Below are 115,343 nucleotides of genomic sequence, written 5' to 3' on the forward strand. Positions count from 1 at the left end.
TCTGTTTCCTGCTCATTAAGCTGTAATGGCTTCATCAGGTGATCGGTGACAGGGAAGTCAGGGTCTGCTTTTTTTTCTTCAGCAGTAGGGTTGATCATCTGCATTCCGCTGTTGTAAAGACTGACAATCCCATGCATATCATCCATCAGCCCGTTATGCATCCATGGAGCGGTGTAATCAAGATCTCTAAGGGAAGGGGTTTTGAATTTTCCCACATCTTCGGATCTTCCGGTAACATGATACAGGCCAAGATCTTCATATTCACGCTTATAGTAGGTAAGACCTATATTATGAAAAGATTCATCGGTCAGGTATTTTCCGTAGTGACAGTTCATGCATCTCGCCTTTGTACGGAACAGGTGCATGCCATAGATCTCTTTATCGCTCATCGCCTTGTAATCTCCATTGGATAAACTTGTCCAGTTTGCTGGGCTGGCTTCTGATCGTTTTCTGGAAAGTGGCAAGAGCTCTGGCAATCTTATCAAATGTAATCTTATCGGATTGATATGCCTCTTTAAAAAGCTGTCTGTACTCTTTAAACTTTGACAGCTTTCCGGCAAGCTTCTCCGGTTTCATATTCATTTCATTATGAGCGGATATCGGTCCTTTCAGCTGTTCTTCCAGTGTTTTGGCCCTTCCGTCCCAGAAATAGGATTTCCTTTCTGCAATATTGAAAAGAGACTGGGTGTTTCTTTTTCCCTGTAAATGGTCATTACCTAAAGCTATTTCCTGGCCGTCAGCCCAGCCCAATTCAGGATTATGACAGCTGCTGCAGGAGATCTGGCTGGATGATGACAGTTTGGGGTCAAAAAACAGCTTTTTCCCAAGTATGACCTCCGGAAGTTCCTGGGTTTCATAATAGTTGGAATCCCATTCTATAGCTTCAAACTCTTTCCATTTAACCTCCGCATCTACAGAGGGCTTAGGCCAGTATTGTAAAGGTTTTTTATATTGCTCAGCGACCTCTCCGTAATCTACATGATATTGTCTGAGGGTATGCTGCATACAGAAGATGGAAACACCTCCGAGAAACAGAACCAGTTTAAGATCTGAAAACTTCATATAATGGGTTTAAAAAATACTTCCTATAGTAGCTGCAAATAATACATTGCTGCCATTATTAAAATTGCTGTACATCATTTTACCTCCTGCAAAAGCATTTTTTACAACAGGAAGGCTGAAATGAAACTTAATGTCAAGTTTAGCCTGCCAGAAATCCGAGGACTGAAAAGCGTAATTTTCCTGAAGCATAGCATTGACAGATGGCTTTCCTGAGTTGTTGAAAAGAGCATCTTTATGATAGACATTCGTTGCTGAAAGTCCTAACAACACAGACAGGGCCTGGCTGGATGTGAAAGTTTTTATCCATTGATAATCTACACCATAGGTGAGCTTACCTAATTCTATTCTTGATAGCGGACTGCTGTATTTCTCCTTTTCCTGAGCCCATCCAAAGAATGGGACCAAAGAAGATTTTACCTCCTCATTACCTGTCTGCAAAAGTCCTTTAAAAATAACATTGTTTACTTTGTGACTGTATTTTTCTGCACTGCCTATCTGTATATAGTTTCTGGAATTTTCATTCAGAAACAGATTTTCGGTTCCTTTTCTTTCCCTGCTGTTTCCCTCGGCAGAGATTCCCCAGACTATTTTCCCGGCATCAAAAAACTTCCCTAATGATACATTGAACTGCCGTTCATCAATGTTGGAAGCATTAAGATCAGAATACTCTGTCAGAAACTTATCCATATTAAACTTTTTCAGGCCAATATTCAGGTACCAGCTCCTGTTGTCAGCATCAAAGATCTGTATTCCTCCACCATAGGACCAGCCTTCATAATAAGTCTGGCGAAGCTTTCCGGACAGAAGATCATTGTAATTTCCCAGTCCGCTCATGTTATAGATCATAGGGTAACCCTGATTGCTTACAAAGCTCAGATAATGTTTCTGGGTATATTTTTCCGCATCAAGATAAACACCGATCTTAAATTTCTGAAATATCGTTTTATGGGCTCCCAGCGCTAGAGAAAAATCCGCTGTTGTGTTCTTTGGCCGGGGATCTGCATCCCTGTAGCTCAATGTTGCCCTGTAGCTTCCCGTAATACCAATAGTATATGAGTTGAGCTTTCTGGAATATCCTCCTGAAAAGCTATAGCTTTCAAATTTCATATCGCCACCTACGCTGTCAGCTGCTACGTAAGGATAAATGAGATCATAATCCGTATTTTCGTTCCATACCACCTGCTTGCTTTTCCCCTGAGTATAGGATGCATGGCCCCAAACCGTTGTTTGGTCATTAAGGATCTGTAAGGTGCGGGCTTCCGCTCCCCAAAGGTTTTTTCCTGTTCCTTTTTGCTTTAGCTGGTTAGGAGTATCAGAACTTTCGGTAAATACGCTGAAAGTGGTGATATTGTATTTTCTGGCGCCCATATGGCTGGCGGGATTTACATTGATGCTGTTTTTCAGCAGTCTTTCATAGCTGTATTCCTCATGTATCTTTTCTATGATCGTATCATTGACCTGAGCCTGAAAGCCAGCTCCAAACAAGGAGGTAAACAGGATGGATATGGAAAGAAAATATTTCATTTTAGTTAAATAAAGATGGTTTTACACCATGTTCGAAATCTGCTGTGGAGTTGTTGGTATCCTTAAAAATATTTTTACCTTCCATTGATTGTCCTATGACTTTTCTGCGTACGGCTTTTCCGAAACGGTTCTGATCTCCGTCGAATGAAGCCACAGAAGTCCATCCCATATCCAGGGAAGGAGATGTTACCAGCCATTGGTAAGAATCCTGCACACTTAAGTTGACAGCGTCAATGATCCATTCATTCGGAATCTTTACAGCGGTACCGTCCATAGGATAAACATCACCTCCAAAAGTAAGGTTATAGGTATAGGTATATGAATTCTGGGCGATCAGTGCCTCGTTGGTCATTCCCTGTGGTATACGGGCCAGAGCATAGGCATAATATCCCTGCGTATGGATCACCATTTTTTCGAAAACATTTACCATTTTTGGAACGGCAGGATTGTCGATATCATCAGAATCTTCCTTGAAGATCTGGAAATTAGCTGTAGAAAGGTTAATGGATGAAGGATTGAAGTCTTTATGATTGATGGCATCTTCAGCGATGACAATAGACTCTCCCGGATGCACAGGATACGTAGTTCCTGTTCCCGGAATTCTTATAATCGCTCCGGCAGATAGGGTAGTTCCCATGATATTCGGGCTGTAATCCTGTTTTTCGTTAGTCATAAAGCTCGACTGGATCAGCAGCATGCCATCAGCATAGAGGGTCTGGTCTGTGTTATTGGTGATCTTAAAATACTGATCCCCGAAATACATGGCACCTTGCGGAGTTTTTGTTCCGGTAAAGAAAACTTCTTCCAGAATAAGGTCACTTCCGCTACCTGCTTTCAGTGCCATATCTATGGTTTTGCTTGTCTCGTTGCCATTGATCACCATTCCGTTTTGTACTCCGGCTACTTTCGCTTCTATTGATCCGGAATTGTCTGAGTAGGCAATGTTTCCTTCGGCAATAATGTGATAGGTTCCTGAAGGAAGGACAACCTGTAAGATATTTGTATTTTTAAGCTCTTTGGTCACCGTAAATCCGGTGTTAAGCTCTTTAAAGCTTACAGTAAGCTGCTTATATTCTTGAACCTGGATGTTTTCCGGAACCACTTTAAGTTCCAGCTTTAATGAGGTCTGTGCTTCCGGAGCTTCATTGGAGTCCGAAGAGCATGACGTAATACCGATTACAGCACACAATACTAATAGTGTTCTTAATACATGTTTTAACATAACTTTATTGAATTGAAATTGTTTATAAATTGAAGTTGATTTCCATTCCGAAATAAGGATCATAAGCTCCTTTTCTGTTGATCGTAAATCCATTGTTCCTGTAAGGAGCGTAATAACTGAAAAGTCTGCTTGCAAACATAGAAACGACAATAGCTTTATTTCTGAAGCTTTTGGTCACTTTCAGGTTGACGTTCATTTCCACCGGTCTTCTGGTTGCATTGTACAGATCTTCATTCTGAGCAATGATCAGGCTCTCAAGAATGGTTCCCTGAGCTGTATCAGGGTCGAAAGGGAAAATATGACCATTCTGGTCCACATAATGGCTTGGCACCCCATTCATCGGAAGCAGCTTTCGCATAGAATACCATGAAAACTGAAACGATGAAGAAAACACAAGATCCAGCTTAGGAATGTAAGTATCCATCATGAGATTGGTATTCAGAACTTCATTGACGGATTTGGGCTCCATGCCTTCATACAGTCCGAGATAGGGATAAGGCTTTCCGTTGATCAGTAAATCTTTTCCTCTGTACACCGGCAGGCTATTGCCATATTTTGTACGGAACCAGGCTCCGTTTAGGGTAAATCTTGTATTGATCCTGGGGATTCTGTTGGATGAATATTGAAACTCTACCCCTTCTTTGTCTACTTTACTGCCATTTCGCTGTGTGGCATACATGAAATTTTCATTGATAGTCTGATACGGAAGTGTATTAATATCCGGTGGGGAAGTAATGGCATCATGATTAATACCTGATATATCATACTTTTTATACTGATACACGGCATATTCATTCATAGTGCGGAAAGCATTACGCATATTTTCCTTAAACACCGTGATTGACAACTGATGTGCCCCCACACTGAAATCCAGCCTTGCTTCAAACTTTTCATTTACCGCAGGCTCTATCTCAGGATTTTGAGGATTGTATATCATGGTTTTATAATTGATCCTTCTGTAATCCGGATTGTTGTGAAAATAATTCAGCTGCTGAACATCTTTGTAAATGAGCTCGGGATATAGCAGGTTAAGATCCGGGAACAGGCTTTGTCTACCGTATCCCAATGTGAAAGCCAGCTGAGCTTTTTTATTCATCCAGTCAAATGAAGGAAACTCCCATTGAAAATTGGCTCGGGGATCTGCATAGATCTTTCCGTTCATCCTGAAATGAGAAGGCAGGTTCATCATTGAATTTCCTCTTACTCCCAATGCCAGGGTCAATGTATGATTTCCGGCATCTAGCTTACTGATCGACTCCAGGAATAAGGCAGATGTGATATAAGCCGGTACATCACGATATGCACGGGGCCTGAAAGTCGCTTTCGGGTCAATTGGCCTGTAGATGTCGAATTGCTGTCCTTTTCCCCAGTTCTTGCTCATCTGCCAGTCGAATCCTGCATTGAGCTCGTTTTTAACAGATTTAAAATCAATCCGGAAGTTGTTGACCATTTTGACAAATATATCAAGAGGTTTTCCGTCTGCCGTATAATCTGAAATATATCTGGGCTCAGGATAATAGCCGTCATATTCTCCTTCGGTTGTGGATAGAGGAAAAGCTGTTGCGTTTTCCAGCTGGATAAATTTAGTCTGCTTTATTTTATCAAATCTCTGATTGAAAGTGGTCTGTATTTCTGTGGATCTGTAAAAGGACGGATTGTTTTTCGTATATGTGAACAGATTGGAAAGGCTCAAAAGATGATTGTTAACCTCATAAGAGTTCAGCTCAGACAGATCTATATCAGGGTCAGACTTTGAACCGTCCAGAGAACCTGTATAGCTCATGTTGGTCTGCCATCTGGAAGTTCCGGTGTCATGTCTTTTCTCTTTTACTATGGCCAGGTTTGCGGTAATTCTTTTATAATTTTCAAACCGGTCTCTTGGATCGGCCTTTGCATTGAGGTAATCCAGCCCTGTATTGATCTTCAGGTCTTTATCTTTATTTTCAAAACCTTTACTGATCGCAAAAAGCTTGCTGTAACCGTCTGCTTTAAATCTTGCTTTCCATTTGGTATATCCTGATTTATTGGTGATCTTTACAATTCCTGAAGTCAGATTCCCATACCTTACAGAAGGTATTCCACGCAGGATTTCCACCCGTTCGATCTGGTCTGTTGAAATACTCCGCATATCTACACCACTTGTCAGATTGAGTCTTCTTTTCAATCCGTTACTGGTTTTATCCAGAAAATCATAAGTGTACTGAAGATTCGCATTGGAGTTCAGTGGAGCACCGTCAACCAGGAATGTAGTACCCATGGAAGAGGTATTATAATCATTGCTGGGCCTGCCTGTCTCCCGAAGGCTTATTCTGTTGACCTGATTCAGTACAGGATCCGATGATCTTCCACCCGGCAGAAGCTCCATAAGATCTGAAAAGCTTGATGGCTGTAAGTGCTGCATGGCACGCTGGCTGATGATGGAGGAAGATGTAAGCCCTTTTCCTTCTTTAGCGGTAATGACAACTTCTTCGATATTGTTTATTTTCTCAGAAAGGATGAGTGTGAATGTTTCATCCTTTGTTATGGATATTGTATTGGAATATCCAGGATTACCATCCTTACGGATGTCCACTTTGTATTTTCCCGGAGCAATAATGATAACAGCAATTCCTTTATCATTGCTGAAAGCAGAGTATTTATTTTCTCCGGAAGAAATTTTGATATCAGCATTTTTCACGGGATTCAAACCGGTATCTTTTACATCGAAGGTGATCATCAGAGACCGATCCTGTGATGGGGCTGCTATGGCTGTAAAAAGAAAAAGGAAAATTAAAAATCGGAACCTCAAAGAGGACAGGGAATCATTATGGATCATCTCACATTATTCTTCCGGCAAAATTACGAGGCTTAAAACAAGTTTTCTAATTTTATTTAGAATAATTTAAAATAGTTGATAAATATCATTTACTTTGTTTTTGAAATATCCTGCCTGAAAAACCAAATTAAAAGTTTGAAATATTCTGTTAAACAGTAAGTTGTGGTTATTTTTGAATGCTAATTTCCCATCTTGTATTTGATTTGTTTTTTTAGAGTTATTTTAAATGCCACTAATGCACGAATCCTTTTTGTTTGTGCATTAGTAGCAAAACAATTAAATATTAAAGCTGTTTAAACTTTTCCAATGAAAACCAAAAAAGCTAAAAAAAGATTAAACACTTAAGTTGCTTTTAAGTCACAAGCTTTCTGCACAATAAGTACACCTGAGCTTTATGAAAATCTTTGATTTTCTTCTTATTTAAACTTTTTATACAGTATCATTTTAAACTAACTTCAGTGGACTTAAGTGTTTAGAATAAAAGTTTTTTCAAGTCAAAAAATAGCTATGATTCTTATAAGATAAAAAGTTTAAACAGATTCATTACATGAAAAATGAATTACTGTATCTCAATCTGGAAAAATAATTATTAGCTGGCACAGTCATTTATATCAAAAAAGCACTCCATTGCTGAAGTGCCAAAAATTAATCTGAAATGATATTATAGAAGATGAGCTTGGGGATTATAATTTTACTTTTTTGTTAATGACTTTTCCACTGCCAAGGGTAATTTGTACCACATAGACCCCGGATTCTAAATTTCGTGATTCAAACTGTGGATTATTAATTTCCTGTTGAATAACTAAAGCACCTGAAATGTTGTAAATACTGATATTTTTAATATCATGATGAGCCTTCACTTTGATCTGCTTGTTTTGGGTGAAGATCTCTGCAGTGCTTTCTGATGTCTGATTAGAGATCACCTTATTGAACTGGAGATTATAAAACGGAGTGACCACTTCAAATGTATAATTCCTGCTGTCCAGATCCTGCAGGCTGATACCTCCGTTTTCCTGATACTGTTCTTTGGAAATGGTTCTTACCAGAGCTTTATTTTCATCAAAGATATGTATGGCGGAAAGCTCTTCCTGATCTATTTTTAACTTTAAGATGGCATTGTTTTCAGCTTGTACGATTTCATTTTCTGAAACCGCTTCAGGCGTTGTTTTAATGTACGGAAGCATTTTGTTTTCGTTATTTTCCGACACTTTTAAAAGATAAACTCCGTCTTTTAAAGAGGATAAGCTGCGTTCGTTGGCTGATCTGGCTGTCGTTTTTTCTTTATTGAAATCGGTAATTTCAATCAGCTGCATATTGCCCAACTCCGGTTTTATCTGGGAAGAAAGTAAAGGTACTTCTGATGGGGGAGTTGCTGCTGACTGCTTACCAAAAACAGATCCTGCTATCGCCCATTGATTAAGAAGTCCTCCGCTTCTCAATGTATTAAACTTTGCATTGGAGGCTAATGTAAAAGGTACAATTCCACCCACATGGCCTAATGGTCCCCAGTAAAAAGAATCCAGTTTGTATTTGTTCAGATCCCACCACGGATAATACCCCCTTTGAACATCAATTGTTTTAGAAGTATTCTCCGGCGGAATGGCCAGGTCTACTGTAGAATGTCCCAATGTCATCGGTGTTTTATTGTACCAGTCGTATACATCCTTCGGTTTTAGACATTGTCTGAATTTATGATTTTGATTATTAGTCACTTCATTGATAAAGGTATTTGTAAAAAGTTTTCGCCATATTACAGGCCCCCACAATAACCCTCCGTTGTCCTGAACAACATGATAATTGTATTTGTCCAGATATTCTGCAGATATAACTTCTGAAATATCATTAGTATATGTTTGATATCCGGCATTATTACAGCTGTGAAGAACATTTGCTAAAAATGAGCTAAACGGGTAAATATCTTTTTCTAAAACACCTTTCTGTAAGGTTGTCCCTGACATATCATAAGGTCCATCTCCCATATAAGCATATTTAAACCTGATATTATTGGGATTTGAGATGCTTAATCTTTTTAAAGTGGACATGGCGGCATGAGCGCCCTGGGAATAACCGGCTAAAAAGTATTCATCATAACGTTTAACATTCAGCTGTGACAGTACTTTATTCGCCGCTGTGATGAAATCTATGGTGGCTCCCGCTTCTGTGGCATAGTCTACATAAGGGTGGGTTCCTTCTCCTGTCCCCATTCCTACATAATCAGGAGCCATTAAAATATAGCCATTCAGTACATAGGAAAGTTCAACCACGAATCCTGCAGTCAACGCACCTTTGAAATTGGAAGGAACATTATGCCTGCTGTCTGTGGTCCCGTGATCAGACACTACTGTTGACAGCTTAAACCCAACATTAGGATACATGAGAAGTCCGGTAGCCTTTACAAGAACATTTTTCTCATTTTTAGTGTAGTAGGTAATTTTGTACCCCTTTAAACCGACATTGAAACTATTGAGATAGCTTACAAAGTCAGGAGCATTCTGCTCTCCAAGATTGTTGGCGATAAAATTGATAACTCCCTGTGGTGTTAAATCCAGTTTCTGTTCGGCACTTACCAGATCTCCTGCCTGCTGGGCAAAATAGAATGGAGCCGCAAGTCCTAATAAAAAAGTTGTGATTTTTCTCATATTGATGTATTTTTGTTGGTATTAAAGTAATAACTTTGATAAATTAATAAAAATATTGAGACATCAATAACTATTCAATGAATATCAATTCTCCGGAATGTGAGTAAAATAAAGAGCCTGATCTACGGATCAGGCTCTTTTAATATTTTTTAATATGCTTTGTCTTGAGTTAAAAGGCGTTAATTCCTGTAATATCTAAACCGGTGATTAACAAATGAACATCATGAGTTCCTTCATAGGTGATTACCGACTCCAGATTGGCAGCGTGTCTCATCATCGGGAATTCTCCCATGATTCCCATACCTCCTAGGATTTGTCTTGATTCTCTGGCAATGTCAATAGCCATTTTCACATTATTACGCTTAGCCATTGAGATTTGGGCAGGAGTTGCTTTATGTTCGTTTTTAAGGTTTCCAAGCTGAAGACATAATAACTGAGCTTTTGTGATCTCTGTTAAGAATTCAGCTAATTTTTTTTGTTGAAGCTGATAAGAACCGATAGGCTTACCAAACTGTCTTCTCTCTTTAGAATACTGAACAGCAGTGCAGTAACAGTCAATAGCAGCGCCAATCACTCCCCAGGAGATTCCATATCTTGCAGAATTCAGACAGGAAAGGGGACCTTTCAATCCGGTTACGCCCGGCAGTAAGTTCTCTTTCGGAACTTTCACGTCATTGAATACCAGTTCTCCTGTTTTGGAAGCTCTTAAGCTCCATTTATTGTGAGTTTCCGGAGTGGTGAATCCTTCCATTCCTCTTTCAACGATCAATCCCTGCACTTTTCCTTCCTCATTCTTTGCCCATACTACAGCGATATCGCAAAGAGGGGAGTTGGTGATCCACATTTTAGCTCCATTCAGAAGATAGTGGTCTCCCATATCTTTAAAATAGGTTTCCATGGAGCTCGGATCAGAGCCGTGGTTAGGCTCTGTCAATCCAAAAGATCCTATCATTTCTCCGGCAGCAAGCTTTGGAAGATATTTCTTCTTCTGTTCTTCAGAACCGAACTCATTAATTGGGAACATCACCAGAGAGCTCTGTACTGAAGCCGCGGAACGTACTGCAGAATCTCCTCTTTCCAGCTCCTGCATGATCAAACCATATGAGATCTGGTCTAATCCTGAACCTCCGTATTCAACCGGGATATATGGACCCAATGCTCCGATTTTCCCCAGCTCTCTCATAAGACCGGGAAGATCTGTATGGTTTTGAGCTGCCTGATCAATCTGCGGCATTACAAAACTTTCAACCCAGTCTCTTACAGATTGGCGGATCAGTTTGTGTTCTTCGGTAAGTAAAGCATCAATTCCATAATAGTCAGGAATGCTTGTAAGAGGATAATATGACATGATTTTTTGATTTTGTTAAAAGTAACATTTTTCGTGGTGTTCTGAAAATTTTTTTGAAAACTTATGTAGATATTGGTTTTCAGGCAGATAATGCTGTTTTTCTTTGTTTATAAAATAAATCAGGTATTTTTAAGACTCCTCATCATTGGATATAGGATACTGATTGGTAGAGTTGTGAACCTTGGTTTTAAATTTATACAAATATGGGGCCTTATTGGCTGAGCCGTCGTAAAACTTCTCCAGCCTGTCCAGAATATTCAGGCTTAAAATTTTTCGCTGAAAGTTATTCCTTCTGAATTTCTGGCCTAAAATAGTTTCATATAAAGCCTGAAGATCTTTCATTGTGAATTTTTCAGGGAGCAGATTGCTGGCTGCCACTTCAGTGTTGATATTCATTCTGAGGTATTCGAGGCCGGTTTCTATGATCCTGTCATGATCAAAAGCCATCTTGGGCAGCTTGCTTACTTCGAACCATTCACAGCTTTCATTGAAAGCATCAGGGAAAGTATCCGCTATTGAAAAATCGATAAGGCTGCAATAGCCTACCGTTATAAATCTCTGAAAAATCCAGTGATCTTTGGGAACCTCTATACCTTTGTTTTTAAGAAGGATCTGGTGAACGTTATTTTCTGTGCGGTCAATTCTTCCAAATGTGTGAAACTGTTTTAAAAACAGATCTTTAAGATGGGTTCTTTCATACAAAACCCTGGCTGCAGCCTCACGAAGGTCTTCATCATTAAAAACAAAACCACCCGGAAGTGACCACAGATCCAGATCGTGATACTTTAAAAGGAGCACTTTCAGGATATTATTGTGAAAACCGAATATGGTGCAGTCTACAGAGATATGGGCTACGAAATCTTTGGTATCGATAAGTTCCTGAAGAGTTTCTTTGCTTTTTGTGTCTTTGATTTTCATGGCAGTAAAAATAAAACTATTTTCTATATTTTCCTTTTGAGACGTTAAAATATAACAAACTAATCACAAAAAGAAGAATTACAGAGGTTAAAATATATAATGGATAAAAGTCTAACAATTGTTTTTCGAAGAGTACAGCCATGATAATGGAGCTGACAGAACTCCCCAGTGATGAAAAAATAACGATGAGAGAAGTGAACAGGTTTACTTTTTCTTTATCGACCTGTGCGATCATTCTTGAATTGATAACAGGGTAGAGCGGGGAAAGGAAAAGCCCTATGACCGGAAATAAAAAAAGAATCAGTTTTGGACTTTCAGAATCAAAATACTGTACGCTGATGATAATCATTAACAGGGTAATGATTAAAGACATACAGGTAATATAATATCCGGATAATGAAAACCTTCTGATGATATTGGCTGTTATTGTTCTCCCTGCATAAGAAAAAAGCGAGAGAAAAGAAGTGGCCTGAAGCGCAAAAAAAGAGTTGACTTTCAGGTGATTTTTATAAAAAGACGGAAGCCAGGAATTGAATCCCTGCTCTACAAAGACAATGAAAAAGACTACCGCGAGGAATAAGGCAACAACAGGAGTTGTAAAGCCTGACAATTCAGAGTAAATGCTTTTGTTTTCCAGAGGTTTGGTCTCTGATATTTTGGCTTTTGAGAGGAGTAGGATAGTTATGGCAGATAAAACAGCGATCAATAAAAAACCAAATTTCCAGAATTCTGAATACTGACTGGAGATCAGCCAGCCAAATCCTGTATTCACCACAAAGATTCCTATCATAAAAGAAGCTTCAACACTGTTCATGGTCTTCGCCAGCGATTTTTCATCTGAAATATTATTCCTGATAATTCCAAAAACACAGATCTTTCCTATGGCAAAACAGGCTCCAATGATAGCAAACCATAATTTATAAAACCAGAAAACTTCAACAAACGGAAGAAGACATGAACAGGCTCCAACAATAGCTAAAGCTAGGATCAAAGCTTTTTTTGCCCCGGTTTTATTAATGAAGCTTACCGCAAAAAGAGAAATAAAGGCGATGGGAAGGTCCTTAAAAGATTCCAGGAATCCGAGCTCTCCATAGGTAATATTGGCATCCGCAAGCTGCAGGATAATAAGACCCATACAGTTCAGAACCATTGAAAAAATAAGGAAGGTTAATTTTAGCGGAAGCGAAATATGAGAAAGCTTGGATGTCATTTTGGGAGCGTACTTTATTGAATTTTTTTGATTTTTTATGAAATATTGATGCGAATATATGGCTTCTAACCCTCAAAAATAAAAGAAAAATTAAAATATTTGTGAATGGAATGTTAATTAATTGAAAAAAAATATATTTTTATTGTCTCAATTTGAGAATTAAACAAAACTATAATATATGAATGTAAGAATATCAAGAAGCTTAGGAGCAGTCGCCGTCCTCTATTTTACGGCGAGCTTCAGTGCCCAGACCCAGCAGAAGGACACACTTTCCAAAGAGAATAAAATAGACGAGATCGTAGTGATCGGTTATGGTACTCAGAAAAAAAGTAATGTGACTGGTGCTATCGCAAGTATTAAAGCCAGTGATATAGAAAACATTCCGGCAGGGAAGCCGGAGCAGGTATTGCAGGGAAGAGCTGCGGGGGTTTCTGTAGTAACCAATTCCGGACAGCCTGGTGCTCCGGCAACGGTACGTGTGCGTGGAATTACCAGTTTTGGAGCAGGAAGTAACAGTCCTCTGTGGGTTGTGGATGGTATCGTTGTAGATAATATCGGATGGCTGAACCAGTCTGATATAGAAAGTATAGAAGTACTGAAGGATGGGGCCTCCGCCGCCATCTATGGGGTTTCCGCTGCAAAAGGGGTAATTCTTGTGACGACAAAAAAGGGGAAAAGAGGAAAGCTGACTCTTTCTTATAATGGATTTTATGGTATTTCAAATGCCTCTAAGAAATTGGATCTTTTAGACGCTACCCAATATGCCAAAATTATTAATGAAGGTTTTGTGAATGATGGAGGAACTCCCAGGTTTTCCAACCCTGAGTCACTTGGAAAAGGAACAAACTGGCAGGATGCTATTTTCGGGACAGGTGAAAAATCCTCTCATGAAGTAAGCATTACGGGAGGTAATGAAAAGTCAACATACTATACATCGTTCGGATATTTTGATCAGACGGGTATTGTAATGAGTGATATCTCTTATTACAAAAGGATCAATGCCCGATTCAACTCTACCCATAAGGTAACCGATTATCTGACTTTAGGGCAAACCTTTGCTTATACCCATATAAAATCCCAGGGAATCAGTGCCAACGAAGAATTCGGTGGTCCGTTAGCTTCAGCTGTTAACCTGGATCCTACAACGCCAGTGGTGGTTACAGATTGGTCTATGGTAGATCCAAACGGCTACACCAACCCCTATATCATTCGGGATCCTAATGGTAATCCATACGGAATTTCTCGTTATGTAAACCAGGAAATGACCAATCCGCAGGCATTCCGTCACATACAGCAAGGAAATTATAGCTGGTCGGATGATTTTGTAGGAAATGTTTTTGCCGAACTTAAGTTTCTGAAAAATTTCACATTCAAAACAAGTCTGAACGGTAAGAGATCATATTGGGGCAGCCGTACCTTTACCCCGAAATATTATTTAAGTCCCAATTATAACAATACAAGCTTTAACAGCCTGAATAAGGTAGACGAAAATAAGTTCGAATGGAGTATGGAAAATACTTTAACTTATCAGAATAAGATCGGAGACCACAATATCAATGTGATGATAGGACAGGGAGTTTACCGGTACAATATAGCAGGAGGAACCAGTCTGACGTATAGCAATTTGCCTATTGAACATTGGCAGGATGCCTCTTTCAACTTTAATATTCCTCAGGATGATATTACGGCAACAGGCTGGGATGGTATCCAGACCCGTAAAGCGTCCTATTTCGGTAGAATTATTTACGATTATGCCGATAAGTATTTATTTACCGGAACGATTCGTAGAGATGGCTCTTCAAAATTTGCCACGAATCAGCATTGGGGGACTTTCCCATCCATGTCTTTAGGATGGAATGTTCACAAAGAAAATTTCTGGCCGGAAAATAAGGTGATCAATAACCTGAAACTGAGAGGAGGTTATGGTGTTTTAGGAAATGATGAGATGGATAATTTCAGATTTGCAAGCTTCATGGTTTCCGGTAGCAACTACACCAATTCCGGAAATAATATCATCATAGGATATGCGCCAAGTACATTGGAAAATCCAAACCTGAAATGGGAGCAAACCAGCCAGCTGAATATTGCTGCAGATTTAAAGTTATTCAACAATTTCACCTTTACAGCAGACTGGTATAAAAAGAAAACATCTGATATTCTGAGGCAAATTAATATTCCCGGCTATGTGGGAGTACCTAATTTACCTTGGTCAAACGTAGGGGATATGGAAAACTCCGGTTTGGAGCTTGAGCTGGGTTATAAAAAGAATTGGGAAGATTTCGGCATATCAGTGAACGGAAATTTTGCAACAATTAAAAACAAGGTTTTGCGATTAGAAGACGATATTGAATACTTTAATCTTGCTTCTTTCCAAACTATGGGAGCGGTATCAAGGGTAGTGGTTGGGCAGCCTTACGGATCATTTTACGGACAAACTTATAGTGGAGTTTTCCAGAATCAGGCACAGATTGACAGCTATGTAAATGCTAATGGAGACAAATTATTACCTGATGCAAGACCGGGAGATTTCATCTGGCAGGACAATAACGGGGATGGAAAAATTGATGACAATGATAAAGTAAACTTAGGAAGCTCTATTCCGAAATATACTTTTGGACTGACAGTGAATATGAATTATAAGAATTTCGATTTGATGATGTTTGCACAAGGGCAGGCAGGTAACAAGATTTTCCAGGGTTTAAGAAGATTGGATATGCTTGATGCCAATTATCAGACGAGAGTGCTGGACCGCTGGACAGGGGAAGGCTCTACCAACGAGAGTCCAAGAATTACACGTAATGACCCGAACCATAACTATTCCTGGATGTCAAACTACTATCTTCAGAAAGGAGATTATGTACGTTTGAAAATCGTCCAGTTAGGGTACACGATTCCTCAGGACGTTACAAAACGTTTTGGAATGAGCAAAGTAAGATTGTATATCACCGGAGAAAACCTGCTTACTTTCACAAAATATACTGGCTATGATCCGGAAATTGCAGGAAGAAATAATTCTGAACAGGATATTATCGGTGTAGACAGAGCTTACTACCCTCAAGCCAGAACATTCCTGATAGGTGCCAATATTCAATTTTAATTACCAACAACATGAAAAATAAGAATTTTATATATAAAGGACTTGCGATCACATTTCTGACAGGTCTAAGCTTTAGTAACATTGCCTGTGGCGATTCATATCTGGATGATGTAAAGAATTCAGGATCTTTTAAAACGGATTTATATTTCCAAAATGAGCAGCAATCTTTTAGTGCTTTGGTTTCTGTATATGATATATTAAGAAAATATTCCGGCGGATTCGAGAATTCAGTTACTTTTTTTAATGCAGGATCAGATGATTTTTATTCCGGAGGCGGAAACTCTAATGATGGAGCAGGTATTCAGGGAATGAATAATTATATGATTAATCCCAATACCATGCCTGCCAGCTACTGGAGGGATTATTATCAGGGAATAGCAAGAGCTACTCTTTTAATAGAGAAAGTCCCCGATGCTTCCATGAGTGAGGATCTTAAAAAAAGATATATTGCGGAGGCAAAAGTTCTTCGGTCTCTATATTATTTCGAGCTTGTAAGAATGTTTGGAAATATCCCACTGATACTTAAATCTATAAAATTTGATGACGATTACTGGAATATCCCTCAGGCTAAGCCAAGTGAAATTTATGAGCAGATAGAGAGTGATATGAATGCGGCAATTCCAGATTTAATGTTTACAGCAAGCGGAAATGACAGAGGAAGAATTACTCAGGGAACAGCCAGGGCCATATTGGGAAAAATTTATCTGTATGATAAAAAAATGACTGAAGCAGCGGCACAGTTTGCTGAAGTAAACGGGACACCCGGAGGAACCAGCCAATATGGATATAAGCTCGTAGAAAATTATGCAGATTTATTTAAAGTTGGACCTGAAAAAGAGGATCCGTACAAATTTTCAACGGAATCTATTCTGGAAGTAATGCATACCAATAAAGGAAACTCCGACTGGGGATTCTGGGGGCAGGGAAAAGATGAAGGGAACTCCATCAATGTAATGGTGGGACCCCGTTCTTACTCTTTGAAAGATATTCCTAATAATGATGCACCGGATGTATATTCAGGCTGGGCATTCAATACCGTTACAGAGGATCTGTTTAATTTCATGCAGGGTGATCCAAGATTGAACGTAACCATATTCAATGCAAAGCAATTGGTGGCAGATGGTAAAATTACCTATGGACCTGCGTTTGCAGATACCGGTTACTTCTTAAACAAATATATGCCTACGAATGATCTGAAAAGTTCACTTCCCGGACCTGCAGAACTGAATTTCAGACAGAATTATATTGCTATAAGATTAGCTGACACTTACCTGATGGAAGCCGAAGCCTTGGGGGCAGCAGGAGGAAGAGCTCAGGCGCTGCTGGACGCAGTAAGAGCAAGAGTGGGTTTACCTTCAGTTCCTGTTTCCTTACAGGCCATTAAAGATGAAAGAAGAAGAGAGCTTGCAGGTGAAGGACACCGTTGGTTTGACCTTGTGAGATGGGGAGATGCTCCTTCGAAGCTTGCATCTAAAGGATTTAAGAGTGGTAAAAATGAAATTCTGCCAATTCCGTTCAACGAATTGCCGAATACAGCTATGCATCAAAATCCAGGCTACTAAATATGAAGTTTCACAACTTATATAGTTTCTTTAAAGGTACTGCACTGCTATGCGGTGTAGTACTTTTTCCTTTATCGTGCACATCAGTTGCCTCCAATGAAGGAAATGAGGTTAGATATTGGCTTACAAAAGGTGACGAAAGCGTAGCATTACAGTTGCAGGCCCCTGCTAAATTTGTAAATACTTCCAACAGCTTTCAACATATTGAAATTGATGATTCCCAGATGTTTCAATATGTTGATGGTTTCGGATATACATTGACGGGAGGGAGTGTAGAAGTGATCAACAGATTGTCTCCTTCAAAAAGAAAAGCTTTGCTTAATGAGCTTTTCGGAAGCGGTAAAAACTCGATTTCCATAAGCTATTTAAGGCTAAGTATTGGCGCTTCTGATCTTGATGGGGACGTTTTTTCATATGATGACCTTCCTGAAGGACAGACGGATGCCTCCCTTTCCAAATTCAGTCTGGAGAGAGATAAAGATCTGATCGCCATGCTGAAAGAGATCCTGAAAATCAACCCTGATATTAAAATTATCGCTGCCCCATGGTCGGCTCCGGTTTGGATGAAAGACAACGGGAAATCAAAAGGCGGAAGCATGAAACCTGAATTCTATGAAACGTATGCCAACTATTTTATGAAGTACATTCAGGGGATGAAAAATGAAGGGATAACCATTGATGCCGTTACTCCTCAGAATGAACCTTTACATCCGGGAAATAATCCGAGTCTTTATATGTCGTCTGCCCAGCAGGGAGAATTTATCAAGAACCATTTAGGCCCTGTTTTTAAGGCAAGCCATATCAAGACAAAGATTGTCGTATATGATCATAACTGTAACAAACCTGAATATGCTATTGATATTTTAAAAGACCCAAAAGCCAATCAGTATGTGGACGGATCTGCTTTCCATCTTTATGAAGGAGATATATCAGCATTAAGTACGGTCCACAATGCATTCCCGGACAAAAACCTATACTTTACGGAACAATGGACAGGCTCAAAAGGAACTTTTAACGAAGATCTGAACTGGCATATGAAAAATGTAATCATCGGTTCCATGCGAAATTGGAGCAAAACCGCTTTGGAATGGAATCTTGCCAATGATCCGGAGTATGGTCCGCATACAGATGGCGGATGTACGGAGTGTAAAGGGGCTATCACCGTTTCTGATAGTGAAAATTTCACAAGAAATGTCTCCTATTATATCATTGCGCATGCTTCAAAGTTTGTTCCTGCAGGCTCTCAGCGAATTGCCTCTACACAGACAGAAAATCTTTCAACAGCTGCTTTTAAGACTCCATCCGGGAAAATAGTGCTGATTGTTCAGAATGAGGATAAAGCAGATGAGAATTTTAATATTAAATTTGCCGGAAAAACCGCTACAGTAATGATTTCCGGACGTTCGGCAGCTACTTATATTTTTTAATTGGATACTATGAAAAAAGTGTATTTCTTATTGGCATTTTCAGCATTTGGGATGAGTGCCTACGGACAGAAAACAGTAGATCAGAAGGTGGCGGAATTGCTGTCTAAGATGACACTGGAAGAAAAAGTAGGGCAGATGGTCCAGTACAGTGGCTTTGAATATGCTACAGGTCCGCAGCATTCCAATTCGGCAGCGGTTTTGGAAGAAATAAAAAAAGGAAAGGTAGGCTCTATGCTGAATGTGGCCGGATCAGAAGAAACCAGGGCGTTTCAAAAGCTGGCGATGCAGTCGAGGCTGAAAATCCCTTTACTCTTTGGGCAGGATGTTATTCACGGTTACCGTACAACTTTTCCTGTGAATCTGGGACAGGCAGCAAGCTGGGATCTGGGAATGATAGAAAAATCAGAAAGGATCGCTGCTACCGAAGCCTCTGCTTACGGTATTCACTGGACTTTTGCCCCGATGGTGGATATTGCCAGAGACCCGAGATGGGGAAGAGTGATGGAAGGTTCCGGCGAAGATACCTATCTGGGAACAAAAATAGGCTTAGCCAGAATTAAAGGCTTCCAGGGCAAAGGATTGGGAAATCTGGATGCTGTGATGGCCTGTGCCAAGCACTTTGCGGCTTATGGAGCTGCTGTCGGGGGAAGAGATTATAACTCTGTTGATATGAGTCTCAGGCAGCTGAATGAAACTTATCTTCCTCCTTTCAAAGCAGCCGCAGAAGCAGGAGTAGCTACTTTTATGAACTCTTTCAATGATATCAACGGAATCCCGGCTACAGCCAATCAATATATCCAAAGAAACCTTTTAAAAGGAAAATGGAACTATAAAGGCTTTGTCGTTTCAGACTGGGGCAGTATCGGGGAAATGACTCCTCACGGTTATGCCAAAGATGCCGGCGAAGCTGCTGAAAAAGCAATTCTGGGAGGAAGCGATATGGATATGGAAAGCCGTGTGTATATTACTGAGCTTCCCAAACTTGTTAAAGAAGGCAAGGTAGATGTAAAACTGGTAAATGATGCGGCAGGAAGAATTTTAACCAAGAAATTCGAAATGGGTCTTTTTGATGATCCTTACAGGTTCAGCAATGAGAAAAGGCAAAAAGAGCAGACGGATAATCTTGAACATAGAAAATTCGGAAGAGAATTCGGCTCAAAAAGTATTGTTCTTCTTAAAAACCAGGGAAACCTGCTGCCCCTTTCAAAAAATGTGAAAACAGTTGCGCTGATCGGACCTTTCGGAAAAGAAACCGTAGCGAATCACGGATTCTGGTCTGTAGCATTTAAAGATGATAGTCAAAGAATCGTTTCACAGTTTGACGGGATAAAAAGTCAGCTCGATAAAAACTCGACATTATTATATGCTAAAGGCTGCAATGTGGATGATCAGGACAAAAGCATGTTTGCAGAAGCCGTGGAAACCGCAAAAAAGGCAGATATAGTAATTATGACACTGGGAGAAGGACATGCGATGAGTGGTGAAGCAAAAAGCAGAAGCCATATTGGCTTTTCCGGTGTTCAGGAAGATCTGCTGAAAGAAATTGCAAAGACGGGAAAGCCTGTTATTCTGATGATCAATGCAGGAAGACCTCTGATCTTCAACTGGGCGGCAGATCATATTCCGGCCATCCTGTACACATGGTGGCTGGGAACTGAGGCTGGAAATTCTATTGCAGACGTCCTGTTTGGAACAGTGAACCCGGGAGGAAAGCTTCCGATGACCTTCCCAAGAACTGAAGGGCAGATTCCGGTTTATTACAATCATTATAACACAGGAAGACCTGCGAAAAATAATACGGACAGAAATTATGTTTCAGCTTATATTGATCTTGACAATGATCCGAAATTTCCATTCGGATACGGTTTAAGCTATACTGACTTTACCTATTCCGATATGGTTTTAAGCTCAGCAAACCTTGTAGGGAATCAGACGCTGAACATCAGTGTTACCGTTTCCAATACAGGAAAATATGATGGTGAAGAGGTAGTACAGCTTTATATCAGAGATCTTTTCGGAAAAGTGGTAAGACCGGTAAAAGAGCTGAAGGGTTTTCAGAAAATATTCCTCAAAAAAGGAGAAAGTAAAAAAGTTGAGTTCAGGCTGGCCCCTGAAGATCTTAAATTTTTTGATGACGAGCTGAATTTTGACTGGGAAGGCGGAGAATTTGATATTATGGTAGGAACTGACTCTCAAAACGTACAGACCAAAAGAATCAACTGGACCAGGTAAACTAAATAGGACCAGCTTAGACAAAATAAAAAACTGATTATCATAGTAACAATATGAAATTTAAACTCCGAAATACCATTCAGATTTGTACAGCTGCAATATTGATGCTGCCTGTAGTAAACTGTACCTCAACTAAAACAGATACCGGCAAAAAGCTGGTCTGGAGTGATGAATTTAACGGAAATGGACTTCCGGATTCATTAAAATGGAATTACGATGTAGGCGGCGACGGCTATGGAAATAATGAAGCTCAGTTCTATACAAAAAACAGGCTTGAAAACGCCAGAATGGAAAACGGAAACCTTGTTATTGAGGCCAGAAAAGAAAACTGGGAAAAGAACCAGTATACTTCCGCAAGACTTTTAACCAAAGGAAAATTCTCTTTTCAGTATGGAACCATAGAAGTGAGAGCAAAGCTGCCTAAAGGCCGCGGAACCTGGCCGGCCATCTGGATGATGAGTGAAAAGATGAAAAAATGGCCGGATGACGGTGAACTGGATATTATGGAACATGTCGGTTTTAATCAGGGATACGTACATGCTTCAGTCCATACCAAAAAATATAACCATATCCAGGGAACGCAGAAAACAGATACCTTGATTGTAAAGGATGCAAGTGAAAAATTTCATGTATATAAAGCTGAGTGGACACCGGAAAAAATAGATGTTTATATGGATGACCAAAAATTTTTCACTTATGAAAATAAAGAAAAAACCTATGAAGCATGGCCTTTTGATCAGCCTTATTTTATCATTTTAAACTTGGCGGTCGGTGGTTTCTGGGGCGGAAAGGAGGGGATAGATGATCGTATTTTTCCACAAAAATATTATATAGACTATGTAAGGGTCTATCAGAATAAATAATGAAAAAGAGGGCCGTTTTGCCCAAAAAAGAAAAAACATGAGAAAACTAATCGTAAGTTGTTTGGTAATAGGTGTTGTCATTAATGTCAATGCCCAGAATTATTGGAAAAAGAATGCAGGGAAAACAGCTAAAGTGATCCTTACCAACTCTAAGGCGGAAGAAAAGATGGCAGACAAAGGATCTGTAAGGTTTGAACAGTTTGGACAGCCTAAAGAAACGGACGCTTGTATTTTTGTAGCTCCGGCTTTTAAATATCAGAAACTGATAGGCATTGGAGGGGCTATTACAGACGCGTCAGCAGAAACTTTTTATAAAATGCCTAAGAATAAGCAAAAAGAAATCCTTGATGCTTATTTTGGTAAAAACGGATTGGGATACACCGTAGTTCGTACGAATATGAATTCCTGTGATTTTTCCAGCGATTCTTACACCTATGTGGAAGACAATGATACTTCTCTGAAGACTTTTAATGTTGCCCATGATGAAAAATATAAGATCCCGCTGATAAAGGAAGCGCAGAAAGCAATAGGAAATAGTTTTACATTTTATTTCTCACCATGGAGTCCGCCGGCCTGGATGAAATCAAATAAAAGCCTGTACAAGGGGGGAAGACTGGAAAATCAGTATTACCAAACGTGGGCGGATTATTATATCAGATTCATCAAAGAATACGAAAAAAGAGGAATCAATGTCTGGGGGCTAACCGTCCAGAATGAGCCTATGGCTACACAGAGCTGGGAGTCCTGTATCTACACCGCTGAAGAAGAAGGGGATTTCCTGAAGAACAATCTCGGGCCGACCCTCTGGAAAAACGGCTATAAAGATAAAAAAGTAATGATCTGGGATCACAACAGGGATCTGATCTATCAGAGAGCAACAACAACATTAAGCGATCCTGAAACCTCAAAGTATGCTCATGGAATTGGGTATCACTGGTATGAAACATGGAACAATAAAACCCAGCTTTTCGACAATCTGGAAGAGACCCACAGAGCTTTTCCTGATAAATTCCTGGCTTTCACAGAAGGCTGTAAAGAGCAGTTTAAAATGGATAAAATTTATGATGTAAGCCTTGGAGAGCTGTATGGTAAAAATATGCTGAATGATTTCAACAAAGGGAACGCTTTATGGACAGACTGGAATATTCTGCTGGATGAAACCGGAGGTCCCAATCATAAAGGAAATTTCTGCTTTGCCCCGATTATTGCAGATACCAAAACAGGAGAAGTATTCTATACCTATGAATACTATTACATCGGTCATGTTTCAAAATATATCAAACCGAATGCCCAGAGAATAGGAAGCTCTTCCAACAGGGCAGCTCTGACCTCCTCTGCTTTTATGAATGAAAACGGGCAGCTGGTAACAGTAATCATGAATGATTCGGATAATGATATCGAAACCAATCTATGGATCGAAGGAATGGCAGCAAAATTAACAGCACCTGCACATTCTATACAAACCGTAATTCTTTAATTTTCATATTAATATATTTTTTTACAAAACCGGCGGCCTCGAAGAGGTCGCCGGTTTATCTTTATAGCATATTTTAAATACTGTTATTCAGCATCATATTTACTGATCACTTTCTGAGTCACTCCGGAACTGCTGAAACCACCATCATGGAATAGGTTCTGCATGGTTACTTTTTTGGTAAGATCAGAGAATAATGTTACACAATAGTTCGCACAGTCAAGGGCTGTAGCGTTTCCTAGCGGAGACATATCTTCAGCATATCCAAGGAAACCTCCGAAGCCTTTCACGCCACTACCTGCCGTAGTAGGAGTTGGTGATTGGGAAACTGTATTGACACGTACTTTTCTCTCTCCCCAGTAATTTCCGAAAGTTCTTGCGATACTTTCCAGATACGCTTTATTATCAGACATATCATTGTAATCAGGGAAAGTTCTCTGAGCTGCAATATAAGTAAGGGCAAGAATGCTTCCCCATTCGTTCATACAGTCTTTTTCCCAGGCTACACGCATTACTTTGTGGAAAGATACGGCAGAAACGTCCCATCCTTTTTCCAACCAGTCGTAATTCATTTCCGTATAGTGTTTTCCTTTTCTTACATTTACGGACATCCCGATAGAGTGAAGGATAAAGTCAATTTTACCAAATTTTGCGACAGCGGCATCAAAAAGTTTTTCAAGATCTTCCACGGAAGTGGCATCAGCACCTATTACATCGGAACCTGTCTTTTCAGCTAGAGCATTCAGCTCTCCCATTCTCATTGCGATAGGAGCATTCGACAAGATAAATTCAGCACCTTCTTCATGACATCTTTCAGCAACTTTCCATGCGATAGATTGTTCATTAAGGGCTCCAAAAATAATTCCCTTTTTGCCTTTAAGTAAACCGTATGACATAATTTTTTAATGTTTATTATAATTACAAATGTAGCAATAATTGTGGTTATGACATAATAAAAAATGGAGCCTTATCAATTTAAGACTCCATTTTCTTGAAAATATTTATATGACTGAAATACTAATTGGTTTTCTTATTCCATTCCGCCTTTACATCTTCTGCCGCATCTTTGGTTTTTTCCCATGCCTCATCCGCTTTATCCTTAATGTCTTCCCAGGCGTCTGATACATTAGCTTTTACCCTGTCAAGCCAGTCTTCCTGGTTCGCTTCCTGATCATTACTGCGCTTTTCATTGATATAATCCTTGGCTCTGTCTGCCAATTCATTGATTTTCCATTTTGCCTTGTCTGCTGCATTCTGTAAAGAGTTTTCTGCGTTATTTACTGCATTTTCCGCTTTGTTATAATCTGAATTGTTCATAATATTATAAATTTGGATTTGTAACAGTAAATAAACAATAACCATTCCTAAAACCGGACTGTTCTGTTAAACTTTTCATAATCTTTTGTTATACTTCTCTAAATCAATCTTACCTTTATCCTAATATTCTAAAAATTAATAATTATGGAAAGAATACGCTGCGGATGGTGCGAAAAAGATGATCTGTACAGGAAATATCATGATGAAGAATGGGGCAGACCTGTTTATGATGATGAAACGATATTTGAATTTCTGATCCTTGAAAGCTTTCAGGCCGGGCTAAGCTGGTATACGATTCTGTCTAAAAGAGAAAACTTCAGAAAAGCCTTCGATCATTTTGATTATAAAAAAATGGCGGTTTATTCTGATCAGAAAATAGAGGAACTTATGAATGATGCGGGGATTATCAGGAACAGGCTCAAAATATTGGCAGCAGTCACCAATGCACAGAAGTTCATGGAAGTGCAGAATGAGTTTGGCAGTTTCTCCGAATATATTTGGGGATTTATTAATGGAAAGCCTGTTGACAATCGGCCAAAAGCTTTATCAGAGGTCCCTGCTACAACAGAAATTTCTGATATTATTTCCAAAGACCTTAAAAAAAGAGGCTTCAAATTTATGGGATCTACCGTAGTATATGCTCATATGCAGGCTACAGGTATGGTCAATGATCACCTTGAAAATTGTTTTATCAGGTCGTGATGAATTGTAATGCATCATATTATTCAACAGGAACGGGCTCTATCCTGCCTGGTTTCAGTCAAAACCTGTAAAAAAGCCTTTGGAAATAATTTCCAAAGGCTTGTATTTATAAATAGCTTAGACTTTAATCTGTGAGTTATTGAATAATTCTGTCAAGTACCCAGGTGATCAGATTCTTTTCAGAAGCATGGTGGTCTGCAGAGAATTCTCCACGTCTTCTGTTGGCGATCACATTATTTACGGTGATGGCTTTGTGTCCTAACAGCTTTGAAAGCGCATATATGGCTGAAGTTTCCATTTCAAAGTTGGTGATTCCAAGATCATTTAATGTTTCAAGGAATTGATCATCTACCGCCTTTAGACGGAGCTGTCTTCCCTGCGGAGCATAGAATCCCGGGAATGTAGCGGTATTTCCGTGGTATTTGGCATCCTTATAATACTCACCCATTTCTTCTGCCCAGTCTGAGAAGTAAAGCATAGGCTTGATTCTTTCGTAAGGGAATTTTGCCAGGAAATTTTTAGAGAATTCATTTTCAAAGTTGTAATCCTGATAGAAATGCATCAGCCCGTCTAATCCTACAACGTTTTGGGTTACCAGCATATTGTCAACCTGTACATCAGGGTTCACGCTTCCGCAGGTTCCCATACGGAAAAGTTCAAGTGCCTTGTGCTCCGTTTTAAACTCTTTGTTTTTAAGATCGATGTTGACCAAAGCATCCAGTTCGTTCATGACAATATCGATATTTTCTGTTCCTATACCGGTTGACATTACTGTGATTCTTTCACCACGAAGCGTTCCTGTATGCGTATAGAATTCTCTTTTGTTTTTTTTGATTTCTACCGTGTCAAAATATTTCGAAACTTTTGCTACTCTGTCCGGGTCACCCACAAGGATGATTTTGTCAGCAATATCTTCAGGTAAAAGATTCAGGTGGTATACACTTCCGTCTTCATTCAGAACAAGTTCTGAGGCAGCAAGTTTGTTTAGCATAATATGTATATTTTTTGTTTTTTAATTAATAAAAATGGCGTCCTGATAAGGAGAGCCCATAAGCTCGTAGAGAGTGTTGTATTCTTCAACGATTCTTTTTTGCCCCTGTACGACTTCATATACTGTAATGATCGTTTTCTCAATATTTGTAGGATCCTTTCTCTGTGAAGTGATCTCATAAAAATGATTATCTTTTTTAAGGATAGAAACCAGTTCTTCTTTAGTCGAATTGTTTGAGGACATCATCCCGGGGAAATCCATAACGATATCTTTAAGTTCAGGATAGGTTTTATAGGGCTTTATTATTCCGTTGGAATAGACATAAACATTGGGAACAGCCTTATCTTTCTCAAGGCGGACCAGATAATAATCATTGCCCTTCTTCTCTGCGTATACGGCCATTTCCTGTTTTTTCTCCTGTTGATTTTCAGGCTGCTTTTTTTTCTGCGAAAATGCAGTCAGAGAAAGGAAACTTGCTGCAAAAGCAAATAATAGCTTTGTTTTCATAATATTATTTTAGTTTTGATGTTGTTGATTTTAAATAAAATGATCCTCTCCCAATAACCCTCACCATTATTTTGCCGGAAACTCAGAATATACCGGCCTTTAAGAATAATGAATTTTGATTTCGGGGTTTAAAATTAGTAAAAAATACTTTATCTTAAATATAAACATTATTTAATCTGCTATTAAAACTGAGATAACATCAGATGAATAGCTTTGCGGCTAAAAATTCATGAGATCGTACCCACTGCTTGTTGTCATCCTCCTGATAGGATTTGCAGTAATGTCTTTCAATCCGGTTTATAAAGGAAAGGAAAGCGAAAATACATTTGTCAATAAAGGTTTATCTGATTTTAAGGGAAAGCTTGAACAGCTGAAATCAGATGTCCGTCAGTTTTCAGAAGACCGGATTTCTGTTGAAGAATTACGGAAATCATTGAGCAGTACGAGAAACTCATTTAAAGAAATTGAATTTTATATTGCCTACCATTATCCTGAATTTACCAAAACACATCTGAATGCAGCCCCTTTATTTCATATAGAAGCTGCAGGAACGTCAGCATATACTTTGCCACCGGAAGGATTGCAGGTGCTGGATGAGCTTATCTTCTCAGATGAAGCCGCGGATGAAAAAGAAAAGATCAAAACGATCACAGACTTTCTATACAACAGCTATTCAGGTTTCTACCTGAGTGCAATAAAAAACGGATTAAGCAAAGGAAACAATAAGACATTACCTTTGCGTATAGAACTGATCAGGATCTATTCATTAGGAGTAACAGGATTTGATACTCCCGGTTCTTTAAATATTTCTGAAGAAACAAGCCATGCCCTTTCAGGGATACAAAAATACATCAATGATGATCCCTATTTTAAAAATTATAATGTACAAAAGGCCAATCAGACGTTAACTGAAGCGATAAGCTATCTTTCAGAGAATACCGATTTTGAAACTTTTGACAGGATAGAATTTTATAAAAAATACATACAGCCATTGTATGAGGAATTCGGAAAATGGGACGGAAGACCAGACGACCTGAAAGAATTTTCCGGCTGGAATGTTGGCAACAGGAATTTTTTCAGCAGTGATTTTTTAGATCCTTATTTTTATACTCTGCTGAAATCTTCAGAGGATAGTCCTGAGCTGCGTAATCTTGGAAAATCGATCTTCTATGACCAGAATGTAAGTGGTAACGGAAAAATGAGCTGTGCCACCTGCCACCTTCAGGAAAATGCCTTTACGGATCTTAAAGCAAAATCACAAAGCAATGTGGAAGGAAAAACAGTGCTGAGAAACGCTCCGTCACTTTATAATGCCGTGTTTGCCAAAAGATTTTTCTATGATCTTCGTGCTTTCTATCTTGAACAGCAGGCAGAGCATGTGATCTATAACGAAGAGGAGTTCAATACAAGCTATGAAAGCATTATTCAGAAGCTGAAAACAAAACCCGAATATAAAAAAGCTTTCCGCAGCGCTTTCAAAGATGGCAATATCAATAAGGAGAACTTTTCAAAAGCCTTAAGTTCCTATGTCGCTTCATTATATTCTTTTGACAGTGATTTTGACCGTTTTATGCGGAATGAAAAAGAGGTTTCTGATGAGGTGAAAAAAGGATTCAACCTGTTTATGGGAAAAGCCAATTGTGCTACCTGCCATTTTGCCCCTCATTTCTCAGGATTGGTCCCTCCGTTCTTTAATGAAAACGAATCAGAAGTTTTAGGAGTAACGACAAAACCCGTTAAACAGCCGCCTGTTGAATTGGATCATGACCTTGGGCGCGGAAACAGTCCTGTAAAAAAAGAAAAGTCCTGGATCTATGACTATTCCTTCAAGACCGTTACTGTGAGAAATATTGCGCTTACAAAGCCTTATTTTCATAACGGGGCATTCAATACGCTGGAAGAAGTGATGGATTTTTACAATGAAGGCGGAGGAGAAGGACTGGGGTTGAAAATGAAAAATCAAACGTTAGCACCGGATAAGCTGAACCTTACTGAAACTGAGATCAAACAGATTATAGCCTTCCTGAATGCCCTTACTGATGTGAGTAAAGCGAAATAAAGCGGAGTTCGGGATGCAGGGTACAATAAGCAGATTGAATAGTCAGTTATTAAAATCAATTGTATTTACTTGCTTATTATTATAAACCTTCCGCATCCCGAAACCTCAATTTTACCCCATATCTTAACAAAAAATTAATCCCCTTAACATTAGGTTTTAAATTTATTAATATTCACTAATTTATATTTAAAGTCCTATTAACAGAAGAGGAGCTCTAAAAAAATAGTTTTGCATCGTCTAATAAATCAAATTTAAAATGAAGAAAAAACTACTAACAATCGGAGCTTTGGCTTTGCTTGCCGGAACAGGCTTCCAGGCGCAGACTTTAATATTCGATAAAGGAGCATCCTGGAGCTATAAAGACAATAACCAGGCTCAGCCGGCAGGATGGAATGCCAAAACTTATGATATTTCATCATGGACGGTAGGAAACGCACCGTTGGGATATGGAGATCCGGTAACGACAACGATCAATTCAGGCCTTACTACCGCTTATTTTGCTAAAGATTTTACCGTAGATCTTTCAACACTGTCAGATAATATGGAGTTCGGTGTGATGAGAGATGACGGTATTGTAGTTTACCTTAACGGGGAAGAAGTGGTAAGAGATAATATGCCTGCAGGTACTATTACCTTCAATACTTTTTCCAGTACAACCATTGATGGTGCAGCGGAGAATGTTTATAATATTTTTTCTATTCCTAAATCAAAATTTGTAAACGGAACCAACAGGCTTTCCATTGAATTGCATAACAGAAGTGTTTCCAGCTCAGACCTTAGAATTGACGCTTATCTGAAAACAACGTCCACGACGACGAATCCGGTAGTTTGCAACGGAACGCATATCAGCTGCTTTACTTCCATTGTTCCTACCGCACAGACCAATAAACTGATCATTCCTGCTGAACATAAATATCAGCTTATTTTAAAAGAAGGTGATAGCTATACAGAAGGAGGAGGATTTGTAGGAGGACAGAATGACTTTACAGCGTATGTTGCCAAAGCGGGAAGCAGCACGAACGGATACCTTTCTGTAAACCACGAAACAAACCCCGGAGGGGTTACAATGGCTGAGATCAACTATAATGGCTCAACAAAACTTTGGGAACTGACAAGATCCAGAGCGGTAAGCTTCTCAGACCCTAGCCTGGTACAGACGATCAGAAACTGTTCAGGAGGAGTTACCCCTTGGGGAACTGTAGTGACTGCTGAAGAATCTGTTACTTCTAATGACGTAAATGCAGACGGATACAAAGATTATGGCTGGCTCGTGGAAATAGACCCTGCTACAGCTCAGGTTATTTCTAAAAACCCTGATGGTTCCAAAGGTAAGCTTTGGCAGATGGGAATTATGAACCATGAGAATGTAGTGGTCAATAATGCAGGAACTATTGCTTACTATGGGGAAGACGGAGGTACCCATATGGTATATAAATATGTAATGGATACTCCAAACGATCTTTCTTCAGGAAATCTTTATGTATTAAAGCTGGATCAGGGGCTTACTTCAGCAGGAGATCCGGTAGGAACTACAGCGACATGGATCCAGGTTCCGAATAAAACAAAAGCAGACCAAAATAATACGGCATCGCTTGCCCTGTCATTGGGAGGTACTAAATTTAATGGAGTAGAAGATGTGGATATCAGTCCATTGGATGGCAGAATCTATTTTACTGCAAAAGGATTAGACAGGGTATACCGTCTGCAGGATAACGGGACAACAGCCTCTCAGGTAGAAACATTTGTAGGAGGTGCTTCTACGGTATATTCTTTCAATACAGCACAGGGAATGAAGTCTGAAGCCTGGGGAGATGGTAATGATAACCTTACTTTCGATGAACTGGGTAACCTTTGGGTCCTTCAGGACGGAGGTAAGAACTATATCTGGGTCATTGCGCCGGATCACACGCAGGCTAACCCTAAAGTAAGACTGTTTGCTTCCATGCCCGCAGGATCAGAACCTACAGGACTTACATTTACTCCGGATCATAAATTTGGTTTCTTCTCGATTCAGCACCCGAATTCAACGATCTCTACAGATGTTGATGCAACCGGAAATACGATTAACTACAAAGGGAAATCAGCAACCATTGTGATTGCGCTTAAAAATAACCTAGGAATCGAAGGTTCCTTAGGAACGATTGAAAATCAGGCTGCTGAAAATACAGTAACCGTAGCGCCAAACCCAACTTCCGGAATCGTTAAGATCAATTCTGTAAAAGGATTAAAGGATATTGCTGTAACGGCTTACAGTGTAGACGGAAAGATCGTTTACACAAAGAAATTCAGCGGTACCAGCAAATCTCTTGATCTTGATTTCACACAACAGCTCGAAGGTTCCCGTGTTTTAATTCTGAATATTGAAGCAGAAGGAGGTTTCCAGAAGACTGTAAAACTTTTAAAGAAGTAAATTATTAATAAATTCCTGTCTGCCGGTAGTTCTGCTATCGGCAGACATTTTCTGCTTATGAAAAAGCTTTTCCTACTTATTTCCGTTTTGACGCTTTCGCTGGCAAAGGCCCAGATCGATCCGGTGAAATATCCTACTTTTACTAATATTGAAGATGCCCTGAGCAGCCAGAAGACTGTTTACAGCATAAGCTTCAGAGAAAAAGGAATGTTTAACCTTCCTCCCCAGATTGTAAAACTGGATTCAGTATTTTTCCTGAATATTATGGCGAATAAGCTTGAAAAAATGGATCAGGAATTATTTGCATTAAAGGAGCTGGAAATATTGAATGTAAATGAAAACAGCATTAAGTATATTCCTGATGAAATAAGCAAGCTTAAAAAGCTGACGACCTTTTCCATGAACCTGAACAGCCTGACAAGTATTAATCCTAACATCGCGAAGCTTCAAAACTTAAAGGTGGTTCATTTTGATGCCAATAACCTGAATAGCTTTCCTGAGGCTTTAATGGAAATCCCTACGTTAGAAGAAATCAACCTTCAGGGAAACCAGATCAGCTTTATTGCAGACCGGCTTGATCAGATCAGAAATCTGAAGTTTTTAAACCTTTCCGATAACCAGATCAATGATTTAGGGAACTTATCTTTTCCTAAAAACTTAAAATATCTCGAATTACAGCAGAATGCTATTGTGAAGCTTCCGGAGAATCTGTTTAAAGCTCAGAATCTTGAATTTCTGAATGTAAGCGGAAACAATATCAAGGAAATATCATCCAGAATAAAAGGATTGAAAAATATAGTCAGTATGAATCTGGCCAACAATTATCTGAAAGATATTCCTGTAGAGATCAGACAGCTGAAAAACCTTAAAACTTTGATCCTTACAGGGAATCCTATAGAAAAAAATAAAATTGAAAATTTAAAGGCCTTACTGCCGGAAACCCAGATCTATTTCTAGATCTATCCGCCAACACGTTTGGTCTTATATCCCATTTCTTTAAGGATATTCATTATTTTATCACGGTTATCCCCTTGAATGATAATCGTTCCATCCTTTTCAGAACCGCCTATACCTAAGGTGGTTTTTATTTTCTTTGAGATTTTTTTCAGCTCTTCCTCACTGCCTTCCCAGCCTTCAACAATCGTTACAGGCTTACCGTTTCTTCCTTTTTTCTCAAATTTGCATACCAGAGGCTCCTTTTGCTTGAATTCTTCTTCAGGCATTTCAAAATCCTGCTCTTCATGATCAGGAAAAAGATTCTTCAATTGATCTCGTAAATCCATACCGCAAAATTAAAAAGATTTATGAATTGGCGGAGGCAAAAGTTGTAAAATTTATCATTTGGGAGTCTCTCGCAGATAGCGCAGATGCCGCAGATTTTTATTTAACCTGTGATGCGTATGCTGAATCAGCGAAACCTGAATAAATATAAATCAAATTACAAGATTGGTAAACTTGCATAAAGCTATCTGCTCGATCTATAATAATTTGCGGGAGAACGAATTATACGTACAGAATTTTACCATACAAAAAGATAGAAAGCTGATTAAGGAAAAAGACACAAAATTCAAGACCTCAAATTCTTCTATTCATAGGAAATTAGGTAAATTTGTATAACAAAAGTTTTACAAAATGTCAAAAAAAGCAATACTGGCAATCCTTGACGGATGGGGACTGGGAACAAACCCGAATGTTTCCGCAATAGATAAAGCAAATACACCATTTATAGACAGCTGTTACAAAAAATTTCCACATACGACACTTGAAGCAAGTGGCCTGGCGGTCGGTCTTCCGGCAGGACAGATGGGAAATTCTGAAGTAGGACATATGAATCTTGGAGCCGGAAGAGTGGTTTACCAGAATCTGGTGAAGCTCAATATGGCGGTTGAGAACGGAACTTTAGGACAGGAGAAAGTCATTCAGGATGCTTTTGAATATGCTAAAAAAGAAAATAAAAAAATACACTTCATCGGATTGGTTTCCAATGGAGGAGTGCACTCCCATATCAATCACTTGAAAGGATTGTTGACTGCTGCGAAAGAGTTTGGCTTAAATGAGAATGTTTTCGTTCACGCCTTTACTGATGGCAGAGACTGTGATCCGCATTCAGGGCTTGGGTTCATTGATGAGCTTCAGAAACATATGGAAGCCACTACAGGAAAGCTGGCAACCGTTGTAGGAAGATATTATGCGATGGACAGAGATAAAAGATGGGAGCGTGTAAAGCTGGCTTATGATGCCCTTGTAGAAGGAGTGGGAGAGCAGAGTACAAACGCTTTGGCATCTATTCAGGCTTCTTATGATAATAATGTAACTGATGAATTCCTGAAGCCTATTATTTTAATGAATACGACCGCGACAGGTAATGTAGTGCCGGTAGCCAAAATTATTGATAATGATGTGGTGATCTGTTTCAATTTCCGTACAGACAGAGGACGGGAAATTACAGAAGTGCTTTCACAGAAGGATTTTCCGGAATATGCTATGAAAAGGCTGAATCTTTATTATATTACGCTGACCAACTACGACAAAACCTTCCAGAATGTTCAGGTTGTTTTTGATGAAAATGTATTGACGGAAACAATGGGTGAGGTTCTTGAGAAAAACGGTAAAACCCAGATCAGAATTGCCGAAACTGAAAAATATCCCCACGTTACCTTTTTCTTCTCAGGAGGAAGAGAGCTGGAATTTAACGGAGAGAAAAGATTGCTGTGCCCAAGCCCGAAGGATGTTCCTACTTATGATCTTAAGCCGGAAATGTCAGCATATGATATCACCAATGCTATCGTACCGGAATTGGAACAGGGAACCGCTGATTTCGTTTGTTTAAATTTTGCCAATACGGATATGGTAGGACATACAGGAGTTTTTGAAGCGGCGGTAAAGGCGGCAGAAACTGTAGATCAGTGTATTGAGAAAGTGGCTACAACCGCTTATGAAAACGGATATGCTGTTTTCATCCTTGCTGACCACGGAAACTCCGATGTGATGATCAATGCAGACGGTACTCCTAATACCCAGCACTCTACCAATCTGGTTCCTTTTATTGTAATGGATAAAGACCATACATGGAACTTAAAACCGGGAAAACTGGGCGATGTAGCTCCTACAATCCTGAAAGTAATGGGAATCGAAATACCAGATGCAATGACAGGAGATGTTTTAGTTAACTAAAATTCAATAATAATGTTAAAAAAATGCCGTTATAATGATATATCGGCATTTTTTTATGATTTATGTCAGATAAGGTATGACTTGCATACTTTATTATGCGATAAATAATAAATAAATCATATCTTTGCTAATTAAAAACTGAATAGTAAAATGTATCAAAAGCTTGTTAGGAAAGAAGTAATGGGAATATTGGAAAAGGAAGTTGGTTCTTTTCTTGAGAAATTTTTAACGCCAATTGAAAAAATATGGCAGCCTTCTGACATGCTTCCGGATCCTTCAAGCGATGAATTTAAACATGATTTAGAAGAAATTCAGACTTTTGCCCGTGAGATGCCTTATGATCTGTTTGTAACGCTGATCGGGGACTGTATCACGGAAGAAGCTCTTCCTTCTTATGAATCCTGGCTGATGGGAGTAGAAGGAATCAATCAGGAAGAAAAAGTAGGCTGGGCCAACTGGGTGAGAGCCTGGACTGCAGAAGAAAACAGACACGGAGACCTGTTGAACAAATACCTTTACCTGTGCGGAAGAGTGAATATGAGAGAAGTTGAGATCACTACTCAATATCTGATCAATGACGGTTTCGACCTCGGAACCAGCATGGACCCGTACAGAAACTTTATCTATACAAGTTTCCAGGAAACGGCAACCAATATCTCCCACAGAAGAGTAGGCACATTGGCTAAGCAGTCCGGAAACGGAAAGCTGGCTAAAATGTGTGGTGTGATCGCGGCAGATGAAGCAAGACACGCTAAAGCCTACAAGCATTTTGTAGCTAAGATCCTTGAAATAGATCCTTCGGAAATGATTCTTGCATTTGAAGATATGATGCGTAAGAAGATTGTAATGCCGGCTCACCTGATGAGACAATCAGGACAGAAGGCCGGAGAGCTTTGGGGACATTTCTCAGATGCTGCACAGAGATGTATGGTATACACAGGACAGGATTACATTAATATTATGAAAGACTTACTGGATGAATGGAAAATTGAGCATGTAAAAGGTCTTACAGAAAAAGCAGAGAAAGCCCAGGAGTACCTGATGAAGCTTCCTGCAAGACTTCAGAAGATCACAGACCGGGTTTCCACTCCGGATCTTCAGTTCCAGTTCAGCTGGGTTAAGAGCTAGCAGCCCATATTATTATTTTAAATTATAAAAGTATTGAGTGCCTTTCTTTTTGGCACTCTTTTTATTTCTTATCTTTGCAAAGCTAAAAAAAGAACAAAATGTTAAATAATAAAAAAATTGCTGTTGACTTTGACGGAACCATTGTTGATGATGCTTATCCGGCAATTGGGAAACCGAAAATTTTTGCTTTCGAAACATTGAAAAGACTTCAGGCTGAGGGCTATAGACTTATCCTCTGGACATACAGACACGGAAAAACATTGGACGAAGCGGTAGAATTCTGCAAACAGAACGGGATAGAATTTTATGCGGTGAATTCAAGTTTCGAAGGAGAAGTTTTTGATGCGGAAACTCAGTCCAGAAAATTAGATGCAGACTGGTTCATTGACGACAGAAACTTAGGTGGTTTCCCGGGATGGGGTGAAATCTACAATATTATTCAGGAAAGAATAGAATTCCGTGTAGAAGGAAAAGAAGTTCTGGCCTATTCAAAACTTAAAAAAGAAAAGAAAAAAGGACTTTTCTGGTAAAAAAATAATATAACAATTTAACAGTGTACCAATTTATCAATTTAATATTGTTACACTGATACATTAATACATTGGTAAATTAGTACAATGATTCAATTAAAAACGATAGACGAATTACGTCTGATGAAGGAGAGTGCCCGATTGGTTTCCAAAACATTGGGAATGCTGGCCAAAGAAATAAAACCGGGGATTACCACGTTATATTTAGATAAGCTGGCTCATGATTTTATCAAAGATCATGGTGCTGAGCCTGCATTCTTAGGCTATGGAGGATTCCCTAACTCTCTGTGTATTTCACCGAATGAGCAGGTAGTTCACGGTTTTCCGAATAATGAAGTCGTAAAAGAAGGAGACGTTCTTTCTGTAGACTGTGGCGTTATTCTGAATGGTTTCGTAGGAGACCATGCCTATACTTTTGAAATCGGGGAAGTGAAGCCTGAGGTAAAAAAATTATTACAGGTTACCAAAGAATCTCTTTATAAAGGGATCGAGCAATGTATCAGAGGAAAAAGAATCGGAGATATTTCCCATGCGATCCAGGCACATTGTGAAAAAGAAGGCTATGGAGTGGTAAGAGAACTTGTAGGACATGGTTTGGGAAGACAAATGCATGAAGATCCGCAGGTACCAAACTACGGAAGACAGGGAAGCGGAAAAGTGATCAAGGACGGTCTGGCCATTGCTATCGAACCGATGATCAACCTTGGAACTGAAAAGGTAAAGTTCCATAATGACGGATGGACGGTAACTACTTTGGACAACATGCCATCAGCTCACTTTGAGCATGATGTAGCGGTGATCAATGGTAAGCCGGTATTGCTTTCGACATTTGAATATGTATATGAAGCTTTAGGTATTGTAAGTGACGAAGAAAAGCAGTTCCAACTGGATTTTTAATGAAAAAGTTCACTAAGCTTTTACTGAATAAAATTCCACGCCCTATGCTGATCAAAATGAGCATCTGGGCAAGACCGCTTATCTATCAGCTTTTCAAAGGGGATCAGTTTTACGATCCTATTGATGGGAGATCATACCGTAAGTTTCTTCCATACGGATACGGAAAGCAAAGAGAAAATGCTCTTTCTCCGGGAACACTGAGCCTGGAGAGACACCGCCAGATGTGGCTGTATCTTCAGAATGAAACTGATTTTTTTATTAAAAATTATAAAGTTCTGCATATTGCTCCCGAGCAGGAATTCTTAAGAAAATTCAAAAGGATGAGCAATCTGAACTATATTTCAGCGGACCTTTATTCTCCGATTGTGGACGTAAAGGCTGATATTCTGGATTTACCTTTTCAGGATGAAACTTTTGATATCATTTTCTGTAACCATGTTCTGGAACATATCGAAGATGACGCTAAGGCAATGAGTGAGCTATACAGGGTAATGAAACCGGGAGGCTGGGGAATCCTTCAGGTTCCGTTGAAAAATTCATTGGAAAAGACCTACGAAGATTTTACCATCACAGATCCGAAAGAACGCCAGAAACATTTCGGACAATACGATCATGTCCGCTGGTACGGAATGGATTATTTTGAGCGCCTGAAAAAAGCCGGTTTTGAAACAGAAGCGAATTTCTATTCACAGAAGTTTTCAGAAGAAGAAATAAAAAAATATGGGTTGAGGATCAATGAGATCTTACCGTTAGTTTATAAAAAATAACGGGTAAAAGAATCTAAAATGCTTAAAAAACAAAACCGCCTTCATATTGCGAAGGCGGTTTCATTTTAAATATAGATAGAATTTTATGTGCTTTTAGTGTGATGAAGATACCGCTTTTAAGCCTATAACAGAAGCGATAAGGGTTACAATAAAAAATACCCTCCAAAAACTTACAGGATCTTTAAAGAAGATAATTCCCATCAGAGCCGTTCCTACCGCTCCGATTCCGGTCCATACCGCATAAGCCGTACCAATAGGCAAGGTCTGAGTCGCTTTGATGAGCAATAGCATACTTATTGTCATGGTCACGAGGAATCCTGCAAACCAATAATAAGACTCTGTTCCGGAAGTTTCTTTTGCCTTCCCTAAACATGATGCAAACGCAACTTCAAATAATCCGGCAATAATTAAGATAATCCAATTCATTTTTTTAATTTTTTCTTCTGCAAATTTCAGGATTTGAAAGGAGAAAAAATTTTACAATTGTTAAAAAATGATAATTGGGAATAATTTTAGGTAAGGAAGCCGGATGCCGGAAGCTGGAAGTTTTCTGGTCCGAATAAATAATTGACCGGGATTTTACTCATCCTACATTTCAATGAGTTAAGTTTAAACCTGATCTCAATAAAATGCTGATCAGGAATTACAGGTATAATAGTAATTTCCAGCCTCCCTCTATTTTATCTCCGCCCGGATTCGGCTCAGGCTTACCTGCGTAATTCCAAGATAAGAGGCAATATGTCCGAGCTGTACTCTTTTCAAAAGATCCGGATTATATTGTATCAGATCTTTATACCGTTCCAGAGAGGTCTTGAATTGTCTTGAAATAATTAGTTCCTCAGATTTGATCATTTCTGCTTCCGCCAGTTTTCTTCCCCAGTTGGCTATATGAATGTCTTCATTGAAAAGTTTTTTGAGATTTTCTGTTTCCAGCCTGTAAAGATCACAATCTTCAAGAAGCTCAATACTTTCATAGCCTGGCTTATCTTCTACATAGCTCTTCATGGAAAGGATGCACTGGCCTTCACTTCCGAACCAGAATGTAATATCATTTTCTGAAGTGGATGCGTAAGCACGGGCAATACCCTTACGTATAAAATAGAGATAGGGAATCACTTTATCAGATTCCATCAGGCAAAAGCCTTTAGGATGAGAAACTTCAGTGATATACGCTTTTAAGCTGGTTTTAGAAGCTTCCGGCAGGAGGTAGATTTGGTCAAGAATCTGGTCTATATTCATGAAGATGAATTCTAATATTCAAAAGTATCGGTTTTAAGTAATGGAATACAACATTATTGTATCATTTTTTGAATAAACTACCCCGGGGTAGTTTATTCTTCTTTTGTTTAAAGAGTTGGTTGGTACACGTTATCTCTTACCTTCTGCGGTTAATCCAATAACGCAGATCCAATCCTGCAACCAAAAAAATTATACTCATCACTAATGAAACATCATAAAATCTGTTTTTAATTTACCATTAATATTACCCGTCTCTGACTGCTATGAAGCTTGTATAAACTCACCGTTCTCACTCACAACCTGATTCCCCCATTTAGTAATCGCTTCTAAAACAGGAACAAAGCTTTTCCCGAAATCAGTTAAACTATAAACAACTTTTATGGGTGGCTTTTTACCATACACTTTTCTTAGTATCAAGCCGTCTTTTTCCAATTGCTTTAATTGCAGGCTCAATGTCATTTCCGTAATGGATGGCATTTCTTTACGAAGTTCGTTGTATCTCTTTGGCTCATCCTTTAAATGGTAAAGGATAACGGCTTTCCATTTTCCACCTACCAAATCCATAGTAAGGCTTACTGTACAGGGATAAACTTTCCCTTTAAGTTTTACATAATCTCCAATGCACTCTGTTTTCATTTTACACTTTTTTCGACCTATCCATTTCGATAGTTATTGCAAATATAATATCCTCTAAATAGTTTTGCAACTATAATAATTATAGTTATATGGTTTCACTAAATAAAAAAGAAATGGCATCTACTTTGAAAGAACATGAAGCAATACGAAAAAACAAACCGCTCATCACCATTGTCGGTGTTTTGGGTAAACAGGGGCGTAGTGTAGCGCATACGCTGTTAGAAAGCGGACGTTATCGGGTGCGTGGCATTACCCGCCGTGTTAATTCCCCGGAAGCTATTAAGCTGGCAGAACAGGGAGTTGAACTTATAAACTTACCGCTTGATCTCGGACACAAGGAAAAGTTTACAGAGGCATTCCGAGGCTCTGATGGTGTCTTCCTGATGACACCAAACATTGCCCCACCAGCTACCCATGAATTTGAATTAGGCAAACAGTTGGCAGATGCCGTTGTTGAAGCAGGGGTGCGGCATGTCATTTTTAGTAGCTTGGAAAACGTGGATAAAATAACAGGAGGAAAATTCTTCGCTCCCCACTTTACGGACAAAGCCAACGTGGAAGAATATATCCGGACTCTGCCTATCACAAGTTCGTTTATCTGCATGGCTTTCTTCTTCACCAATCTGATTGAATTTTATACACCCAAGTTAAAAGGAGATACACTCATATTTCCGATTTATTTACCCAAAGACTTCCGTGCGCCATTTGTTGATCCACTTACTTCTACCGGGCCTGCTGTTTTGGAAATCTTCTCAAACCCCGACAAATATTCCGGGAAGTCTTTACCGGTAATCGGCGATATTATTTCCCCACAGGAAATGGTGGACACATTTACAAAAGTTACAGGAAAAAAGGCTGTATACAGTTCGGCATATACGCGAGAAGAAATGCTTGACCATTTTCCGGAATTTAGTTCAAATGACGATTTGGTAAGGGAGATTTTGGGAATGGTTGAATATGCTGTTGAATATGGATATTTCAGTAAAGATCGTGACCTCCTATGGAGCAGGCAGATAAATCCCAAAACACTCACCTGGGCACAGTTTCTTCGTACAACGGGCTGGGCAGGTCAAAAACTCTCGTATTGAACGGAAATGAAATAAAACCAAAATGGTTTATCGGAATGATAAACTGACTGTTGAATAGCTTTAAGATAAGATAAAAAACAGGTAGATATTAAATACGATAATTTCAAGTATGAAAATCAAAGATTTTCAAAAAACTCAGGGGTACTTACTATTTTGCAGATTTGTCCTCTAAAAATAACTTAAGTGTTTAATAACTTCTGTGATTCTACGGATAAATATTCTTTAAATTAAAAAAAACTAATAATGCTTTCTCTTCAAAATTACCTTTGCAATGTAGTATAAATTCAAATAACTCTCTTTTTTCTTTTAAAAATTAAGATTAACCGTAAAGACCGATTTTGTTTTACTAACTTTGCAGCTCGTAATATTATTTTTATGCACAAAGCTGGATTTGTAAATATAGTTGGAAAGCCCAATGCCGGAAAATCGACCTTGCTGAACCAATTGATGGGAGAGAAGCTGGCGATCGTAACGCAGAAAGCTCAGACAACCCGTCATAGAATTTTTGGGATTTATAATGAGGAAGATCTTCAGATCGTATTTTCCGATACTCCGGGAGTATTGGATCCTAAATACGGACTGCAGGAGAAAATGATGGATTTTGTAAAGGATTCCCTGCAGGATGCTGATGTATTCCTGTTTATCGTAGATGTTACCGATAAAGCGGAACCATCAGAATTTTTGATCGATAAATTAAATAAAATTCCCGTACCCGTACTTCTGTTACTCAATAAAGTGGACCAGACCGATCAGGCGGGCCTTGAAAAGCTGGTAGAAGACTGGCACAACAGGATTCCAAAGGCGGAAATTCTTCCTATCTCTGCGCTGAATGCCTTCAATACAGAAATTATTTTACCTAAAATAAAATCTTTATTGCCAGAGAATCCTCCTTACTATGATAAGGATCAGTTCACAGACAAGCCGGAAAGATTTTTCGTAAATGAGGCGATTCGTGAAAAAATCCTTCTGAATTACGATAAAGAAATTCCATATTCTGTAGAAGTGGTTACAGAACAGTTTAAAGAAAAAGAGGGAATCATCTTTATAGACTCTATTATTTATGTGGAAAGAGATACTCAGAAGGGAATTATTATCGGTCACAAAGGAGAAGCGATCAAAAAAGTAGGAACTGAAGCCAGACTGGATCTTGAAAAGTTTTTCTCTAAGAAAATTCACCTGAACTTATTTGTAAAAGTGAAAAAAGACTGGAGAAAGAATGACAGGGATCTTAAAAATTTCGGATATCGATAAATTAAAAGTGTCTGTAATCCCGTTGTATTAAAAGATTTTTATTACCTTAGTCTAAATTTTTCAGTAAATGAACTATAATAATTCAAATTCGAGCTCAATACTTAAAGATATTATTTTATTAGCAGTAAGAGTATTTGTTGGTTTCGCAATGCTTTCTCACGGTTTTCCAAAGCTTCAGATGCTGCTGGAAGGCGGTAAAATCGAGTTTTTTGATTTTATGGGAATGGGACCTCAGATCTCTTTGATCTTGACGGTCTTTGCTGAATTTGTTTGTTCGATCTTACTGATATTAGGACTCTTTACAAGGATTTCTTTAGGATTCCTGATTTTTACCATGGTAATTGCCGCTTTTGTAGTACATGGAGCAGATCCTTTTGAGAAAAGAGAAATGAGCCTTATCTATCTTTCCGTTTATCTTTTACTGATGGTGATCGGAGCTGGAAAAGTTTCAGTAGATCATATGATAGAAAGAAGGAGAAGGGCTTCAGAGTGGTAATAAGATAAGTACGATAAAAGTAAAAAATATAGAATAAAAAGGCATCTCCGGAAGTGAGATGCCTTTTCTGTTCTTTACGGTCTGCAAGGATATGAAGCTGGAATGCAGTCCCAAATCGGAGCTCCGCTTTCTGTTCGTCCTACGACACAGGCTCTGTATCCTGAATCACATAATGGGGCACTTCCTCCGATAATCGTTCTCAGATTTCTTTTTGATAATTTTCTTAAATTTTGGTATGATAAAAGTAATAAAAAAACACAATATAACACTAAAAAGTGTCTTATTTTTAAATTTTATAAATCTTTTAAAATTCACTACATTCGTAGAAAATGAATTATATGAAGATAAAACTGACAATTTGCCTTCTGGCATTTCTCAATTTTTATGATGCACAGGAAAATATTACTTATCAAAAACCATCTGCTGAAATCCTGACACTGGCAGATTATCAAAGGCCACCAAGTGTCCTGATGAACAGTAAGAAAGATTGGGTGGTTTTCACCTACCGTTCTACCTATAAAACGCTGGAGGATCTTAATCAGCAGGAAATGAAACTGGGAGGACTGAGAATCAATCCCGTTACCAATATTGCAAGTACTGTTACTTATTTCAATAATCTGAAGATCAGAAAGATTACTGATAAAAATGAAACCCAGGTAAAAAACCTGCCTTCAGAAGTTAAAATTGCTTATCTTTCATTTTCTCCGGACGAAAAGACGCTGGCTTTTACCAATACGACAAGCAAAGGAGTGGAGCTTTGGGTTGTAGATATGGCAACGGCTACAGCAAAGAAGATTACAGAAGATAACCTGAATGCCAACTTAGGGGTGCCTTATACATGGTACAATGATTCCCAGAGGCTGCTGATCAGAACGCTTCCCCAAAACAGACCTGCATTGATAGATTCCGGTAAAGATCTTCCTACGGGGCCGATCGTATCAACAGCTGACGGAAAGGTTTCTCAAAACAGAACCTATCAGGATCTTTTAAAGAATCCTCAGGATGAGAAAAACTTTGAAGTACTCATCGCTTCTGAAATCTATAGCGCAGACCTGAACGGAACCCTTAACAAGGTTAGGGATCAGGATATGTATTCAGGAATAAGTTTTTCTCCTGATGGTAATTACCTGATGGTCTCTGTGATCAAAAAACCGTTTTCATATATTGTCCCTCTGAGCAGATTCCCGATGAGCACTACCGTATATGATATGAAAGGAAATACGGTAAAAGTAGTAAACGAAGTTCCTCTCAATGAAATTATGCCTAAAGGATTCTCATCCGTAAGAACAGGTAAAAGGAATATGATGTGGCGAAGTGATGCTCCGGCAACTTTAGTCTTCGCTGAAGCACTGGATGGGGGAGATCAGTATAAAACAGCGGATTACAGGGATGAGATCTTTACATGGGATGCTCCGTTTACCGCAACCCCAAAATCTTTTTTCAAAACAAAACAGAGATATGACGGCATCAGCTGGACAAATGATCATTACGCTATCGTTTCAGAAGAATGGTATGATACGAGGAATACAAAATCTTTCCTGGTTGATCTGAACAACGGAGAATCAAAGGTGATCGATGACAGAAATTCCCAGGACGTTTACAGCGATCCCGGGGACTTTAATATGATAAAAAATCAGTACGGAAGGTATGTGGTCGACATGAAAGGAGGAAAAACATATCTGATAGGAAAAGGATTTACAAAAGATGGCCAGCATCCGTTCATTGACGAGATGGATGTTAAATCACTGAAGAAGAAAAGACTCTATACTTCGAATCTTAAAAATGGTAAAGAAGAAATTATAGACATTTTGAACCCTTCAAAAGGTGAGATTTTAACGACTCAGCAGTCATCAAGCCAATATCCGAATTATTTTAAAAAGAATATTAAATCCAACAAAGCTGAGGCAGTCACCCACTTTGCCAACCCTTTTGAAAGTATCAGGGATGTTTACAAAGAAGTGATTACTTACAAGAGAAATGACGGCGTTACCTTATCCGGAACTCTTTATCTTCCTGCCAACTACGACAGGAAAGCAAAAAAAGAAAAGCTTCCTTTACTGATCTGGGCATACCCTACAGAATATAAGGATAAAAATACGGCAGGTCAGAATACCAAGAACCCGAATGATTTTACATTCCCGTCTTACGGGTCTTTTATCTACTGGACTACCAAAGGATATGCAGTTCTTGATAATGCGGCTTTCCCCATCATTGGTGAAGGCAAAACAGAGCCGAATGATACTTTCATTCCTCAGCTGGTAGCCAATGCCGCAGCTGCAATTGATGCAGTAGATAATTTAGGCTATATCGACAGAAAGAAAGTGGCAGTAGGAGGGCACTCTTACGGTGCGTTTATGACGGCCAACCTTTTGACCCATTCTAATCTCTTTGCATGTGGTATAGCAAGAAGCGGGGCTTACAACAGAACGCTGACTCCATTTGGATTCCAGACCGAGCAGAGAAATTACTGGGATGTTCCGGAAATCTACAACACAATGTCTCCGTTTATGAATGCTGACAAGATGAAAACACCGCTGCTGCTGATACATGGTGATGCGGACAACAATCCGGGTACATTTACCCTGCAGACGGAAAGGTATTTCCAGGCACTGAAAAATCTGGGTGCACCGGTGAAAATGGTTCTTCTTCCAAAAGAATCTCACGGATACCAGGCTAAAGAAAATATCTTACACCTTTTATGGGAACAAGATCAGTTCCTGGAAAAGTGTCTGAAGAAATAAGAATTAAAGGCTGTTTTATTACAAACAGCCTTTTTATTTGAGTGAAAGCGTATCGCTAAACCGTCATTGTGAACTAAAGATTAAGCAATCAATCTCATCTTATAACCTTAGCACAATCAGTAATGGTTTTAAAGATGTTTCAGAACCTCATCAATACTTTTCAGCTCCATAAAATTCGGATGTTCCAGATTAACATCATGCTGCTCATGGTTCCATGTGACATGATAAGGAATGTGAGCGGCATATCCGCCGGTTTCCAGTACAGGCAGAATATCCGATTTAATAGAATTTCCAAGCATCAGGAAATTTTCAGCCCGGCAGTCGAGATGCTTTAACAGCTTTTTATAATCATTTTCCTTCTTATCGCTCATGATCTCGATATGATGGAAGTAGTCCTGTAATCCGGAGTTTTTCAGTTTACGTTCCTGATCCAGCAAATCACCTTTAGTGGCTACTACTAATCTGTATTTTCCTTTTAAGCTTTCAAGGGTTTCGGTGACTCCGTCCAGGAGCTCAATAGGCTTTTGAAGAAGGTTCTGGCCAAGCTGGATTGATTGGTTAACCAATTCCAGGGAAGCAGTATTATTGGAAACCCTGCTGATGGTTTCAATCATGCATAGCATAAATCCTTTTACTCCATAACCATACAGATGAAGGTTCTGCATCTCTGTTTTAAATAATTCCTGTGATACCGAATGCTGTGGAAGATAATCCTCAAGCAGCATGCAGAATTCTTTCTCTGCCTCCTGAAAATAAGGCTCATTGATCCAAAGGGTGTCATCTGCGTCAAAAGCAATGGTTGTAATATGATTATTCATTTTTGTTTTGTAATTTTCTGCTCACAAAATTCAATATAAAAAATAAAAAAGGAAAGGACATTTGTCCCGGGTCAGCATGTTAAGAACAAATCAGGCTTTTTTGAACTATTTTGAAGCACTTTACAAAGCTCAGGAGCATAGGGAAGATGTTGTACTAAAATCTTTTTCCCGCAACGAAAATATATTGTCACAGGACCGGAAGCTCTCAGGGCTGATGCTTATTAAAGAGGGAATCGCCAAATGTTATTTTACTGAAGAAAACGGTAAGGAATATATCGTTGAATTTCTGGGAAACGGTGAAATCCTCGGAGAAGTGGAGCTGATTAAAGATATCAGATGCCTGTGTGGTGTAAAAGCGGTATCTGAAGTGACTGTTTACGAAACCAATATCCCTTATTTTAAATCTCTGATCAAAAAAGATCTCAGCCTGAATCACTTGTTGCTGGATTCTTTTGCTGAGAGGATTATTAATACTTCCAGCAGAGCATCATACCAACAGCTTTATACGGTAGAACATACTTTAGGACAGTTACTGGATATGCAATCCCGGCAAGGTATCCAGATTTCTAAGGAGGATATGGCGGCCTATTTGGGAATTACGGTAAGGAGCTTAAACAGAATTTTGAAGGATTTGAAATAGCATTTTTCAAAAATTATGATTTGATTACTGTAAGATGCAATACCACAAAGAAAATTTCTTATTATGCTGTTTTTAAAGGACGAGATATCAGGATTTTTAACAAGAATTTTCTGATTAATTTTTTTGCCACGAATGCACGAATAAAAAAAATTCGTGCATTCGTGGCGATTAAATTTTCTTGCAGATCATCATGAGTTTTTGTATCCGGTTTAAAATGCTTAATATATTTTAATATCAGATTTCTATAGAAATTGATGTTTGGCTTGGGTTTATCAGGGGTGTGTTTTTTAAATTATTGAAATTTATATAAAATGGTATAAATATTTAGGGGTTGGTATTTGAATTTATTATTTTTGCATTGAAATAAGTAGAATAGAATATCAATGGGAACATTAAAGTTCAGAAATGCTGAGTTGGCTGATTTAGATAAGATTGTAGCAATATATAACTCAACCATTGCTTCAAGAATGGTAACCGCAGATGTAGAAGAAGTTCCGGTAGCAAGCAAACAGCAATGGTTTAATGAACATAACCCTGAAACACGACCTCTTTGGGTGGTTGAGGATGCAGAAGATCAAACTATTGGCTGGGTAAGCTTCAGCTCTTTTCATGAAAGACCGGCTTACAGCGGAACCGTAGAGGTAAGCATTTATCTGGATGAAAGCTGCAGAGGAAAAGGATATGGTAAAACAATTCTTCAGTACTGCATTGATAATGCCGGAAAATTCGGGGTGAAAAACCTGGTTGCCCTTATCTTCCTTCACAATGAGCCAAGTTTGAAGCTGTTCAGACATTTCGGGTTTGAAGACTGGGGAACACTTCCGGATGTAGCTGTTCTGGACGGTATTGAAAGAAGCCTTAAGATTCTGGGAAAAAGAATCGGTTAAAACATGAAAAATTTTCAAAAAGAAAAATAGTTTTTTTGACTGATCCAGACTTCATATGAATTGTATTTTTAGTCATGATTTTATCTCTCGCTGATTTTGCAGATAAAGCAGATATTGATGGAGAAAATCTGCGTAATCCCTAGGATCTGCGAGAAAATAAAACTACCTGCTACGTTAAATAATGAAGCTGTTTAGTTTAAAATGACACTGTATAAAAAGTTTACATAAGAAGAAAATCAAAGGTTTTCAAAACTTAAGGGTACTTATTATTTATGCACAAAGCTTGTTCCTTAAAACAATCTAAGTGTTTAATCTTTTATGTGTTTGCAGTTTTCATTAAAAAGCTTAAACGGCTTTAATATAAAAAGACTGCTTCCAAATTAGAAGCAGTCTTTATTATCTTTCTTATTTTATGCGTTCTGCTTAATTCTCTTTGCAGACATATTCAGAAATCTTTTTACAAGGAATACGGCTGATACTGTCAATCCTAATCCCAGAGCAATCCACATTCCGAAAGCACCCATTTTTAATGTGACACAGAAAAAATATCCTAAAGGAATGGTAATTACCCAATAGGCAATGAAGGTATAAATAGACGGGATTTTAACGTCCTGTAAACCTCTCAGCATTCCCAGAGCTGTTACCTGAATACCGTCAGAAAGCTGGAATAAGGCCGCGATGATCATCAGTTTTGCAGCCAGGGCAATTACTTCAACTTCTTCTTTCTTTGTAAAGAAAGTAGGCAATATATTTCTGCCTAAGATAAATACCAATCCGCAGATACACATAAAAATAAATGCGATCTTCAGATTGTTGATCCCGACTTTTCTTAATTCAACAAAATTTTGCTCACCCAGTTTTCTGCCGATCATTACTGTGGAGGCAACACTGAAACCTACACACAGGTTAAAGGTGAATGAAGCCATGCTCAATGCAATCTGATGGGAAGCAATATCATGGGCAGAGATCAGCCCGCAGATAAATGCAGCTCCAGCAAAAGCGGTTACTTCAAAGAACATCTGTAAAGCCGTAGGCAATCCCAGCTTTACCATTTTATCAAACATTTTCTTGGAGAAGACCTGGATTTTCAATGAAAAATCTTTGATATAACGTCTTGTTCTTTTCTCTCTAAGCAGTACGAAATAAAGGAAAACGACCATGAAAATTCTGGAGATCAGAGTTGCCAAAGCGGAACCTTTTACTCCCATTGGAGGTATTCCCCAAAGTCCTTTGATGAATACATAGTTTAAAGCGATATTGATGATATTGGCAATGATCGTGGCCTTTGTCACTCCAATGGTGTAGGATAATCCTTCAGAAACTTCACGAAGGGTCTGAAAGGCCATAAACGGAATCATACTGATCACCATGATACTTAAAAAGCTTACTGTATCAGGAATAATTTTAGCCGGCTGACCGGAATGATAGAGTAGTGGCATTGCTAAAAGCAGGATCACCATCAGAATAATTCCTACAGACATATTGATGATAAAACCATGGCTGAAAACAGAATTGATGGTAGCATGATCCTCTTTGGAGTGCGCTTCTGAAACCAATGGCGGTATTGCAAACGAAAATCCGAGTGCTAATACGAATATGGAGAAGAATACTGCGTTTCCCAACGAAACGGATGCCAGCGCATCAGCACCCAGAAGCTTTCCGACAATAATATTATCGAATAAGTTTACTGAGACCTGCCCTACCTGGGTAAGCATCACAGGCAGAGCCAAAGTCAGGCATTCTTTCGTATAGTTTTTGTTTAAAAAGTTCATAATATTTTAAGATTCATATAGTTTATAATTAAAATAGGGCAAAAAAAAAATTTGCAGTGATGAACTGCAAATTTTAATTATAGTGAATAATCGCTAAATTATTTCCTAACAAAACTTGCAACGTCACTTTCGGAAACAGTGTTTCCACCAAGAATGATCAATCTTTCTACAACGTTTCTTAGCTCCCTGATATTTCCGGTCCATGAAAGAGCTTTTAAAGCATCAATCGCTTTATCGTCAAACTTCTTCACTGCAGTACCATGCTCATCAGCAATCATACCTGAGAAATGCTCAACCAATAGCCTGATATCTTCTTTTCTTTCATCCAATGGCGGAACATAGATTTCAATAACAGAAAGTCTGTGGTAAAGGTCTTCTCTGAATTTTCCTTCCTCAATTTCTTTCTGCATATTCTTATTGGTTGCCGCAATTACTCTTACGTCAACTTTTATTTCTTTATCACTTCCTACAGGAGAAACCTTGCTTTCCTGAAGAGCTCTCAATACCTTAGCCTGAGCGATAAGACTCATATCTCCGATTTCGTCAAGGAATATCGTTCCACCGTTGGCCTGCTCAAATTTTCCCTGCTTATCTTTGATCGCTCCGGTAAAAGATCCTTTTACGTGTCCGAAAAGCTCAGATTCGATCAGTTCAGATGGGATCGCGGCACAGTTCACTTCTATCATAGGTCCTCTTGCCCGGTCACTTTGATTGTGAACGGCGTGAGCAACCAGTTCTTTTCCGGCACCGTTAGGCCCTGTGATCAGAACTCTGGCATCAGAAGCAGCCACTTTTTCGATCATGCTCTGGATCTTCTGCAAAGCAGGAGATTCTCCGATCATCTGGTATTTTTTGCTTACTTTTTTCTTTAAGGTTTTGTTTTCGGTCTGAAGATTTTTGTTTTCTTTCTTCAGCGTTTCCTTAGCCAAAGCATTTTTCACGCTGGTGATCAGTCTGTTGATGTCGATAGGCTTGGAAATGAAATCATATGCACCCTCTTTCAGGCAGGAAACAGCAGAATCGATGTCTGCGTGTCCGGAGATCATGATAAAAGTAGTTTCAGGTTTTAGAGCGAGACTTTGCTTTAAAAGCTCGGTTCCTGAAAGTTTAGGCATTTTAATATCAGAGATCACCAATGCGAAATCTTCTTTCTCTACCTGTTTATAACCTTCAAGCCCGTCTTCGGCAATTACAAATTCATAATCGGTGAGTTCATCCGAAAGAATACTGTGAAGTACTCCCGAGATCGCTTTTTCGTCTTCTACTATAAGGATTTTTTGCATAGTTGCAAATTTAAATTTTTTGTTTCAATTATTAGCAAAAACCGTACCTAAAAATTCTATTTTGAATAGTCCCTTCTCCCGAAAATTGCTGATCCAACTCTCACAGAATTAGCACCACACTCAATGGCCACCGGGAAATCATCGCTCATTCCCATTGATAGGGTATTCAGTGCTTTTAGTTGATTAAATTCATCAAAAAGGCTCTTTAAGGTTAAAAACTCTTTTCTGATCTGCGGCTCATCTTCCGTGAACGTAGCCATTCCCATCAATCCGGTAATTTCAATATTCGGAAATTTTCCATCGAGATACTGTTGAAAAAGGTCTTTGGCCTCTGATATTTCAAGTCCGAATTTACTTTCTTCCGAAGCAATCTTTACCTGAAGAAGAACTTTAATGATCCTGTTGTTCTTATCCGCCTCTTTATTGATTTCTGTTAAAAGCCTTTCAGAATCCACACTTTGTATGGTATCTATAAACGAGGCTATATATTTAACCTTATTGGTCTGTAAATGCCCGATCAGGTGCCACTGAATGTCTTCAGGAAGGAGAGGGGCTTTTTCCATCAGTTCCTGAACCTTATTCTCTCCAAATACTTTCTGTCCCAGATCATATACCTCTTGTATCGAAGAAACAGGATGTGTTTTCGAAACGGCAACCAATTGAACCTCCGCCGGAAGCTGATCTTTTATAGCTTTATAATTTTCTTTAATACTCATGGACGCAAATTTCCGAAAATTACCTGACAGTTACCAGTCAAGAATACATTTTACATTGTATTTTTACAATAAAAATTAATTCAGCACCTCATTGATTTTCGGGTATTGGGAGATTTTTCTAAAAACGAATTTGTTGCTTTTCTGAAGCTTCTCAATAAACAGATCCAGCTCATTGATAGAGTCCGTATCTCTAAGATATTGGTCATGAGTAAGAAAAACAAGGTGTCTTGAAGTTTTTTCCAGATCATTAAAGAAAATGCTGTCCACTTTTTTAAGCATGGCTTCATGACTGCCTTTTAAGGTCATTTTTTGGCTAGGTCTCCATTCCAGGTCCCATCCGATTACTTTATAACCTGCTTTTTTAAGGCCATCAGCGGCAGCGGTGGTACTTTTAATATCAGTTGCGTTGATATTGTTGAGCCTCCAGATGTTTCTGCCGGGAGTTCTCGCGATTTTATCAGTAAGCTTCAGGCTGTCTTTCGCAATGTCAAAATCATGTACAACAGCATCCGCATTCTTGTAGAAGTCTGTGTATTTGTTATGGGCATGTAAGAAACTGTGATTCGCCAGTTCGATCAGAGGATTTTTCTTTAAAAGCTCAAAATCTTTTTTTTGCCTGGTGCTCCCGTAGGCATGTTTTCCCACCAAAAAGGCGGTTGCACAAACATTTCTTTTGTCAAGGATCTTTAAGAGATTTTCCGTACCCTGATTGGGACCATCATCAAAAGTAAGGTAGATCACTCTTTTATCCGGATCTACACTTTCATCATCCATCTTGGGGACGGTTTCTGCGGCAGGATGTTCATTGGAATTGATATGATCACTCACATCATTCTTGAAATTACAGCTGTTCAATAAAACCGAAGTTGCACTCACCAATGCAAACATCCCGAGAAAAGTCATATTTTTTGACTTTCCCGCAAAAATTTTTCTCATAAATGTAATGGAATTTAAATTGTTAAAAATCGTTAAAAATAACGCTTAAATGTTAACAAATTATATGCCATTCATTTATAGGTTTTACCTTTTTAAGCTTATTTTAAGGACTTTATTATAAAGACGATTTTTGTTAAATGTATGGATTGTGAAATTATGTTTTTATTTGATTTGATTTTAACATTTATAAATGTCAAAGCGATAGTTTTTCTCTATTTTTATTGAAGTTTTACTATTCTTCATTTATTGGAGAATTATCTGAAAGATTGGATTTGAAATATTGAGTAACAGCTTTTTTGACGATCAATTATTTTTTGCGGATCAAGAATAGAACTTTAAAATGGATGCTTTACTGTGAAAATAATATACTTATGGTAAATGCTGTTTGAAGCTTTCTATCAGAGTCCTGTAATATCTTTTAAGTACAGGGCATTTTTGATGGCGGAAGTTCCCCAGGTATTATTGAAGAAAATAAAGGATTTCTGCTGGGAATGACTGATCTTTTCAGCGAGGTCATCAAGAAAATCCGTGCTGTATTCAGACTTGTAGAGGACAGGTTTTCCGTGAAGCCTGTAGTACATTACTTCAGGATGATTGACGATGACATCTTCAGGAAGATTTCCGGGAAAGCTTACTCCTGAAAAAACAACATCAATGCTTTTTAAAAGGTCAAATATTTCTTTCTGCCACCAGGATCTATCACGGAATTCAATGACATTTAAAAAATTAAAATCAAGATGGTTGACGATACGGTCCAGGTTTTCAGGATTGTTTTTAAAAGAAGGAGGGAACTGGTATAAGAAGCCGGAAAGTTTATCTTTGAGATGACTTTGAATGTGATTACAGAATGCTGCAATTTCCTCTTTTGATTCTGAAAGGCGGCTTTGGTGAGTGATAGATTTTGGGATCTTAATAAAGAACCGGAACAGATCAGGAGTTTCATCATACCACTTTGTGAGCGTCTTAGCGGTAGGATTTCTGTAAAATGTGGAATTGATCTCCACTGTATTAAAGACCTCCGCATATAGAGAAAGAAAATCTTTACCTGGGGCAGTCGCAGGATATAATGACCCTTTCCAGTCGTTATTATAAAATCCTGAACATCCTATGTAAAGATTTTCTTTTTTCATATGCTATTATTTTATATCCAGATCCACCGAATTTAATCTCAGTGAGTTCAGAATCACAGATAAGGAACTGAAGCTCATGGCCGCTGCCGCAATCATTGGTGACAGCAGAATTCCAAAGAACGGATACAATAATCCTGCCGCGATGGGAACTCCCAGTATATTATAGATAAATGCGAAGAACAGGTTCTCTTTGATATTTTTAAGCAGTTTTTCGCTCAATAGCTTAGCTTTTGCAACCCCCAGAATGTCTCCTTTTAGTAAAGTGATCTCTGCGCTTTCAATGGCAACATCCGTTCCTGTTCCCATTGCAATTCCTACATCGGATTGGGCAAGAGCAGGAGAGTCATTGATTCCGTCGCCGGTCATCGCGACAATTTTACCCTCTTGCTGCAATCTTTTTACCTCATTAAGTTTGTCTTCCGGCAAACAGTTGGCTTTGAAATGCCTGATTCCCAGCTCATCGGCCACAGCTTTGGCAGTGTGCTCATTATCTCCGGTCATCATGATCACATCTATGCCTTCATTCATTAACTGTTTTACCGCTTTTTTAGAACTTTCTTTGATTTTATCCGTAAAGCTGATAAAGCCTAATACCTGCTGATCCTGTGCGATATAGGATATCGTATGTGCCTTTGACTGTACTTCTATAGCCTTCTGTTTTAAGTGGTCCGGGATATGGATCTGATGGGATGACAACAGGTTTTCATTTCCCAGATAAACTGTTTTGCCATTAATATTTCCTTTAATTCCTTTTCCGGAAACGTTTTCAAACTGATCTACCTTTTTAGCGGATATATTTTCATCTTTCGCCTTCTTGATGACCGCATTGGAAAGCGGGTGCTCAGAGTTTTGGTTTAATGAAAATGCCAGTTTTACAATCTCCTCTTTATTTCCGTTGTTTACTGTTTCAATATATTCTACAGAGGGTTTTCCTTCCGTCAAGGTTCCTGTTTTATCAGTGATCAGAACATTGACTTTATTCATTTGCTCAAGGGCTTCTGCATTCCTGATCAGAATACCGTTTTTAGCACCTTTTCCTATCCCTACCATCAGAGACATCGGAGTAGCCAGTCCAAGAGCACAAGGACATGCAACGATCAGAACCGCTACAGCATTCACAAATGCAAATAAGCTTCTTTTTCCTTCCGGTCCGAAGAGCTGCCACAGAGCAAAGGTAAGCGCTGCAATAAGGATCACTGCCGGAACAAACACCTTTGAAACCTTATCTGTCAGTTTCTGAATAGGAGCCTTGCTTCTGCTGGCTTCATTCACCATTTTGATGATCTGTGAAAGTAAGGTTTCATCACCTACCTTTTCTGCTTTCATTATAAATACCTGATTGCCGTTGATCGTTCCTGAAGAAACTTTGTCATCTATGGCTTTTTCAACAGGCACAGGCTCACCTGTGATCATACTTTCGTCTACCACAGAATTTCCTTCCACGATCTTTCCGTCAACCGGAATTTTCTCACCGGGTTTTACTTTCAACAGATCTCCGATCTTCACCTGGGAAAGCAGAACTCTTTTTTCTTCACCGTTTACCATAAGGTTCGCTTCATCCGGTGAAAGATTCATCAGTTCCTTAATGGCGTTTCCTGTTTTCTTATGAGCAGCAGCTTCCATGAGCTGCCCTAAAATAACAAGCGTTAAAATAACACAGACGGCTTCAAAATATAGCGGGATCTCATGATGGTGTCCACGGATCTCATGTGGTATAATGTCCGGAAAAATCAATGCTGTGATACTGAAGATAAATGCCGCTGCAACTCCCAGTGCAATCAGGCTGAACATGTTAAGATTCCAGGTTTTAAAAGAAACCCATCCTCTTTTCAACAGGAACCAACCGGAATAGAACATGACAGGAAGTGTCAAAGCCAGTTCAATGAATCCCTGGATCTGATGCGAAAAAGGGAATCTGATAAACATTCCACCCATTGAAAGGATGAAAACAGGAATGGTAAAAGCTAATGAAATAATGAATTGCCTTTTTAATATATTGTAGGTTTCATCTTCATCGTCATCTCCGCTGTCCGGCATTCTTACAAGATCCATTCCGCAGATCGGGCAGTCTCCCGGTTCGTCACGGATGATCTCAGGATGCATCGGGCAGGTGTATTTTGCTGTTTTCTTTTCAGGATATTTTACGAGATCCATTCCGCAAACCGGACATCCTACATTGGAATCATAGGTTTTGTCGCCTTCACAATACATCGGGCAGTAATATCTGCCGGCCATTTCATCTGTAACCTTGGGGGCTTCATGATGATGGGGATGATGAGAATGTTGATGGGCTCCTGCATTTTCGACAAGCTCTTTAGTAATTTCCTCTAAATGCATATGACATACAGGACAGTCCCCTTTTTCATCATATACTTTATCTCCTTCACAGAACATGGGGCAATAATATTTTCCGATACTGTCTTTAAAGTTTTCGGGAAGATTGGTGGCTGAATAGGTTGGCTTGTGATGGGGATCTTTTGCCAGCTTTTCCTCGATCGGGACTAAATACATATTGCAGACAGGGCATCTCTCACCTTGTTTGAAATATACTTTGTCTCCTTCACATTCCATGGGACAATAATAAACGGAAGACGGAGATACACGGTCCTGTGGTTTCAGAAACGCTTTTTCCGGCTTTTCCGGATCTTCAAGCCTGTATTTTCCTATTTCTGCTAAAGCATCGTTTAAAACGGATAACCCGATATCGTGATCGGAAGTGATGGTTGCTGTACTGTTTTCCAGATTGACATCGGCTTTTATTCCCTGAACGCTGTTCAGCTTATCGGATATTTTTTTCTGGCAGCCTGAACAGGTCATTCCAAGTATTTTATACTGTCGTTCCATGATTCTTACATTTATCATACAAATTTCTAAAACGCAAGGCTAAGGTTGTTATAAATTTAAGGATAATAGTTATAGAATTTGGAGCAGGAGTGAGAGAGTGAGCTGGAGAGTATTAAGGTTTGAGAGTGGGAGGGTATTAGCTGAAGGGTTGTGGGGATCAGGGTTTTAGTATATTATTATATATATAAGGGATGAGAGAATGTTTTTGTTTTTTCAGGGATGAGTTTTGTAGAGTATTGATATAATTGAGTAGGAATAAGCATTTCATTCAATAAATATCATCGTTCTCAAATTCCCAGACCGTGACGCTCTCCGATACTAAAACCCTCAAGCCCATTAAAGATCATCCAGTGATTTTCTGTTATGCTCCTTTAGTTTCTTAAACTCAGTAGGGGTAAAGCCGGTTACATTCCGGAACTGGGAAGAGAGGTGCTGGACACTTTTATAACCCAGCTTTCCTGCAATTTCAGTAAGATTGAACTCGTTGTAGAGCAGAAGCTCCTTCACCTTTTCGATTTTTTGAAGAATGAAAAACTGTTCCAGGGTAATATTTTCGTTCTGTGAAAATGTTTTGGAAAGAGCACTGTAATCCTTATGCAGCTTTGAACTTAAAAATTCGGAAAGCAGGAAATCTTCATCAATATCAAGTTCGCTGACTTTTACAATGATCAGGCTTTTTATTTTCTCAATAAGCTGATGAGCAGAATCCATGATTCTTTCAAAACCGGTATCAAGGAGTTTTTTTTCAATAGACCGCATTGTATCTGGGGAAACTTCGGATTCCGTTTCCACTTCTCCGAGAATAACAGAGCTTGTCTTTACATCCGCATCACTGAATATATTTTCAACAGCAGCGATGCACCTGTTGCAGACCATATTCTTTATAAAAATTTTCATAATCCGCTGCTTAACCGATCCTTTACAAATTCGATCTGGGTCTTACCATGAGGAGCCGGATTTCCATCGCTGTCAAGGTTGACCATTACGATCTTGTCAACGGTGATAATGGTCTGATGGGTCATTTTATTCCGGACCTCACATCTTAATGTAATAGATGAGGAGCCAAAATGAGTTGCTTCAATGCCTATTTCTATAATGTCACCCTGTCTGGCTGAGCTTACGAAATTAATTTCAGAGATGAATTTGGTCACTACTTTTGTATTTTCCAGCTGGATAATAGCATATAAAGCGGCTTCTTCATCGATCCACTGTAAAAGTCTTCCGCCGAAAAGAGAGTGGTTGGGATTCAGGTCTTCCGGTTTTACCCATTTTCTTGTATGGTAGTTCATGTTCTTAATAATTTATAGGGCAAATTTAGTGTTAAATGCTGATGTTGTCAAAAGAATAGTATTTATTGATCTGAAGAGAATTATTCATTTTCTCAATCATTTTCTTTTGGATCGCATGGCTTTTGTTTTCCTGATGGACGGGTCTTTTAAAAAGTGTTGATAGTTTTCATTCTCCATAGGAACTATTGCTACTTTTCCTTCTGCATTATGGTGAATCCCAAATCCATATCTCTTGGCTAAAGGGGAAGACCGCAGGCATGCCTGACCTTTGGAAAAGAACTGATTTCTTGCATTTTCTTTTTCACCTTCTGAAATATCATTTTTGAGGGCATAGCCTTCAAAAATAATATCATCTGATGTATATTGATAAGGATTTTTTATCAGTTTCTCATATTGAAGACTGGCCAGTGTTTTTTCTTTCTTTTCAGGTGGTACCTGTGCCTGGGAAACAGGGCAGTCCTCAGCTACTTCAATAAAGGTATTGATGTAATTGGTGGTATGTTGCTTCATAGTAATGCTGGATTTATAAAAAAAATCTGAATCACAAAGATCCAGATTTTTTCGGTATGATGTTATTCCTGATATTCTAAAATTTCCCCGGGCTGGCATTCCAGTGCTTTACAAATAGCTTCAAGAGTACTGAAACGGATTGCTTTTGCTTTGCCGGTCTTTAAAATAGAGAGGTTGGAGAGGGTAAGGTCTACTTTTTCGGAGAGTTCATTCAATGACATTTTTCTTTTGGCCATGACTACGTCCAGATTGATTATAATCGGCATAATTTATATTGTTAATTCGTTTTCAGATTGTATTTCTATCCCTCTTTTAAATACCTGGGCAATAATAAAAATGATTCCTCCGAAAAACAAATATTCAGATCCGGAGCCAATGAAGTCATACAGATTGTCCAGAGCGATTCCTTTTTTAAGAAGGTCTTCGCTATAAGAGCTGACTATTAAAGAAAGAATACCGATTACTAATGCGGAGTAGCTGATCTTTGTGATCAGCTTCATTACACCTGTGCTGAAAGGTGCTGCCAAATTGAGCTTCTGGAAAATTTTGATAACAAGGTAGGCCATGTAAGCCTTATATGCTGCCAAAAAAATAATAAAAGCCATGATCAACTTATATGAATTGATATTGTATTGATAAAGCTCATATAAATTAAGCCCCTCATAGAGATTCTTTGCCCCTTCAGGATTAACAAGAGTAAAAATAAACGAAAAGGTAAGAGCACCCGCTGTAATGCACGAACCAATGAAAATGATCCAGGTTACCACATTCAGTACAGAAAGAATTTTTTGCGTTTTCATATTAATTGTATTTTAATTCGAATACAAATATCAATAAAAATTTATTGAAAAACAATAAATTTTTATCTTTTTTCAGTTAATGTGTTTTTTTGGATTCAACATAATGTGAGAAAATCTTAAAAAAAGCTTTGATTTGAAATTTTTAATTGTATCTTGCATACGTTTATATTTGGAATCAATATTTGTTCATTAATTTATGTTGTTTTTCTTTTATATACCAAATTTTTATTAATTTTTTAATTTTTTTAAAATGAACATTTTTGTTTCAAACATCAATTACGCAACTAAAGAGTATGAGTTGCACGATCTATTCGCAGAATTTGGAGACGTATCATCAGCTAAAATTGTTACAGACAGAGAAACTGGTCGTTCCAGAGGATTCGGTTTTGTAGAAATGGGTGATGATGAAGGAAAGCAGGCTGTTGAAGCTCTTAACCAAAAAGAATTCAACGGAAAGACATTAAACGTATCTGAAGCTAAGCCAAGAGAAGAAAAACCAAGAAGAAGCTTCGATAACAACAGAGGTGGAGGTTATGGAAACAACAATAGAGGCGGAGGCTATGGTAACAACCGTGGCGGAGGCGGAAATCGTTGGTAAAAATATGAAGCGGCTTTTAAGCCGCTTTTTTTATGAAATTTAATTTCCAGTAAATCATATAATTAGTAATTTGCATTGAATGTTGATCATTCTTTGGCATAGTTTTAGAAAATTCTCAATCAATCAAAAAGTAATTATAATGAAAAAACATTTATTAACATTAATGATGGTGTTTGGTGGGTTATTATTGAATGCACAAAACATTTATAATGGTCAGACGCTGGAACAGGACAGAAAATATTGGTCAAGCAATAACAGATATTATCTGATATTCCAAAATGATGGGAATCTGGTTTTGTACAACAGGGCAGGATCTTCAATTTGGGATGCCAAAACTACCAATAGGGGAGTAAAGGCAGTATTTCAGGAAGATGGTAACTTTGTCGTATATACACCAGGAAATGGTGTGGCTTTCAGCTCGAATACTAATGGAAGAAGAGCCAATAAGCTGACGGTTCAGGATGACGGTAATCTTGTGATTTATAATGGTTCCAATCCACTGTGGGCTTCAAAAGATGGAAGCAAAAATAATGACAGATTTGGCCGTGGCGGAGGTTCTGTAAATACAGGACACAAATTCCGCAGAGGTGAGAAGCTTTACTCTGCTGACGGCAATTATTATTTATCATTTCAGGATGACGGCAATCTGGTACTTTCCAACAGAAATGGTAACGCGATCTGGGGTGCAGGTACCGACAATAAAGGAAGCAGAGCAGAATTCCAGAGTGACGGAAACCTGGTCGTATATGATTCTTACAACAAATCTGTATGGAGCTCAAATACATCCCGAAGAGGAGGTACCAAGCTTACGGTACAGAATGACGGAAACCTTGTGATCTACGGAGATTATTCTCCGATCTGGAGTTCCGGAACTCAAAGATAAAGTAAAAGTATTAGATTACAGATAAAGTAAAAGAGGCTCCTTTATGGCAGCCTCTTTTTTATTAGGGATCTTGCCCCGGTCGTTCAGTAAATACCTTAATATTTTTTAAGTGCTTTATATGCTTATATGATCCATTTTATTTTGTCCTTATCAGTATATAGACGTTGTCATAATATATATTAACCTGATCGGTATAAGGATATTTTTCCCATGTGATTTCATTAAAAACAAGTTTGATATGGTATTTTCCCAGATCGGATTCTATCGCCATATCAGGAACTTTTATCGTTCCGGTTTTCCCTTTATTTCTCTCAAATAATCTCATGATCTGTGGTCCGAAATCTATTTCTTCTTCAGCATTTAAGCTTAATCGTAATGATGATCTTTCAGTCAGCTGATCTTTTATTTCAAACAGATCTTTATCCAGTTTCTGAGATTTGTCTGTATAGCGGGGGAAGCTGAGGAGATATTGATAGTTGCGGATTTCTATAGCCTGTTTCTCAGGAATGATTACTATTCTCTCTATCTCTTCCGAACTGCTTTTCATCGTTCTGTTTACATCTATAAACTTGTTCTGAATAGTGTAGCTGATATTGTAAAAGTTTCCGGCTTCAATATTATCCGCTAATTCTAACTGATCTCTTTCGTTTAACAGGCTGTTTAGGAATTCAAGCTGTTTTCTTTCAGCCAGAAACTCAAATTTATCAGCAATTTCGTTACGGATCGTATCGGTAACTTTCTTTTGGAAGTTTAGTTTACCGTTATCGATAAGCTGATGCTGATTCATAACTTTCAGAAGTTCGGTTTTCTGACTTCTCTTTGCAACACTGAAAGCATTAAAATAAGGGAAGATCAGTGCAAAAGTTCCAAATAAAAATAAACTGACCGGAATCATTTTTATGGTTGGCCTTTTGCTGAAAATAAAGTAAACGACAACGCTTAGCAGCCATAAGGCAAGGAGCAGGACGAAATACCGGGGCTCAGTATATCCATATTCTAGGATCCTTGTAAAAATAGCGGTAAAAAGCAAGACCACCAAGGGAATAATCGTGTAATAAAATGCCTTTGAAAATATTTTTACCCATGATTTGGCATTCTCCTCCTTCAATGGATGCACCAGAAGCAATGCCAGAATACCGACGATACTGTATGCTAAAATGAGATATGATACCCAGCCTCTGGGAAGCTGCCAGCTGATCAGGATTTTAATGGAATAAAAATAGAGGATAACAGCATAAATAAGCAGCAAGGGGATTAAGATAAACTGAGTAAAAAACTTTAAGACAACAGGATAAGTTCCATCTTTTTCAAGGTTGCTTAATCCTTTCTCATTAAATAAAAGAAAAATGAAACAGCTTCCGAAAATGGCAAGGACAAAAAATGTATCCGTATAAAGATTGCCATCAAAATTAAAATCAAAAAGTTTATCTACAGCTAAAATAGCCAATTCAACTCCACCGGTTAGAATGCCTGTAAATACAACGGTAAGAAAGGAATTGACGAAAAGATTTTTATTGTACTGCCAAAATCCCAGTTCTTTATTCTTCTCTAAAAACGGAATAAAAGAAACCAATAAATGAATAAGAAGAGCTGTAATTGTAATGATATAAGCATATACTTTTGTAAAATCCCTCTTTTTATCAGGCAGGATAAAATAGAAGCCTATAAGAAATGCAACCCCAAGCAGTTGTAACAGTAATTCTTTCCCGATTCTCTGAGATAGCATTTTCAGTGCAAACATTAGTGAAATTCCCATACAGGCACAAATGGTGAACTTTATATAAGCAATTGGCTGATCTATGTTGTTTTCAATGATACAAATTGCACTGACCGAAGCTAATAAAGCCATTGTCAGAACCAGAGGATAGCGGAACACGGCTTCATTGGCACGGCTTAGAGTTTCGCGGAATTTTGTTTTCATGATTGGGTGTTGGGGTGATTATGTCTAATCTTTTTTCTTTTTTTTCTTTTTCTCCTTGTCTTTTTCCTTACCTTTTCCTTTCTTCTCTTTTTTCGGATTTAAAATATCATCCGCATACTCGAATGTAGGCTCTTCAACTTTCGTTGGCTTTATTTCAATTTTGAGATCGAAATAGCCTTTCAGGTCGTTCTGAGATATTAATTTTTCAATAAATAAAAAGTCCAGGATCTCTTTTCCCGAGTCATTAAAAAATTGATGAGACAGCTCTTTCAGTAAGAATTTTTTATACTCCTCCAAAGGAACAAGTACGGTATATTTGAATATTCTCCCTTCTTTTACAGTAGACAGATACCCCTTTTCCACCAATATTTTCAGATAGGTAGATACCGTATTCTGGTGTGGTTTAGGTTCCGGGTGCTGCTCCATAACGTCCTTCAGATAGAAAGATTCCATTTTCCAAAACAGCTTCATAAAGTTTTCCTCTGCGGCAGTAAGATGATTTATTTTCATAAAGATTTCTAATGTTGAAATTGAATATTGCAATAAAGATAGATAAAAGATACCATAAAAGCTATCCCGGCTCCCATAAATACCTCTTTTACCGTATGTCTTTTTAAGATGATCCGGGTAATTCCTACCAGAATAGCAACTCCCAGCCATATAAGCCCCATTTTCCAGTTTAATGCGAAAAATAATGCGGCTACAAATATATTGAATGCCGTATGCATTGAGCTTTTAATAAAAAAGTTGCTGATCTGAAGGGCAAAAAGGAGTATTAAGATGAACAGCATGACAAGATCAATATATCCGTTTCTTATATAATTAAAGATAAGGTAAAATATTACACAAGCAGCAATGAATATATACAGCGTTTTTCTCTGAACCCGGTTGGATACGTCCATGTTGGTATATCTTCCTGTTTTCACATTCCATACCAGCCAGATGATGATCGGTACAATGATCATTAATAATACAGGAAGGAAATAAAGAAGAGAATCTTTAAGGGTATATTCTCTGATACTCATGTATACAAAAAAAATGATCAGGGAAGTCAGCGGATTGAAAAAATCAGAAATGATTTTTGAGATTTTGTGCAGCAGCGGAGACGGTGTTTCTTCCATATTCAAGTTTAAACACCAAATATAATACTATAAGGCCAAAAAACAAGAAACGTGAGACTATGATAAGGGAGAAGGACTGTAAAAATTGCTGTTCAATGTCAATACTTTTGAACAATAAAAATCATTTTTCCGGATTTTTTAATTTAATGTTAAGCTTTATTAAAGATCTCTAATTTCAGTCATTTTGTTTTTTAGTGCCTGCTATCGTCATAGTAGAGAGGAAAGCGGAAGAATTCTGATCTTATGATCATTTCCCGGGACCGGAAAGGAAAGAGAAAACATCCGGTCTTCAGAAGTTTTTACAGAAAAAACGAAAAGTTATCTATGTATAGAATAAAAACAAAGTTTTTTTCATAATTTTGCTCAACTATTTCATCATAAAAAAGCAAGAGCTAACACATGAAAGAATTTTCTAAAGAGGTATACCTGAAGTGGTATGAAGATATGACAATGTGGAGAAGGTTTGAAGACAAATGCCGTTCTCTTTACCTAAAACAAAAGATCAGAGGATTTTTACATTTGTATAATGGTCAGGAAGCGATCCCTGCCGGATTCACCCATGCAATGGATTTGTCAAAGGACAGTATGATTACTGCCTACAGATGCCACATCCATCCAATGGCGATGGGAGTAGATCCTAAGAGAATCATGGCGGAACTTTGCGGCAAAGCAACAGGAACATCCGGAGGTATGGGTGGTTCTATGCACATTTTCAGCAAAGAACACCGTTTCTATGGAGGACACGGTATCGTTGGAGGACAAATTCCTTTGGGTGCAGGTATTGCTTTCGCTGATAAATATTTTGACAGAAAAGCTGTGAATATCTGTTTCTTCGGAGATGGTGCTGCAAGACAGGGGTCTCTGCATGAAACATTCAACATGGCAATGAACTGGAAACTTCCTGTAGTATTTGTGGTAGAAAACAACCAGTATGCGATGGGAACTTCTGTAAAAAGAACTGCCAACCACGAAGATATCTATAAATTAGGATTAGGATATGAAATGCCTTGCCTTGCTGTAGATGCAATGGACCCTGTGAAAGTGGCAGAAGCTGCTTACGAGGCTATTGAAAGAGCGAGAAGAGGAGACGGGCCAACGTTCATTGAAGCAAGAACTTACCGTTACAGAGGACACTCTATGTCTGATGCTGAGCCTTACAGATCTAAAGAAGAAGTAGCTGTTCATAAGAATGATGACCCAATCGAACTGGTAAAACACAGAATTCTTGAAAACGGATGGGCTACAGAGCAGGAACTGGAAGCTATCGACAACAAGTCCAGAGACTTTGTTGAAGAATGTATCGAATTCATGGAAAACTCCCCGTACCCGGATGCTGAGAAGATCTATGAATATGTGTATGCTCAGGAAGATTATCCATTCTTAGATAAATTAGAAAACTAAACGATAATGAGTTAATTTGAAAATCTGAGAATTTGAAAATGAGATGATCATATGTCCTTTTTTAATTTTCAGATTTTCATATTGCTAAATTTTCAAATTAAAAAAAATTATGGCAGAAGTAATTACGATGCCCCGCCTGTCCGACACTATGACGGAAGGTAAAGTGGCAAAATGGCATAAAAAAGTAGGAGATAAAATAAAGGAAGGAGATATTTTAGCTGAAATTGAAACTGACAAAGCGGTTCAGGATTTCGAATCTGAAGTAGAAGGTACTCTTTTATACGTGGGTGTAGAAGAAGGTGCCGCTGCTGTTGTAGATTCTGTTTTAGCGATTATCGGTAATGAAGGGGAAGATATTTCAGGACTGACAGGCGGAGCAGCAGCTCCCAGTGCCGGCTCTGAAGAAAAAAAATCAGAAGAGCAGCCAAAAGCAGAAACTCAGGCTGCTGCTGAACCGGCTACTGCAGAAGTTCCGGCAGGAGTAGAGGTTATTACTATGCCAAGACTTTCTGATACAATGACAGAAGGTAAAGTAGCCAAATGGCACAAAAATGTAGGTGATACAGTAAAAGAAGGAGACCTTCTTGCTGAAATCGAAACAGATAAAGCGGTACAGGATTTCGAATCCGAATTCAACGGAGTATTATTGAAGCAGGGTGTAGAAGAAGGAGGTGCTGCTCCTGTTGATTCTGTATTGGCAATTATAGGCCCTGCAGGAACAGATGTTTCCGGTGTAGGAGCTCCAAAAGCCGATGCTCCGGTATCAGAAAAGCCGGCTGAACAAAAAGCAGAAGCTAAAAGTGAAGAGAAAGCTGCTCCGGCTGCCAATTCTTCATCTTCTGAAAGAGTTGCGATCTCTCCACTGGCTAAGAAAATGGCTCAGGACAAAGGAGTAGATATCAATAGTGTTCAGGGGTCCGGTGAAAACGGAAGAATCGTTAAAAAAGATATTGAGAACTATCAGCCATCCCAGGCGAAACCAGCTGCTTCAGCTCCGGCTGCTAGTGCTGCCGCTCAGGTTGCTGTAAACTTCGTTCAGGGAGAAGATAGAGAGACACCAAACTCTCAGGTAAGAAATGTGATTGCAAAACGTCTTTCTGAAAGTAAATTCTCTGCCCCTCACTACTATCTGATGGTGGAGATCAACATGGATAAAGCTATTGAAGCGAGAAAAGAGATCAATTCTTTACCGGATACGAAGATTTCATTCAATGATATGATCATTAAAGCAACAGCAATTGCTTTAAGAAAACACCCTCAGGTAAATTCAAGCTGGGCCGGAGATAAGATCATCCACAGAGGAAATATCAATATCGGGGTAGCAGTAGCTATTCCTGACGGATTGGTAGTTCCTGTACTGAAGAATACAGACCAGATGACCTACACCCAAATCTCCGCATCCGTAAAAGATATGGCTTCAAGAGCTAAGAATAAAGGCCTTAAAGCTAACGAAATGGAAGGATCTACATTCTCTATTTCTAACCTTGGAATGTTCGGAATCGAAACGTTTACAAGTATCATCAATCAGCCTAACTCTGCTATCCTTTCAGTAGGAGCAATTATTGAGAAACCAATCGTTAAGAATGGTCAGATCGTAGTGGGTAACACCATGAAACTTTCATTGGCATGTGACCACAGAGTGGTAGATGGTGCTACAGGAGCTGAATTCTTACAGACATTAAGAACCTATTTGGAAAATCCATTAACATTGTTACTGTAATTTCTGATATGAAAATAGTAAAACCTCCCAAATTGGGAGGTTTTTTTTCGTTTTTATATTTGAAAAATTACTTTTTCAGGATTTTGATTTCGTCCTTAAGTTCTTTTAACTGTAATTTCAACTCTTCTATCCTTTCTTCATACTGCTCTATCAGTTTCTCTGAAAGTGAATTGATCGTATTAATGGTTCCTACAAATTGAAAAGCCATTCCACCTTTTTGTTCAGTGTTTTCTTGTTCAAGATTATTTGCTTCATCCGTAAGAAAATTTTCCGGTTTTATTTCGAAAATTTCACTAAGCTTTTCTATATGCGCTGCCCAGGAATGGCTCTCTCCAGTTTCTATTCTGGCATAGGCAGATTGTGAAATATGCAGCCTTTCAGCCATTTCTTCCTGGGAGAATCCTTTAGACTTGCGCAGTCTCTTTATTTTCTCTGCAACGTTGTTGGTCATGTTCCGTTATTTTAAACAAATATATAAATAATTTTGTCAAAAATATTACCCGGATAAAGGGTAGAATTATGCAAAAATAGATTTTGTCTGATCATTTATTTCCCTCATATTTGAAAAAATAATTATATTTAACAACCAAAAAAAAACAAATGCTTATGAGAAAAAATTTAATTCTTAGGCTTGCCCTTGTGGGAACTATTGCCTTTTCGTTGCATTCCTGCCGTACAGAAGATGAAGTTCTTGCTATTGAAGAGCAGGTCCAGTTCCGTGCACCTATAGCCATGTTTCAGAAATTTGATGAAAAAGTACAATCTGATACCAAATTCAGGAATGAAAACAGGCAGCAGGATTTTCAGCGGGCAGCTGAAAGGAACAGCACTCCTTACATCTCTACCGTAAACATTCCTATCTCTGCAGTAAGCTATAAAGTACCTTTTAAGGAAACAATCGCTGCCTTTCTTACTGATGCTGAAAACACTGCTTTCAGCCAGGAGTTTTACAGCAAATTCGGATCTCCTTTCTATGCTGTATCTACCTATACTTACGGAAACAATTCTAAGGCTATCGCTTTCCCGATTCTCAAAGGAGATCAGGTAACGGCTTTTATCCATGGGATTGTTACCCCCGCCAGAGACTATGTGCAGTTTACAGTAGTGCAGAATTCGGAACCCGCCACCCTTCAGGTGCTTGCAAGGCTGCAGTATGCGGTGGATAACCTCTATCCAGCAGGTCCTGTGATGTCCAGGGGGATTGGGACCAATGAAGAGCACATCCGTGTCAATGAAATAGAAGAGATAACGATAGTTAAGATCAGTCATATGGATCAGACCGGCGGCTTTATCCTTCATCATCCTGGTTATGACTGGTGGAAGGATGCTTCGTGGGCAGACCCAAAAAACGGTCCTATGGGAGGAGGTCAGTCTATGTCAGGTGATGGCTCCAAGCATAAGTTTCCGGATTATATGAGTCCAGATGATGATCCGTGTAAAAAGATGAAAGCACAGGTTATTGATTCTGCCTATCAGGCTAAAATAGCCCATCTTAAAACCAAGACCGGAGAGAAAAAAGAAACGGGATATGCACAATATAAAACGGGATCTTATGTAGAGATTCTTCCATCAGCCAGCACTGAGAATTCTGACGGGATGGATCTCAGTCCCAGCATCAGCATGATAGGCTATATGCATACCCACCTCAACGACTATGAAATTACTGAAGATGGAGCCACTGTCCCCAAAAAACCGATCAGGATGTTTTCTCCGTCTGATGTGATCGCCTTTATGCAAATTGCCCAGTACAATGCTGATGAGGGCAGGCCTTTGGAAAATATCTATGCTACGATGATTTCCAGTGAAGGGGATTATATGCTGAAATTTTCCGGCACCAAGTACAATATAAAAACGAATTTTTCCGATGATGAAACATATAGGGAAATGTATAAAGATTATTTTGAAAACAACAAAGACAGAACCAATGAAGTAAATTTTCTTAACTTTATCAAAGATAAGATGGGCGTATATGGCGTAAGCCTGTATAAAGTAAATGCAGATGATGGTACTATTTCCAAAAAAGAAATTTCAAAAACGGACAGTAATACAATAGAGTCAACAGACTGTCCAGAATAAATTAAAATAAAGAAAATGAAAAATATTATCATATTACTACTATTCACTATAGGATTAACAACATTCAAATCCCAGGTTATTAGTCTGGAACAGGCAGCTGCTTATCCCCGACAATCTGATGGAAGAAGTCTACCAGAAGGTATCACTTATATAAAAGATATCAACAATTCCCTTGATATGTACGTAGGCACGTGGAAAGGTTCCTATAATGGAAAAAATTATGAATTTAGGTTTATTAAGAAATTGGCTGTTGGAGATAGAATTAAAAGAGATAAATTAATAGGAAGATTATTGGTAACGGATGATAGCGGAAATGTAATCTATAGTTCCCTGGACAAGCCGGATGATAAGACTTTTTTGTCAGGGTTGAATTTTGTTACATCTAATGTAAAGATGTATTCTTTGAACTATGTTGTAAATGGTGCATGTAATGATTTTGGAACATTATATTTAGCATCAAAACCAAATAATCAGAATGAGTTGTCTCTGATATTTTGGAGGGAACCGGATCTTGTTAATTTAACTAAATGCCCACAGATCAAAACCTATGTTACACTGATCCCTAAAGACACTTCAATCAAACTGATAAAACAATAGAATGTACAAATGCTGTTTCAAAAATGAAACAGCATTTGTATTATCAAATCATCTCTGATAAAACTGGTGGAAGGATGCTTCGTGGGCAGACCCAAAAAATGGTCTTATGGGAGGAGGTCAGTCTATGTCAGGTGATGGCTCTAAGCATAAGTTTCCGGATTATATGAGTCTTGATGATGATCCGTGTAAAAAGATGAAGCCTGTGGTAACCCTTGCAAATAATGTTTATAGAAATGCTAAAGTGCAGCAAAATATGGATGCCGTTCTGAAAGCAAAGACAACAGCTCAGAATGAATGGGCTGTGGCAATAGGCCAAAAAGCGGATGGCACTTATGATGTAACGCCCCCTAAAGAAGGATCAGCTACCAACGGAAGTATACCCACTTCTCAATTGTCTGGCATGGCATTCACATGCCGGAGGTTTTGGTGCGCCGTGTGCCGGTGATTTGTATGGTATGCTTGAGGAAATGCTTACCAATAGCAATTTTAAGTATCGTTTTGTATATGGCAATTACCATGGTACTCCAGAAGTCTATGTATTGATCGTCAATGACAGAAGCTTAGGGATTAATTTTCTGGCCAACTATCCCAGAAGCCAGAATTATGATCCTTCAACACATAGGTTTTTGGAAGGATCTGCTGTAGGGTCAAGTTTTTCTGATATCAATAGCAATTATGAAAGCGGAGCCTATGTCAGTTCTATAGGAGATATCACAGGGCGTAGTGCAGGTTTGGCATACATTTTAGATCAATTCAATGCCGGGATCGGCCTAGGAAAAGTAGATGGGAATGGTGATGTGAAAAAGATAAATGTTACTAAAGAAAATATCGTAATACCGGGAGGAAATGGAAGGATCTACATTCTCTATTTCTAATCTTGGAATGTTCGGAATCGAAACATTTACAAGTATCATCAACCAGCCTAACTCTGCCATCCTTTCAGTAGGAGCGATCATCGAGAAACCAATCGTTAAGAACGGTCAGATCGTAGTGGGTAACACCATGAAACTTTCATTGGCATGTGACCACAGAGTGGTGGACGGTGCCACAGGAGCTGAATTCTTACAGACATTAAGAACCTATTTGGAAAATCCATTAACATTGTTACTGTAATTTCTGATATGAAAATAGTAAAACCTCCCAAACGGGAGGTTTTTTGTTTTTTACGGTGAGCTATGCTGAAGCAGAATTTAGAAAATTGCTCAATAAACTTGATGAATTATTGAAATAGGGCTTATTTTAAAATAAATTTACACTCAATCTGCCTTTCAGTAAAAAGGGATACTTTTATTGACTATTGTATATCAGATAATACAAAAGAATAAGCCCTTCAAAATGGAAGGTTCTATTGTTGCCGGACTTGAAATTTTTTAGAATTATCGTAGCTTTTTTTGCAGGAATTTCAAAATCAAATTAGTATTTTTGAGTCATGATTAAAGCGAGAAATATCCATAAATCTTATGGGAATTTAGAAGTACTGAAAGGAGTTGATATTCATATCAAAACAGGAGAAGTTGTTTCTATTGTAGGAGAATCAGGAGCAGGTAAGTCTACATTGCTGCAGATTCTGGGAACTCTTGACCATCCGACTCAGTCCGGTAAATATGATACTGAAATTGCGATTGCCGGTGAATCATTTATTAATATGAATGATAAGCAGCTGTCAAAATTCAGAAATCAGAATATCGGCTTTGTATTTCAGTTTCATCAGCTGCTTCCGGAGTTTACAGCGCTGGAGAATGTTCTGCTTCCGACAAAAATTGCCGGAGCCAATGAGAGAGAAGCGATCGAGAAGGCATATGCTTTATTTGAAGACCTGAAGATCGAACAGAGGCTGAATCATAAGCCCAATCAGCTTTCCGGTGGAGAAGCTCAGAGGGTTGCCGTAGCAAGAGCTTTAATCAATTCACCGAAAATTATCTTTGCAGATGAGCCAACGGGAAATCTGGATTCAAAAAATGCGGATGATCTTCACAGGTTGTTTTTTGACCTGAGGGATAAGTACAATCAGACCTTTGTGATTGTGACGCATAACCCGAATCTTGCTGAGATCACAGACCGGAAGCTCGTCATGAAAGACGGAATGATTATAGAATAGCAGGACACACACCAAATGATGAAACCTTTTCTTTTCCTTTTTGTATTCTTAATTTCCTGTTCCAAAGCTGGTTGCCAGCAGTTGGATACCTCGGGATTGCCTCAATCAAAAATTTCTGAGGTTAAGAACTATATCAAAGGAAAAGAATATAATCAGGACCTGGCAGTTTTTATTAACTTTAAAATTCCTTCAGGAAAGTACCGTTATTTTATCTATGACCTGAAAGACGATAAAATAGTACATAAAGCTGTTGTTTCTCACGGTTCAGGTTCTGTTATTCCAGGATCGGATGCTTTACAGTTCAGTAATAGGGAAGGATCTTATCAGTCTTCTTTAGGGAAGTATTCGATCGGAGAAAGCTATGTAGGGAAATTTGGAAAGGCGTACCGTTTAAAAGGATTGGATTCTACCAACAGCAATGCGATGCAAAGGGCTATTGTCCTTCATTCTTTTGAATGTGTACCGGATAGGGAATCTCAAACTCCGGCATGCTTAAGTTTAGGCTGTCCTATGCTTTCAGCAAATGCTTTTAAAGAATCTGCTAAATATATTGATCAATCAAAGCAGCCGATCATCTTATACACATTCTATTAATTCATCATCTATAATTCATTTCCATGCTTATAAAATTTCTTGCCGAAGATGACAGACCGAGAGAAAAGTTTTTGCAGAAAGGTAAAAGCTCTCTTTCTGATTCCGAACTATTAGCCATTATTATGGGAAGCGGAAATAAAGAAGAAAGTGTTGTAGAGCTGGCAAGGAAAATCTTAGTTTCAGTGAATAATAACTGGCATCAATTGAGCCTGCTTTCTGTGAAAGATCTGATGAAGTTTAAAGGTATTGGTGAAGCAAAAGCCATCTCTATTATCTCAGCTTTAGAGATTGGAAAGAGAAGGGCAGGACAGGAGATTCCGGAAAAATCCACTCTGGGCAACAGTAATGATGCTTATCTGATTCTTAAAAATCAACTTTCCGACCTGAGAACTGAAGAATTTTGGGCCATCTTTCTGAATAACAGTAACAAGGTTATCCACATTTCACAATTAACGCAGGGAGGAATAAGCCAATCGATTGTTGATGTAAGAATTTTATTTAAAACGGCTTTAGATCATTTTGCAACAGGAATCATCATTGCCCATAATCATCCGTCCGGCAGTCTGAAGCCCAGCAGGGAAGATGTCAACATTACCCAAAAAATAAAAGAGGCAGGAAAAACATTGGCTATCCAGCTTTTAGACCACCTTATTATTACCCAGAATTCATATTTTAGCTTCTCGGACGCAGGATTATTATGATTAGAAGATTACACTACAATGAAATTGATTTTGTAAAATATTCTCAATGTTTGGAAAGCTCCGAACAGAGAAAATACAGTGCTGCCAAAGAATTTTTAGATGTCACTTCAAAGAAGCAATGGGAAATTCTGATGTATGGAGATTATGAAGCGGTAATGCCTGTCTCCTATGTAAGAAAATATGGAATTAAAATTGTACATAATCCGAAACTCTGTCAGCAATTAGGCATTTTTTCAGGTAAAGATGATTCGGATCTTAATGATGCCTTTTTAAAGCATCTTGAGAAAAATTATCTCATAAGCCTTTATCAGTTTAATGATGTCAACCAATTCCGGAGACAGATCAGAACAAAGAAAAATTTTTTGATTTATCCTGATTCTTATGAAAAAGTATATGCCAACTATTCCCCTAAAAGAAAAAGAAAACTCCGGCTGAATGAAGAAATTCTGGAAAAATCAGAAATCAGAAACGCAACATATGACGAAGTAAAGCCCTTTATGGACCTTCATACGATAGGTTTAAGCAAAGAAAGCGACCGGTCTGAATTCATGCGGATTTACGAAGGTCTTTATCAGCTGAACCGGCTTAAATTCTCAGCTTTCTATTATCATGGTAAAATGATCAATGCTATTGCTACTTATTCTGATCCTCACACGGCTGTTCTTTTGGGGACATTTAATGATAAGGAATATGTAAAAATATCCGGGGCATCTGCTCTGATTGACCAGAAAATCAAAGAAACAATAGAAGCCCAAATTTTTGATTTTGAAGGAGGTGAGCTGCCAAATATTGAGGAATTTTTCAGAGGATTTCGCCCAGAACTGAAACCTTACGGAATTATTGAAAACTCCGGAAAAGATCTTTTAAAAAAGCTGGGAACATTTCTTTTCAGCGGAAAAGCTTTTTTATAATAGGAAATATTGCTCTGTTTAATGTAAATTGTTGAAATTTATTTTTTTTAAGAAGTAATTTGAAAAATAACAGTTTACTGCGTAAAGGTTCAATCTCAATAAAAATGGTTTATAATATATGAAAAAAGGGAGAAATATTCTTGTTTTTATATTTTCAGTCTATGTCTGCTTCATGTCATGCTATCTTTATACCCATCAGTACTACAATTCTGATATGGAAGCTTATATGGGACTGATCTATAAAACGGAATATCCCGATATGAAGATTGAAGAGATCCATCAGAAAGTATATGATGAACTGAAAGAAAAGAATCCTCACTTTGCAGGATTTGATCCTGTAAATCCCATGGTGGAGGAGCTGGCCAAAGGGGAGAGCACCTATTACAAAATTTTATCAGAAAATCCGAAAGCATACGAAGAAGAGCTACAGCTTTTTGTGGTAAAGCCTTTTTACAATTTTATCAACTGGTCGTTCTTCAAGCTCGGTTTCAGTGCGTCCACTTCTACATTTTTAATCTCAATTATATCATATGCTCTGATTCTCATTCTAATCTTTGTTTTTTTGATAAAAATACTGAAGAATCATACTCTTGCGATCATCATAACGGTACTGCTTTCCTTATTCAAGCCTCTTCTTGAAGCTAGCAGACATGCTTCAGCGGATTCTTTATCATGCGTATTGCTGCTTTTAAGCTTTTATGCATTTACCGTTAAAAAGAATTTATTTTCTGCATGTATTTTTGCCATGTTATGTATCCTGACAAGACCTGAGTATTTTATTTTTTATTCATTCCTGTACATTTTTATTTACCTATACAGAAAGAACCTGAGGGTCGAAACCAAAATACTGTTTTTTTCATATGGATATCTTTTCCTTACTTTCTTTCTGATCCAGTATTTTAACCAGGTTTCATGGTCTACCTTATTGATGAATCAGTTTATACAAGTTCAGCTTTATCCCGTATCTGATCCTGATCCATTTTATTTCCCTGATTATTGGCATTTTATTAAAAGTAAAATCCTTTTTGAGTTCAACACTTCTTATTTTCCTCTTTTACTGTTATTTTTAGTCATTATTCTGGCGAATAATTTTTCCTTCAGAAACAAGAAAAATCAGGCGCAGCTTTTATTTTTTGCGATTATTTATGGGACGGTTTTTTTGCGATTTTTAGTTTTTCCGTCATTGGTCAACAGAATGATGCTTGGTTTTTACCTTTTAATTATACTCTCTATGATCTACATACAGAATTCTAAGGTGGATATCTTCAAAAACTCTTTACAAGCCGGAAAATAATTAGTAATTTTGCAGTCTAAAATTATGACGAGTCTTTCAGGATATTTACCATATGCATTTGCATTGATCATTGCAATTCCTTTTCTGGTTTTGCTCAGACAATTTGTACACTCGTACATTACCCTTAAAAATCAGGAAATCAAGCTGCTTACTGTGAAATCAAATTCAGAGAACAAAGCACATTCCTATGAAAGGATGACCCTGTTTCTTGACAGGATAAAGCCGTCAAACCTTGTGCAGAAATTTGATAAAGGGCTGGCTGTTCATGAATTTATTTTTCTCACGGAAAAGACGATCAATGAAGAGTTTGAGTATAATTCTTCACAACAGCTTTACATGACGAAAAACTCATGGAAAAATATTGTAGACTCTAAAAATGCTGTAATAGAACTGCTTCACAAAACCTATGACGGATTGAAGGGAAATGCCGAACTGGATGAGTTTAAAACGATCTTCATCATGAACTATATGGAGGGCAGCGATTATATTGCGGCAACAATGGAGGATCTAAGAAAAGAAATTTTAATAATAACTTAAAAAATAACAGATAAATAATGATTCCAAATTTTAAAGCACATCCGTGGCACGGAATTTCTGCAGGAGAAGATGCGCCAAACGTTGTAAACGTATTTGTGGAAATTGTTCCTTCAGATACTATTAAATATGAAGTAGATAAAGAAACAGGATATTTAAAGGTAGACAGGCCGCAGAAGTTCTCTAACATTATCCCGGCTTTATACGGTTTTGTTCCAAGAACATACTGTGATAATGAAGTGATGAAGCTTGCTATAGAATCAGGAGCTACAGATGTGACAATGGGAGATCATGATCCTCTTGATATTTGTGTTTTAAGTTCTCACAATATCCATGCAGGAGGTTTGTTGATGGAGGCTATTCCAATCGGAGGGTTCAAAATGATTGACGGGGGAGAAGCTGATGATAAAATTGTAGCGGTGATGATTAATGACCATGCTTTTGGACATTTCAGAGATATCTCTGAATTACCGGAAGCGGAAGTTAAAAGACTGATGCACTACTTCCTGACCTATAAAAACTTACCGGATGAGCCTGCAAAATGCAGAATCCAGGAGGTATACGGTGCTGAACATGCAAGAAAAGTGATCAAAGCTTCTCAGACTGACTATGCAGATAAATTCGGAGGATAAGATACTCTGATTTAGAATATATAAAGGATAAACGGGAAACTGTTTATCCTTTTTTATTGGTGAAGATAAGCACCGATATTTTTTAATTCTTATTATCTGTTAATGGTTTAATCCTATTGTTAATCCCTGTTTTTACCATTATATTTCAGGTTCAGATCTATCAGTATTTTTTACATTCTTTCAAAGGTAATCGCAGAACTGTCAAATTTTTTAATGCTTTGATGGTAATTATTTATTATATTTAATTTTCTATTACCAAAAAAATATTAAACTATGGATCTATTTGTGTTAGTGCCAATTTTTGGTGTCGTAGCTTTACTTTACACATTTCTTCAGAGCAACTGGGTCAGTAAACAGAATGCCGGAAATGAAAAAATGAAAACGATCAGCGGGCATATTGCTGATGGTGCAATGGCTTTTCTAAAAGCCGAATATAAAATTTTAACCTACTTTGTGGTGGTGGTCGCCATTTTACTGGCCGTGATGGGATCCAGTAATGCCAATTCGCATTGGAGCATAGGAGCTGCCTTTGTCGTTGGAGCCATATTTTCTGCTTTAGCAGGTTTTATTGGGATGAGAATCGCTACAAAAGCAAATGTAAGAACTGCTGAAGCAGCAAGGACTTCACTTTCCAAAGCACTTAAGGTATCCTTTACAGGAGGCTCCGTAATGGGAATGGGAGTGGCAGGACTGGCTGTTTTGGGTTTGGGAGCGCTATTCCTGATCATTAAGCAGATCTTCGCACCGGATGCCACCGTAGACTCTCATGAGATGGAAAGAACAATTGAAATTCTTACCGGATTTTCTCTGGGGGCTGAATCCATCGCGCTTTTTGCAAGAGTAGGAGGTGGTATTTATACAAAAGCGGCCGATGTAGGTGCTGACCTGGTGGGAAAAGTAGAAGCAGGAATTCCGGAAGATGATCCCAGAAACCCTGCGACTATTGCGGATAATGTAGGGGATAATGTGGGAGATGTAGCCGGGATGGGAGCTGACCTTTTCGGTTCTTATGTGGCTACGGTTCTTGCGACAATGGTATTAGGAAGAGAAACGATCTCTGAAGATTCTTTTGGGGGCTTTGCACCGATTCTTTTACCGATGTTGATTGCAGGAACGGGAATTATTTTCTCAATGATAGGAACTTTATTTGTAAGAATCAATGATAATGAAGGCTCATCCACTTCCAGCGTACAGAATGCGCTGAATCTGGGAAACTGGGGCAGTATTGTCATTACTGCCGTCGCTTCTTATTTTCTGGTTACCTATATTCTTCCGGACAAAATGGTTTTAAGGGGACACGAATTTACTAAAATGGGAGTGTTCGGGGCTATTATGGTAGGATTGGTTGTAGGAACTTTAATGAGTATTATTACGGAATATTATACCGCTATGGGAAAAAGACCTGTTTCCAGTATTGTGAGGCAGTCTTCTACCGGTCATGCTACCAATATCATCGGAGGACTTTCCGTTGGGATGGAGTCTACGTTACTTCCGATCATTGTACTGGCAGGAGGAATATATGGCTCTTACTTATGTGCCGGATTATATGGAGTCGCCATTGCTGCGGCAGGAATGATGGCCACTACGGCAATGCAGCTGGCTATAGATGCTTTCGGGCCGATTGCGGATAATGCCGGGGGTATTGCTGAAATGAGCGAACTGCCTAAAGAAGTCCGTGAAAAAACAGATATCCTGGATGCCGTAGGGAATACAACTGCCGCAACAGGGAAAGGATTTGCCATTGCTTCAGCAGCATTGACTGCATTGGCATTGTTTGCGGCTTTTGTAGGAATCGCAGGGATTGACGGGATTGATATTTACAGGGCAGACGTTTTAGCCGGATTATTTGTAGGCGGAATGATTCCGTTTATTTTCTCGTCTTTAGCGATTACGGCGGTAGGACAGGCTGCAATGGCAATGGTAGAAGAAGTGAGAAGGCAGTTCCGTGAAATTCCCGGAATCTTAGAAGGAAAAGCACAACCGGAATATGAGAAATGTGTCGCTATTTCTACAGATGCATCCATCAGAAAAATGATGCTGCCGGGAGCCATAGCTATTATTTCACCATTACTGGTCGGGTTTATCTTTGGACCTGAAGTTTTGGGAGGATTTCTGGCCGGTGCTACAGTAAGCGGTGTTCTGATGGGGATGTTCCAGAATAATGCCGGAGGAGCCTGGGATAATGCTAAAAAATCATTTGAAAAAGGGGTGGATATCAATGGACAAACCTATTATAAGGGTTCTGAACCTCATAAAGCTTCCGTAACCGGAGATACAGTGGGAGATCCGTTTAAAGACACCTCCGGGCCATCCATGAATATTCTTATCAAATTAATGTCAATCGTTTCTTTGGTTATCGCCCCTACTTTAGCTGTTTTACATAAAGATAAGATCGAAGCTAACAGAAAAGCGAAAATAGAAAGCTTAACCGGATTTTCCAATGCCAATGTTGCGACAGTACATGCTTCTTCAGGGGAAGTGACAGGACATCTTAATGAAAACGGAGACTTTGTATATGAAACAGGAAATGTTCAACAGGTAAAGCTGAAAGATGGAAAGACCATTGCTATAGGAGAGAATAGCCAGATCTATCATCTTTATAATGCTATTGAGAAAAAAGACCAGGCTCTGCTGGATCCTAATAAATGGTATACCATAGAAAACCTGTATTTTGAAACAGGATCAAGCGATCTGAAAGCAGGATATGAGCAGCAGCTGAATAATCTGGCGGAAATCCTGAATACCTATCCGGATCTTAAAATAAAACTAGGCGGATATACTGACAACAGCGGTAATGAAGAAAGCAATCAGAAGCTTTCCAACCTGAGAGCGCAAACAGCCAAGCTTAAACTGCTCGAGCTTGGGATATCTTCAGACAGGGTAGAGGCAGAAGGCTATGGCTCACAGCATCCGATCTGCGAAGCTAATGATACCGATGAATGTAAAGCTAAAAACAGAAGAATAGATGTAAGGGTTCTCACTCTTTAAAGTCTATTAGAATATACTACTGAAAGCACCGCAATATGCGGTGCTTTTATTATGATTAATCTGCGATATAATTTTTACTCCCGCAGATCTCGCAGATGACGCAGATTTTAAGGTCCGAATGAAAATTAACCAGCTATACAAGGATACAGAGCCGGATCAAAGATTTTTTCTTAAGTGTTCTAATGCTTCGATAATCACTTCATCTTTTTTTGCAAAAGTAAATCTGATATAATCCGAATTTTGTCTTGAATCATAAAATGCCGAAAGAGGAAGGCATGCCACTTTTTTTTCAATTGTCAGCCATTTTGAGAATTCCACATCGGTCATGGTTTTGGAAACGTTTCTGAAATTAACGATCTGGAAAACACTTCCTTCAGCCTTTTGCTCAATGATTAAAGGTGTTCCTTTGACAAGCTCATTGAAAATGTCTCTTTTTTTCTGCATCATGGCTTTATTCACAGCCGGATCAAATACTTCCAGATACTTTGCCAGAGCATATTGGGACGGAGCATTCGTACTATAGGAAATATATTGCTGATGGCACCTGAACAATGCAGTTAATTCCTCAGAAGCCAACATATAGCTGACTTTCCATCCTGATGTATGAAACATTTTGCCGAATGAGAAAATACAGAATGTCCTGTTTCTAAGATCCGGATGAATGAAAGAGCTGTAATGTTCAGCCTCATCATAACAGTACGTATCATAAATCTCTTCTGAAATTAAATAGATATCCCGGTTCCTGATCAATTCATACAGCTGATTCCAATCTTCCTTTTTCCAGATTTTCCCGGTCGGATTCTGTGGAGAATTGATAATGATCGCTTTTGTTTTTTCCGAAATGCGATTTTTAAACAAATCCCAGTTTACAGTTAAATTATGATCCAGATCGTAATATACAGGAATTCCTCCGTTCATCACCACAGCGGGTGCATAGGTATAATATGAAGGTTGAATAATGATGACTTCATCTCCCTGATTTAAAACAGATTTAAGTGCGGTATATAAAGCAAAGGTGGCGCATGGGATAATCGTTACCTCATGGGCTGAAACAGAAATACTGTTTTTTCTTTTTGTATTGAACGTGATGATGTTTTCGATCAGCAGGGGATTGCCGGCAAGGGGCTCATAATGATGGGTATTGAGTTCTGCCGATTCTTTTAAAAAAGACTTCAACCGCTCATCAATATCAAAATCAGGAAGTCCCAGAGAAAGGTCAAAGCTTCCGTTCTCTAATGCCAGCTCGGACATTTCTGTAAAAAAGGAATAATGAGTAAACCTGTGAATTTCTTTCATCTGTTTTTGTAATTTTTCAAAAATAATAAAAAATTAATACTCTATTGGTTTTATTTTTTGTAATCTGTTAATTAGACTGTTGTATTGTTTCCCATCAGGTTCTTTTCAGCCTGTTGCTCAGATTCAATAAAATTTATTATTTTTAAGAAATTTATTCATTATGAAAAAACTACTTATTCCGCTGTTTTCTATTGCTGTACTGACCAGCTGTGGAACGGCAAAAATGTCTGACGGAACTTCCTCACATTCTGTTTCTGCAAAACACGATAAGGCTTTTTCCAATGCCTATAAAATGATCAATGCTGAGGATCTGAAAAAGAACCTGTATGTCATTGCTTCTGATGAAATGGAAGGAAGGGATACAGGAAGTAAAGGACAGAAAAAAGCGGGTGAGTATATCGTTAACTATTATAAAAACCTTGGCATTTCCGGTCCTAAAGCATTAGGCTCATATTATCAGAAAGTGCCATCAGAATTTATGAAAAAAAGAGGAGGGGGAAATCTTCCGGATTCTGAAAACATTCTGGCATTCATAGAAGGAAGTGAAAAACCGGAAGAGATCGTTGTGGTCTCTGCCCATTATGATCATGTGGGAACTAAAAACGGAGTGGTATATAACGGAGCTGATGATGACGGAAGCGGAACGGTTGCGGTAATGGAAATTGCCAAAGCATTCCAGGAGGCTAAAAAAGCAGGTAAAGGCCCGAAAAGATCAGTTCTCTTTTTACATGTTACGGGAGAAGAGCATGGCCTGTTCGGATCGGAATATTATTCCCAAAATCCTGTTTTCCCGTTAGCCAATACGGTTGTTGACCTTAATATCGATATGATCGGGCGTGATGATCCTGCCAACAGAGGAAAGCAGTATGTGTATGTAATCGGTTCTGAGATGCTGAGCTCGCAGCTTAAAGTGATCAATGAAGCAGCCAATAAGAGAACGAATAATCTGGAGCTTAACTATAAATATGATGATCTGAATGATCCGGAGCAATTGTATTACCGTTCTGATCATTATAATTTTGCCAAGCACAATATTCCGGTTGCGTTTTTCTTTGACGGAATTCATGAGGACTATCACAAGCCAACTGATGATCCGGACAAAATTGATTATCAATTACTGGAAAAAAGAACTCAGCTTATTTTCACAACAGCCTGGGATATTGCCAACAGGGCAGAAAGGATAGTGGTTGATAAAAAATAAGGCTATCATTAAAAGTTTCCCACAGATTCATATTTCACGGATCAAAAAATCTGTGATAGGGTAAGATCTGTGGGAAACATTTTTTACAGGCAAAAGAAACTGTTCTACTTTCCTGGAAAAGTTAAAATCTAACACCTTTAAAGATAAAAATCATGACACAGCATGTAAAGTCGATCCGCCCTTTTATCGGGGCCCAGAACTTTGAAGTGAGCCGGAATTTTTACAGGGATCTTGGCTTTGAGGAAGTTGTTCTCGAGCCTAAGCTCTCATTGTTTAAAAGAGAAGAAACCGCCTTTTATCTTCAGGATTATTATGCCAAAGACTGGGTTGATAACACCATGATCTTTATGGAAGTGGATAATACTGATGAATTCTGGAAGGAGCTTTTGTCTTTAGGGCTTACCGGGAAATATGAAAATGTAAGGCTTACTCCCGTAAGAACAATGGAATGGGGTAAAGAATGCTTTGTACATGATCCGTCAGGAATCCTGTGGCATTTTGGTGAATTTTTTTAAGTGAAGAAGACCTATGATTTATGCATTCGATACCTATTATTATGAAGATTATGCCAATACAGTGTGTATTGCATTTGAAAACTGGACGTCAGAAAGGGAGGTTGAAACTTTTATAGAACAGACAAAGATCAATTCAGCATATGAAAGTGGAGCATTTTATAAAAGAGAGCTGCCATGTATTTTGAGCCTATTAACAAAAATAATGGTAAAACCCGGTGATATTATTATCGTTGATGGCTATGTTACTCTTGACAATGAAGGGAAGATAGGCTTAGGGGGACACCTGTACCATGCTTTGGACGGAAAATATCCTGTTGTAGGAATTGCCAAAAATGAATTTACCACTCCTGATACCCAAAGGAGAAGTGTGCTTCGGGGGGAAAGTAAAACGCCTCTTTTTGTAACAGCAAAAGGAATTGATGTGGATGAAGTAAAGGTAAAAGTAGAGCAGATGCATGGAGCATACAGAATCCCGACCTTATTGAAAAAGCTCGATCAGCTAAGCAGAGAATAAAGTACCCGGTCTTACTATGGGAAATCAACCGTGGCAGGAGGATGGAAAATTAAAATTCTAAAATATATTTTATTTTCGATCGGTCTCAGAATATATTCAATTTATACCAGTTATACCAGAAATAATTTTTTCCATTTTGTAACGGTGTTCCTGCTCAGGTTAAAGTGTTTGGCGAGTTCGGAATTGTTTATCTGATGTTCTTTTTGATAATCAAGAATCTTAAGAATTGAAGATTTATTATAAGAACGATACCTCTGATTAAACTTTTCCGTTTCCGTGTTTTTGCCGAAAATCTTATTATTCAGCTCTATAATATCTATTGCCGAAAGAATTTTTTTACTCAAAAGCTCCTCACATTCATCTTTTTTGTGTGCAAATTTTTTATTAAGAATGTCGGTATAGATCTGCCGGTAGTCAGGATATTGGGTATTGTTTTCTGTAATCATAATTCAACTGGTTTATAAAGATAATGATCGGTGTTTTGTTTTTGTTATTGAGTTCAATGTATAACATCAGGTTTTAGCTTCCGTATTTATTTATCCATTTATACAAAGTAGTTTTAGGGATCTTATACCTTTCCACGATATCGATTTTAGTCATTTCTCCGGTACGGATCTGCTCCAGAACAAAGTCAATCACTTCTTTTGTATAAATATTCTTGCGAAACTGAGGAAGTGACGACTTTACAGGTTTTAAATCTCCTTTCGCTGAAGGCGGACTGTGTAGTATCAAATGTTGTGTGTATACCCTGAAAAAATCGTATCTCAATAGTTTACTCCATTTCAAAAGCAATTCTGTTTCCATGGATTTTGCCGCATACATTTTTTGTATTGTATCTTCCGGGCATTTAAAAAATATACAGATCCGGGTTGCTTCTATTCCTATTTCCTTAACCCGCTGGCTGATTAAATCACCTATATGAATATCATTAAAAGTCATGTTTTCAATATTAGTTGGTATAAAAGCAGCTTTCTGTATGCTTTTTACCTGTTCATCCAAAAAATAATTCCAGGAACTCTATCTTCGGGTATGAATCACTTCCTCCCATACTTAAAAATAGCTACACAAATGCGGGATGATATCCCACATTGTGCAACCATTAAATAATAAATTATTTTTTCAGAGATGCAGGCATAATGGAAAAACCATCTGCTATTTTGTGTTTTTATGTTTTCCGGAGTTTTCCGGATAATTTTGTTTTATATTTTACTACGATCCAAGATATACGACCTCCATATAGTTTCTTGCGTTAAAAGCACTCTCAAAAGTAAGGGTGTTCGCGATCTGATTTCTGAAATCATACGTAATCACATCCCCTGCATTCAGGTCTATAATAATAGGGATAGTACCTGCTATATGACCATTCGTCGTTGCGGAATATCCGTATACTTCTACATCCGATATCGTAGAAGATCCGTTTCTGAAAGTCCTGAAATAAAAAGCTCTGTCTGCCGGGCTACCGTCTGTCCTTAGGAAATAATGAAAATTAATCATGTATTTTCCTTTAGATTGTGCTGTAAATCCTGATAATCCTGCTATAGAAGACGCGGGAGAACCGTTGTTCAGCGTTAAATTTCCCGTTAATGCTGCTGGTTGCTTTTGGTATTGAGCATTTCTGCCTTCTTCCCATTTCGCATTTCCACTGGCATCTGATACAAGGACTTTTCCAACGCCCTGTGACCCATCTGCTAAAGTAAATCCGGTTCCGGCAGCAGGTGCGATGATATGAAGCTTTGTATTAGGATTTGTCGTATTAATTCCCACATTGCCTTCATGGGTGATTCTCATTCTCTCCACGGGATTGGCAGAATTACTTGCTCTGAAAATAAGTGAGGAAGGAACAAATTCTCCTGACGGAGTTCCGCTTACTATACTATGAATTGCCGCATAATTACCACTTACATTATTTGCGTTGTATGCATTGAATAATATTCCGCCCAGGACATCATCAGCCTGCACTGCGGAAGGAGCTGTACGGGTTCCTCTAAATTTTGATAACTGCAATAGACCTGAAGAAATACCGGTATTAGTATAAGAACGGATTGCAATATCGTCATCATTGCCTCCTGATCCCCATATGGTCAATCCATGGGTAGGAGCCGCTGTCCCGATTCCTATTCTCCCATTATCTGTTGCTACGATGTCTGTATTTGCGTCCCTTGGCGTTCCATCTGATTTGGTTCCTATTTTTACCAAAGCATTGGCGGAATCATTCGTCCAGGCATCTACACTAGTGTCTGCTATCCCTGAAAGAAGCTTTTGCCAAAGCGTTCCGTCAAAATAGTAATATCCTGCGGATGTAATATTTACTCTCTGTCCGGTAACGTTTCCACCGGAGGCATCAGTAATATAAATAACAGCTCCCCGCTGATCTGCTCCGTAAAGAGAATTTCCTTTATTAGTAAGTTCTTCACGGGTTAAGCGAGGAGCGATAACACCATCTGCTTTGGTTGTATCAGTAGGAGAAGCTGCAATATCAAGTGTTGCTTTGGGTTGCTTAGTATTGATGCCCACTTGAGAAAATACAATTCCTGATAACAATACCAGAGAAGGAATAGTAATTTTTTTCATATCGTTTGTATGTTAAAGAGATTTAAAAAATTTTTGCAAAGGGAAGGTTTTCCCCTATACAAAACAACCGGATAGCTGTCTCATTTACGGAATATTGCCAGTCAAAAAGTTATATTCGATCATATTGTAAATGTACTATTATCAATATGTTGCAATAAAATGTATGCGGTTAATGGTAAAGAAGATAAATATTTGGGTTACGGAAGAAATTATTAGTATTCCTGAATGAATTTGGCCTGAAAAAGTAATAATCTGAGCATGATATTGCATACTATATTTTTGCGGCAATTGCTGTAATTGATTCTCTGGATTCTGTCTTTATTTACAATTTGAAGTTTTTCATAGAGATTCTTTTTTATGTATTGTTACTTTTCAGTACGAGACAATGATAATAAAAAAGCCGTCTCAGTGATGAAACGGTTTCTTATGGTATAGGAGTAATAATTAAATATTTATGCTTTATCAACTTTTTCTTTAAGCCGGCTGATAAATTCTGAGGGAGATATATTAAGCTTCTGTTTAAAGATATGGGTAAAGCGGCTATGTGATGAAAACCCACCCAGATCTGACAAATGAGTAATCTTATAATTCAGATAGGATGGATTCTTATAGAGCAGATTAACGATATAGTTGATTTTGAGTCCATTGATATAGGCATTGAAATTTTCTCCCCGATGATTTTTCAGGATATAGTTGGTGTATTTTGTATTGGTGTCAAGTATGGAGACAAGATTTGAAATTGTAAAATTTCTTGCTGTAAATTTTGTTCCTGCTTCGAAGGCAATAAGCTTTTCCAGAAGTTCTTTTTCCTTACTTTCCGACATTACTTTCTTATTTTCCTCAGCATTGTTGACTTCTTCCATATGTTCTATATCCATCTCCTTTTGGGATGTATTTGTATGAGATATTTGGCGAAGGTGTTCCAAATCCTGCTGCTCAAGGCTCTTTATAATTTCATCAAATCTTAATTTTGTTTCTTTTTTTCTTTTAGTATAATAGAAACTGATCACAACAATAACAATTCCCAGGGCAACGGAAAGTCCAATAAGCATGAAGATATTGATTCTTTGCCGGGTTAAGCTTTGCTCCTGCTTTGTAAATTCGTTTTGACTGACTGTTTCTATTTCTCTGTTTTTTTGATGATACAGAGCCAGATATTGCTCAAAATATCTTTTATTTGACTCACTGTCCTGGATATAAAGCAATCTTTCTTTGATGATTCTTATGAGCTCCTTATTTTTATTTTCATCCTTTGCCCTCTTTATTGAGCGGTCGAACCAAAGCTTTGCATCGTTATTCTTATTTTCTAATGCGCATAGAATTCCTTTATTCAGATAATAGGATTCAAGAGTATAGACTTCGTTTATATCAGTAGAAGGATTGTAAGTTTCTTCAAATTTTTTCAGATACTTTTTACCTTCGGCAATATTGCCGCATTTGAAGAACAGATAACTGAGAGTGCTGCAGTGCGCCAGATAATTATATTTTGAATTTCCTGTGGCATCTTCTTTATATTTGTTGAAATTATAATGAACGGACTTAGACTGATAATTAATGGCTTCACAGTATTTCTCTTCCCTCATAAGGTTAATGGCTTTCTGATGATAAAGCAGATCCGTTTTTTCAGGATCATTCAGTTTCCGGGATATGGATAGGGCTTCGTTGGCAGCATTTCCTGCCTGCACCTTCAGATTCAGATTACTGTAGGTATCGGATAAAAGGATATTGATAATGAATCGTTCGCTGTCAAAATTGTTTTTTCGGGCATAAAAATCAGCTTTTTGAAAATATCCGACTGCCTGGGAATATTCCATTTTTTTTCGTTTCGCATCTCCCATCATGGAGTAAGATCTTGCTTTTTCATCATCATTTTCAGCAATTTTCAGGCATTCTTCTCCCAACTTATAAAGTTGATTGATATTATCGACAGGTGTTAGTGATAATTCAATAAATTCTTTATGAAATCTGTTTCTGTCTTCAGCTTTAACATGTAATTTTTCTCTATCTGAAGAAGCCTGAGAAAAGTTAAGAATTGGAAAAATAAAGAAAATAATAAATTTCTTTTTCATAAATATAGAATAAGAAGATAAAAACCTTTTATACAAGCAAAATATAATAATTTACGTCAAGCCGATATTTACTTTTTAACGTTTTTTTGATTTTGGCCTTAAAGGTATTAATTTTCACGTAGTATCAATATCATGTTGATTATAAATTAATTGTATAATGAAAAGCTATTCTGCCTTAGTATTCCAATGAAGATGATCAGGCTTACGAAACAAAGGAGCAGCATATGGTCAGTAGGCAGTAATGGAGGGTGGAGTAGTACCAGCAATATTTTACTGAAAACAGGGTTTGAAATGCTTAGAAGTATTTTATAGAAAGTATAGATCAGTATTACTGAATAATGGATAATTATCTGAAATCCAGACTGTATGATCTGATCACTGCCAAGAATTAAACTGTTTTCCCGCTTTATAATTTCTGAAAGCGGGTTTCTTATCATAACAAATTGATTATAATGTATTTAATTAAGTTGTTAAATATATTTTTATTAATTATAATGTGGTTAATTTTCATTAACTGACAAATATCATTACATTCTTATTTTTATTCATTCTAAATAAATATAAATTTGCCTCAGTAAAATTAAAGAATATATGAGAAAATTAACTACCCTTTCTGCTGTTGCTTTCTGTTCACTGATGAATGCACAACTACAATATTGTATGCCTGCATTTGAGTATGGAGCTGACGGTAACATGATCAGTAATGTAACCTTCGGAAGCATTAATAATTCATCCCCGGATCAGACCGGCAGCGCACCGGAGTATGAAAACTTTACTTCAATATCTACAGATCTGCAGGCCGGTAATTCTTATCCGATATCCGTGAAGGGGCCCTCCAGTACATTTCCGAGTGATGTAATGGTTTATATTGATTTTAATCAGAATGGTAATTTTGATGATGCAGGGGAAAGTTTTTATATCGGGAGACTTGCAGCAGCTAATCCCTTTAATGCCTTTACGATCAACAATACCATTACGATCCCTGCTAATGCTGCCAATGGAAGCACAAGAATGAGAGTTCTTAAAAATACAAATATTGCGGCTTATTCGGATCCTAATGCTCCCAATTCTATCAGTTCTGCCTGCGACTCAAGCCTGAGAGCCGGACAGACAGAAGAATATACGGTCAATATTTTAGGAAACAATGCCAGCTTCCCATCTCCTTATTGTGGTGCTGAAAATGTGACCACCCTTACGGTAAGTGAGATCAGCGGGGTAGACTTTGCCGGAATGGTCAATAATAGTGCTCTTGACGGTAATTCGGATGTTATTGAGAATTTTACAAGTGTAATTTTCAATGTCAATCGTGGAAATACGTATCCTATTACAGTGACGGGAGGTACCCATGGGCAGGATACGGTATCAGCCTACGCTTATATCGATTTCAACCATAATAATGTATTTGATGCCGATGAAGTGTTCAACCTGGGGTATCTGGACAATTCCAATCCTGTTTCCAATGAGCAGTCAGGGGTTGTATCAGGCAGTATTAGCATTCCTTTAAACGCTATGCTTGGAGAAACCCGTTTCAGACTGGTAAAGGCATATGAGTCAAGTTCATGGATGGGAACATTGGAGAATCTTCCTTGTCCTTCAGGATGGTTTATCGGTCAGGTAGAAGACTACACAATCAATGTACAGCTGGAAAGCTTATCAACAGTGGAGGTTTCCAAGGATTCATCAGGGAAGGTAAAAGTATATCCAAATCCTACTACAGGTACTGTAACCATTAAAATGAAAGAAGGTTTGGAGAAATATGAAGTTTACAGCCTATCAGGACAGAAAATACAGGAAGGTAATTCTGTGACAGTGAATCTGGAAAACCTTGTTCCGGGAACTTATATGATCAAGATCCTGACGAAGGATAAAAAAGTGATCACTGAAAAGATCATTAAGAAATAAAAACACATATCTAATCATATCCATATCAATTTTTGTTTTTTATCGGCAGATTCTATCTGCCGGTTTTCTTTTTTTACCTCTTAAACACATTGTGTTTAAGAGGATTTTAATCAAAATAATTCTTTAGAGAATAAAAGTTAAGGTTTAATGCTAAAGACTAAAAATCAGGAACCGGATCCCAGCAAATCTATAAGATCATGTTTTGATAGTCCCTGAAGTTTTGTTCCATCTGTTTTGAGCAGGTCTTGAGCCAGTTGTTTTTTCTTTTTCTGAAGGGTCAGTATTTTCTCTTCCACAGTGTTAGAGCAGATCATGCGGACAGCAATTACATTTTTAGTCTGGCCTATACGATAACTGCGGTCAATGGCCTGGTTCTCAATTGCAGGATTCCACCATGGATCTATAAGGTAAATATAATCGGCCTGGGTAAGATTAAGCCCTACGCCACCAGCCTTCAAGCTGATCAAAAATACCCTTACTTCTTTATTTTCCTGGAAATGAGCTACTTTTTCCCCTCTGTCTTTTGTTTGTCCCGTAAGATACTCAAACCGGATGGAGTGTTTTTCCAGTTCAGCTTTAATGAGATCCAGCATTCCGACAAATTGTGAAAATACTAGGATTTTATGGTCGTTTGATTTCCCCAGGATCTGCTCCATCAGGATCTCTATCTTTACAGCATGCTCTCCTGAATAGCCTTCTTTGATGAGGACCGGAGAGTTGCAGATCTGTCGCAGCCTTGTAAGCCCTGTAAGAACATGCATGCTGTTTTTGTTGAGCTCATCGTCATCATTGGCTGCAATAAACTCACGAAGCTCTTTTTCATAAGCATCATAGATCCGGCGCTGTTCCGCATTCATTTCACAGTAGATCACTGTTTCCGTTTTCTCAGGAAGTTCTTTGGCGACCTGTTTCTTGGTTCTGCGGAGTATGAACGGCTTTATTTTCTGCTGGAGCTCCAGGGCACGTTTACTGTATTCAAATTTATCAATAGGAATGGCATAAATGTCTTTAAAGTACTGTTTGCTGCCCAACAGCCCGGGACAGGCAAAAGAGAGCTGGCTATACAGGTCAAAAGTACTGTTTTCTACAGGAGTTCCCGTCAGTACGATTCTGTTCCGTGACTGGAGCAGGCGTGCAGCTTTATACCGTTCAGAATTAGGATTCTTAATGGTCTGTGATTCATCAAGGAAAATATAGTTGAAATGGAAGTTTTTAAGGAAACGGATATCAGAAAGCAGCATTCCATAGCTGGTCAGTATGACTTCATATTCGTGCATATGGGATGTAGCCTTAGGTCTGTCAGGTCCATAGTGTAGCAAAACCTTTATAGAGGGTGCAAATCTGCTGAGCTCTTCCTGCCAGTTGAAAAGGAGGGAAGTAGGCACTACAATGAGGTTGGTGGTATGCCCGCGTTTTTCCCTTTGGGATAAGATAAAAGCAATGATCTGAATTGTTTTTCCCAATCCCATATCATCCGCCAGGCAACCCCCGAAATTAAATTCGTCCAGAAAATTCAGCCAGTTTAATCCGTCGTGCTGATAATCTCTTAATTCGGCCTTCAGTGCAGCCGGAACCTTTACTTCAGATATTTTTTTAGCTTTTAAAAACCGGGAGGAATAGCTGGCTATTTCATTCTGAACTTCCTGGCTCAACACTTCTTTTTCAAAAAGGGAAGAGATTTCTGTAAAGCTGATCTTGGGGATTTTTAATAATTCCTCATCAATTTCTCCGGCCTGGAAATAGGCAGCGATCTTTTCTATCCATTCTTCAGGAAGAATTCCTAAAGAACCGTCATCCAGCTGAACAAACCTGCTTTTATTGCGGATGGTTCTGTGGAGCTGTTTCAAGGTCGCCTCTTTTGGCCCGAATCCTATTTTTAATTTGGCGTTGAACCAGTCCAGTCCGCTGGTGATCTGAATATTGATCTTTGCACGGTGCGGATTGAGCTTATTGTTTTTTAATTCATTAAAACCAAGTATGATTATCCCTTCATTTCTCCATATTTCAAAGGCTTCAAGAAACCAGTTATTATCAAGGAATTTATCCCTGTGCAGATAAAAATACTGATAACCGTCCATTTGCTCTTCAAAGTCGGGATGCTGCTGCATGATCAGAGAGGTGAAACGGGCTTCTGCGGCATCATTTCTTTCTATTTTAAACGGGTTCCCGTTCTGATCCGTATCAAAGATCTGCTTTCGGGAATAGACCGGAACTTCTACCTGGCCGTATTTCATAACAGGAGTAATCCCTATATAATTTTCCTGCTGGCGGAGATAAACTATCTTTTCTACCTTATAATTCTTGTCTTCAAGCTGTACTTGTGTTGCTGTTTGTATGTAGCTGTAATTGATATGAATACGTTCTTCAAGGGTGGACAGAATGTTTTGCATAAAACCCTCATATTTTGAAGAATGGATGAGCAGAATTTCATTATTGGCTTTAAAGAACCTGATGATTCTGAGTAGGTCCTGATGCTCTACAAAGCCGAATGTGTTGTGGTTATGTACAAAATATTCATTCCAGAGAACAAGATTTCTGAACGGAACGGAAATATCATTAAACTGTAGCTCTCCTGTAATTTCATAAAAAGGATCTTTCTTAAATACAGAGAGTTGTACTTCCGCATCTAAAGTGTTAAGTTCAACATAGCTCAGAGACTTTGCTGAAATGGTTTCTGCGATTTCCCGGTTATGATAATAGACTTCAAGATCCAGGGGATTTTGTACAATGAGCTTTAAAGCTTCGAGTTCTGAAGGATTGTAATCTTCATTATAGTTGCTTTGAAACGAAGTGATCGCTGTATAAAATTTAATATCCTGAGGTTTTTCTGCTTTCCAGATCAGCTGCATGGTGTCAACGGGAGTAACCGGGTTTTTGATTTTTCCGGTCTGTGTGATTTCGGCTTCCATCAGGGCAAAGGTCAGGTGATTGTAGTAGCGGTGTTTCCCCATTACCAATATCTGTTTTTTCCCCGTTTCCAATGACGCAAGCTCCTCCAGTCTGGAAGGATGCTGAGGAAGAAGGGCCTTCTGAAACATTACCTCATCTACCGGAAGCATCTCTTTGATCTTCGGAAGCATTTCAATTTTACCGTCATTATATTTCAGCTGAAAATACGTGTCAAGATCCGGCTCATTTTCCAGGCCGTAACTTTTAGCTTTAGAAATCAATGTCTTTTTACGGAGCATATCATCAAAAAAGATCCTGAAATTTTTTTCCTCTAGGATTGAATGAATGATCTCTGCCTGATGGGAACAAAGATGTCCCTGTGGACTATCGCATGTACATGAACAGAGTAATGAGCTCCCGATCCTGCTTATCGTGACAGCAGGAAAATCCTGAAGCGTAGTTTTTTTTGTAAATATTCCGGTATTGTTTTCAATGGTAACGGGATAGATCTCATGAAAATCCCTGATACCAATAAAGGTACTCTCTGTGGTGTGTTTCAGAAGGTCATATACAGAAAGTGTGCTGATACTGATGTTTTCAAGAATATATTCTGCCATAAAATCGATAGAAGCAAACTTACAAAAAACAAATGAATGAAAGTGTTCCCGCAAATCCATTTTGGCTACAGCTTACCCCGTTTTGGCAACGTTGTCCTTTTTCTGAATACAGACTTTTATCAGGTAATTTTTTAAACAAAGAAAAATGAAAACAGTTTTTATAACAGGTGCTTTTACAGGATTAGGAAAATCGGCAGTCTGATTATTTCAGAACAAAGGATGGAAGATAATTGCTACAATGAGAAATCCGGATGCGGATACGGATAAGACTCCTTTAAGTTACAGACAGTCTTTTAATTAGTGTGAAATCTCTTATTGATCTACCCTGCCTTAGTGCCGGGTATTTTGTAGAATAAAAAATGCTTTAGGTAGATGGAAATATATTTTTAAGACATCGTCTTTTTAGATTCAATATAAAATTTGAATAGTATCTCAAACCTAAACCAAAATAATATGAAAGAGCTTAAATCTTACCTTATTTTTTGCTATCTAAAAATAAGGACTAAAGCCAGTTAGCAACTATTTATTTTCTGTAGTCAATAAGTTTTTTTTATATAATATATAGTTTTCTTATAATTACAAAGTTAACTATATAGTTAACTATATTTTTTATATATTTGCTACAAATTACTTCATTATGGATTTCGACTTTATTAAAGAATTGGGATATAAAGCTCTGGACAGCAGATTGAAGCGGATCAGTGACCGGATGTCTCATGACGTCAGAAAATTTTATAAAGAGTTTGGAATAGATGTAGAACCCAACTGGTATCTTGTGTTCATGCTGCTGCAAAAGAAGGGGGAGATCTCCATCACAGACATTGCTGAACCCCTTGGCTATTCTCATCCTTCAGTAGTCGTTATTGTCAAAAAAATGATGGAAAAAGGATATCTGCTCATTAAGAAAGATAGAACAGACAAACGAAAGCAGATCATTTCACTTTCTCCGAAAGCGGTAGATATGCTTCCTCAGCTGGAACAGATCTGGGATAGTTGTGAAAAAGCAATTCTCCGGCTTCTGTCGGAAGAGTTGGGTATTTTTTCTTATCTGGATGGTATAGATCTGGAGCTGAAAAAAGAATCTTTCTATACCAGATTCAAACATGAATATTTAAAATCACAGAACTTATGAAAACATGTATTCTTATTATTGCCCTTCTTTTTTCCAACCTGATGGTCTCTGCTACGGAGACTAAGGTGATGATAAGGGCGAAGGCACGGGATGCCAAATTTATCGGGACATCGCTGGGAGGGGCTCATATTATTGTCAGAAATAAGCTGAATCAGAAAATTCTGGCAGAAGGAAATACTTCCGGAAGTACAGGAAACACCGATCTGATTATGAAAACACCTAAAGTAAGAGGAAACTCAATTGCCGATGAACAAACAGCAGGATTTATCGCCAGCATCGATATAGACGAACCTACATTTGTGAATATAGAAGTTGTCTCACCTTTGAACAGCAGACAGGCACAGGCTATGGTAAGTACCGAACTGTGGCTGATCCCGGGAAAAGATATTTTAGGAGAAGGAATTATCCTTGAAGTACCAGGTTACATTATCGATATATTGAAGCCAAGGACTCACCAATACATTGCGCTGAATAGTATAAAAGATAAGCCTTTTCTGTTTCAGGCAAATGTCGTTATGATGTGTGGATGTGTTATAGAAAAGGGAGGGGTCTGGAATTCTGATGAAATTGAAGTCAAAGGAATCCTCAAAAAGGATGGTAAATTCATAAAAAACGTTGATATGTCGCTGGTTTCTACTAATCTGTTTGAAGGAGGTCATTTGATTCGCTCTGCAGGAAATTATGAACTGGTATTGTACGCTTACCATGAAAAGACAGGAAATACAGGAGTAGATAAGGTAAACTATGTAGTTTTTGAATAAAAGGAATGCATTATAAAAAGAGGCTGTCTCAAAAGTCAAATAATTCGGCTTTTGTCATTCTGACGAAGGAAGAATCTCATTGATGGTCAGTTGTTTGGATTCTTCATTACATTGCATTTCATTCAGAATGACACTTTTGAGACAGCCTCTTTTATATTTTTACATGGAGTCTGCTACAGCTAAAGCTCTCATTTTATTCAGCCATTGTATCCTGTCATTTGCAGAGAGGCCATCAACAGGACCTATAAAATCGGTCAGTATGGAAGATACTCCACAATATTCAAGGATTCCTTTTTTCAATTGGATAAGACCGCTGGACAGATAGTCGTCTTCATATGCCTTTACTGATAAATCTCCTGCTGTGGTAATGATTCTTCCTGATCTGCCATTTAACAGCCCTTCGCTAACTCCCTTTTTATTGCTTTTAAAAACGATTCCCGGGAGAAAAGCCCTGTCAATAAAACCTTTCATGATAGCAGGCATTCCGAGCCACCATACAGGATGTATCCATACCTGATGCTCACTCCACTGAATATCTTCCAGAGCTTTTACCAGGTCAGGCTCCAGTTCCATTCTTTGCCTGTAGCCGAACCGGAGATTAGGATCAAAATCAAGTTCCCCGATAGCAATGTACCGAACTTCAGAACCAGCATTGATCGCCGATTGAATATAAGAATGTGCGAGTGCACTGTTAAAGCTTTCTTTGTGGGGATGTCCGTTAATTACTACAATTTTTTTCATCTATAAAAATAAATTTACAAGCAAAAATAGACTGGAAAAGGAAGTAAAAACAGGTATATTTTAAGCTTGTTTAGGTATCTTTGCAATATGGCCAGAGAAAATATATACCAATCCCTTGAAGTATTCTATGAAAAAATAGATCAATGCCCTTTGAAGGACAGACAGTTCAATTTTTTCGAGCTGGTGTATGTCATTTCCGGCATCGGAGATCATGTGGTGAACGGGAACAGGATTTCTTATTCTGCGGGTGATCTGTTTTTGATTACGCCTAACGACTGCCATGGATTCAATCTCAACGGCATTTGTGAATTTATGGTCATCCGTTTTGGTGAAAATTATATCAGGGAATACCAGTGGAAAAGTATAGATCATATAGAATGTCTTTTGTATTATGCTTCTCATCTATCCGGTACTGTACTTGCCAACAACGATGACAAAATGATGGTCAGTCTTTTAATGAGGAACTTACAGCAGGCTACAGAGCATCAGTCTGTTTATAACGAAGATCTTACCCGCCATCTGGTGAATGCTGTTATTGTCATTGCAGCCAGAAATATCGACATTACCAAACCTCAGAACATTTCTCCCAATGCGGATAGCCGAATACTGCATATTCTTGATTACATTCAGGAACATATCCGCCAGCCCGGTCTTCTGAAAGTGGAGGTTATCGCCCAAAAGTTCGGATTGTCTTCCACGTATCTGGGAAGCTATTTCCGTAAACAATGTAATGAATCCATACAACAGTATATTTCCTCATACAGGATAAGGCTGATAGAGCACAGACTGCGCTTCAGTGACAAAAGAGTTCATGAGATTGCGGATGAATTCGGTTTTGCTGATGAAAGCCATGTCAATAAGTTTTTTAAAAGACATAAAGGGCAAAGTCTTAAAGCTTACCGGATGGCAGTGAGGGATGAGTAAAAGATAACCCAAAAAGGAAATTATATCACAGAACCTGAAGGTCATTAAACATTTCAATAACCGCTTCGATAAGTCCTTTTTCTATGGCTGTATCTGAAACATTTTCCGGTAGCATTGCCCGCAAATTTCCCTCGTCATCCCGCTCAAAGATTACTTCAGCACCATTGATATCCACATAGAATTTGTATCCATAGGTAAATGTTGCCAGTCTTCCGTTGAAAAGAAGATCCTGACCTTTATAGGTTACGGGGAGTTCAAATTGTTCCATTAATTCCTGTTTCTGTAAGTCTGTACAATTTCGCGAGGTGTAAAGATACAATAAACCGGAGGTAAAGTATCTAAAAACCCTTAAATCCTGTTTAAATTTGGATTAAAATATTATTTCCCGCTGATTTTGCAAATCTCGCTGATTAGATTTACGAATAATGATCTGCTAAATCGACAAAATCTGCGGGAAAATAAAAAAAATAAAGCGTTAAATTAATCAGACAAAATGATTAGCCATTAAATTCTTATATTAAATGAAAATTAGTAGTCAATCCCGAATAAATGTGGAATCGGAATATCAGCTATCCCTCAAATTTATTTCCTACTACAAATTTTCACATATGGATTTAGCGGTTTCATCCAGCGATTCCCGTTGTGGTAAACGGTAATATTCTTCACTGTGTCGTAGTCCGAACCCATCCCCTAAGTATCTTGGAAACACATGCAAATGAACATGGAAAATTTCCTGTCCGGCAGCTTCTCCATCCGCTAAAAAGTAATTGACTCCCTCACATTTTACTCCGGATTTCCGAATGGCAGCATTGATTTGGGTTCCTATCCTGAATAATTCTCCGGTAAGATTCTGATCGAGCTCGGTAATCAGTTCATGATGCACTTTGGGCACTACTAAAACATGTCCGGGATTGACCGGTTGAATATCCATGAATGCAATGACAACATCATTTTCAAAAACAATACTTGCCGGCAGCTGTCTTTTTATTATTTTACAAAATATACAATCTTCCATTTCTGTTTATTTATTTAATTTTTGCGTTGTATATATTTTCTTTAGTTTTTAAATAGGTGTTTTATTAAACTGTGGGAGATGTAAAGTGTAATGTTTTAAAAAAACAGTTTATTATTGTGTTTAAAAGTAGCCCTACCAGGAATCGAACCTGGATCTAAAGTTTAGGAAACTCTTATTCTATCCGTTGAACTATAAGGCCTTTAAAAAAATAAATTTACAAATTATTCTTTAACGATAAAATATGAATGTGGTAACAAAGTATAAGTGATAAGATAATAAAGCTGGTTAGTGAATGTTATCATTGCTCATTATTAACTCTCATTACTGATCATTCTTCATCTGTCAGGATCGCTTATAATAAAAGAACCCGCTCTTTAGGAGCGGATTCAGTAGATAAAACATCTCATTTTTTTAATTAGACAACAATAAAAAGCACAGCCGACAATGCTGTGCTTAAATTTTTATTTCAAATTTAATTGCAATTTCAATAGTAGTAAGAAAAGCAAATAAAGTTTCCACTTCGATTTTTATTACATAGTAAATGTAGTGATATTTTTAATACGAAATATGAATTAAATGTTAAAATTCACAAGTTATCCACATTTTATTGTGGATAAGTCTGAAGATAAGCTGATAATCGGCTTTATGGAAGCTTCAGTATCCATATCACATCGTTGAAAAGATTTCAATTGTTCTCGCAGATGCCGCAGATTGAGCAGATTTTTTGCACATAAGAATCTGAGATCTTTGGAGAATTGTCAGATCAAACCTTATAGGTTTTAATATGCATGAGCTTTAAAACCTATAAGGTTTAGTCCATCCATAAAATCTGCGTCATCTGCAAAATCAGCGAGAGAAAATATAATTTTTTTCCAAATAAAATTTAAACAGGCTCTAAAAACAGGTTATGTACTGTCAATGATAGCATGGCTTAACTTCTTTATGTCATTAATTGTGATAAAAAATAGAGAAAAGAGATTTACTGTTCGTCAAGGTATTTCAGTATAAATTCATTCAGGATTTTCTTTTCCTCATCGCTGCCTTTGTTATCCATATGGCTATGGTTGATCGAAGTAGGCTGTACGGTCATATGGTATTTTTTTTGCTCATTATCATCAGGTAAAACACCTTCATCGGCCGGGTAATCATTGGATCGGAGTGTATAAATTTTAGGAATAGATGTTCTCGGAAGAAACATCCTTCTGTTATCCATAGTAATGATTTTATACACCAGGTTAGGATGCTGATTACCGAACAAAGCAGCCATATCGCCGCCATTGGAATGCCCGATCAGAGAAAGATGTTTATAATCAAGATCAGGTCTAGTCTTTTTAAGCTCGTTTAAAACATATAGTATATTATCCGAACCAAGCTGCCAGAAAGGCCTTCTTACGATCTGCAGATTTCCTTCAGTAGGTAAAAGCTGATCTGTCGCCTGTTCATGCTGAATACTTACAATAAAATATCCTTTTGAAGCCAGCTTTTCAGTAAGATAAGAATAGGCAAAATAGTCTCCGCCTTTATTAAAACCATATCCATGATTGAAAATAATAACCTGCTGGTTGGGTAATTGTCCGGTTGTTTTCGGACTGTAAAAAGCAACAGGGATTTTCCGGTTCCTGCCTTGGTCAAATAAGGTTAAAGTATCCAGCTTGACTTCGTATTCACCATATGAACGGATATTTTTCTTTACCGAGCAATTAATAAGAAGTAAAAGCATGAAAAGCGGGAGGGATGCTTTTTTATATTTCATAGAGATGATTAGCTTTAGTTATATAGTTTTTTACATTTTTCGAAGATAAAAATTCTATAGGCTAAAATGCAGTTGTGAATAAAAAAATTGAGTTCTGTAATTTGAAAATAAATTAACTTATCTCGTAGTACATATTACCCATTCAGGCACTATTTTAAATCTGAAAACTGGTGACTCAATTTCTGAGTCTCTCTATTCATTATTTTAAAATAAAAAAGATGAGCAAGTATTTGCATCCAATTCAGAATATATAAGAATCGATTGACATCCTGTTTATAATCTTATTGTTTACGGCCATAGATCAATATGCGCTTAAATGCATAGATGGCCGGATATTTTGTAAACCTTTGGGCGATACGTGCTTTAAATTCCGCAATGAATATTTCTTTCTGTTCTCCTTCCAGACGCTCCAGGTAGGGAAGTAATGTGGTTCCTGAAATAAAGGCATATAAAGCTTCATGATCATCCGCAATGATAGGATATACCTTCTGGAAGATGTTAATATCCCGGATTCCGTTGTCAAATAAAATCTGCGCATATTCATCCATTGAAAGTACCGGTGAGCTGCGATTAAAATGGTTTAGATACGATCTGTAAGGCTCTTCATCTATCATCTGCATCAGAATCTGATTCAGAATATTTTCATTCTGAACAGGCATCTGGACTGCCAGCTGGCCAGTACCCGATAATAACCTGATGATTTGAGGAAATAAAGTCTCATGATCATCCACCCACTGTAAAGCCGCATTACTGAAAACCAGATCATATTTTTGTTCTGAGTTCACAGCTTCTTCAATAGTCTGAAGCTTAAAGTACAGGTTTTCATTTTCGTACTTTTTCGACTTTTCAAGCATTTCTGCAGACGAATCAATTCCTGAAAATGTAGATCCTGTCAGCTTTTCTGCTAAAATAGAAGTCTGCTCTCCTGTACCACATCCTAAATCAACAGCTTTTATATTGTCTTCAGGTTTGATAAGGGCTGCCAGGTCATAAAAAGGTTGGTAGCGTACATCTTTGTACTGGTCATATAATTCCGGATTCCAAGGCATAAAATAAATTTTTAAAATGAATAAAAATATACTCGTCGGATCTTTACCGATTGTTCAAAAAGTCTGCCATCATTATTCTGTCGGAATGGGGCCATAAAAAAGCGACTGCTTTTGAAACAGTCGCCTTATCATTTATTGCTCAAGCTTTTCTTTAATGTATTTTGCGGTATAAGATTTTTTATTTTTTGTCAGATCTTCAGGGGTTCCGGCAAAAACAACTTCTCCACCATGTTTTCCCGCTTCCGGACCGATATCAATGATGTAATCGGCACATTTGATAATATCCGGCTGATGCTCGATAACGATTACGGAATGTCCAAGATCTATCAATGCCTGTAGCGACTTCAGCAATTTCTGGATATCATGGAAATGAAGACCAGTGGAAGGCTCATCAAAAATAAATAGGGTTTTATCCGTTGTTACTCCTTTTACAAGAAATGAAGCCAGCTTCACACGCTGTGCCTCACCACCTGAAAGGGTAGAAGAGCTTTGTCCCAGCTGTAGATAGCCTAATCCCACTTCCTGTAACGGTCTTAATTTTGTTACAATTTTCTCTTCATTATTATCTTTAAAGAAGGCCAATGCTTCATCTACGGTCATATGAAGGATGTCGGAGATGCTTTTTTCATCAAATTTTACTTCAAGGATTTCACTTTTGAAGCGTGTTCCTTTACATACTTCACATTCAAGCTCAATATCTGCCATGAACTGCATAGAAACATTGATCACCCCTTCACCTTTACATTCGTCACACCTTCCGCCGTCTACGTTGAAAGAAAAATGTTTCGGCTTGTAACCCATCATTTTTGCCACCTTTTGCTTGGCAAAAAGATCACGGATGTCATCATACGCTTTCAGATAAGTAACCGGATTCGAACGGGAAGATTTTCCGATGGGATTCTGGTCAATGAGCTCTATGTTTTTGATCAGTTTTTTCGGAAACTCAACTGAATCATAATCTCCTTTTTTACCACCCATTCCCAGCTGGATCTGGATATCATTGGTCAGAATTTCCTTCATCAGAGTAGACTTTCCGCTTCCGGAAACTCCTGAGATCACCACCAGGCTTTCTAAAGGAACATCTACGTCTATATTCTTGAGGTTATTCTGACGTGCACCTTTAATGTGGATCCATTCTTTCGCTTTTCGGCGTTTTTCAGGAACTTTTATTTCCAGTCTTCCTGTAAGGTAGTCTGAGGTAAGGGTATTGGCTTTTTTCAGATCTTTATAATCTCCGGCAAATACAAGCTCACCTCCCAGATAGCCCGCTTCCGGACCGATATCAATAATATAATCGGCTGCTCTCATCACGTCTTCATCATGCTCTACAACAATGACGGTATTTCCAAGATCGCGAAGATTCTTCAATACATCGATGAGGTTTTCCGTATCTTTAGAATGGAGACCGATGGAAGGCTCATCAAGAATATAAATAGAACCTACCAGAGAACTTCCCAGGCTTGTGGCAAGGTTGATCCTTTGGCTTTCACCTCCTGATAGGGTATTGGAGGTCCTGTTTAATGTCAGGTATCCTAAACCGACCTTAAGTAAAAATTCCAGTCGGGTTGTGATTTCGTATAATAATCTTTTGGCTACTTCTTTATCATGCTCAGAAAGCTTTAACCCATTGATAAGGGGTTCAAGCTCATCCAGTGGAAGCTCGATCATGGACTGGATATTATGTCCGTTCACTTTTACCCAGCTTGTTTCTTCACGCAGCCTTAATCCTTCACAGGTCGGGCACAGGGTTTTTCCTCTGTAGCGGGAAAGCATCACGCGGTATTGTATCTTGTACAGGTTTTCTTCAAGCATTTTGAAGAAATTGTTAATACATGGGAAATTGCTTCTTCCGTCACCTTTCCAAAGGAAGTTCTTCTGTTCTTTGGTTAACTGATGATAAGGTTTATGGATAGGGAAGTCTCCTGCCTTTTTGATAAAGTCTTTCTTCCATTCGCTCATGGTTTCACCTCGCCAGCAGACAACAGCGTCTTCATAGACCGACAGTGTTTTGTTCGGAACTACAAGATCTTCATCAATTCCGATTACTTTTCCATAGCCTTCACATGCAGGACATGCTCCATATGGATTATTGAAGCTGAAAAAATGGACGTTCGGTTCCAGGAATTCCATCCCGTCCAGTTCAAATTTATTGGAAAATTCTTTTACTTTCCCTGTGTCTGCATTCTTTAATGAACAGTAACCACGACCTTCATAAAATGCCATCTGAATAGAATCCGCAAGTCGCTGTAAGAAGCTTTCATCTTCTTCATAGGAAAAACGGTCGATTACCAGATTGATATTCATCCCTTTTTCCGGAACGAAACCAAAGCTTTCGAGATCTTCGATTCCCGCTACATTGCCATTGATTTCGAGTCTTGTGAAACCTGCCAGTTTTAAAATCTTCAATGTTTCCTTAAAATTGTCAGCATCATATTCCAATGGGGCGGTCAATAGAAAAGAAGAATCTTTTTTGGATGCTTTAATAAAATCCACCACATCCGAAACTGAATCTTTTTTCACTTCCTCACCGGAAACCGGGGAAAAGGTTTTCCCGATCCGGGCAAATAAAAGCTTCATATAATCATAGATCTCTGTAGAGGTTCCTACGGTAGATCTCGGATTGGAGGAGATTACTTTCTGCTGGATCGCAATGGAAGGGGCGAGCCCTTTGATATCATCTACCTTAGGTTTTTCAAGTTTGCCTAAGAACTGACGTGCATAAGAGCTCAAGCTTTCAACATATCTTCTCTGTCCTTCCGCATAGATGGTGTCAAAGGCAAGAGATGATTTACCACTTCCTGAAACTCCCGTAATAACGATCAGTTTATTTTTGGGAATCAGGACGTCTATATGTTTCAGATTGTTAAGGTGTGCATTCTTAACGTAGATCTGTTTTTTTATATCGATTTCTGTAGTGTTAGCCATATTTTGTTCATTCATAAAAGTAACCGGGGCAGTATTATGACCGCGGTAATGGTGTTTGCCGTGGAATATTCCAGGCCCGTCGTCATCAATTGAACTTATAAATATATTTTCAGCTTGTTCCGGTTCATAACTTATTGATCAAAGATACAGCTGAAAAGAATGTTTTCATCGTAAAATTAAGACCCACAAAATTACGAAATTTTTAGTGAAAATGATAGCTTTCCCTGATGACTAAAATGATATGACTGTAAATAATCAATGGAGGGATGGTGAAGAAAAAATACCAATGATAGAAAAAAATAGAATGCTGTTTGTGGACTTATTCCGTTCTCGCTTTTCTTTGTTATTGTATTTGAAATAATTTCACAATTTTTATGACCTTTTTTTATTGGGGTATTGTTTTATATTTTAAAATTTGTTAAAATTGTATTCATAAATATGTAATATAGAAATGAGAAAATTATTCAGAGATCTAGTTACACATTTAATGAGAAAAAGATAATTAACTCCCCTCACACAAGCTATCTCATCACGAGATAGCTTTTTTATTCCCTACCTCAGAATGCACGATTTTTTTGGATCATGTGCAAAAGTTTTGAGATTATTAAAGATGTAAACCGTTTTTGAATTTATATTAAAAATAAACTTTCACTACTGTTTTTTTATAAAAGCTGTTTAAGCTTTTCCAATGAAAATTACAAAAGCTAAAAAGAGTAAACACTTAGAGCCTGTTTAAATTTAATTGCTCATAATGTTGTCTAATTAATTTAACGCTTTATTTTTTATTTTCCCGCTGATTTTGCAGATTCAGCAGATCATTATTCGTAAATCAAATCAGCGAGATCTGCAAAATCAGCGGGAAATAATATTTTAATACAAATTTAAACAGACTCTTAAGTTGTTTTTAAGTTACAATATTACCTGTTTTTTATGACAAGTATCATTTGCCTGTCTAGGTGAACTCCCTTACTTTTGAATCCTGTTATTAAAAACTACGAAAACGATTATGATCAAAAAGATAGGAAGTGCTTTTTTTCTGGGATCTCTACTTTGGGTACATGCGCAGGAGAAGACAACGGATATTGAAAGCATTGAATTTCAGGGGAAATTTATCTCTACACCTTACAAAAGTGCCAATCAGAATATCAGTGTTATCACCAGGGAGGAAATTGCCAATTCTCCGGCTAAAAGTATTGATGAGATCCTTCAGCAGGTACCGGGAATGGATATCAGAAGAAGAGGCGCCAATGGAGTTCAGAGTGATATAGGTTTTCGTGGGAGCTCTTTTGAGCAGGTATTATTATTGCTGAACGGGATCAGAATGAATGACTCGCAGACAGGACATAATACGATGAATATTCCTGTGGATCTGGAAGATGTTGAAAAGATCGAGATCATCAAAGGACCTGCTGCCAGACGTTTCGGGCAGAATGCCTATGCCGGGGTAATCAATATCATTACGAGAACAAGTCCCGGAAAAAAGGTTAAAATAAGTGCAGAAGGCGGAGATTACAGCTCTTACGGACTAGGCTTCAATGCCCAGATCGGTAATGAAAAATTTTCAAATTCCCTTCACGCTAATACTGCTGCTTCAGAAGGTTATATGTACAATACCGATTATGAGATCAGGAATGTATTTTACCAGGGTAAACTGAATATTAAAAACGGAGACCTTAGACTGCAGGCCGGTTTTTCAGAAAAGAAGTTTGGCGCCAATGGTTTTTATGCATCCAAAGACGCTACGGAGCAATATGAAGCAACCCAGGCTTCTATTGTGAGCTTAGCTCATCAGCAGACTTTTGGGAAACTGAAGCTGAATTCCAATGTGTACTGGAGAAGAGGACAGGATATGTATCTGTATACCAGACAAAATCCTCAGGCATACAGGAATATGCATATAGGAAATAATGTAGGTGGAGAAGTGAATTCAAGCTATCAATGGGGATTAGGAACCACCGGAATTGGCGTTGAATTGAGAAAAGAGTTCTTGGTCAGCAGTAATTTAGGAAACAGGAACCGCTTTGTTTCTCAGGTTTTCTTTGAGCACCATTTCTCATTATTGGATAAAAAATTAAACATCAGCCCGGGAATTTCATGGGCTAACTATTCTGAAGAAGGAAATTTTTTCTATCCGGGACTTGATGTAGGATATAACTTTAGCCCTAACAGCAAGGTGTATGGAAATATCGCAAAAGTGCATCGTGTACCAACCTTTACCGATCTTTATTATGTGAGTAAAACTGAACAGGGGAATCCGGATTTACAGCCTGAAAATGCGGTTTCGTCAGAGGTGGGATATCAGTATCAGAATAACAGAATTTTAGCTAAGGTCAGCGGATTTTTAAGGAATTCCAGCAATTCTATTGATTGGGTTAAAAATGAAGCTGCTGATAAAGTCTGGTTTGCTCAGAATGTGGGAGATATTAAGACGAAAGGGATCGAAGCAGAATGGAGCCACAGGCCAATGGACTGGCTGAAATACACAGTTGGGTATACCTATATTGACAGTAAGTATGAAGAAACGAATGGCCTGGTTTCAAGATATATTCTGGATAACCTGAGACATCAGTTTATTTCCAAACTGGAAGTGAAATTCCTGAAAAGCTTTACCAATGAGCTTGTTTACCGCTATAATGAAAGGGTGAACCTGGGAACCTATAACCTTCTTGATGAAAAATTGAGCTTTACGCAAAAAGATTATTCAGTCTATGTTCTGATCAATAATATTACGAATACAAAATATACGGAAGCATTTGGAGTGGCCATGCCTCAAAGGTGGTTCCACATTGGGTTTTCTTATATAATCAATGTTAAGTAGATGTTAATTTGATATGAATTAAACTTAATATTAACAAATTGTTAAAAAAATTACATTTGCAAAAATTTTTTATGAAACGTCTTTTAGGCTTAGGGCTGCTGTTTGGTATTTCTTTTTTTAAAGCTCAGGAACACATTTCCAGCTTCAATGCAGTAACGCTGACCTACAAGTTTCATCCAAAATTTTTCCTCTATGCGGAAGGGCAGATGCGTGGTAACGAAGATTATACCTATCCCGATTATTATGAAATAAAAGGAGGGCTGGGGTATAATCTTACCCAAAATCATAAACCTTTCGTAGGACTTGGAAGATATGTCAATTATAAAGACCACAGCTTAAGCAGGGAAGAGTTCAGGGTATGGCTCCAGGATATCATTGATATCAAAAAAGGGATCGTGAAATTTGAAAACCGTTTCCGTGCTGAAAAAAGTTGGTTCTATGAGCCAAAAACCGACAAGACCTCTCAGAGAATGCGCTATCGTTACCGCCTGAATGTAAGCGTTCCGCTAAATTCAAAAAAGATCAAGCCGGGGACGATCTTTGCCAATGCTTATGATGAAATCTTCTTTGTAACCCCGATGAAGCCTACTTTTGCCAGAAACAGAGTCTATGGCGGTTTCGGCTATCAGATCGATGAGTATTTTGGAATTGTGAGCGGATACCTTTGGCAGCGTGAATTTGAAGCAAAAGGAAATAAAAATTTACATTTCATCTATCTGGCTCTGAATATCAACATTGATGGTACAGATCATCACGTGAAGACGTATGATTTCCCTGGTGCGGATTAAGAGGCTTTGCTTACTTCTGACTGGAAATTCAACAATTCCTGCTTTGCATTAAGGTAATAATTATTTAAAAGAGCCTGGTATTTTTCAATCAGTAATGATATGGAATCAACCTCATTCTGGAGGTACCGGTCATTGTTGAAATAAATATATTCAGAATTTACAAATTGCTGAAGAAGATCCTTTTCTTCATCCGTCAGCAATTCTCCATAAGCTGAACCTTCGAGAAAATTTCTGATCTTTTGCTTAAACGGCTTTTCTGCTTTCAAAAGCTTTGCTCTGTGCTTACGGATCTCTTCAAAAGGCAAGGTAACCGTCATAAACTGTAAGTATATGATAAATTCATTAAGGCTCTCCTGAAATTCATCAAATTCTTTGTCTATTGCTGCCATTTTTTTGTACTTGCTTAATAGGCTTACCTTGTGCTCTTCACTGCATATGCTGTAATAATATTGAAAAATAGATTTGTCATTGTCAGTAAGTTCAGCCGTCACTTTTTTAAGCTCATTTTCAAGTTGAGGAATAATGTTTCCGGCGTCTTTCGCTTTGTGTAAAGTGCCGTCATATCTGAATGTTTTAACTTCCTTTGGTTGGGAAACCAAATATTTTAAAGTTTGCAGATCTCTTTCTATTCCCGCTTTTTCATACACCAGGGAAACCTTCTTATCACTGAAAAAGTCAGATTCATGATGAAGCCCGGAATCCGGAATAATAGCTTCGATATTTTCTAAAACAGGATTATGTCTTTCATAATATCCATTAAAACCGGAAATCAGATTCTGATAATCGGAATTTTCCAGATAGAGCGTGGTAAAGGTTTTACCATCAATAACTTCTCCAACATTTTTTATTCCTAACAGCGTAAGATATTTTGCTGTAAGAGATTCACAAATATTTTCAAAGCCTCTGATCATTTCTCCGGCAGGTCTGTGGTCTCTGGCTGTATTTTGGGTTTTGTTTTTTTTGATCCTTTCAACTCTCTTGACGATATCGGGATGGGATGCCCATTGGTCTTCAATCTCAATTCTGGATTTATTATAGCGGGTAAGGTCTTCCACATCTATCTGTGGGAGCCCGTTTACATAAGGATGATTATTTCTTTCGCTGAAAATTTTCATTAAAGAAATCTGATTTTCATAAATATTTTTGGGAAGGTACTTCTGATTGCTTTCAATATAGAAATTGAGAGAATAATTAAGGGCGGCATCACTCAATTCCAATCTCAATAAGGATGAAATCTGTTCGTGGGGATTCGTTACGAAAGTTGATATAGCATCAGCATGATACTCCATTTCTCTTTGCAGGGAAGCATGGTTTTTAAAAAGAAAGTTTGAGATACTTTTCAGGATGTATTGAAAAGCACTGATAAAGCTTACGGAGATCATCCCGAAAATTTTAAACAATGCATTTCCTCCTGAAAATTCCATAATGAAATTCTCATAATCCTTATTATTATACACCGTTTCAAAAATAATCTTTTCGGCCTGATTCACATAGCCGCCTACTTTCATGCTTCTTTGAGAAAAATGGCCAAACTCGTGGGCAAGGACGGTTCTCAATTCTCCTGCACTTGTTGAATTAATCAGTCCCATTCCGATTGTAAGGTTTTTCTTTACCGGTAAAAACATGCTCCAGAAAATAGAATTATAGCTTACACTGGCGTTCACTTCCGGTGAAAGAAAGACTTTCTTGGGAGCCTGAACCTTTGTTTCCGCTACGATTTCGTCAATAATGTCAAAAAGGTCAGGCTGATGAGAACGTGTCACCTCTATCAGATGGCGTGTACTGTAATTGTTTTTTCTGAAAATAAATCTGATTAGAAAGATAAATACAAAAACACCAATACTTAATAATCCTGCAGCTCCAAAAATCGTAAAATAATTGAATTTAATACTCAACAGTTTTATGGCACCATATCCTAACAGGAAAACCATCAGAAGAGAGACCAGTATAAGCATTAAATAGATCAGAAAAAAGATGGAAACCGATACAATTGCGGAAACCAGCTTAGATTGATAAGCTGAAGAAATTTTTGGGAGGTTATTAGTCATATGTGTTTTTTTATTAATATTTCTCTATCAGATAACGGTAAGCCTTTAGATATTTATTAAACCTTTTGATGTCTTTAGGAGTAAGCTCTCTGTTTACTCTTCTGAGATCCATATTATCACGCAGGTCATTGAGCTTTACGGCGACAGCAAGGAGAGACCTTTCCGTTCTTTTAATAAAATCATCGTAATCTTCTTCAGGATCAAATTTAGTAAGGCAGCTGATCGCGAAAATAATGTATTCTGGAAAGCCTTCAGCTCTTAAATAATCCAGGCTGAATTCCAGCGGATGATCTTCTACGACATCATGCAGCACGCCTACTATTTTTTCATCTATTGTTTTGCCGTATTCCATTACACGCATTACGTGTCCTATGTAAGGGGAATGATATTTATCGGTTTGCCCTTTATGGGCCCTGTTAGCTATTTTGATTGCTTTATTCAGTAATTCTTCTTTTGTCATTTTTTCTATGAGAATAGAATACAAAAATAAAAAATGCCTTAAAAAAATAAGACATTTTTATTAAGATTATTTCAGATGATCTTATAAGTTTGATTCATCCTCTACAGAAGCATTTGGAGCATTGTGTTTTACAGATTCTATTCCGTTTTCCATTCCATTATCAGATTCGTACATCTGGCTGGTTCCTATGATCTGTCCGTTTCCGGCTTTAAGATTGAAATAGCATCTGCTGTCTTTAGCTGTATTCCTTTCAAATTTAGAATCATCCTGTGAATTGGTCTTTACAGATTCTATCCCGTTTTCGCAGGAAGGTTTGGAGCTGTATCCCTGGCTCGTTAGGATGACCTGTCCGTTTCCCGCTTTAAGGTTGAATTGAAAATCACCATTTGCTCTTTTCGAAATAATAAATTTTCCCATAGTAAATAGTTTTAGATTGGTTGTGTCGTTATTATTTGGATTGCTTCGGAGCATCCTTTATATTCATCTTTTTCTTTTCAGGAGCAATGGGGTTCAGGATTTTGTATTGGGAATAGTCTTTTTCAGGTTCTTTTAAGGCCAAATACATTACACTGTCTTTCGGCTTAAAAGTCATTATCTTATAAAGCTCTTTCGGCGGCTTATCTGAATTGAGTTCTAAGTTTTCGGAAAGTAGATCCTTATAGCTTTTTACTGTATCTGCTTTGGATAATGGCTTAATTTTTTGCTTTTCCTGCGCGGTAAGAGAAACCGAAAGTAAGAATAGGGGAAATAATAATATTTTCATGTGTTTATTTTGAGTTGCTTGTTTAGTTTATAATAAAATTAAGAAAAAATATTGAAACCTAAAATTTTTAAAACTCTATATGTCTTTAAAGCATAATTTTTTTTAATGACTCACTTGAGAAATGAGTTGGTAAGCATTATATTTTCATATCTGTTATCAATCTTATTTGAGGTAACAATTGCAAAAAAATAGGTATAAAATATTAAAACGATAATAAGATAACACAGTGTCAAGCTCATTATAAAATTTATCAGCCAGATATATAAAAAAACGCCCCAAAATGGGACGCTTTGAATCAAATTTATGTTATAAAGACTAATAAGTTCCTTTCTCAATATAGTGAGCCGCCACTTTTTCAGTCAGAGCCACTACATTAGGATGGTTGGTATATTTTGTAAATCTTCTTAATCCTGAAAGCATCATTCTCTGCTCATCTCCCTCAGCGAAAGAAACGATTCCTTCTTTAGCTGCAGTGATGATCTTCTCAACAGCTTTATAAAGGTTCAATTGAGCCATAGCAGCTTCTACAGAATCAGGAGAGAAATGTTTCTCAGCTCTTAATACAGCGGATTCTGCCATATAGATCTGGTTAAGGATCTCAGAAGCGTTCAGCAATAAGTGCTGTTGCTTTTCAATATCCATCATATATTTCTGAAGAGCCGCTCCGGAAACCATAAGGAATACTTTTTTAAGGTTAGCGATAATCGCCTTTTCTTCACTCATGAATTCTGAATAATCAGGAACCTCAAATGAAGGGATACCCATCAGTTCTTTGCTGATCGCCATTGCGGGAGATAAAAGATCTAATTCTCCTTTCATCGCTCTCTTGATCAGCATTCCTACTGCCAGTAATCTGTTGATCTCGTTGGTTCCTTCATAAATTCTTGAAATTCTTGAATCTCTCCATGCCGCTTCCATTGGGGTATCTTCAGAGAATCCCATACCACCGTAAACCTGGATTCCTTCATCAGCAGTATTCTGAGCAAGATCAGAAACAAAAACTTTAAGGATTGAACATTCTACAGCGAATTCTTCAACACCTTTCAGTTCAGCTGCCTGGTGATCAAGTCCTCCTGCTACCAGCTCATCAATTTTATCCTGAATATTTTTGGCCGCTCTGTACGAACCTGCCTCACTTACGAAAACACCTGTCGCCATTTCAGCAATTTTCTTTCTGATCGCTCCGAAAGTTGAAATAGACACTCCAAACTGCTTTCTTTCATTAGAATATTGGATAGAATGGTTTAAAATCCTTCTTTGAGCATCAAGACAAGCAGCAGCCAATTTGATACGGCCAACGTTCAATGCATTCAAGGCGATTTTGAAACCATTGTTTCTTTCTCCTAAAAGGTTTTCCACAGGAATTTTCATATCATTGAAGAAAACCTGACGGGTAGAAGAGGCACGGATACCTAATTTGTGTTCCTCTTCTCCGAAAGTTAAGCTTTCAGGATTTTCAAGTTCCGATCTGTTGATCACGAAACCTGTGATATTTTTATCATCATCAATTTTAGCAAATAAAGTGAATGTATCTGCAAATCCTGCATTGGAGATCCACATTTTCTGTCCGTTGATGATATAATGCTTTCCGTCTTCGGAAAGTTTAGCTCTTGTTTTTCCTGAGTTGGCATCTGAACCCGCATCAGGCTCAGTAAGGCAGTAAGCCCCAAATTTTGTTCCCGTAGCCAGATCCGGAAGATATTTTTTCTTTTGCTCTTCAGTTCCGTAAAGAACGATTGGAAGAGTTCCGATTCCGGTATGCGCTCCATAGGCTGTCGCTAATGAACCTGTAGTTCCGGAAAGATAATCACAGGCAAGCATTGTAGTTACAAAGCCCATCCCAAGACCACCGTACTCTTCAGGAACTGCAATTCCCAGCATACCCATTTCACCAAGTTTACGCATTGTTTCTTCAGTGAATGCATAATCTTTCTTTTCAAAACGCTCTCTTTGAGGAACCACTTCTCTGTCGATAAATTCTTTTGCAGAATCACGAAGCATCTTTTGCTCCTCATTCAGTTCTTCAATACTGAAAATTTCGTTTGCAGGAATTTGTTTGATTAGGAATTCCCCGCCTTTTAATGTAGCCATATATTATTTTATTTTTTTGTTTGAGACTTTTAGATAATAGACGGATAGATGATAGATGTTTAATTTTGTCTATTATCTCTTCGTGTATTATCTAGCTCTTTATTTAAAGTATTCTGAAATACCATAGTTGCTTTTTGAAATTCTTCAATTTTAATTTCAAAGATTTCAGTTTTTTCGTCAGATAAATATTTTCTGTGATTTGCTAACAAAATTTGAGTTTGCAATTCAAATGATGAACCTAAAGAAATATCTAAAAAATGACTAAAAGATTTATTTGTTCTGCTTGACCCTTCGGCTATATTGGATGGAATGGACATTGCACATCTGTCCATTTGACTCTTCAGACCATATTTTTCATAATCTGGAAAAGTATCTGTCAGATCTAAAGTACTTTTTGATAATTCCAAACCCATTTGCCAAATTTTAAGCTTCTTAAAATTATGTCTTTTAAAATCAGCCATACACTGTTTATGTCTTGAGGTCTATTATCTCATTGTCTTTACAGTAATTCAAAAATCGAAGCTGCTCCCTGTCCCGTTCCCACACACATGGAAACCATTCCGTACTTGTTGCCACGTCTTCTCATTTCGTCCAGAAGCTGAACGGTAAGCTTAGTTCCTGTACATCCCAGTGGGTGACCAAGAGCGATTGCACCTCCGTTTACGTTTAAGATATCAGGATTTAAGCCTAATTCTTTTTTGATCGCAACGGATTGGGATGCGAAGGCTTCATTAAGCTCGATCAGATCAATATCTTTTAATTCTAACCCGGCTTGTTTTAATGCTTTAGGAATAGCGTAGATAGGTCCCATTCCCATGATTCTCGGTTCAAGTCCTGCTGCTGCGTAAGCTACCAGTCTGGCTTCAGGCTCAAGTCCCAGCTCTTTTACCATTTCTTCGCTCATTACCATTACGAAAGCGGCTCCGTCACTCATCTGAGAAGAGTTTCCGGCAGTTACGCTTCCTCCGTTGGCGAAAACAGGTCTAAGTTTAGCCAAACCTGCTAAAGAAGTATCTGCTCTCGGACCTTCATCAACAGAGAAATCGAACTTTTTAGTCTGAAGTTTCTGGTTTTCATCAAGGAAATTATACTCAACAGGAATCGGAACGATCTGATTCGCAAATTTTCCTTCCTGATTCGCTTTTAAAGCTTTCATATGAGATTCAAAAGCGAACTGATCCTGCTCTTCTCTTGTGATGTTATATTGTTTGGCTACTTCTTCTGCCGTGTAACCCATTCCCCAATAATAGTCAGGGTTTGTTTTTGCGATATCAGTCTCCGGAACAGGCTTGTAACCTCCCATCGGAATATAAGACATAGACTCTGTACCACCGGCAATGATGCAATCCGCCATTCCAGCCTGAATTTTTGCTGAAGCAATAGCAATCGCCTCGCTTCCTGAAGCACAATATCTGTTGACGGTTACGCCCGGAACTTTGTCCGTGTTTAGCCCCATTAGAGAGATAAGACGTGCAACGTTCAACCCTTGCTCAGCTTCCGGCATTGCATTCCCTACAATAAGGTCATCAATTCTGTTTTTATCTAATTGTGGAAGCTCCGACATCAATTTTTCAATAACGGTAGCTGCCATTACATCAGGACGTGTAAAGCGTAGGGTACCTTTTGGTGCTTTTCCTACGGCTGATCTGAATCCTTTTACTATGTATGCTGTTTTCATTTTTTTGTATTAAAGTATTTACGTAAAATGTATTTATGATTGAAATGCTTGAGTATTAAAATTTCTGCTTCAACTTTGCCAGCATATTTTGTATATGCTTGATTTCTGAATAAATAATGCTAAAATCATCAGCTTTAAAGAAACCTAAATCATTTGCAATTAATATTTGGGTTTCAAATTCAAATGAAGAACCTAAAGCGATATTCAAAAAATGTGAAAATTGCGCATCTGTATCACGACCTGCACCTTCAGCAATATTAGAGGGAATGGAATATAAACTTCTTCTTGATTGGGAAGTCAATCCAAACATTTCATCTTTTGGGAAATGGTTGGAAGCGAGATAAAATATTTTACAAAGCTTCATTGATTTTACCCAAACTTCTAAGTCTCTGAAATTATGCATCGTGAATACATTAATACTTTTTACATTTTACAGAAAAGTCTAGTTTCTTAAAGGTTTTCCATTCTGCAACATATACTGAATTCTCTCCAGAGTTTTTCTTTCACCACAAAGCTGAAGGAAGGTTTCTCTTTCGAGGTTCAATAGATATTGTTCAGTAACGACGGTTGGCTCGGAAAGATTTCCTCCGACCATTACGTTGGCTAGCTTATCTGCAATTTTCTTGTCGTGTTCAGAGATATATTTTCCTGTTAACATTTGATCTGTTCCTACGTAGAACATCCCTAACGCATCTTTACCCAAAACTTTTACTTTTTGCTCGATAGGTTGGGTGTAACCTTGCTCTGCCAATAGTTTTGCTACTTTTTTAGCTTCAGCAATTTGTCTGTTTTTGCTAACGGAAACGATGTCTTTTCCTTTTTCAAGGATTCCCATATCATAGGCTTCATATGCTGAAGTGGCCACTTTACCCATAGCGATATTCATGAAGGCGTCACGAAGTCTGTTGTTTTTAACATCATCGTTGTGGAATTCTCTTGAAGTTCTTAAGGTAAGTTCTTTCGTTCCACCACCACCAGGAATAACACCCACACCTGTTTCTACAAGTCCGATATATGTTTCTGCTGCCGCAACGACTCTGTCCGCATGCATGGTCATTTCACAACCACCTCCTAAAGTCATTCCGTGAGGGGCTACCACCACAGGAATAGAGGAGTAGCGTACTCTCATCATCGATTTCTGGAAGTAAGCGATAGCCATATTTAAATCATCCCAATCCTGCTCGATAGCCATCATTAGGATCATGGCAAGGTTAGCTCCTACAGAGAAGTTAGCCCCCTGGTTTCCTACTACTAATCCGTCATATTCTTTTTCAGCCAGATCGATAGCTCTGTTTAATCCGTCAAGAACTTCGCCTCCAAGGGAATTCATCTTTGAACGGATCTCGAAATTGATGATTCCGTCACCCAAATCTTCGATCGCAGCTCCGGAATTGCTCCAAAGTGTTTTATTTTTTCTGATATTATCAAGGATAATGAAAGCGTCCTGTCCCGGGATCTTGTTGTATTCTCCTGAATTTTTATCAACATAGATGCTTTGTCCTTCATCATTAACTTTATAGAAGGTCTCTACATTTTTTACCCAGTCTGAAACTTCATATCCGGCATCTTTGGCCAATTCGATACCTTTCTGAACGCCTACTGCATCCCAGATCTCGAACGGACCGTTTTCCCAACCGAAGCCGGCTCTCATGGCATCATCAATTTTGTAAACTTCGTCAGAGATTTCAGGGACTTTGTGCGAAACATAAGCGAATAATGCTCCTAAAGATTTTCTGTACAGTTCACCTGCTTTATCTTTACCTCCGATCAGAACTTTGAATCTGTCGATTGGCTTGTCGATTG

General features: G+C 38.2%; 98 protein-coding genes, 1 tRNA gene and 2 pseudogenes (2 of these 101 cut by a window edge). 47 read left to right on the top strand and 54 right to left on the bottom strand.

The window, feature by feature from the left end:
* The 8 genes and pseudogenes from AC4IF5_RS08920 to AC4IF5_RS08955 all read right to left on the bottom strand — a co-directional run.
* Nucleotides 1–1,005 (bottom strand): annotated as a pseudogene (locus AC4IF5_RS08920) (cytochrome-c peroxidase); it reaches 76 nt to the left of the window's first position.
* A gap of 66 nt (nt 1,006–1,071) precedes the next feature.
* Nucleotides 1,072–2,586, bottom strand: a complete 1,515-nt coding sequence (locus AC4IF5_RS08925; RefSeq protein WP_490733690.1) for a DUF6850 family outer membrane beta-barrel protein — start codon at nt 2,584–2,586, stop codon at nt 1,072–1,074.
* Nucleotide 2,587: 1 nt separating this feature from the next.
* Nucleotides 2,588–3,808: a DUF4876 domain-containing protein gene (locus tag AC4IF5_RS08930; RefSeq protein ID WP_490733692.1), complete on the bottom strand. Its 1,221-nt coding sequence runs from the start codon at nt 3,806–3,808 to the stop codon at nt 2,588–2,590.
* Between the two features lie 22 nt (nt 3,809–3,830).
* Nucleotides 3,831–6,524, bottom strand: a complete 2,694-nt coding sequence (locus AC4IF5_RS08935; protein WP_490733694.1) for a TonB-dependent receptor — start codon at nt 6,522–6,524, stop codon at nt 3,831–3,833.
* 782 nt (nt 6,525–7,306) lie between these two features.
* Nucleotides 7,307–9,262, bottom strand: a complete 1,956-nt coding sequence (locus tag AC4IF5_RS08940) for a T9SS type A sorting domain-containing protein (protein WP_490733696.1) — start codon at nt 9,260–9,262, stop codon at nt 7,307–7,309.
* Nucleotides 9,263–9,431: 169 nt separating this feature from the next.
* Nucleotides 9,432–10,610: an acyl-CoA dehydrogenase family protein gene (locus AC4IF5_RS08945; protein ID WP_490733698.1), complete on the bottom strand. Its 1,179-nt coding sequence runs from the start codon at nt 10,608–10,610 to the stop codon at nt 9,432–9,434.
* Between the two features lie 129 nt (nt 10,611–10,739).
* Nucleotides 10,740–11,528, bottom strand: coding sequence for an NUDIX hydrolase (locus AC4IF5_RS08950; protein ID WP_490733700.1), 789 nt, complete (start codon nt 11,526–11,528; stop codon nt 10,740–10,742).
* Between the two features lie 16 nt (nt 11,529–11,544).
* Nucleotides 11,545–12,738 carry an MFS transporter gene (locus AC4IF5_RS08955; RefSeq protein ID WP_490733702.1) on the bottom strand — a complete coding sequence of 398 codons (1,194 nt, stop codon included), beginning with the start codon at nt 12,736–12,738 and terminating at the stop codon, nt 11,545–11,547.
* Between the two features lie 178 nt (nt 12,739–12,916).
* Here AC4IF5_RS08955 and AC4IF5_RS08960 point away from each other — a divergent pair, with 178 nt between their 5' ends.
* From AC4IF5_RS08960 to AC4IF5_RS08985, 6 genes are read left to right on the top strand one after another with little or no spacing between them, the layout of a single operon-like run.
* On the top strand, nt 12,917–15,835 hold the full coding sequence (locus AC4IF5_RS08960; protein ID WP_490733703.1) for a SusC/RagA family TonB-linked outer membrane protein: 2,919 nt from the start codon (nt 12,917–12,919) through the stop codon (nt 15,833–15,835).
* Between the two features lie 11 nt (nt 15,836–15,846).
* On the top strand, nt 15,847–17,397 hold the full coding sequence (locus AC4IF5_RS08965; RefSeq protein WP_490733705.1) for a RagB/SusD family nutrient uptake outer membrane protein: 1,551 nt from the start codon (nt 15,847–15,849) through the stop codon (nt 17,395–17,397).
* Nucleotides 17,398–17,399: 2 nt separating this feature from the next.
* Nucleotides 17,400–18,824, top strand: coding sequence for a glycoside hydrolase family 30 protein (locus AC4IF5_RS08970; protein WP_490733707.1), 1,425 nt, complete (start codon nt 17,400–17,402; stop codon nt 18,822–18,824).
* Nucleotides 18,825–18,833: 9 nt separating this feature from the next.
* On the top strand, nt 18,834–21,056 hold the full coding sequence (locus AC4IF5_RS08975) for a glycoside hydrolase family 3 N-terminal domain-containing protein (RefSeq protein ID WP_490733709.1): 2,223 nt from the start codon (nt 18,834–18,836) through the stop codon (nt 21,054–21,056).
* A 53-nt stretch (nt 21,057–21,109) separates the two neighbouring features.
* A complete protein-coding gene (locus AC4IF5_RS08980) occupies nt 21,110–21,919 on the top strand; it encodes a glycoside hydrolase family 16 protein (protein WP_490733710.1) in 810 nt (269 codons plus the stop codon).
* Nucleotides 21,920–21,956: 37 nt separating this feature from the next.
* Nucleotides 21,957–23,396 carry a glycoside hydrolase family 30 protein gene (locus AC4IF5_RS08985; protein ID WP_490733712.1) on the top strand — a complete coding sequence of 480 codons (1,440 nt, stop codon included), beginning with the start codon at nt 21,957–21,959 and terminating at the stop codon, nt 23,394–23,396.
* Nucleotides 23,397–23,479: 83 nt separating this feature from the next.
* On the opposite strand, the gene AC4IF5_RS08990 is transcribed toward AC4IF5_RS08985, so the two are convergent.
* Nucleotides 23,480–24,289 carry an enoyl-ACP reductase FabI gene (locus AC4IF5_RS08990; RefSeq protein WP_490733714.1) on the bottom strand — a complete coding sequence of 270 codons (810 nt, stop codon included), beginning with the start codon at nt 24,287–24,289 and terminating at the stop codon, nt 23,480–23,482.
* Between the two features lie 121 nt (nt 24,290–24,410).
* A complete protein-coding gene (locus tag AC4IF5_RS08995) occupies nt 24,411–24,710 on the bottom strand; it encodes a hypothetical protein (RefSeq protein ID WP_490733716.1) in 300 nt (99 codons plus the stop codon).
* Between the two features lie 144 nt (nt 24,711–24,854).
* On the opposite strand from AC4IF5_RS08995, the gene AC4IF5_RS09000 reads away from it, so the two are divergent.
* Nucleotides 24,855–25,412, top strand: a complete 558-nt coding sequence (locus AC4IF5_RS09000) for a DNA-3-methyladenine glycosylase I (protein ID WP_490733718.1) — start codon at nt 24,855–24,857, stop codon at nt 25,410–25,412.
* A gap of 136 nt (nt 25,413–25,548) precedes the next feature.
* Here the strand turns inward: AC4IF5_RS09000 and AC4IF5_RS09005 are convergent, their stop codons facing one another.
* Nucleotides 25,549–26,403 carry a nucleoside phosphorylase gene (locus AC4IF5_RS09005; RefSeq protein ID WP_490733720.1) on the bottom strand — a complete coding sequence of 285 codons (855 nt, stop codon included), beginning with the start codon at nt 26,401–26,403 and terminating at the stop codon, nt 25,549–25,551.
* Nucleotides 26,404–26,424: 21 nt separating this feature from the next.
* Nucleotides 26,425–26,910 (bottom strand): hypothetical protein, encoded by a 486-nt coding sequence (locus tag AC4IF5_RS09010; protein WP_490733722.1) that lies wholly within the window; start codon nt 26,908–26,910, stop codon nt 26,425–26,427.
* A 229-nt stretch (nt 26,911–27,139) separates the two neighbouring features.
* Between AC4IF5_RS09010 and AC4IF5_RS09015 the strand changes: the two genes are divergently transcribed.
* From AC4IF5_RS09015 to AC4IF5_RS09025, 3 genes are all read left to right on the top strand, one after another.
* The gene (locus tag AC4IF5_RS09015; RefSeq protein ID WP_490733724.1) at nt 27,140–28,969 is read left to right on the top strand and encodes a cytochrome-c peroxidase; all 1,830 of its coding nucleotides are present in this window, start codon (nt 27,140–27,142) and stop codon (nt 28,967–28,969) included.
* 256 nt (nt 28,970–29,225) lie between these two features.
* On the top strand, nt 29,226–31,379 hold the full coding sequence (locus AC4IF5_RS09020; protein WP_490733726.1) for an alkaline phosphatase PhoX: 2,154 nt from the start codon (nt 29,226–29,228) through the stop codon (nt 31,377–31,379).
* A 57-nt stretch (nt 31,380–31,436) separates the two neighbouring features.
* Entirely contained in the window at nt 31,437–32,336 is a 900-nt protein-coding gene (locus AC4IF5_RS09025) for a leucine-rich repeat domain-containing protein (RefSeq protein WP_490733728.1), read from the top strand.
* Nucleotides 32,337–32,338: 2 nt separating this feature from the next.
* On the opposite strand, the gene AC4IF5_RS09030 is transcribed toward AC4IF5_RS09025, so the two are convergent.
* Nucleotides 32,339–32,662 (bottom strand): translation initiation factor, encoded by a 324-nt coding sequence (locus tag AC4IF5_RS09030; protein WP_123274767.1) that lies wholly within the window; start codon nt 32,660–32,662, stop codon nt 32,339–32,341.
* A gap of 349 nt (nt 32,663–33,011) precedes the next feature.
* Here AC4IF5_RS09030 and gpmI point away from each other — a divergent pair, with 349 nt between their 5' ends.
* The 5 genes from gpmI (at nt 33,012) to AC4IF5_RS09055 (ending at nt 37,875) form a co-directional block, all read left to right on the top strand.
* Nucleotides 33,012–34,553: a 2,3-bisphosphoglycerate-independent phosphoglycerate mutase gene (gene gpmI, locus AC4IF5_RS09035; RefSeq protein ID WP_490733730.1), complete on the top strand. Its 1,542-nt coding sequence runs from the start codon at nt 33,012–33,014 to the stop codon at nt 34,551–34,553.
* Nucleotides 34,554–34,703: 150 nt separating this feature from the next.
* Entirely contained in the window at nt 34,704–35,681 is a 978-nt protein-coding gene (locus tag AC4IF5_RS09040) for an acyl-ACP desaturase (RefSeq protein WP_490733732.1), read from the top strand.
* A 98-nt stretch (nt 35,682–35,779) separates the two neighbouring features.
* Nucleotides 35,780–36,211, top strand: a complete 432-nt coding sequence (locus tag AC4IF5_RS09045; RefSeq protein ID WP_490733734.1) for a BT0820 family HAD-type phosphatase — start codon at nt 35,780–35,782, stop codon at nt 36,209–36,211.
* 87 nt (nt 36,212–36,298) lie between these two features.
* Entirely contained in the window at nt 36,299–37,108 is an 810-nt protein-coding gene (gene map / locus AC4IF5_RS09050; protein ID WP_490733736.1) for a type I methionyl aminopeptidase, read from the top strand.
* On the top strand, nt 37,108–37,875 hold the full coding sequence (locus AC4IF5_RS09055) for a class I SAM-dependent methyltransferase (RefSeq protein WP_490733738.1): 768 nt from the start codon (nt 37,108–37,110) through the stop codon (nt 37,873–37,875). The genes map and AC4IF5_RS09055 overlap by 1 nt, the downstream gene beginning before the upstream one ends.
* Before the next feature lie 93 nt (nt 37,876–37,968).
* On the opposite strand, the gene AC4IF5_RS09060 is transcribed toward AC4IF5_RS09055, so the two are convergent.
* From AC4IF5_RS09060 to AC4IF5_RS09070, 3 genes are all read right to left on the bottom strand, one after another.
* Nucleotides 37,969–38,301, bottom strand: coding sequence for a DMT family transporter (locus AC4IF5_RS09060; protein WP_490733739.1), 333 nt, complete (start codon nt 38,299–38,301; stop codon nt 37,969–37,971).
* Between the two features lie 249 nt (nt 38,302–38,550).
* A complete protein-coding gene (locus tag AC4IF5_RS09065; RefSeq protein WP_490733741.1) occupies nt 38,551–39,114 on the bottom strand; it encodes a Crp/Fnr family transcriptional regulator in 564 nt (187 codons plus the stop codon).
* Between the two features lie 261 nt (nt 39,115–39,375).
* Entirely contained in the window at nt 39,376–39,750 is a 375-nt protein-coding gene (locus AC4IF5_RS09070; RefSeq protein ID WP_490733743.1) for a winged helix-turn-helix transcriptional regulator, read from the bottom strand.
* Nucleotides 39,751–39,839: 89 nt separating this feature from the next.
* On the opposite strand from AC4IF5_RS09070, the gene AC4IF5_RS09075 reads away from it, so the two are divergent.
* The 4 genes from AC4IF5_RS09075 (at nt 39,840) to AC4IF5_RS09090 (ending at nt 45,326) form a co-directional block, all read left to right on the top strand.
* Entirely contained in the window at nt 39,840–40,838 is a 999-nt protein-coding gene (locus tag AC4IF5_RS09075) for an NmrA/HSCARG family protein (protein WP_490733744.1), read from the top strand.
* A gap of 375 nt (nt 40,839–41,213) precedes the next feature.
* Nucleotides 41,214–42,089 (top strand): GTPase Era, encoded by an 876-nt coding sequence (gene era, locus AC4IF5_RS09080; protein WP_490733745.1) that lies wholly within the window; start codon nt 41,214–41,216, stop codon nt 42,087–42,089.
* A gap of 67 nt (nt 42,090–42,156) precedes the next feature.
* On the top strand, nt 42,157–42,585 hold the full coding sequence (locus AC4IF5_RS09085) for a DoxX family protein (RefSeq protein ID WP_490733747.1): 429 nt from the start codon (nt 42,157–42,159) through the stop codon (nt 42,583–42,585).
* 338 nt (nt 42,586–42,923) lie between these two features.
* On the top strand, nt 42,924–45,326 hold the full coding sequence (locus AC4IF5_RS09090) for an alpha/beta hydrolase family protein (protein WP_490733749.1): 2,403 nt from the start codon (nt 42,924–42,926) through the stop codon (nt 45,324–45,326).
* A 128-nt stretch (nt 45,327–45,454) separates the two neighbouring features.
* On the opposite strand, the gene AC4IF5_RS09095 is transcribed toward AC4IF5_RS09090, so the two are convergent.
* Nucleotides 45,455–46,144: an HAD family hydrolase gene (locus tag AC4IF5_RS09095; protein WP_490733750.1), complete on the bottom strand. Its 690-nt coding sequence runs from the start codon at nt 46,142–46,144 to the stop codon at nt 45,455–45,457.
* A 100-nt stretch (nt 46,145–46,244) separates the two neighbouring features.
* Here AC4IF5_RS09095 and AC4IF5_RS09100 point away from each other — a divergent pair, with 100 nt between their 5' ends.
* Nucleotides 46,245–46,784, top strand: a complete 540-nt coding sequence (locus AC4IF5_RS09100; RefSeq protein ID WP_490733752.1) for a Crp/Fnr family transcriptional regulator — start codon at nt 46,245–46,247, stop codon at nt 46,782–46,784.
* Between the two features lie 383 nt (nt 46,785–47,167).
* Entirely contained in the window at nt 47,168–47,671 is a 504-nt protein-coding gene (locus AC4IF5_RS09105; RefSeq protein WP_490733754.1) for a GNAT family N-acetyltransferase, read from the top strand.
* Between the two features lie 410 nt (nt 47,672–48,081).
* Here AC4IF5_RS09105 and AC4IF5_RS09110 read toward each other — a convergent pair whose 3' ends face one another.
* From AC4IF5_RS09110 to AC4IF5_RS09160, 11 genes are all read right to left on the bottom strand, one after another.
* On the bottom strand, nt 48,082–49,443 hold the full coding sequence (locus tag AC4IF5_RS09110; protein WP_490733756.1) for an MATE family efflux transporter: 1,362 nt from the start codon (nt 49,441–49,443) through the stop codon (nt 48,082–48,084).
* Nucleotides 49,444–49,541: 98 nt separating this feature from the next.
* Entirely contained in the window at nt 49,542–50,726 is a 1,185-nt protein-coding gene (locus AC4IF5_RS09115; RefSeq protein WP_490733758.1) for a sigma-54-dependent transcriptional regulator, read from the bottom strand.
* 56 nt (nt 50,727–50,782) lie between these two features.
* Complete coding sequence (locus AC4IF5_RS09120) at nt 50,783–51,442, bottom strand: YggS family pyridoxal phosphate-dependent enzyme (protein ID WP_490733760.1); 660 nt, start codon at nt 51,440–51,442, stop codon at nt 50,783–50,785.
* 75 nt (nt 51,443–51,517) lie between these two features.
* A complete protein-coding gene (locus AC4IF5_RS09125) occupies nt 51,518–52,378 on the bottom strand; it encodes a polysaccharide deacetylase family protein (RefSeq protein WP_490733762.1) in 861 nt (286 codons plus the stop codon).
* Nucleotides 52,379–52,776: 398 nt separating this feature from the next.
* Nucleotides 52,777–53,508, bottom strand: coding sequence for a DUF72 domain-containing protein (locus AC4IF5_RS09130; RefSeq protein ID WP_490733764.1), 732 nt, complete (start codon nt 53,506–53,508; stop codon nt 52,777–52,779).
* A gap of 6 nt (nt 53,509–53,514) precedes the next feature.
* Nucleotides 53,515–56,352 (bottom strand): heavy metal translocating P-type ATPase, encoded by a 2,838-nt coding sequence (locus AC4IF5_RS09135; RefSeq protein ID WP_490733766.1) that lies wholly within the window; start codon nt 56,350–56,352, stop codon nt 53,515–53,517.
* A 336-nt stretch (nt 56,353–56,688) separates the two neighbouring features.
* Complete coding sequence (locus AC4IF5_RS09140; RefSeq protein ID WP_490733768.1) at nt 56,689–57,249, bottom strand: helix-turn-helix domain-containing protein; 561 nt, start codon at nt 57,247–57,249, stop codon at nt 56,689–56,691.
* Nucleotides 57,246–57,641 (bottom strand): acyl-CoA thioesterase, encoded by a 396-nt coding sequence (locus tag AC4IF5_RS09145; protein ID WP_490733770.1) that lies wholly within the window; start codon nt 57,639–57,641, stop codon nt 57,246–57,248. The genes AC4IF5_RS09140 and AC4IF5_RS09145 overlap by 4 nt, the downstream gene beginning before the upstream one ends.
* Before the next feature lie 96 nt (nt 57,642–57,737).
* Nucleotides 57,738–58,151 carry a DUF6157 family protein gene (locus tag AC4IF5_RS09150; protein ID WP_490733772.1) on the bottom strand — a complete coding sequence of 138 codons (414 nt, stop codon included), beginning with the start codon at nt 58,149–58,151 and terminating at the stop codon, nt 57,738–57,740.
* A 62-nt stretch (nt 58,152–58,213) separates the two neighbouring features.
* Nucleotides 58,214–58,417 (bottom strand): helix-turn-helix domain-containing protein, encoded by a 204-nt coding sequence (locus AC4IF5_RS09155; RefSeq protein WP_490733774.1) that lies wholly within the window; start codon nt 58,415–58,417, stop codon nt 58,214–58,216.
* A 3-nt stretch (nt 58,418–58,420) separates the two neighbouring features.
* Nucleotides 58,421–58,951, bottom strand: a complete 531-nt coding sequence (locus tag AC4IF5_RS09160; RefSeq protein ID WP_490733776.1) for a DUF2975 domain-containing protein — start codon at nt 58,949–58,951, stop codon at nt 58,421–58,423.
* Between the two features lie 250 nt (nt 58,952–59,201).
* On the opposite strand from AC4IF5_RS09160, the gene rbp reads away from it, so the two are divergent.
* A complete protein-coding gene (gene rbp / locus AC4IF5_RS09165) occupies nt 59,202–59,549 on the top strand; it encodes an RNA-binding regulator (RefSeq protein ID WP_490733778.1) in 348 nt (115 codons plus the stop codon).
* A gap of 139 nt (nt 59,550–59,688) precedes the next feature.
* Nucleotides 59,689–60,432, top strand: coding sequence for a hypothetical protein (locus AC4IF5_RS09170; RefSeq protein ID WP_490733780.1), 744 nt, complete (start codon nt 59,689–59,691; stop codon nt 60,430–60,432).
* A gap of 136 nt (nt 60,433–60,568) precedes the next feature.
* Here the strand turns inward: AC4IF5_RS09170 and AC4IF5_RS09175 are convergent, their stop codons facing one another.
* From AC4IF5_RS09175 to AC4IF5_RS09185, 3 genes are read right to left on the bottom strand one after another with little or no spacing between them, the layout of a single operon-like run.
* Complete coding sequence (locus tag AC4IF5_RS09175) at nt 60,569–62,353, bottom strand: DUF4153 domain-containing protein (protein ID WP_490733782.1); 1,785 nt, start codon at nt 62,351–62,353, stop codon at nt 60,569–60,571.
* A gap of 24 nt (nt 62,354–62,377) precedes the next feature.
* Nucleotides 62,378–62,863: a BlaI/MecI/CopY family transcriptional regulator gene (locus tag AC4IF5_RS09180; protein ID WP_490733784.1), complete on the bottom strand. Its 486-nt coding sequence runs from the start codon at nt 62,861–62,863 to the stop codon at nt 62,378–62,380.
* 8 nt (nt 62,864–62,871) lie between these two features.
* Complete coding sequence (locus tag AC4IF5_RS09185) at nt 62,872–63,474, bottom strand: phosphatase PAP2 family protein (protein WP_490733786.1); 603 nt, start codon at nt 63,472–63,474, stop codon at nt 62,872–62,874.
* 399 nt (nt 63,475–63,873) lie between these two features.
* Here AC4IF5_RS09185 and pdhA point away from each other — a divergent pair, with 399 nt between their 5' ends.
* Together pdhA and AC4IF5_RS09195 are read left to right on the top strand one after the other, a co-directional pair.
* Nucleotides 63,874–64,875, top strand: a complete 1,002-nt coding sequence (gene pdhA / locus AC4IF5_RS09190) for a pyruvate dehydrogenase (acetyl-transferring) E1 component subunit alpha (RefSeq protein ID WP_490733788.1) — start codon at nt 63,874–63,876, stop codon at nt 64,873–64,875.
* 109 nt (nt 64,876–64,984) lie between these two features.
* On the top strand, nt 64,985–66,595 hold the full coding sequence (locus AC4IF5_RS09195) for a dihydrolipoamide acetyltransferase family protein (protein ID WP_490733790.1): 1,611 nt from the start codon (nt 64,985–64,987) through the stop codon (nt 66,593–66,595).
* Between the two features lie 67 nt (nt 66,596–66,662).
* Here AC4IF5_RS09195 and AC4IF5_RS09200 read toward each other — a convergent pair whose 3' ends face one another.
* Nucleotides 66,663–67,046, bottom strand: a complete 384-nt coding sequence (locus AC4IF5_RS09200; protein ID WP_490733792.1) for a helix-turn-helix domain-containing protein — start codon at nt 67,044–67,046, stop codon at nt 66,663–66,665.
* 155 nt (nt 67,047–67,201) lie between these two features.
* On the opposite strand from AC4IF5_RS09200, the gene AC4IF5_RS09205 reads away from it, so the two are divergent.
* The 13 genes and pseudogenes from AC4IF5_RS09205 (at nt 67,202) to AC4IF5_RS09265 (ending at nt 79,020) form a co-directional block, all read left to right on the top strand.
* Nucleotides 67,202–68,671: a hypothetical protein gene (locus tag AC4IF5_RS09205; protein WP_490733794.1), complete on the top strand. Its 1,470-nt coding sequence runs from the start codon at nt 67,202–67,204 to the stop codon at nt 68,669–68,671.
* A gap of 15 nt (nt 68,672–68,686) precedes the next feature.
* Nucleotides 68,687–69,268: a DUF6705 family protein gene (locus AC4IF5_RS09210; RefSeq protein WP_490733796.1), complete on the top strand. Its 582-nt coding sequence runs from the start codon at nt 68,687–68,689 to the stop codon at nt 69,266–69,268.
* Between the two features lie 106 nt (nt 69,269–69,374).
* Entirely contained in the window at nt 69,375–69,713 is a 339-nt protein-coding gene (locus AC4IF5_RS09215; RefSeq protein WP_490733797.1) for a hypothetical protein, read from the top strand.
* 10 nt (nt 69,714–69,723) lie between these two features.
* Complete coding sequence (locus AC4IF5_RS09220; RefSeq protein ID WP_490733799.1) at nt 69,724–70,143, top strand: hypothetical protein; 420 nt, start codon at nt 69,724–69,726, stop codon at nt 70,141–70,143.
* A pseudogene (locus tag AC4IF5_RS09225) lies at nt 70,112–70,381 on the top strand (2-oxo acid dehydrogenase subunit E2); the annotation flags it as partial. The gene AC4IF5_RS09220 and the pseudogene AC4IF5_RS09225, both read left to right, overlap by 32 nt.
* 316 nt (nt 70,382–70,697) lie before the next feature.
* On the top strand, nt 70,698–71,366 hold the full coding sequence (locus AC4IF5_RS09230) for an ABC transporter ATP-binding protein (protein WP_490733801.1): 669 nt from the start codon (nt 70,698–70,700) through the stop codon (nt 71,364–71,366).
* Nucleotides 71,367–71,381: 15 nt separating this feature from the next.
* On the top strand, nt 71,382–71,960 hold the full coding sequence (locus AC4IF5_RS09235) for a murein L,D-transpeptidase catalytic domain-containing protein (RefSeq protein WP_490733802.1): 579 nt from the start codon (nt 71,382–71,384) through the stop codon (nt 71,958–71,960).
* Between the two features lie 23 nt (nt 71,961–71,983).
* A complete protein-coding gene (radC, locus tag AC4IF5_RS09240; protein WP_490733804.1) occupies nt 71,984–72,661 on the top strand; it encodes a RadC family protein in 678 nt (225 codons plus the stop codon).
* A gap of 50 nt (nt 72,662–72,711) precedes the next feature.
* Nucleotides 72,712–73,572, top strand: coding sequence for a hypothetical protein (locus AC4IF5_RS09245; protein ID WP_490733806.1), 861 nt, complete (start codon nt 72,712–72,714; stop codon nt 73,570–73,572).
* A gap of 118 nt (nt 73,573–73,690) precedes the next feature.
* Entirely contained in the window at nt 73,691–74,866 is a 1,176-nt protein-coding gene (locus tag AC4IF5_RS09250; RefSeq protein WP_490733808.1) for a hypothetical protein, read from the top strand.
* Between the two features lie 24 nt (nt 74,867–74,890).
* Nucleotides 74,891–75,403, top strand: a complete 513-nt coding sequence (locus AC4IF5_RS09255; protein ID WP_490733809.1) for a DUF7935 family protein — start codon at nt 74,891–74,893, stop codon at nt 75,401–75,403.
* A 17-nt stretch (nt 75,404–75,420) separates the two neighbouring features.
* Nucleotides 75,421–76,032, top strand: a complete 612-nt coding sequence (locus AC4IF5_RS09260) for an inorganic pyrophosphatase (RefSeq protein ID WP_490733810.1) — start codon at nt 75,421–75,423, stop codon at nt 76,030–76,032.
* 273 nt (nt 76,033–76,305) lie between these two features.
* Nucleotides 76,306–79,020 carry a sodium-translocating pyrophosphatase gene (locus tag AC4IF5_RS09265; protein WP_490733811.1) on the top strand — a complete coding sequence of 905 codons (2,715 nt, stop codon included), beginning with the start codon at nt 76,306–76,308 and terminating at the stop codon, nt 79,018–79,020.
* 156 nt (nt 79,021–79,176) lie between these two features.
* Here the strand turns inward: AC4IF5_RS09265 and AC4IF5_RS09270 are convergent, their stop codons facing one another.
* On the bottom strand, nt 79,177–80,316 hold the full coding sequence (locus AC4IF5_RS09270) for an aminotransferase class I/II-fold pyridoxal phosphate-dependent enzyme (RefSeq protein WP_490733813.1): 1,140 nt from the start codon (nt 80,314–80,316) through the stop codon (nt 79,177–79,179).
* Between the two features lie 160 nt (nt 80,317–80,476).
* Here AC4IF5_RS09270 and AC4IF5_RS09275 point away from each other — a divergent pair, with 160 nt between their 5' ends.
* The 3 genes from AC4IF5_RS09275 (at nt 80,477) to AC4IF5_RS09285 (ending at nt 82,546) form a co-directional block, all read left to right on the top strand.
* A complete protein-coding gene (locus tag AC4IF5_RS09275) occupies nt 80,477–81,517 on the top strand; it encodes a M28 family metallopeptidase (protein ID WP_490733815.1) in 1,041 nt (346 codons plus the stop codon).
* 152 nt (nt 81,518–81,669) lie between these two features.
* A complete protein-coding gene (locus AC4IF5_RS09280) occupies nt 81,670–82,032 on the top strand; it encodes a VOC family protein (RefSeq protein ID WP_490733817.1) in 363 nt (120 codons plus the stop codon).
* Nucleotides 82,033–82,045: 13 nt separating this feature from the next.
* Nucleotides 82,046–82,546 carry an endonuclease V gene (locus AC4IF5_RS09285; protein ID WP_490733819.1) on the top strand — a complete coding sequence of 167 codons (501 nt, stop codon included), beginning with the start codon at nt 82,046–82,048 and terminating at the stop codon, nt 82,544–82,546.
* 110 nt (nt 82,547–82,656) lie between these two features.
* Here AC4IF5_RS09285 and AC4IF5_RS09290 read toward each other — a convergent pair whose 3' ends face one another.
* The 4 genes from AC4IF5_RS09290 to AC4IF5_RS09305 form a co-directional block, all read right to left on the bottom strand.
* Entirely contained in the window at nt 82,657–82,992 is a 336-nt protein-coding gene (locus AC4IF5_RS09290; protein ID WP_490733821.1) for a helix-turn-helix domain-containing protein, read from the bottom strand.
* A 73-nt stretch (nt 82,993–83,065) separates the two neighbouring features.
* The gene (locus AC4IF5_RS09295; protein WP_490733823.1) at nt 83,066–83,485 is read right to left on the bottom strand and encodes a transposase; all 420 of its coding nucleotides are present in this window, start codon (nt 83,483–83,485) and stop codon (nt 83,066–83,068) included.
* Nucleotides 83,486–83,755: 270 nt separating this feature from the next.
* On the bottom strand, nt 83,756–85,117 hold the full coding sequence (locus tag AC4IF5_RS09300; protein ID WP_490733825.1) for a phage tail-like protein: 1,362 nt from the start codon (nt 85,115–85,117) through the stop codon (nt 83,756–83,758).
* A gap of 452 nt (nt 85,118–85,569) precedes the next feature.
* Nucleotides 85,570–87,186, bottom strand: coding sequence for a hypothetical protein (locus AC4IF5_RS09305; RefSeq protein ID WP_490733827.1), 1,617 nt, complete (start codon nt 87,184–87,186; stop codon nt 85,570–85,572).
* Between the two features lie 591 nt (nt 87,187–87,777).
* Here AC4IF5_RS09305 and AC4IF5_RS09310 point away from each other — a divergent pair.
* Entirely contained in the window at nt 87,778–89,088 is a 1,311-nt protein-coding gene (locus tag AC4IF5_RS09310) for a T9SS type A sorting domain-containing protein (protein WP_490733829.1), read from the top strand.
* Nucleotides 89,089–89,252: 164 nt separating this feature from the next.
* Here AC4IF5_RS09310 and AC4IF5_RS09315 read toward each other — a convergent pair whose 3' ends face one another.
* A complete protein-coding gene (locus AC4IF5_RS09315) occupies nt 89,253–92,594 on the bottom strand; it encodes a DEAD/DEAH box helicase (protein ID WP_490733830.1) in 3,342 nt (1,113 codons plus the stop codon).
* A gap of 637 nt (nt 92,595–93,231) precedes the next feature.
* Between AC4IF5_RS09315 and AC4IF5_RS09320 the strand changes: the two genes are divergently transcribed.
* Nucleotides 93,232–93,726: a MarR family winged helix-turn-helix transcriptional regulator gene (locus tag AC4IF5_RS09320; protein WP_490733832.1), complete on the top strand. Its 495-nt coding sequence runs from the start codon at nt 93,232–93,234 to the stop codon at nt 93,724–93,726.
* Entirely contained in the window at nt 93,723–94,487 is a 765-nt protein-coding gene (locus AC4IF5_RS09325; protein ID WP_490733834.1) for a hypothetical protein, read from the top strand. The genes AC4IF5_RS09320 and AC4IF5_RS09325 overlap by 4 nt, the downstream gene beginning before the upstream one ends.
* 159 nt (nt 94,488–94,646) lie before the next feature.
* Here the strand turns inward: AC4IF5_RS09325 and AC4IF5_RS09330 are convergent, their stop codons facing one another.
* The gene (locus AC4IF5_RS09330; protein ID WP_490733836.1) at nt 94,647–95,228 is read right to left on the bottom strand and encodes an NAD(P)H-dependent oxidoreductase; all 582 of its coding nucleotides are present in this window, start codon (nt 95,226–95,228) and stop codon (nt 94,647–94,649) included.
* 87 nt (nt 95,229–95,315) lie between these two features.
* On the opposite strand from AC4IF5_RS09330, the gene AC4IF5_RS09335 reads away from it, so the two are divergent.
* Nucleotides 95,316–96,152: an AraC family transcriptional regulator gene (locus AC4IF5_RS09335; RefSeq protein ID WP_490733838.1), complete on the top strand. Its 837-nt coding sequence runs from the start codon at nt 95,316–95,318 to the stop codon at nt 96,150–96,152.
* A gap of 25 nt (nt 96,153–96,177) precedes the next feature.
* On the opposite strand, the gene AC4IF5_RS09340 is transcribed toward AC4IF5_RS09335, so the two are convergent.
* The 6 genes from AC4IF5_RS09340 to uvrA all read right to left on the bottom strand — a co-directional run bounded on the left by AC4IF5_RS09340 (nt 96,178) and on the right by uvrA (nt 102,894).
* The gene (locus AC4IF5_RS09340; protein WP_490733840.1) at nt 96,178–96,420 is read right to left on the bottom strand and encodes a hypothetical protein; all 243 of its coding nucleotides are present in this window, start codon (nt 96,418–96,420) and stop codon (nt 96,178–96,180) included.
* A gap of 324 nt (nt 96,421–96,744) precedes the next feature.
* Nucleotides 96,745–97,167 (bottom strand): HIT family protein, encoded by a 423-nt coding sequence (locus AC4IF5_RS09345; protein ID WP_490733842.1) that lies wholly within the window; start codon nt 97,165–97,167, stop codon nt 96,745–96,747.
* A 127-nt stretch (nt 97,168–97,294) separates the two neighbouring features.
* Nucleotides 97,295–97,366, bottom strand: a tRNA-Arg gene (locus tag AC4IF5_RS09350).
* 780 nt (nt 97,367–98,146) lie between these two features.
* The gene (locus tag AC4IF5_RS09355; RefSeq protein ID WP_490733844.1) at nt 98,147–98,920 is read right to left on the bottom strand and encodes an alpha/beta hydrolase; all 774 of its coding nucleotides are present in this window, start codon (nt 98,918–98,920) and stop codon (nt 98,147–98,149) included.
* Between the two features lie 281 nt (nt 98,921–99,201).
* Nucleotides 99,202–99,969 carry a methyltransferase domain-containing protein gene (locus AC4IF5_RS09360; RefSeq protein ID WP_490733846.1) on the bottom strand — a complete coding sequence of 256 codons (768 nt, stop codon included), beginning with the start codon at nt 99,967–99,969 and terminating at the stop codon, nt 99,202–99,204.
* Between the two features lie 132 nt (nt 99,970–100,101).
* A complete protein-coding gene (gene uvrA / locus AC4IF5_RS09365; protein WP_490733848.1) occupies nt 100,102–102,894 on the bottom strand; it encodes an excinuclease ABC subunit UvrA in 2,793 nt (930 codons plus the stop codon).
* A 1,006-nt stretch (nt 102,895–103,900) separates the two neighbouring features.
* Here uvrA and AC4IF5_RS09370 point away from each other — a divergent pair.
* Both AC4IF5_RS09370 and AC4IF5_RS09375 read left to right on the top strand, forming a co-directional pair.
* The gene (locus tag AC4IF5_RS09370; protein ID WP_490733850.1) at nt 103,901–105,712 is read left to right on the top strand and encodes a TonB-dependent receptor plug domain-containing protein; all 1,812 of its coding nucleotides are present in this window, start codon (nt 103,901–103,903) and stop codon (nt 105,710–105,712) included.
* Nucleotides 105,713–105,783: 71 nt separating this feature from the next.
* A complete protein-coding gene (locus AC4IF5_RS09375) occupies nt 105,784–106,500 on the top strand; it encodes a DUF2490 domain-containing protein (RefSeq protein ID WP_490733852.1) in 717 nt (238 codons plus the stop codon).
* Here the strand turns inward: AC4IF5_RS09375 and AC4IF5_RS09380 are convergent.
* The 9 genes from AC4IF5_RS09380 to AC4IF5_RS09420 form a co-directional block, all read right to left on the bottom strand.
* The gene (locus tag AC4IF5_RS09380) at nt 106,497–108,548 is read right to left on the bottom strand and encodes a M48 family metallopeptidase (RefSeq protein WP_490733854.1); all 2,052 of its coding nucleotides are present in this window, start codon (nt 108,546–108,548) and stop codon (nt 106,497–106,499) included. The two genes, AC4IF5_RS09375 and AC4IF5_RS09380, sit on opposite strands and share 4 nt — an antisense overlap.
* Nucleotides 108,549–108,561: 13 nt before the next feature.
* Nucleotides 108,562–109,008 carry a phosphohydrolase gene (locus AC4IF5_RS09385; protein WP_490733856.1) on the bottom strand — a complete coding sequence of 149 codons (447 nt, stop codon included), beginning with the start codon at nt 109,006–109,008 and terminating at the stop codon, nt 108,562–108,564.
* 81 nt (nt 109,009–109,089) lie between these two features.
* Nucleotides 109,090–109,425, bottom strand: coding sequence for a YegP family protein (locus AC4IF5_RS09390; RefSeq protein ID WP_490733858.1), 336 nt, complete (start codon nt 109,423–109,425; stop codon nt 109,090–109,092).
* A gap of 31 nt (nt 109,426–109,456) precedes the next feature.
* On the bottom strand, nt 109,457–109,771 hold the full coding sequence (locus AC4IF5_RS09395; RefSeq protein ID WP_490733860.1) for a hypothetical protein: 315 nt from the start codon (nt 109,769–109,771) through the stop codon (nt 109,457–109,459).
* A 315-nt stretch (nt 109,772–110,086) separates the two neighbouring features.
* The gene (locus AC4IF5_RS09400) at nt 110,087–111,862 is read right to left on the bottom strand and encodes an acyl-CoA dehydrogenase FadE (RefSeq protein ID WP_490733862.1); all 1,776 of its coding nucleotides are present in this window, start codon (nt 111,860–111,862) and stop codon (nt 110,087–110,089) included.
* Nucleotides 111,863–111,921: 59 nt separating this feature from the next.
* Nucleotides 111,922–112,323 (bottom strand): four helix bundle protein, encoded by a 402-nt coding sequence (locus tag AC4IF5_RS09405; protein WP_490733864.1) that lies wholly within the window; start codon nt 112,321–112,323, stop codon nt 111,922–111,924.
* 38 nt (nt 112,324–112,361) lie between these two features.
* Complete coding sequence (locus AC4IF5_RS09410; RefSeq protein WP_490733866.1) at nt 112,362–113,540, bottom strand: acetyl-CoA C-acyltransferase; 1,179 nt, start codon at nt 113,538–113,540, stop codon at nt 112,362–112,364.
* Between the two features lie 55 nt (nt 113,541–113,595).
* A complete protein-coding gene (locus tag AC4IF5_RS09415) occupies nt 113,596–113,943 on the bottom strand; it encodes a four helix bundle protein (RefSeq protein ID WP_490733867.1) in 348 nt (115 codons plus the stop codon).
* Between the two features lie 39 nt (nt 113,944–113,982).
* Nucleotides 113,983–115,343: the 3' portion of a 3-hydroxyacyl-CoA dehydrogenase/enoyl-CoA hydratase family protein gene (locus AC4IF5_RS09420; RefSeq protein WP_490733869.1), read on the bottom strand. The gene runs 1,033 nt beyond the window's last position; 1,361 of the gene's 2,394 nt are visible here — the last part of the coding sequence; the start codon falls outside the window, past its right edge — the gene reads right to left on this strand; its stop codon occupies nt 113,983–113,985.

The organism is Chryseobacterium sp. UF-290, assembly GCF_058245615.1.

What these genes read in the sequence shown, in the direction of transcription:
- AC4IF5_RS08925 (WP_490733690.1), bottom strand. Translation starts at nt 2,586, where the DNA reads ATGAAATATTTTCTTTCCATATCCATCCTGTTTACCTCCTTGTTTGGA.
- AC4IF5_RS08930 (WP_490733692.1), bottom strand. Translation starts at nt 3,808, where the DNA reads ATGTTAAAACATGTATTAAGAACACTATTAGTATTGTGTGCTGTAATC.
- AC4IF5_RS08935 (WP_490733694.1), bottom strand. Translation starts at nt 6,524, where the DNA reads ATGATCACCTTCGATGTAAAAGATACCGGTTTGAATCCCGTGAAAAAT.
- AC4IF5_RS08940 (WP_490733696.1), bottom strand. Translation starts at nt 9,262, where the DNA reads ATGAGAAAAATCACAACTTTTTTATTAGGACTTGCGGCTCCATTCTAT.
- AC4IF5_RS08945 (WP_490733698.1), bottom strand. Translation starts at nt 10,610, where the DNA reads ATGTCATATTATCCTCTTACAAGCATTCCTGACTATTATGGAATTGAT.
- AC4IF5_RS08950 (WP_490733700.1), bottom strand. Translation starts at nt 11,528, where the DNA reads ATGAAAATCAAAGACACAAAAAGCAAAGAAACTCTTCAGGAACTTATC.
- AC4IF5_RS08955 (WP_490733702.1), bottom strand. Translation starts at nt 12,738, where the DNA reads ATGACATCCAAGCTTTCTCATATTTCGCTTCCGCTAAAATTAACCTTC.
- AC4IF5_RS08960 (WP_490733703.1), top strand. Translation starts at nt 12,917, where the DNA reads ATGAATGTAAGAATATCAAGAAGCTTAGGAGCAGTCGCCGTCCTCTAT.
- AC4IF5_RS08965 (WP_490733705.1), top strand. Translation starts at nt 15,847, where the DNA reads ATGAAAAATAAGAATTTTATATATAAAGGACTTGCGATCACATTTCTG.
- AC4IF5_RS08970 (WP_490733707.1), top strand. Translation starts at nt 17,400, where the DNA reads ATGAAGTTTCACAACTTATATAGTTTCTTTAAAGGTACTGCACTGCTA.
- AC4IF5_RS08975 (WP_490733709.1), top strand. Translation starts at nt 18,834, where the DNA reads ATGAAAAAAGTGTATTTCTTATTGGCATTTTCAGCATTTGGGATGAGT.
- AC4IF5_RS08980 (WP_490733710.1), top strand. Translation starts at nt 21,110, where the DNA reads ATGAAATTTAAACTCCGAAATACCATTCAGATTTGTACAGCTGCAATA.
- AC4IF5_RS08985 (WP_490733712.1), top strand. Translation starts at nt 21,957, where the DNA reads ATGAGAAAACTAATCGTAAGTTGTTTGGTAATAGGTGTTGTCATTAAT.
- AC4IF5_RS08990 (WP_490733714.1), bottom strand. Translation starts at nt 24,289, where the DNA reads ATGTCATACGGTTTACTTAAAGGCAAAAAGGGAATTATTTTTGGAGCC.
- AC4IF5_RS08995 (WP_490733716.1), bottom strand. Translation starts at nt 24,710, where the DNA reads ATGAACAATTCAGATTATAACAAAGCGGAAAATGCAGTAAATAACGCA.
- AC4IF5_RS09000 (WP_490733718.1), top strand. Translation starts at nt 24,855, where the DNA reads ATGGAAAGAATACGCTGCGGATGGTGCGAAAAAGATGATCTGTACAGG.
- AC4IF5_RS09005 (WP_490733720.1), bottom strand. Translation starts at nt 26,403, where the DNA reads ATGCTAAACAAACTTGCTGCCTCAGAACTTGTTCTGAATGAAGACGGA.
- AC4IF5_RS09010 (WP_490733722.1), bottom strand. Translation starts at nt 26,910, where the DNA reads ATGAAAACAAAGCTATTATTTGCTTTTGCAGCAAGTTTCCTTTCTCTG.
- AC4IF5_RS09015 (WP_490733724.1), top strand. Translation starts at nt 27,140, where the DNA reads ATGAGATCGTACCCACTGCTTGTTGTCATCCTCCTGATAGGATTTGCA.
- AC4IF5_RS09020 (WP_490733726.1), top strand. Translation starts at nt 29,226, where the DNA reads ATGAAGAAAAAACTACTAACAATCGGAGCTTTGGCTTTGCTTGCCGGA.
- AC4IF5_RS09025 (WP_490733728.1), top strand. Translation starts at nt 31,437, where the DNA reads ATGAAAAAGCTTTTCCTACTTATTTCCGTTTTGACGCTTTCGCTGGCA.
- AC4IF5_RS09030 (WP_123274767.1), bottom strand. Translation starts at nt 32,662, where the DNA reads ATGGATTTACGAGATCAATTGAAGAATCTTTTTCCTGATCATGAAGAG.
- gpmI (WP_490733730.1), top strand. Translation starts at nt 33,012, where the DNA reads ATGTCAAAAAAAGCAATACTGGCAATCCTTGACGGATGGGGACTGGGA.
- AC4IF5_RS09040 (WP_490733732.1), top strand. Translation starts at nt 34,704, where the DNA reads ATGTATCAAAAGCTTGTTAGGAAAGAAGTAATGGGAATATTGGAAAAG.
- AC4IF5_RS09045 (WP_490733734.1), top strand. Translation starts at nt 35,780, where the DNA reads ATGTTAAATAATAAAAAAATTGCTGTTGACTTTGACGGAACCATTGTT.
- map (WP_490733736.1), top strand. Translation starts at nt 36,299, where the DNA reads ATGATTCAATTAAAAACGATAGACGAATTACGTCTGATGAAGGAGAGT.
- AC4IF5_RS09055 (WP_490733738.1), top strand. Translation starts at nt 37,108, where the DNA reads ATGAAAAAGTTCACTAAGCTTTTACTGAATAAAATTCCACGCCCTATG.
- AC4IF5_RS09060 (WP_490733739.1), bottom strand. Translation starts at nt 38,301, where the DNA reads ATGAATTGGATTATCTTAATTATTGCCGGATTATTTGAAGTTGCGTTT.
- AC4IF5_RS09065 (WP_490733741.1), bottom strand. Translation starts at nt 39,114, where the DNA reads ATGAATATAGACCAGATTCTTGACCAAATCTACCTCCTGCCGGAAGCT.
- AC4IF5_RS09070 (WP_490733743.1), bottom strand. Translation starts at nt 39,750, where the DNA reads ATGAAAACAGAGTGCATTGGAGATTATGTAAAACTTAAAGGGAAAGTT.
- AC4IF5_RS09075 (WP_490733744.1), top strand. Translation starts at nt 39,840, where the DNA reads ATGGTTTCACTAAATAAAAAAGAAATGGCATCTACTTTGAAAGAACAT.
- era (WP_490733745.1), top strand. Translation starts at nt 41,214, where the DNA reads ATGCACAAAGCTGGATTTGTAAATATAGTTGGAAAGCCCAATGCCGGA.
- AC4IF5_RS09085 (WP_490733747.1), top strand. Translation starts at nt 42,157, where the DNA reads ATGAACTATAATAATTCAAATTCGAGCTCAATACTTAAAGATATTATT.
- AC4IF5_RS09090 (WP_490733749.1), top strand. Translation starts at nt 42,924, where the DNA reads ATGAAGATAAAACTGACAATTTGCCTTCTGGCATTTCTCAATTTTTAT.
- AC4IF5_RS09095 (WP_490733750.1), bottom strand. Translation starts at nt 46,144, where the DNA reads ATGAATAATCATATTACAACCATTGCTTTTGACGCAGATGACACCCTT.
- AC4IF5_RS09105 (WP_490733754.1), top strand. Translation starts at nt 47,168, where the DNA reads ATGGGAACATTAAAGTTCAGAAATGCTGAGTTGGCTGATTTAGATAAG.
- AC4IF5_RS09110 (WP_490733756.1), bottom strand. Translation starts at nt 49,443, where the DNA reads ATGAACTTTTTAAACAAAAACTATACGAAAGAATGCCTGACTTTGGCT.
- AC4IF5_RS09115 (WP_490733758.1), bottom strand. Translation starts at nt 50,726, where the DNA reads ATGCAAAAAATCCTTATAGTAGAAGACGAAAAAGCGATCTCGGGAGTA.
- AC4IF5_RS09120 (WP_490733760.1), bottom strand. Translation starts at nt 51,442, where the DNA reads ATGAGTATTAAAGAAAATTATAAAGCTATAAAAGATCAGCTTCCGGCG.
- AC4IF5_RS09125 (WP_490733762.1), bottom strand. Translation starts at nt 52,378, where the DNA reads ATGAGAAAAATTTTTGCGGGAAAGTCAAAAAATATGACTTTTCTCGGG.
- AC4IF5_RS09130 (WP_490733764.1), bottom strand. Translation starts at nt 53,508, where the DNA reads ATGAAAAAAGAAAATCTTTACATAGGATGTTCAGGATTTTATAATAAC.
- AC4IF5_RS09135 (WP_490733766.1), bottom strand. Translation starts at nt 56,352, where the DNA reads ATGGAACGACAGTATAAAATACTTGGAATGACCTGTTCAGGCTGCCAG.
- AC4IF5_RS09140 (WP_490733768.1), bottom strand. Translation starts at nt 57,249, where the DNA reads ATGAAAATTTTTATAAAGAATATGGTCTGCAACAGGTGCATCGCTGCT.
- AC4IF5_RS09145 (WP_490733770.1), bottom strand. Translation starts at nt 57,641, where the DNA reads ATGAACTACCATACAAGAAAATGGGTAAAACCGGAAGACCTGAATCCC.
- AC4IF5_RS09150 (WP_490733772.1), bottom strand. Translation starts at nt 58,151, where the DNA reads ATGAAGCAACATACCACCAATTACATCAATACCTTTATTGAAGTAGCT.
- AC4IF5_RS09155 (WP_490733774.1), bottom strand. Translation starts at nt 58,417, where the DNA reads ATGCCGATTATAATCAATCTGGACGTAGTCATGGCCAAAAGAAAAATG.
- AC4IF5_RS09160 (WP_490733776.1), bottom strand. Translation starts at nt 58,951, where the DNA reads ATGAAAACGCAAAAAATTCTTTCTGTACTGAATGTGGTAACCTGGATC.
- rbp (WP_490733778.1), top strand. Translation starts at nt 59,202, where the DNA reads ATGAACATTTTTGTTTCAAACATCAATTACGCAACTAAAGAGTATGAG.
- AC4IF5_RS09170 (WP_490733780.1), top strand. Translation starts at nt 59,689, where the DNA reads ATGAAAAAACATTTATTAACATTAATGATGGTGTTTGGTGGGTTATTA.
- AC4IF5_RS09175 (WP_490733782.1), bottom strand. Translation starts at nt 62,353, where the DNA reads ATGAAAACAAAATTCCGCGAAACTCTAAGCCGTGCCAATGAAGCCGTG.
- AC4IF5_RS09180 (WP_490733784.1), bottom strand. Translation starts at nt 62,863, where the DNA reads ATGAAAATAAATCATCTTACTGCCGCAGAGGAAAACTTTATGAAGCTG.
- AC4IF5_RS09185 (WP_490733786.1), bottom strand. Translation starts at nt 63,474, where the DNA reads ATGGAAGAAACACCGTCTCCGCTGCTGCACAAAATCTCAAAAATCATT.
- pdhA (WP_490733788.1), top strand. Translation starts at nt 63,874, where the DNA reads ATGAAAGAATTTTCTAAAGAGGTATACCTGAAGTGGTATGAAGATATG.
- AC4IF5_RS09195 (WP_490733790.1), top strand. Translation starts at nt 64,985, where the DNA reads ATGGCAGAAGTAATTACGATGCCCCGCCTGTCCGACACTATGACGGAA.
- AC4IF5_RS09200 (WP_490733792.1), bottom strand. Translation starts at nt 67,046, where the DNA reads ATGACCAACAACGTTGCAGAGAAAATAAAGAGACTGCGCAAGTCTAAA.
- AC4IF5_RS09205 (WP_490733794.1), top strand. Translation starts at nt 67,202, where the DNA reads ATGAGAAAAAATTTAATTCTTAGGCTTGCCCTTGTGGGAACTATTGCC.
- AC4IF5_RS09210 (WP_490733796.1), top strand. Translation starts at nt 68,687, where the DNA reads ATGAAAAATATTATCATATTACTACTATTCACTATAGGATTAACAACA.
- AC4IF5_RS09215 (WP_490733797.1), top strand. Translation starts at nt 69,375, where the DNA reads ATGGGAGGAGGTCAGTCTATGTCAGGTGATGGCTCTAAGCATAAGTTT.
- AC4IF5_RS09220 (WP_490733799.1), top strand. Translation starts at nt 69,724, where the DNA reads ATGCTTGAGGAAATGCTTACCAATAGCAATTTTAAGTATCGTTTTGTA.
- AC4IF5_RS09230 (WP_490733801.1), top strand. Translation starts at nt 70,698, where the DNA reads ATGATTAAAGCGAGAAATATCCATAAATCTTATGGGAATTTAGAAGTA.
- AC4IF5_RS09235 (WP_490733802.1), top strand. Translation starts at nt 71,382, where the DNA reads ATGATGAAACCTTTTCTTTTCCTTTTTGTATTCTTAATTTCCTGTTCC.
- radC (WP_490733804.1), top strand. Translation starts at nt 71,984, where the DNA reads ATGCTTATAAAATTTCTTGCCGAAGATGACAGACCGAGAGAAAAGTTT.
- AC4IF5_RS09250 (WP_490733808.1), top strand. Translation starts at nt 73,691, where the DNA reads ATGAAAAAAGGGAGAAATATTCTTGTTTTTATATTTTCAGTCTATGTC.
- AC4IF5_RS09255 (WP_490733809.1), top strand. Translation starts at nt 74,891, where the DNA reads ATGACGAGTCTTTCAGGATATTTACCATATGCATTTGCATTGATCATT.
- AC4IF5_RS09260 (WP_490733810.1), top strand. Translation starts at nt 75,421, where the DNA reads ATGATTCCAAATTTTAAAGCACATCCGTGGCACGGAATTTCTGCAGGA.
- AC4IF5_RS09265 (WP_490733811.1), top strand. Translation starts at nt 76,306, where the DNA reads ATGGATCTATTTGTGTTAGTGCCAATTTTTGGTGTCGTAGCTTTACTT.
- AC4IF5_RS09270 (WP_490733813.1), bottom strand. Translation starts at nt 80,316, where the DNA reads ATGAAAGAAATTCACAGGTTTACTCATTATTCCTTTTTTACAGAAATG.
- AC4IF5_RS09275 (WP_490733815.1), top strand. Translation starts at nt 80,477, where the DNA reads ATGAAAAAACTACTTATTCCGCTGTTTTCTATTGCTGTACTGACCAGC.
- AC4IF5_RS09280 (WP_490733817.1), top strand. Translation starts at nt 81,670, where the DNA reads ATGACACAGCATGTAAAGTCGATCCGCCCTTTTATCGGGGCCCAGAAC.
- AC4IF5_RS09285 (WP_490733819.1), top strand. Translation starts at nt 82,046, where the DNA reads ATGATTTATGCATTCGATACCTATTATTATGAAGATTATGCCAATACA.
- AC4IF5_RS09290 (WP_490733821.1), bottom strand. Translation starts at nt 82,992, where the DNA reads ATGATTACAGAAAACAATACCCAATATCCTGACTACCGGCAGATCTAT.
- AC4IF5_RS09295 (WP_490733823.1), bottom strand. Translation starts at nt 83,485, where the DNA reads ATGACTTTTAATGATATTCATATAGGTGATTTAATCAGCCAGCGGGTT.
- AC4IF5_RS09300 (WP_490733825.1), bottom strand. Translation starts at nt 85,117, where the DNA reads ATGAAAAAAATTACTATTCCTTCTCTGGTATTGTTATCAGGAATTGTA.
- AC4IF5_RS09305 (WP_490733827.1), bottom strand. Translation starts at nt 87,186, where the DNA reads ATGAAAAAGAAATTTATTATTTTCTTTATTTTTCCAATTCTTAACTTT.
- AC4IF5_RS09310 (WP_490733829.1), top strand. Translation starts at nt 87,778, where the DNA reads ATGAGAAAATTAACTACCCTTTCTGCTGTTGCTTTCTGTTCACTGATG.
- AC4IF5_RS09315 (WP_490733830.1), bottom strand. Translation starts at nt 92,594, where the DNA reads ATGGCAGAATATATTCTTGAAAACATCAGTATCAGCACACTTTCTGTA.
- AC4IF5_RS09320 (WP_490733832.1), top strand. Translation starts at nt 93,232, where the DNA reads ATGGATTTCGACTTTATTAAAGAATTGGGATATAAAGCTCTGGACAGC.
- AC4IF5_RS09325 (WP_490733834.1), top strand. Translation starts at nt 93,723, where the DNA reads ATGAAAACATGTATTCTTATTATTGCCCTTCTTTTTTCCAACCTGATG.
- AC4IF5_RS09330 (WP_490733836.1), bottom strand. Translation starts at nt 95,228, where the DNA reads ATGAAAAAAATTGTAGTAATTAACGGACATCCCCACAAAGAAAGCTTT.
- AC4IF5_RS09335 (WP_490733838.1), top strand. Translation starts at nt 95,316, where the DNA reads ATGGCCAGAGAAAATATATACCAATCCCTTGAAGTATTCTATGAAAAA.
- AC4IF5_RS09340 (WP_490733840.1), bottom strand. Translation starts at nt 96,420, where the DNA reads ATGGAACAATTTGAACTCCCCGTAACCTATAAAGGTCAGGATCTTCTT.
- AC4IF5_RS09345 (WP_490733842.1), bottom strand. Translation starts at nt 97,167, where the DNA reads ATGGAAGATTGTATATTTTGTAAAATAATAAAAAGACAGCTGCCGGCA.
- AC4IF5_RS09355 (WP_490733844.1), bottom strand. Translation starts at nt 98,920, where the DNA reads ATGAAATATAAAAAAGCATCCCTCCCGCTTTTCATGCTTTTACTTCTT.
- AC4IF5_RS09360 (WP_490733846.1), bottom strand. Translation starts at nt 99,969, where the DNA reads ATGCCTTGGAATCCGGAATTATATGACCAGTACAAAGATGTACGCTAC.
- uvrA (WP_490733848.1), bottom strand. Translation starts at nt 102,894, where the DNA reads ATGGCTAACACTACAGAAATCGATATAAAAAAACAGATCTACGTTAAG.
- AC4IF5_RS09370 (WP_490733850.1), top strand. Translation starts at nt 103,901, where the DNA reads ATGATCAAAAAGATAGGAAGTGCTTTTTTTCTGGGATCTCTACTTTGG.
- AC4IF5_RS09375 (WP_490733852.1), top strand. Translation starts at nt 105,784, where the DNA reads ATGAAACGTCTTTTAGGCTTAGGGCTGCTGTTTGGTATTTCTTTTTTT.
- AC4IF5_RS09380 (WP_490733854.1), bottom strand. Translation starts at nt 108,548, where the DNA reads ATGACTAATAACCTCCCAAAAATTTCTTCAGCTTATCAATCTAAGCTG.
- AC4IF5_RS09385 (WP_490733856.1), bottom strand. Translation starts at nt 109,008, where the DNA reads ATGACAAAAGAAGAATTACTGAATAAAGCAATCAAAATAGCTAACAGG.
- AC4IF5_RS09390 (WP_490733858.1), bottom strand. Translation starts at nt 109,425, where the DNA reads ATGGGAAAATTTATTATTTCGAAAAGAGCAAATGGTGATTTTCAATTC.
- AC4IF5_RS09395 (WP_490733860.1), bottom strand. Translation starts at nt 109,771, where the DNA reads ATGAAAATATTATTATTTCCCCTATTCTTACTTTCGGTTTCTCTTACC.
- AC4IF5_RS09400 (WP_490733862.1), bottom strand. Translation starts at nt 111,862, where the DNA reads ATGGCTACATTAAAAGGCGGGGAATTCCTAATCAAACAAATTCCTGCA.
- AC4IF5_RS09405 (WP_490733864.1), bottom strand. Translation starts at nt 112,323, where the DNA reads ATGGCTGATTTTAAAAGACATAATTTTAAGAAGCTTAAAATTTGGCAA.
- AC4IF5_RS09410 (WP_490733866.1), bottom strand. Translation starts at nt 113,540, where the DNA reads ATGAAAACAGCATACATAGTAAAAGGATTCAGATCAGCCGTAGGAAAA.
- AC4IF5_RS09415 (WP_490733867.1), bottom strand. Translation starts at nt 113,943, where the DNA reads ATGCATAATTTCAGAGACTTAGAAGTTTGGGTAAAATCAATGAAGCTT.